Annotated in this window: 115 protein-coding genes and 1 tRNA gene (1 of these 116 running past the window's edge); 69 read left to right on the top strand and 47 right to left on the bottom strand. The window is 68.5% G+C overall.

Translation table 11 applies throughout. The features are described from left to right. The 8 genes from coaE to ABD693_RS04325 form a co-directional block, all read left to right on the top strand. Positions 1–80 carry the final stretch of a dephospho-CoA kinase gene (coaE, locus tag ABD693_RS04360; RefSeq protein WP_344695795.1) on the top strand. 514 nt of this gene lie to the left of the window's left edge, so the window shows 80 of its 594 coding nt (coding positions 515–594); its start codon lies off the left edge, out of view; the stop codon is at positions 78–80. An 8-nt stretch (positions 81–88) separates the two neighbouring features. Then, a complete protein-coding gene (gene dnaQ, locus ABD693_RS04355; RefSeq protein ID WP_344695794.1) occupies positions 89–796 on the top strand; it encodes a DNA polymerase III subunit epsilon in 708 nt (235 codons plus the stop codon). Positions 797–834: 38 nt separating this feature from the next. Then, entirely contained in the window at positions 835–1413 is a 579-nt protein-coding gene (hpf, locus tag ABD693_RS04350; RefSeq protein ID WP_344695793.1) for a ribosome hibernation-promoting factor, HPF/YfiA family, read from the top strand. Between the two features lie 63 nt (positions 1414–1476). Next, positions 1477–1941, top strand: coding sequence for a PTS sugar transporter subunit IIA (locus ABD693_RS04345; protein ID WP_344695792.1), 465 nt, complete (start codon positions 1477–1479; stop codon positions 1939–1941). Next, positions 1922–2401 carry a PaaI family thioesterase gene (locus ABD693_RS04340; RefSeq protein WP_344695791.1) on the top strand — a complete coding sequence of 160 codons (480 nt, stop codon included), beginning with the start codon at positions 1922–1924 and terminating at the stop codon, positions 2399–2401. The genes ABD693_RS04345 and ABD693_RS04340 overlap by 20 nt, the downstream gene beginning before the upstream one ends. Continuing rightward, on the top strand, positions 2398–2733 hold the full coding sequence (locus ABD693_RS04335; protein WP_344695790.1) for a DUF1491 family protein: 336 nt from the start codon (positions 2398–2400) through the stop codon (positions 2731–2733). The genes ABD693_RS04340 and ABD693_RS04335 overlap by 4 nt, the downstream gene beginning before the upstream one ends. Positions 2734–2936: 203 nt before the next feature. Beyond that, a complete protein-coding gene (locus tag ABD693_RS04330; protein WP_344695788.1) occupies positions 2937–3590 on the top strand; it encodes a cell wall hydrolase in 654 nt (217 codons plus the stop codon). A gap of 87 nt (positions 3591–3677) precedes the next feature. Further along, entirely contained in the window at positions 3678–4127 is a 450-nt protein-coding gene (locus ABD693_RS04325; protein WP_344695787.1) for an MmcB family DNA repair protein, read from the top strand. Between the two features lie 4 nt (positions 4128–4131). Here the strand turns inward: ABD693_RS04325 and ABD693_RS04320 are convergent, their stop codons facing one another. Beyond that, positions 4132–4734 (bottom strand): ankyrin repeat domain-containing protein, encoded by a 603-nt coding sequence (locus ABD693_RS04320; RefSeq protein ID WP_344695786.1) that lies wholly within the window; start codon positions 4732–4734, stop codon positions 4132–4134. Between the two features lie 72 nt (positions 4735–4806). Between ABD693_RS04320 and ABD693_RS04315 the strand changes: the two genes are divergently transcribed. Both ABD693_RS04315 and ABD693_RS04310 read left to right on the top strand, forming a co-directional pair. Continuing rightward, positions 4807–5256 (top strand): YcgN family cysteine cluster protein, encoded by a 450-nt coding sequence (locus ABD693_RS04315; RefSeq protein ID WP_344695784.1) that lies wholly within the window; start codon positions 4807–4809, stop codon positions 5254–5256. Next, entirely contained in the window at positions 5246–5938 is a 693-nt protein-coding gene (locus ABD693_RS04310; RefSeq protein WP_344695783.1) for a M48 family metallopeptidase, read from the top strand. The genes ABD693_RS04315 and ABD693_RS04310 overlap by 11 nt, the downstream gene beginning before the upstream one ends. Here the strand turns inward: ABD693_RS04310 and ABD693_RS04305 are convergent. Further along, positions 5888–8038 (bottom strand): transglycosylase domain-containing protein, encoded by a 2151-nt coding sequence (locus ABD693_RS04305; RefSeq protein ID WP_425567249.1) that lies wholly within the window; start codon positions 8036–8038, stop codon positions 5888–5890. The genes ABD693_RS04310 and ABD693_RS04305 overlap by 51 nt on opposite strands. A gap of 74 nt (positions 8039–8112) precedes the next feature. After that, on the bottom strand, positions 8113–8526 hold the full coding sequence (msrB, locus tag ABD693_RS04300; protein ID WP_344695782.1) for a peptide-methionine (R)-S-oxide reductase MsrB: 414 nt from the start codon (positions 8524–8526) through the stop codon (positions 8113–8115). 107 nt (positions 8527–8633) lie between these two features. Between msrB and ABD693_RS04295 the strand changes: the two genes are divergently transcribed. Further along, complete coding sequence (locus ABD693_RS04295; RefSeq protein WP_344695780.1) at positions 8634–9149, top strand: DUF4402 domain-containing protein; 516 nt, start codon at positions 8634–8636, stop codon at positions 9147–9149. A 106-nt stretch (positions 9150–9255) separates the two neighbouring features. Continuing rightward, complete coding sequence (locus ABD693_RS04290; RefSeq protein ID WP_344695779.1) at positions 9256–9774, top strand: DUF4402 domain-containing protein; 519 nt, start codon at positions 9256–9258, stop codon at positions 9772–9774. Between the two features lie 4 nt (positions 9775–9778). Here ABD693_RS04290 and ABD693_RS04285 read toward each other — a convergent pair whose 3' ends face one another. Together ABD693_RS04285 and ABD693_RS04280 are read right to left on the bottom strand one after the other, a co-directional pair. Next, positions 9779–10636 (bottom strand): SDR family oxidoreductase, encoded by an 858-nt coding sequence (locus ABD693_RS04285; RefSeq protein WP_344695778.1) that lies wholly within the window; start codon positions 10634–10636, stop codon positions 9779–9781. A 5-nt stretch (positions 10637–10641) separates the two neighbouring features. Beyond that, the gene (locus tag ABD693_RS04280; protein ID WP_344695776.1) at positions 10642–10890 is read right to left on the bottom strand and encodes a hypothetical protein; all 249 of its coding nucleotides are present in this window, start codon (positions 10888–10890) and stop codon (positions 10642–10644) included. Between the two features lie 116 nt (positions 10891–11006). Between ABD693_RS04280 and ABD693_RS04275 the strand changes: the two genes are divergently transcribed. Next, a complete protein-coding gene (locus ABD693_RS04275; protein ID WP_344695775.1) occupies positions 11007–12827 on the top strand; it encodes an ABCB family ABC transporter ATP-binding protein/permease in 1821 nt (606 codons plus the stop codon). 727 nt (positions 12828–13554) lie between these two features. Here ABD693_RS04275 and ABD693_RS04270 read toward each other — a convergent pair. Both ABD693_RS04270 and ABD693_RS04265 read right to left on the bottom strand, forming a co-directional pair. Then, the gene (locus ABD693_RS04270; protein ID WP_344695774.1) at positions 13555–15000 is read right to left on the bottom strand and encodes an ATP-binding protein; all 1446 of its coding nucleotides are present in this window, start codon (positions 14998–15000) and stop codon (positions 13555–13557) included. Further along, positions 14997–15578, bottom strand: a complete 582-nt coding sequence (locus ABD693_RS04265; protein WP_344695773.1) for a DUF7010 family protein — start codon at positions 15576–15578, stop codon at positions 14997–14999. The genes ABD693_RS04270 and ABD693_RS04265 overlap by 4 nt, the downstream gene beginning before the upstream one ends. A 95-nt stretch (positions 15579–15673) precedes the next feature. Here ABD693_RS04265 and recQ point away from each other — a divergent pair, with 95 nt between their 5' ends. From recQ to ABD693_RS04250, 3 genes are read left to right on the top strand one after another with little or no spacing between them, the layout of a single operon-like run. Continuing rightward, positions 15674–17434: a DNA helicase RecQ gene (gene recQ / locus ABD693_RS04260; protein ID WP_344695772.1), complete on the top strand. Its 1761-nt coding sequence runs from the start codon at positions 15674–15676 to the stop codon at positions 17432–17434. A gap of 9 nt (positions 17435–17443) precedes the next feature. Beyond that, positions 17444–18337 carry a sterol desaturase family protein gene (locus tag ABD693_RS04255; RefSeq protein ID WP_344695770.1) on the top strand — a complete coding sequence of 298 codons (894 nt, stop codon included), beginning with the start codon at positions 17444–17446 and terminating at the stop codon, positions 18335–18337. Further along, complete coding sequence (locus ABD693_RS04250; protein WP_344695767.1) at positions 18334–18747, top strand: protein tyrosine phosphatase family protein; 414 nt, start codon at positions 18334–18336, stop codon at positions 18745–18747. Before ABD693_RS04255 ends, ABD693_RS04250 begins: the two co-directional genes overlap by 4 nt. A 12-nt stretch (positions 18748–18759) precedes the next feature. Here ABD693_RS04250 and tldD read toward each other — a convergent pair whose 3' ends face one another. The 4 genes from tldD to ABD693_RS04230 all read right to left on the bottom strand — a co-directional run bounded on the left by tldD (position 18760) and on the right by ABD693_RS04230 (position 21543). After that, a complete protein-coding gene (tldD, locus tag ABD693_RS04245) occupies positions 18760–20181 on the bottom strand; it encodes a metalloprotease TldD (RefSeq protein ID WP_344695765.1) in 1422 nt (473 codons plus the stop codon). Next, the gene (locus ABD693_RS04240) at positions 20181–20375 is read right to left on the bottom strand and encodes a zinc-finger domain-containing protein (protein ID WP_344695763.1); all 195 of its coding nucleotides are present in this window, start codon (positions 20373–20375) and stop codon (positions 20181–20183) included. The genes tldD and ABD693_RS04240 overlap by 1 nt, the downstream gene beginning before the upstream one ends. A 51-nt stretch (positions 20376–20426) precedes the next feature. Beyond that, positions 20427–20957: a DUF4402 domain-containing protein gene (locus ABD693_RS04235; protein WP_344695762.1), complete on the bottom strand. Its 531-nt coding sequence runs from the start codon at positions 20955–20957 to the stop codon at positions 20427–20429. A gap of 115 nt (positions 20958–21072) precedes the next feature. Continuing rightward, entirely contained in the window at positions 21073–21543 is a 471-nt protein-coding gene (locus ABD693_RS04230) for a DUF4402 domain-containing protein (RefSeq protein WP_344695761.1), read from the bottom strand. 147 nt (positions 21544–21690) lie between these two features. On the opposite strand from ABD693_RS04230, the gene ABD693_RS04225 reads away from it, so the two are divergent. Together ABD693_RS04225 and nadB are read left to right on the top strand one after the other, a co-directional pair. Beyond that, positions 21691–22611 (top strand): ABC transporter ATP-binding protein, encoded by a 921-nt coding sequence (locus ABD693_RS04225; RefSeq protein WP_344695760.1) that lies wholly within the window; start codon positions 21691–21693, stop codon positions 22609–22611. 193 nt (positions 22612–22804) lie between these two features. Continuing rightward, complete coding sequence (gene nadB, locus ABD693_RS04220) at positions 22805–24382, top strand: L-aspartate oxidase (RefSeq protein WP_344695758.1); 1578 nt, start codon at positions 22805–22807, stop codon at positions 24380–24382. Positions 24383–24787: 405 nt separating this feature from the next. On the opposite strand, the gene ABD693_RS04215 is transcribed toward nadB, so the two are convergent. Next, complete coding sequence (locus ABD693_RS04215; protein ID WP_029941719.1) at positions 24788–24967, bottom strand: hypothetical protein; 180 nt, start codon at positions 24965–24967, stop codon at positions 24788–24790. A 65-nt stretch (positions 24968–25032) separates the two neighbouring features. On the opposite strand from ABD693_RS04215, the gene ABD693_RS04210 reads away from it, so the two are divergent. Continuing rightward, positions 25033–25725: a Crp/Fnr family transcriptional regulator gene (locus tag ABD693_RS04210; RefSeq protein ID WP_344695754.1), complete on the top strand. Its 693-nt coding sequence runs from the start codon at positions 25033–25035 to the stop codon at positions 25723–25725. Positions 25726–25743: 18 nt separating this feature from the next. On the opposite strand, the gene ABD693_RS04205 is transcribed toward ABD693_RS04210, so the two are convergent. Next, positions 25744–26178 carry a hypothetical protein gene (locus tag ABD693_RS04205; protein WP_344695752.1) on the bottom strand — a complete coding sequence of 145 codons (435 nt, stop codon included), beginning with the start codon at positions 26176–26178 and terminating at the stop codon, positions 25744–25746. Positions 26179–26311: 133 nt separating this feature from the next. Here ABD693_RS04205 and polA point away from each other — a divergent pair, with 133 nt between their 5' ends. Further along, complete coding sequence (gene polA, locus ABD693_RS04200) at positions 26312–29098, top strand: DNA polymerase I (protein WP_344695750.1); 2787 nt, start codon at positions 26312–26314, stop codon at positions 29096–29098. Next, positions 29095–30630, top strand: a complete 1536-nt coding sequence (locus ABD693_RS04195) for a lipopolysaccharide biosynthesis protein (protein ID WP_344695749.1) — start codon at positions 29095–29097, stop codon at positions 30628–30630. Before polA ends, ABD693_RS04195 begins: the two co-directional genes overlap by 4 nt. A gap of 3 nt (positions 30631–30633) precedes the next feature. On the opposite strand, the gene purH is transcribed toward ABD693_RS04195, so the two are convergent. The 4 genes from purH to ABD693_RS04175 are packed head-to-tail and all read right to left on the bottom strand — an operon-like array spanning position 30634 to position 35783. Then, positions 30634–32223, bottom strand: coding sequence for a bifunctional phosphoribosylaminoimidazolecarboxamide formyltransferase/IMP cyclohydrolase (purH, locus tag ABD693_RS04190; RefSeq protein ID WP_344695748.1), 1590 nt, complete (start codon positions 32221–32223; stop codon positions 30634–30636). A gap of 15 nt (positions 32224–32238) precedes the next feature. Then, positions 32239–33876, bottom strand: a complete 1638-nt coding sequence (locus ABD693_RS04185) for a heparinase II/III family protein (RefSeq protein ID WP_344695747.1) — start codon at positions 33874–33876, stop codon at positions 32239–32241. Next, positions 33873–34535: a ribulose-phosphate 3-epimerase gene (gene rpe / locus ABD693_RS04180; protein ID WP_344695746.1), complete on the bottom strand. Its 663-nt coding sequence runs from the start codon at positions 34533–34535 to the stop codon at positions 33873–33875. The genes ABD693_RS04185 and rpe overlap by 4 nt, the downstream gene beginning before the upstream one ends. Positions 34536–34553: 18 nt before the next feature. Then, a complete protein-coding gene (locus ABD693_RS04175; protein ID WP_344697567.1) occupies positions 34554–35783 on the bottom strand; it encodes an RsmB/NOP family class I SAM-dependent RNA methyltransferase in 1230 nt (409 codons plus the stop codon). A 17-nt stretch (positions 35784–35800) separates the two neighbouring features. Between ABD693_RS04175 and ABD693_RS04170 the strand changes: the two genes are divergently transcribed. After that, positions 35801–35968 carry a DUF1674 domain-containing protein gene (locus ABD693_RS04170; RefSeq protein WP_344695745.1) on the top strand — a complete coding sequence of 56 codons (168 nt, stop codon included), beginning with the start codon at positions 35801–35803 and terminating at the stop codon, positions 35966–35968. Between the two features lie 5 nt (positions 35969–35973). Here the strand turns inward: ABD693_RS04170 and ABD693_RS04165 are convergent, their stop codons facing one another. After that, a complete protein-coding gene (locus ABD693_RS04165) occupies positions 35974–36951 on the bottom strand; it encodes an NAD(P)H-dependent glycerol-3-phosphate dehydrogenase (RefSeq protein ID WP_344695744.1) in 978 nt (325 codons plus the stop codon). Continuing rightward, the gene (tsaD, locus tag ABD693_RS04160; RefSeq protein ID WP_344695743.1) at positions 36948–37979 is read right to left on the bottom strand and encodes a tRNA (adenosine(37)-N6)-threonylcarbamoyltransferase complex transferase subunit TsaD; all 1032 of its coding nucleotides are present in this window, start codon (positions 37977–37979) and stop codon (positions 36948–36950) included. Before tsaD ends, ABD693_RS04165 begins: the two co-directional genes overlap by 4 nt. A gap of 49 nt (positions 37980–38028) precedes the next feature. Here tsaD and hemC point away from each other — a divergent pair, with 49 nt between their 5' ends. From hemC to ABD693_RS04135, 5 genes are all read left to right on the top strand, one after another. Further along, entirely contained in the window at positions 38029–38952 is a 924-nt protein-coding gene (hemC, locus tag ABD693_RS04155; RefSeq protein WP_344695742.1) for a hydroxymethylbilane synthase, read from the top strand. Then, the gene (locus tag ABD693_RS04150) at positions 38949–39587 is read left to right on the top strand and encodes a uroporphyrinogen-III synthase (protein ID WP_344695741.1); all 639 of its coding nucleotides are present in this window, start codon (positions 38949–38951) and stop codon (positions 39585–39587) included. The genes hemC and ABD693_RS04150 overlap by 4 nt, the downstream gene beginning before the upstream one ends. Positions 39588–39591: 4 nt before the next feature. After that, positions 39592–40392, top strand: coding sequence for a hypothetical protein (locus ABD693_RS04145; protein WP_344695740.1), 801 nt, complete (start codon positions 39592–39594; stop codon positions 40390–40392). A 68-nt stretch (positions 40393–40460) separates the two neighbouring features. Further along, entirely contained in the window at positions 40461–41498 is a 1038-nt protein-coding gene (gene bla, locus ABD693_RS04140; protein ID WP_344695739.1) for a class A beta-lactamase, read from the top strand. Then, positions 41476–42114: a prolyl hydroxylase family protein gene (locus ABD693_RS04135; RefSeq protein ID WP_344695738.1), complete on the top strand. Its 639-nt coding sequence runs from the start codon at positions 41476–41478 to the stop codon at positions 42112–42114. Before bla ends, ABD693_RS04135 begins: the two co-directional genes overlap by 23 nt. Before the next feature lie 52 nt (positions 42115–42166). Here the strand turns inward: ABD693_RS04135 and ABD693_RS04130 are convergent. Further along, positions 42167–42241: transfer RNA gene (locus tag ABD693_RS04130), tRNA-Gly, on the bottom strand. A 155-nt stretch (positions 42242–42396) separates the two neighbouring features. On the opposite strand from ABD693_RS04130, the gene ABD693_RS04125 reads away from it, so the two are divergent. Next, a complete protein-coding gene (locus ABD693_RS04125) occupies positions 42397–43305 on the top strand; it encodes a tetratricopeptide repeat protein (RefSeq protein WP_344695737.1) in 909 nt (302 codons plus the stop codon). Further along, positions 43257–43943, top strand: coding sequence for an LON peptidase substrate-binding domain-containing protein (locus ABD693_RS04120; protein WP_344695736.1), 687 nt, complete (start codon positions 43257–43259; stop codon positions 43941–43943). The genes ABD693_RS04125 and ABD693_RS04120 overlap by 49 nt, the downstream gene beginning before the upstream one ends. Here ABD693_RS04120 and ABD693_RS04115 read toward each other — a convergent pair whose 3' ends face one another. After that, positions 43944–45164: an FAD-dependent monooxygenase gene (locus tag ABD693_RS04115; protein ID WP_344695735.1), complete on the bottom strand. Its 1221-nt coding sequence runs from the start codon at positions 45162–45164 to the stop codon at positions 43944–43946. 105 nt (positions 45165–45269) lie between these two features. Between ABD693_RS04115 and ABD693_RS04110 the strand changes: the two genes are divergently transcribed. Continuing rightward, on the top strand, positions 45270–47612 hold the full coding sequence (locus ABD693_RS04110; protein ID WP_344695734.1) for an FtsK/SpoIIIE family DNA translocase: 2343 nt from the start codon (positions 45270–45272) through the stop codon (positions 47610–47612). A 30-nt stretch (positions 47613–47642) separates the two neighbouring features. Here the strand turns inward: ABD693_RS04110 and ABD693_RS04105 are convergent, their stop codons facing one another. Next, positions 47643–48281: an SOUL family heme-binding protein gene (locus ABD693_RS04105; protein ID WP_344695733.1), complete on the bottom strand. Its 639-nt coding sequence runs from the start codon at positions 48279–48281 to the stop codon at positions 47643–47645. A gap of 14 nt (positions 48282–48295) precedes the next feature. Beyond that, entirely contained in the window at positions 48296–49384 is a 1089-nt protein-coding gene (locus ABD693_RS04100) for an alkene reductase (protein ID WP_344695732.1), read from the bottom strand. Positions 49385–49522: 138 nt separating this feature from the next. Here ABD693_RS04100 and ABD693_RS04095 point away from each other — a divergent pair, with 138 nt between their 5' ends. The 5 genes from ABD693_RS04095 to ssb are packed head-to-tail and all read left to right on the top strand — an operon-like array spanning position 49523 to position 53804. Further along, complete coding sequence (locus ABD693_RS04095; protein ID WP_344695731.1) at positions 49523–50407, top strand: DMT family transporter; 885 nt, start codon at positions 49523–49525, stop codon at positions 50405–50407. Continuing rightward, a complete protein-coding gene (locus ABD693_RS04090) occupies positions 50404–51057 on the top strand; it encodes a COQ9 family protein (RefSeq protein WP_344695730.1) in 654 nt (217 codons plus the stop codon). Before ABD693_RS04095 ends, ABD693_RS04090 begins: the two co-directional genes overlap by 4 nt. 52 nt (positions 51058–51109) lie before the next feature. Next, positions 51110–51382 carry a FeoA family protein gene (locus tag ABD693_RS04085; protein ID WP_344695729.1) on the top strand — a complete coding sequence of 91 codons (273 nt, stop codon included), beginning with the start codon at positions 51110–51112 and terminating at the stop codon, positions 51380–51382. A gap of 34 nt (positions 51383–51416) precedes the next feature. Then, entirely contained in the window at positions 51417–53252 is a 1836-nt protein-coding gene (feoB, locus tag ABD693_RS04080; protein WP_344695728.1) for a ferrous iron transporter B, read from the top strand. A gap of 30 nt (positions 53253–53282) precedes the next feature. Next, positions 53283–53804, top strand: coding sequence for a single-stranded DNA-binding protein (ssb, locus tag ABD693_RS04075; RefSeq protein WP_344695727.1), 522 nt, complete (start codon positions 53283–53285; stop codon positions 53802–53804). Positions 53805–53808: 4 nt separating this feature from the next. On the opposite strand, the gene ABD693_RS04070 is transcribed toward ssb, so the two are convergent. Both ABD693_RS04070 and ABD693_RS04065 read right to left on the bottom strand, forming a co-directional pair. Beyond that, entirely contained in the window at positions 53809–54321 is a 513-nt protein-coding gene (locus ABD693_RS04070) for a YceD family protein (RefSeq protein ID WP_344695726.1), read from the bottom strand. Then, complete coding sequence (locus tag ABD693_RS04065; RefSeq protein WP_344695725.1) at positions 54318–54830, bottom strand: ubiquinol-cytochrome C chaperone family protein; 513 nt, start codon at positions 54828–54830, stop codon at positions 54318–54320. The genes ABD693_RS04070 and ABD693_RS04065 overlap by 4 nt, the downstream gene beginning before the upstream one ends. Positions 54831–54935: 105 nt before the next feature. On the opposite strand from ABD693_RS04065, the gene ABD693_RS04060 reads away from it, so the two are divergent. The 3 genes from ABD693_RS04060 to ABD693_RS04050 are packed head-to-tail and all read left to right on the top strand — an operon-like array spanning position 54936 to position 57360. After that, complete coding sequence (locus ABD693_RS04060; protein WP_344695724.1) at positions 54936–55418, top strand: outer membrane protein assembly factor BamE; 483 nt, start codon at positions 54936–54938, stop codon at positions 55416–55418. Between the two features lie 56 nt (positions 55419–55474). Beyond that, a complete protein-coding gene (locus tag ABD693_RS04055) occupies positions 55475–56209 on the top strand; it encodes a tryptophan 2,3-dioxygenase (protein WP_344695723.1) in 735 nt (244 codons plus the stop codon). After that, positions 56206–57360, top strand: coding sequence for an aminotransferase class V-fold PLP-dependent enzyme (locus tag ABD693_RS04050; protein WP_344695721.1), 1155 nt, complete (start codon positions 56206–56208; stop codon positions 57358–57360). Before ABD693_RS04055 ends, ABD693_RS04050 begins: the two co-directional genes overlap by 4 nt. 3 nt (positions 57361–57363) lie before the next feature. Here the strand turns inward: ABD693_RS04050 and ABD693_RS04045 are convergent, their stop codons facing one another. Continuing rightward, positions 57364–58068, bottom strand: a complete 705-nt coding sequence (locus tag ABD693_RS04045) for a TetR/AcrR family transcriptional regulator (protein WP_344695720.1) — start codon at positions 58066–58068, stop codon at positions 57364–57366. 187 nt (positions 58069–58255) lie between these two features. Between ABD693_RS04045 and ABD693_RS04040 the strand changes: the two genes are divergently transcribed. From ABD693_RS04040 to dnaN, 6 genes are all read left to right on the top strand, one after another. Next, positions 58256–60571 carry a TonB-dependent receptor gene (locus tag ABD693_RS04040; RefSeq protein WP_344695719.1) on the top strand — a complete coding sequence of 772 codons (2316 nt, stop codon included), beginning with the start codon at positions 58256–58258 and terminating at the stop codon, positions 60569–60571. 60 nt (positions 60572–60631) lie between these two features. Then, a complete protein-coding gene (locus tag ABD693_RS04035) occupies positions 60632–61900 on the top strand; it encodes a spinster family MFS transporter (RefSeq protein WP_344695718.1) in 1269 nt (422 codons plus the stop codon). A 122-nt stretch (positions 61901–62022) separates the two neighbouring features. Further along, complete coding sequence (locus tag ABD693_RS04030) at positions 62023–63198, top strand: hypothetical protein (protein WP_344695717.1); 1176 nt, start codon at positions 62023–62025, stop codon at positions 63196–63198. 11 nt (positions 63199–63209) lie between these two features. Continuing rightward, complete coding sequence (locus tag ABD693_RS04025) at positions 63210–63761, top strand: fasciclin domain-containing protein (protein WP_344695716.1); 552 nt, start codon at positions 63210–63212, stop codon at positions 63759–63761. A gap of 137 nt (positions 63762–63898) precedes the next feature. Continuing rightward, positions 63899–64315 carry an Hpt domain-containing protein gene (locus ABD693_RS04020; protein ID WP_344695715.1) on the top strand — a complete coding sequence of 139 codons (417 nt, stop codon included), beginning with the start codon at positions 63899–63901 and terminating at the stop codon, positions 64313–64315. Positions 64316–64437: 122 nt separating this feature from the next. After that, entirely contained in the window at positions 64438–65541 is a 1104-nt protein-coding gene (gene dnaN / locus ABD693_RS04015) for a DNA polymerase III subunit beta (RefSeq protein WP_344695714.1), read from the top strand. Positions 65542–65691: 150 nt separating this feature from the next. On the opposite strand, the gene ABD693_RS04010 is transcribed toward dnaN, so the two are convergent. Beyond that, positions 65692–65946 carry a hypothetical protein gene (locus ABD693_RS04010; protein ID WP_344695713.1) on the bottom strand — a complete coding sequence of 85 codons (255 nt, stop codon included), beginning with the start codon at positions 65944–65946 and terminating at the stop codon, positions 65692–65694. Between the two features lie 880 nt (positions 65947–66826). Between ABD693_RS04010 and recF the strand changes: the two genes are divergently transcribed. The 4 genes from recF (at position 66827) to ABD693_RS03990 (ending at position 73011) form a co-directional block, all read left to right on the top strand. Continuing rightward, positions 66827–67864 (top strand): DNA replication/repair protein RecF, encoded by a 1038-nt coding sequence (gene recF, locus ABD693_RS04005; RefSeq protein WP_344695712.1) that lies wholly within the window; start codon positions 66827–66829, stop codon positions 67862–67864. Between the two features lie 176 nt (positions 67865–68040). After that, positions 68041–69597 (top strand): DEAD/DEAH box helicase, encoded by a 1557-nt coding sequence (locus tag ABD693_RS04000; RefSeq protein ID WP_344695711.1) that lies wholly within the window; start codon positions 68041–68043, stop codon positions 69595–69597. 108 nt (positions 69598–69705) lie between these two features. After that, positions 69706–72213 (top strand): DNA topoisomerase (ATP-hydrolyzing) subunit B, encoded by a 2508-nt coding sequence (gene gyrB / locus ABD693_RS03995; RefSeq protein ID WP_344695710.1) that lies wholly within the window; start codon positions 69706–69708, stop codon positions 72211–72213. A gap of 33 nt (positions 72214–72246) precedes the next feature. Continuing rightward, on the top strand, positions 72247–73011 hold the full coding sequence (locus ABD693_RS03990; protein WP_344695709.1) for an endonuclease/exonuclease/phosphatase family protein: 765 nt from the start codon (positions 72247–72249) through the stop codon (positions 73009–73011). On the opposite strand, the gene rpoN is transcribed toward ABD693_RS03990, so the two are convergent. The 5 genes from rpoN to ABD693_RS03965 are packed head-to-tail and all read right to left on the bottom strand — an operon-like array spanning position 73008 to position 77124. Further along, positions 73008–74441 (bottom strand): RNA polymerase factor sigma-54, encoded by a 1434-nt coding sequence (rpoN, locus tag ABD693_RS03985; protein WP_344695708.1) that lies wholly within the window; start codon positions 74439–74441, stop codon positions 73008–73010. The two genes, ABD693_RS03990 and rpoN, sit on opposite strands and share 4 nt — an antisense overlap. An 11-nt stretch (positions 74442–74452) precedes the next feature. Continuing rightward, complete coding sequence (gene lptB, locus ABD693_RS03980; protein ID WP_344695707.1) at positions 74453–75229, bottom strand: LPS export ABC transporter ATP-binding protein; 777 nt, start codon at positions 75227–75229, stop codon at positions 74453–74455. A gap of 1 nt (position 75230) precedes the next feature. Beyond that, a complete protein-coding gene (locus ABD693_RS03975) occupies positions 75231–75773 on the bottom strand; it encodes an LptA/OstA family protein (RefSeq protein ID WP_344695706.1) in 543 nt (180 codons plus the stop codon). A 5-nt stretch (positions 75774–75778) separates the two neighbouring features. Further along, complete coding sequence (gene lptC, locus ABD693_RS03970; protein ID WP_344695705.1) at positions 75779–76504, bottom strand: LPS export ABC transporter periplasmic protein LptC; 726 nt, start codon at positions 76502–76504, stop codon at positions 75779–75781. Beyond that, on the bottom strand, positions 76504–77124 hold the full coding sequence (locus ABD693_RS03965) for a ribonuclease D (RefSeq protein WP_344695704.1): 621 nt from the start codon (positions 77122–77124) through the stop codon (positions 76504–76506). Before ABD693_RS03965 ends, lptC begins: the two co-directional genes overlap by 1 nt. Positions 77125–77323: 199 nt before the next feature. On the opposite strand from ABD693_RS03965, the gene ABD693_RS03960 reads away from it, so the two are divergent. Together ABD693_RS03960 and ABD693_RS03955 are read left to right on the top strand one after the other, a co-directional pair. Continuing rightward, entirely contained in the window at positions 77324–78169 is an 846-nt protein-coding gene (locus ABD693_RS03960; RefSeq protein ID WP_344695703.1) for a cold-shock protein, read from the top strand. Between the two features lie 88 nt (positions 78170–78257). After that, positions 78258–78617, top strand: coding sequence for a hypothetical protein (locus ABD693_RS03955; protein WP_344695702.1), 360 nt, complete (start codon positions 78258–78260; stop codon positions 78615–78617). Position 78618: 1 nt separating this feature from the next. On the opposite strand, the gene ABD693_RS03950 is transcribed toward ABD693_RS03955, so the two are convergent. The 5 genes from ABD693_RS03950 to ABD693_RS03930 all read right to left on the bottom strand — a co-directional run bounded on the left by ABD693_RS03950 (position 78619) and on the right by ABD693_RS03930 (position 81960). Further along, positions 78619–79749, bottom strand: coding sequence for a GNAT family N-acetyltransferase (locus ABD693_RS03950; RefSeq protein ID WP_344695701.1), 1131 nt, complete (start codon positions 79747–79749; stop codon positions 78619–78621). Between the two features lie 67 nt (positions 79750–79816). Next, the gene (locus ABD693_RS03945) at positions 79817–80278 is read right to left on the bottom strand and encodes a RidA family protein (RefSeq protein WP_344695700.1); all 462 of its coding nucleotides are present in this window, start codon (positions 80276–80278) and stop codon (positions 79817–79819) included. Between the two features lie 32 nt (positions 80279–80310). Beyond that, on the bottom strand, positions 80311–81054 hold the full coding sequence (locus ABD693_RS03940) for an SDR family NAD(P)-dependent oxidoreductase (RefSeq protein WP_344695699.1): 744 nt from the start codon (positions 81052–81054) through the stop codon (positions 80311–80313). A 7-nt stretch (positions 81055–81061) separates the two neighbouring features. Beyond that, positions 81062–81691: an HAD family hydrolase gene (locus tag ABD693_RS03935; protein ID WP_344695698.1), complete on the bottom strand. Its 630-nt coding sequence runs from the start codon at positions 81689–81691 to the stop codon at positions 81062–81064. Continuing rightward, positions 81688–81960 (bottom strand): DUF3572 domain-containing protein, encoded by a 273-nt coding sequence (locus tag ABD693_RS03930; RefSeq protein WP_344695697.1) that lies wholly within the window; start codon positions 81958–81960, stop codon positions 81688–81690. Before ABD693_RS03930 ends, ABD693_RS03935 begins: the two co-directional genes overlap by 4 nt. A gap of 35 nt (positions 81961–81995) precedes the next feature. Here ABD693_RS03930 and ABD693_RS03925 point away from each other — a divergent pair, with 35 nt between their 5' ends. Beyond that, positions 81996–82376, top strand: a complete 381-nt coding sequence (locus ABD693_RS03925; RefSeq protein WP_344695696.1) for a response regulator — start codon at positions 81996–81998, stop codon at positions 82374–82376. A gap of 66 nt (positions 82377–82442) precedes the next feature. Here the strand turns inward: ABD693_RS03925 and rpmG are convergent, their stop codons facing one another. Next, positions 82443–82610, bottom strand: coding sequence for a 50S ribosomal protein L33 (gene rpmG, locus ABD693_RS03920; protein WP_029941780.1), 168 nt, complete (start codon positions 82608–82610; stop codon positions 82443–82445). Between the two features lie 182 nt (positions 82611–82792). Here rpmG and ABD693_RS03915 point away from each other — a divergent pair, with 182 nt between their 5' ends. Together ABD693_RS03915 and ABD693_RS03910 are read left to right on the top strand one after the other, a co-directional pair. Continuing rightward, a complete protein-coding gene (locus ABD693_RS03915) occupies positions 82793–83098 on the top strand; it encodes a hypothetical protein (protein WP_344695695.1) in 306 nt (101 codons plus the stop codon). Between the two features lie 56 nt (positions 83099–83154). Next, positions 83155–84744 (top strand): cisplatin damage response ATP-dependent DNA ligase, encoded by a 1590-nt coding sequence (locus ABD693_RS03910; RefSeq protein WP_344695694.1) that lies wholly within the window; start codon positions 83155–83157, stop codon positions 84742–84744. Here ABD693_RS03910 and ABD693_RS03905 read toward each other — a convergent pair. Continuing rightward, positions 84741–85262 carry a GNAT family N-acetyltransferase gene (locus ABD693_RS03905; protein WP_344695692.1) on the bottom strand — a complete coding sequence of 174 codons (522 nt, stop codon included), beginning with the start codon at positions 85260–85262 and terminating at the stop codon, positions 84741–84743. The genes ABD693_RS03910 and ABD693_RS03905 overlap by 4 nt on opposite strands. Further along, a complete protein-coding gene (locus ABD693_RS03900) occupies positions 85252–86157 on the bottom strand; it encodes an isoaspartyl peptidase/L-asparaginase family protein (RefSeq protein ID WP_344695691.1) in 906 nt (301 codons plus the stop codon). The genes ABD693_RS03905 and ABD693_RS03900 overlap by 11 nt, the downstream gene beginning before the upstream one ends. 82 nt (positions 86158–86239) lie before the next feature. On the opposite strand from ABD693_RS03900, the gene ABD693_RS03895 reads away from it, so the two are divergent. The 4 genes from ABD693_RS03895 to ABD693_RS03880 are packed head-to-tail and all read left to right on the top strand — an operon-like array spanning position 86240 to position 88526. Then, positions 86240–87148, top strand: coding sequence for an SPFH domain-containing protein (locus tag ABD693_RS03895; protein WP_344695690.1), 909 nt, complete (start codon positions 86240–86242; stop codon positions 87146–87148). A gap of 4 nt (positions 87149–87152) precedes the next feature. Beyond that, complete coding sequence (locus ABD693_RS03890; RefSeq protein ID WP_344695689.1) at positions 87153–87356, top strand: type II toxin-antitoxin system antitoxin; 204 nt, start codon at positions 87153–87155, stop codon at positions 87354–87356. Continuing rightward, positions 87349–87594, top strand: coding sequence for a hypothetical protein (locus tag ABD693_RS03885; protein WP_344695688.1), 246 nt, complete (start codon positions 87349–87351; stop codon positions 87592–87594). Before ABD693_RS03890 ends, ABD693_RS03885 begins: the two co-directional genes overlap by 8 nt. Next, a complete protein-coding gene (locus ABD693_RS03880; RefSeq protein WP_344695687.1) occupies positions 87591–88526 on the top strand; it encodes an alpha/beta hydrolase in 936 nt (311 codons plus the stop codon). Before ABD693_RS03885 ends, ABD693_RS03880 begins: the two co-directional genes overlap by 4 nt. On the opposite strand, the gene ABD693_RS03875 is transcribed toward ABD693_RS03880, so the two are convergent. Next, complete coding sequence (locus ABD693_RS03875; protein WP_344695686.1) at positions 88523–89416, bottom strand: S1/P1 nuclease; 894 nt, start codon at positions 89414–89416, stop codon at positions 88523–88525. The two genes, ABD693_RS03880 and ABD693_RS03875, sit on opposite strands and share 4 nt — an antisense overlap. A gap of 79 nt (positions 89417–89495) precedes the next feature. Here ABD693_RS03875 and ispG point away from each other — a divergent pair, with 79 nt between their 5' ends. Genes ispG through ABD693_RS03860 form a run of 3 tightly spaced genes read left to right on the top strand, consistent with a single transcriptional unit; the run spans position 89496 to position 92192 of the window. After that, a complete protein-coding gene (gene ispG, locus ABD693_RS03870; protein WP_344695685.1) occupies positions 89496–90632 on the top strand; it encodes a flavodoxin-dependent (E)-4-hydroxy-3-methylbut-2-enyl-diphosphate synthase in 1137 nt (378 codons plus the stop codon). Positions 90633–90672: 40 nt separating this feature from the next. Next, positions 90673–91239 carry a retropepsin-like aspartic protease family protein gene (locus ABD693_RS03865; protein WP_344695684.1) on the top strand — a complete coding sequence of 189 codons (567 nt, stop codon included), beginning with the start codon at positions 90673–90675 and terminating at the stop codon, positions 91237–91239. Positions 91240–91280: 41 nt separating this feature from the next. Next, positions 91281–92192, top strand: coding sequence for a DMT family transporter (locus tag ABD693_RS03860; protein WP_344695683.1), 912 nt, complete (start codon positions 91281–91283; stop codon positions 92190–92192). On the opposite strand, the gene ABD693_RS03855 is transcribed toward ABD693_RS03860, so the two are convergent. Continuing rightward, positions 92189–92815 (bottom strand): DUF1345 domain-containing protein, encoded by a 627-nt coding sequence (locus ABD693_RS03855; RefSeq protein WP_344695682.1) that lies wholly within the window; start codon positions 92813–92815, stop codon positions 92189–92191. The genes ABD693_RS03860 and ABD693_RS03855 overlap by 4 nt on opposite strands. Before the next feature lie 72 nt (positions 92816–92887). On the opposite strand from ABD693_RS03855, the gene ABD693_RS03850 reads away from it, so the two are divergent. Then, a complete protein-coding gene (locus ABD693_RS03850; protein WP_344695681.1) occupies positions 92888–93202 on the top strand; it encodes a DMT family transporter in 315 nt (104 codons plus the stop codon). Here the strand turns inward: ABD693_RS03850 and ABD693_RS03845 are convergent. After that, positions 93192–94796, bottom strand: coding sequence for an amidase (locus ABD693_RS03845; protein ID WP_344695680.1), 1605 nt, complete (start codon positions 94794–94796; stop codon positions 93192–93194). The two genes, ABD693_RS03850 and ABD693_RS03845, sit on opposite strands and share 11 nt — an antisense overlap. Before the next feature lie 104 nt (positions 94797–94900). Here ABD693_RS03845 and ABD693_RS03840 point away from each other — a divergent pair, with 104 nt between their 5' ends. After that, on the top strand, positions 94901–97444 hold the full coding sequence (locus tag ABD693_RS03840; RefSeq protein ID WP_344695679.1) for a TonB-dependent receptor plug domain-containing protein: 2544 nt from the start codon (positions 94901–94903) through the stop codon (positions 97442–97444). A 45-nt stretch (positions 97445–97489) separates the two neighbouring features. Here ABD693_RS03840 and ppa read toward each other — a convergent pair whose 3' ends face one another. Further along, positions 97490–98026 carry an inorganic diphosphatase gene (gene ppa / locus ABD693_RS03835; RefSeq protein ID WP_344695678.1) on the bottom strand — a complete coding sequence of 179 codons (537 nt, stop codon included), beginning with the start codon at positions 98024–98026 and terminating at the stop codon, positions 97490–97492. Further along, complete coding sequence (locus tag ABD693_RS03830) at positions 98023–99942, bottom strand: M61 family metallopeptidase (protein WP_344695677.1); 1920 nt, start codon at positions 99940–99942, stop codon at positions 98023–98025. The genes ppa and ABD693_RS03830 overlap by 4 nt, the downstream gene beginning before the upstream one ends. Positions 99943–99995: 53 nt before the next feature. Between ABD693_RS03830 and hisS the strand changes: the two genes are divergently transcribed. From hisS to ABD693_RS03800, 6 genes are all read left to right on the top strand, one after another. Then, entirely contained in the window at positions 99996–101243 is a 1248-nt protein-coding gene (gene hisS, locus ABD693_RS03825; protein WP_344695676.1) for a histidine--tRNA ligase, read from the top strand. Beyond that, entirely contained in the window at positions 101240–102322 is a 1083-nt protein-coding gene (gene prfA, locus ABD693_RS03820; protein ID WP_344695674.1) for a peptide chain release factor 1, read from the top strand. The genes hisS and prfA overlap by 4 nt, the downstream gene beginning before the upstream one ends. Position 102323: 1 nt before the next feature. After that, on the top strand, positions 102324–103154 hold the full coding sequence (prmC, locus tag ABD693_RS03815) for a peptide chain release factor N(5)-glutamine methyltransferase (protein ID WP_344695673.1): 831 nt from the start codon (positions 102324–102326) through the stop codon (positions 103152–103154). 221 nt (positions 103155–103375) lie between these two features. Continuing rightward, a complete protein-coding gene (locus ABD693_RS03810; protein WP_425567247.1) occupies positions 103376–104092 on the top strand; it encodes a DUF4167 domain-containing protein in 717 nt (238 codons plus the stop codon). A gap of 99 nt (positions 104093–104191) precedes the next feature. Beyond that, a complete protein-coding gene (locus tag ABD693_RS03805; RefSeq protein WP_344695671.1) occupies positions 104192–105580 on the top strand; it encodes a DUF4139 domain-containing protein in 1389 nt (462 codons plus the stop codon). A gap of 13 nt (positions 105581–105593) precedes the next feature. Continuing rightward, a complete protein-coding gene (locus tag ABD693_RS03800) occupies positions 105594–107102 on the top strand; it encodes a DUF4139 domain-containing protein (RefSeq protein WP_344695670.1) in 1509 nt (502 codons plus the stop codon). On the opposite strand, the gene ABD693_RS03795 is transcribed toward ABD693_RS03800, so the two are convergent. Together ABD693_RS03795 and ABD693_RS03790 are read right to left on the bottom strand one after the other, a co-directional pair. After that, positions 107099–107482, bottom strand: a complete 384-nt coding sequence (locus ABD693_RS03795; RefSeq protein WP_344695669.1) for an acyl-CoA thioesterase — start codon at positions 107480–107482, stop codon at positions 107099–107101. The genes ABD693_RS03800 and ABD693_RS03795 overlap by 4 nt on opposite strands. Further along, entirely contained in the window at positions 107479–107778 is a 300-nt protein-coding gene (locus tag ABD693_RS03790; RefSeq protein ID WP_344695668.1) for a hypothetical protein, read from the bottom strand. Before ABD693_RS03790 ends, ABD693_RS03795 begins: the two co-directional genes overlap by 4 nt. Positions 107779–107862: 84 nt before the next feature. Between ABD693_RS03790 and ABD693_RS03785 the strand changes: the two genes are divergently transcribed. Continuing rightward, the gene (locus ABD693_RS03785) at positions 107863–108297 is read left to right on the top strand and encodes a CBS domain-containing protein (protein WP_344695667.1); all 435 of its coding nucleotides are present in this window, start codon (positions 107863–107865) and stop codon (positions 108295–108297) included. Positions 108298–108663 lie beyond the last annotated feature (366 nt).

The raw sequence follows: 108663 nt of genomic DNA, 5'->3' as shown, positions 1-108663 counted from the left end.
ACACCTCGATCAGCCTTGCCGCGACCGAGGCCCAGGTCGATGAAATCCTTGCTGGACTGGGACTTGGCCCGGGCGCATAGCTCCACCCATGCGTGAGATCGTCTTCGATACCGAGACCACCGGCGTCAATCCGGCGACCGGCGACCGGATGGTCGAGATCGGCTGCGTCGAGCTCGTCAACCGCTGCCCGACAGGCCGCGAATTTCACGCTTATTACAATCCCGAGCGCTCGATGCCGAGCGAGGCCGAAGCGGTCCACGGACTGTCGACGATCTTCCTGTCGGACAAGCCGCTGTTCTCCGACGGCTGCGAAGCGCTGCTCGACTTCATCGGCGACGCGCCGCTGATCGCGCACAATGCCGCGTTCGACTTCGGGTTTCTCAATGCCGAGCTCGCGCATTGCGGGCGCGATCCGGTGTGCCTGAGCCGGATGATCTGCACCCTCGTGCTGGCGCGTTCGAAGCATCCGGGCGCCAAGCACAGCCTCGACGCGCTCTGCACCCGCTTCGGGGTCGATCGCTCGGCCCGGGTCAAGCATGGCGCGCTGCTCGACGCGCAGCTTCTCGCGCAAGTCTATGTCGAACTGACCGGCGGCCGGCAGATCGGCCTGTCGCTGCTGGCCGAGGCCAGTGCCGCGGCGGCGGCCGGCGAAGCGCCGGTCCCGACCCTTCGCCCGTCGCAGCGCCCGGTCCGGCCGGCCCGAGCCCATGCCGCTTCGCTTGACGAGCTGGCAGCGCATGCCCAGTTCATAGCGAAGATCAAGGAACCGCTCTGGGCGAGCATCCCGGCCAGCTGAGTGCCGGGACTTCCCCGGGCGACTGGAGGGAGACGGCGATGGACATCAGGGTTTCAGGTCACCAGGTCGAGACCGGGGCCGCGCTCCAGAACCATGTGTCCGATCGCCTCGAGCCCATGATCACCCGCTATTTCAACCGCGCGTCGGCCGCCAATGTCACCTTCGGCAAGGGCCCGCACGACAATGGCTTCACCTGCGACATCATCGCTCCGGTGGTGAATGGGGTCGTGCTCAAGGCCAGCAACAAGGCGTTCGAGGCGCAGGTCGCGTTCGACGGCGCGGCCGACAAGATCGAACGGCAGCTCAAGCGCTACAAGTCGCGGCTGCGCGACCGTAAGGGCGAGGGCGGCGGTGCGTCGGCCGAACCCGAGGATGGCGCGGCCTATACCGTCTTCGCCCCGCCGGCCTCCGAGGACGAGCCTGCGCCCGAGCACCCGCCGGTGGTCGCCGAGACCCGGGTCGACATTCCCAGCGCCAGTGTCTCGGACGCGGTGATGATGCTCGACCTGCGCAACACCACCGCGCTCATGTTCCGCAACACCGGCACCGGCGCCTATAACATGGTGTATCGCCGCGACGACGGGACCATCGGCTGGGTCGAACCAAGGGATCGCTAGACCGCGGCCCTTCGTTGAGGCATCAGCCCGCCCGGGCAGAAGGCCGTTTCAGAGTAACAGTGCATGCAGCTTGGTTCCTTCATCGACTTCGACGCGATGCGTCCGGCGCTGTCGGCGGCGAACAAGCGCGCCCTGTTCCAGAGCCTCGGCCAGATCGCCGGGCAGCGGCTGGGGATCGACCCGGCCGAGCTCGTCACCGCGCTTGCCGAGCGCGAGCGGCTGGGGTCGACCGGCTTCGGCAACGGCGTGGCGATTCCCCACGGCAAGATCGCGGGGCTGAAGCGGATCTATGGCCTCGTCGCGCAGCTCGCCGAGCCGCTCGACTACAAGGCGATCGACGGCGACCCGGTGGATCTCGTCTTCCTGCTCCTCTCGCCGCCCGACGCGGGCGCGGATCACCTGAAGGCGCTGGCGGCGATCAGCCGGGTGGTGCGCCACGGGCCGACGCTGGAGAAATTGCGGGGCGCCCGCTCGCGCGATGCGCTGGCCGCGGTGCTGATCGGGGTCGATGAGCCGCACGCCGCCTGACACGGCGGGACCGGTGAGCGGTGCCGATGCCCATTTCCGCGGGCTCGAGCAGCTCTACGCCTCGGCGCCGATCAACGGCCTGTTCCGCTCGGCGCTCCGGCTTGACGAGGCGGGCGTCTCGCGGATCGACTTCACCGTAGCGCCCGACAGCTTCCATGCGGCCGGCGCGGCGCACGGGACGCTCTACTTCAAGATGCTCGACGACGCGGCCTTCTATGCCGCAAACAGCCTGGTGAGCGACCGCTTTCTCCTGACCACCGCCTTCAATCTCCACTTCACCAAGCCGCTGCGCGAGGGGCCGGCGCATGCCGAGGGGCGCTGGGTGTCGGGCCGGCGACGGGTGTTCGTCGCCGAAGCGCGGATCGTGGATTCGAGCGGCGAGGAATGCGCGCGCGGGACCGGCACCTTCATGCGCTCGCACATCGCACTGGCGGGCCTCGCCGGATATCGGCCGGGATGAGCGACGCCAGGCTGGCGCCGTCGGTCGAGGTTTCCGCGCTGCTCGCCCGGGCGCGAGGCGAGGGCGGGTTCGGCACGGTGCTGCGTCGCGGGGACGCCGACAAGGGCACCGTGCTGGTGGTCCTGGCCGAGCGCGGGGAACCGGTGGCGACGGTCGAACGGCTGCTCCAGCGCGATGGCCGCTATCGCTGGGAATCGCGGTCATTGGCCGATTCGGCGGCAGTGCAACAACATCTTGCGCGTGCGCTCGATCGGGACCCCGATCTGTGGGCAATCGAACTGGACGTCCCGTCGTCGGAACGATTCGTCGCGGGAATGATCTCGGACGATTGACCTTCAAAAGATTTGCGACGAACCGAGGAACAGCTTTCGAGCGGGGTGCTTCCCGGGCCGGTCAATCCGTCCTGGGGAGCCGCGCGAGACGGGGGATTTGCCCAGGCATGACGTGAAGCGACCGAGTGATCGGTCGCATCCCTCTGCCGAGTGGCGGTCCACCGCAGGTTGTTAGGGATTACGTGGTTCGTCGTTTGGTCTTGATGGTTGCCGGCATTGCGCTTGGCGCAGGCTCCGTTGCTCCGGCCCAGGTTCTCCAGAATCAGGGTCCGGCCACCGAGCAGGTCGTCGCCGCCGTCGCCAAGATGAACGATGAACCGCTTGTCACCACCCCGCTCGCCAAGGACCCGCTCGCTCCGGCCACCGTCGCCGGCACCGACGAGCCGGCCACGGCGCAGCCCGCCACCGACGATGACGATGCGCCGGTCGCCTTCCCGAAGGGCGCGAGCCTGGCCGAGGCCGTCAGCGCGATGCGCCGCACCGACCCAGGCAGCCGCGAGCTCGAATGCCTCGCCGTCGGCGTCTACTTCGAGAGCAAGAGCGAGCCGCTCGCCGGCCAGCTCGCCGTCGGCCAGGTGATCGAGAACCGCGCCGAGAGCGGCGGTCGCTTCCCCAAGACCTATTGCGGCGTGCTGACGCAGCGCGGCCAGTTCAGCTTCGTTCGCGGCGGCCGCTGGCCGTCGATCAACAAGGCCGGTCTCCAGTGGCAGAATGCGGTCGCCATCGCTCGCATCGTCGCCGGCGACATGCGCGAGAGCAATGTCGGCAAGGCCCTGTTCTTCCACGCCAAGCGCGTGAGCCCGGGCTGGCGCATGACCCGCATCGCGTCGGTCGGCAACCACGTCTTCTATCGCTAGAGACTAGTCGGCGTTCCCGACTTGTTCTAAGCACGGGGCGTGTCCACCGCTCCCGATTCCCTCGTTCCCGGTCACTGCTTCCAGGACTTGCCCCCCGTCGCCGTCGAGGTGGCGCGCGGCGTCACGCGCCTGTTCTGCCGACGTGACCTGTTCGCAATCTGCGAAGTGCCGCTGCCCAACGGGCGCCGCGCGGACCTGATGGGGATCGACGCCAAGGGGCAGCTGACGATCGTCGAGATCAAGGTCAGCAAGGCCGATCTCACCACCGACGCCAAGTGGACCGACTATCTCGATTATTGCGACCGCTTCTTCTGGGCGGTCCCCGACCATCTGGCGGGCCTCCTCGACGAGCATCGTTTCCTGCCCGAGACCGCGGGAGTGATCGTCGCCGACCGCTATGACGCGGCGGTGATCCGCGAGGCGCCGCATCGCCCGCTCGCGCCCGCGCGTCGCAAAGCCGAATTGCTGCGGTTCGCCCGTCGGGCCGCGCGGCGGCTGAGCGCGCAGATCGACCCGACGCTCGGCTGGGGGCAATAAGCCCTCAGAACTTGGGGCCGGCGACCTCGGCCTTGGGCCTGGCGGTCCTGGCCGCGTCCATCAGCTTGATCATCTCGGGCCCGCGCGCATCGCGCTTGGCATAATCGCGCGCGCTGCGGCCGGTGGCATTGTCGGTCTTGTCGGGGTTGGCGCCATGCTCGGCGAGCAGCTTGATCGTGGCCATCTGCCGCTGCTGGACCGCGACGATGAGCGGGGTCTCGCCCGCACGGTTGGTCTTGTCGACCTGCGCGCCCGCGCGAAGGAGGGTCTCGACCCCATCGTCGAAGCCGAGGCGCGCGGCGATGATCAGCGCCGTGTCGCCCTTGAAGTTGGGCAGGTCGACGTCGGCCCCGTTGCCCGCGAGGAAGCGCAGATATTGCGCGTCGCGGCGCGCGGCGACGATGTGGATGGCCCCGTCACCGCGATCGTCGCGGGCGTTGAGGACCGCCTTGCCTTGCGCGGTGACGAGTTCGGTCGCGGTGTTGCCGTCGCGCTCGCGGATCGCCTTCAGGAACTTGAGGCTCGGGCTCTCGCTCATCTGCGCGGCGAGCGGCGTCGCCACCATGCCAATCGTCGCCGCCGCGATGAGGAAGATCCGCCTGACCATCTGGTCCCTGTCCCGCCCGAAATGTTTAAATGCTTGAAAGGGCGCCGATAGCAGACCAAGTCTGCGCTTCCAATGAACAAGCCGACCGCTCCCGACGCCCGCTGGTGGGACAAGCCGCTCGCCGCGCTCGACGCGGCGCAGTGGGAGGCGCTGTGCGACGGCTGCGGCCGCTGCTGCCTCCACAAGCTCGAGGATGCGGACACGGGCGAACTCTATCCGACCAATGTCGCGTGCAAGCTCCTCGACCGGAAGAACGGCCGGTGCACCGATTACCCCAATCGCAAGAAGTGGGTGGCCGACTGCGTCCAGTTGTCGAAGGACAAGCTGGAGGAGCTCGAATGGCTGCCGGGCACCTGCGCCTACAAGCTGCGCGCGTTCGGCGAGCCGCTCCCGGACTGGCATTATCTCGAGAGTGGCGACTGCGAGAGCGTCCACCAGGCGGGCATGTCGACCCGCGGCTGGACGATCAGCGAGGTCGATGCGGGCGAGCTCGAATTCCACCTCGTCGACCGTGATCTCTGAGGATCCCCGGCTTCCGGTCCCGATCGAGCTGAAGCGCCTGCGCCGGTCGAAGCGACTGCGGCTGCGGATGGATCATGACCGGCGGCTGCTCCGGCTGACCATGCCGTGGCGCGCGTCGGCAAGGGCGGCGCTCGACTGGGTCGCGGGACAGCGTGCGTGGGTCGACCGCCAGCTCGACGCCGCGCCGCCTTCGACGCCCCTGACCGACGGCGCCGTGATCGAGGTCGAGGGACGATCGCTCCGGCTTCGCCATGATCCTTCGGGACGGCGCGGCGTGTGCGTGAATGGCGACGAATTGGTGATCGGCGGTCCTGCCGATAGCCTCGGTCCGACGGTGCTGCGCTGGCTTAAGGCGCTCGCCCGCGAGCGTTTGAGCAACGAGACCGCGCGGGTCGCGTCGGCGGCGGGCGTCACCGTCACCGCGGTCAGCATCGGCGATCCGGCGAGCCGGTGGGGGAGCTGCTCGTCCTCGGGCGCGATCCGTTACAGCTGGCGGCTGATCCTCGCCCCGCCCGACGTCCTGCGGTTCGTGGTCGCCCACGAGGTCGCACACCGGCTGCACATGGACCACTCGCCGGCGTTCAAGAAGGCCGAAGAAGCGCTTTACGGCGGTCCGGTGGCCGCCGCGCGGTCAGAATTGCGCCGGCTCGGGCCTGCGTTGCGGGCTCTCGGCCGGGGCTGAGGGCGGCGGCAGGGTCGGCCGCTCGCGCGGGACCGGTGCGGGCTGCGGCCGGTCGCCGGGCGCGGGATCGCCGGTGAAGATTCGGTCAATCTCGGTCGGCTGCCCCGGCGGCGCTGGCTCGGGCGGATTGGTCGTGCCCGGCTGCGGTCCCAGCGGATCGGCACCGACCGACGGATCGATCGGATTGCCGTCGGCATCGACCTGCGGCTCGAACGGCGCGAGCTCGTTGCCGGTATAGGATTCCTCCCCGGGCTCGAGCTGCCAGTCGGGCATCGGCACTTCGGTCTGGAACTGTTCGACCGGGCGATTGGCGACCGCCTTGACCATGAAGTCGTGGAACGCGCGGGCGGGCGCGGTGCCGCCCTGAAGGCCCGAAATGGCGCGCGCGTCGTCGCGGCCCATCCACACGCCGGCGGTGATCCCGCTCGAGAAGCCGATGAACCAGCCGTCCTTGTTCGACTGGGTCGTGCCGGTCTTGCCCGCGACCGGGCGTCCGATCTGCGCCGCGCGGCCGGTGCCGCTCATCACCGCGGTCTGGAGGAGGTCGGTCATGCCCGCCGCGACCCACGGGGCGACGAGTGTGCGCTGCTCCTCGGGGGCATGGCGGTAGAGCAGGCGTCCGTCCGAGCTGGTCACGCGGGTGATCGCATAGGGGCTGACCGAAACGCCCTGCGCCGCGACCGAGGCGAAGGCGCGGGTCATCTCGATCAGGCGGACGTCGGAGGTGCCGAGCACCATCGAGGGATAGGTCGAGAGCGGCGAGGTGATGCCGAAGCGCCGGGCCATGTCGGCGATGGTGCCGAAGCCGAGCTGCGCGCCGATCTTGGCGCTGATCGTGTTGATCGAGCGGGCGAAGGCCTCGCGCAGGCTGACGGGCCCCAGGTTGGTGCGGGTCGAATTGCGCGGCTTCCAGCCTTCGACATCGACCGGCTCGTCGACCAGCGTGGTGGTCGGCTTCATGCCGCTTTCGAGCGCCGCGAGATAGACGAACAGCTTGAACGACGAGCCCGGCTGACGCTTCGCCTGGGTCGCGCGATTGTAGATGCTGCTGACATAGTCGCGCCCGCCGATCATCGCTCGGACGGCCCCGTCGCGGTCGAGGGCCACCAGCGCGCCCTGTGCCCCCTTCGGCGCATTGGCATTGATCGCGCGGTCGGCGGCGAATTGCATGCCCGTGTCGAGCGTGGTCCAGACCTCGATCGGCTCGCTGGTCTCGTCGATCAGCGTGTCGAGCTGCGGCAGCGCCCAGTCGGTGAAGTAGCGGATGCTGTTCTGCTTGGCGCCCTGCTGGACGACGATCTGCGCCGGGTCGACATTGGCGGCCGCGCTGGCCGAGACGAAGCCGTTTTCGACCATCGACTGGAGGACGACCCCGGCGCGGCTGCGGGCAGCCTCGACGTCGGCGGTGGGCGAATAGTTGCTCGGCGCCTTGACGAGGCCGGCAATGATGGTCGCTTCGCCGAGGCTCAGGCGCTTGGCGCTATGGCCGAAGAAGGTCCGGCTGGCGGCATCGATGCCGTAGGCGCCGCCACCGAAATAGACCCGGTTGAGATAGAGCTCGAGGATCTGGTTCTTGCTGAACTTGGCCTCGAGCGCGAGCGCCAGCACGGCTTCCTTGAGCTTGCGGCCGAAGTTGCGGCTGTTGTTGAGGAAGATGTTGCGGGCGAGCTGCTGGGTGATGGTCGAGCCACCCTGGCTGAAGCGACCGGTCTGGAGGCGGACCTTGACCGAGCGCGCCATGCCGATCGGGTCGACACCGGGGTGGCTGCGGAAGCGCTTGTCCTCGACCGCGATCATCGCCGCGCGCATCGTCGCGGGAATCTGGTCGTAGGGGATCCATTCGCCGAGGTTGGGGCCGAGCTGGACCAGCAGCTTGCCGTCGGCCGAGCGGACCCGGATGTTCTGGCCGAGGTCGGTGCGGTTCGACAGGTTCTGGTAGGATGGGAGCTGGGTGTAGGCGACGCTGACCGCCACCCCGAGCACGACCAGGCCGACCAGCGCGGCGACGATCCCCCATTTGACAAGGCCCATGAGGAACCCGCCGATGCCGGAGGAAGTGGGAGCCGGCGCGGGGCGCGGACGAACGGGCTGTTTCGCCATGGACGCGAAGGGTTAGGACGTTGCGGGGGAGGCGGCAAGGGTGTCGCGTGCAGGCCGCCTCCCGGACGACGGGCTTACTTCTCCGGCTTGAAGTCGAGGCTCGCCGAATTGATGCAGTAGCGCAGGCCTTCCGGACCCGGGCCGTCGGGGAAGACGTGGCCGAGGTGGCCGGCGCACTTGGCGCAGCGCACCTCGACGCGGCGCATGCCGAAGCTGTTGTCCTCGACCTCGGTCACCGCGCCGTTGTCGGCCGGATTGGTGAAGCTCGGCCAGCCGCTGCCGCTCTCATATTTGGTGTCGCTCTCGAACAAAGGCGCGCCGCAGCCGCCGCAGACATATTCGCCCGTTTCCTTGTTGCCGAGGAGGGCGCCGGTCCAGGCGGGCTCGGTGCCATGCTCGCGCAGGATGCGGTAGCGCTCGGGACCGAGCTTGGCGCGCCATTCCTCCTCGGTCTGGGGCATGGTGTCGGTGCGGGGTTCGTCGCTCATCGTGAAAGGCTCCTTGTTAACGAACAATGTGGGGTCCAACCGCGATGGAGCAATGGTTAGCGGCGGCTTTACCAAGCTTACACCATTGTGGACCTATTTCCCGGATCATGCGGTGGATCCTGCCTGCTCTGCTCCTGGCCCTCGGGCCGTCCGCCCCGGCACTGGCCGGCGGGGGGCCGTGCCGACTGTGCCGCGACGGGGACACGCTGACCGCCCCGCAGGAGCAGGCCGCGCCGATGGCGCTTCAGGTCGAGACCAGCCTCGACTTCGACCGGGTCATCCTGACCGGCGCGGCCGGGGGCACCGCCAAGGTCGGGCCCGACGGCGGCCGCACCACGAGTGGCGCTTTGGCGCCAATGACGGGCCGCGCGATGAATGGCGAAGTCGTGATCCGCGGCGAGCCGGGCCGAGCGGTGAGGGTCGAGCTGCCGCGGCGGATCGAGCTATTCGGATTTTCGGGCGGCACGCTCAGCATCGACACGATCACCAGTGACCTGCCCGCCTTCCCGCGCCTCGACAGCGACGGCCGGCTCCGGATTCGCTTCGGCGGCGCGCTGTTCGTCAGCGGCGACGCCGAGGGAAACTACCGCGGCGACGTGCCGATCACCGTCGATTATCTCTGATCCCGGCCAACGGTAAACGGCCCGGTAACCATGCAATCGAACGGGTCGGTAAGTGGTTGGGGTTAACGAGGCAGTTACCAGAAACCGACTGTGGGGGTCGACCAATATGCGTAACTTCCTGAAGGGCGCTGCCGCCCTGACTGCCTTCCTCGCCTTCGCCACACCCGCTGCCGCGCAGCAGGTCAGCGTCACCGGCGCCAAGCCGACCGCAACGGTCAACGTGATGAAGCCGCTCCAGCTGACCGGCCTTCGCAACCTCGTGTTCGGCAACGTGCTCGTCGGCACCTTCACCGGTTCGGACACCGTCGCGATCACGCCGTCGGGCCGGACCTGCGGCACCACCGGCGGTCTGACCTGCTCGGGCACCTTCAGTACGGCGCAGTATCGCGTCGTCGGCTCGAACAACAACGTCGCGCTGATCACCTCGGCGACGCCGACCGTGTCGATGAGCAACGGTGCCGGCGGCACGCTCACCCTGACCCCGACCTTCCCGTCGAGCGTCACGGTCGACAACAGCGGCAACCCGGGCAAGATCTTCGAGGTCGGCGGAACGCTGAGCTTCAGCTCGACCCAGGCCGACGGCCTCTACACGGGCACGCTCGACATTCAGGTCGCCTATCAGTGAGCCTCTAGCTGGACATGGTGTTGCCACCGTCGGGGTGGAGCACCTGTCCGGTCATGTAGCTTGAATCCTCGCACGCGAGGAACAGGAAGGCCGGGGCGACCTCATTGGGTTGGCCCGGCCTTTTCATCGGCGTGTTCTTGCCGAATTCGGGCATCTTCTCGGGCGGCTGGCCGCCGAACGGATTGAGCGGGGTCCAGATCGGGCCCGGCGCCACGCCGTTCACGCGAATGCCCTGCTCGACCAGGTTCTGGGCGAGGCTCCGGGTGAACGCCGTGATCGCGCCCTTGGTGGACGAATAATCGAGCAGGATCGGCGCGCCCTTGTACATCGTCTCCGAGGTGCAGTTGACGATCGTTGCGCCGTCTTTGAGGTGCGGCATCGCGGCCTGCGTCATGAAGAACATCGAGAAGATGTTGCTCTGGAAGGTACGGCGAAGCTGCTCCTCGGTGATGTCCTCGATCTTCTCGTCGGGATGCTGCTCGCCGGCATTGTTGACGAGGACGTCGAGCTTGCCGAACGTGTCGACGACTTGGCTGACCGCGCGGAAGCAATGATCGCGACTGCCGAGATCGCCCGGAATGCAGATGGCGCGGCGGCCCTCGGCCTCGATGAACTTCTTCGTGTCAGCGGCATCGTCATGCTCGTCGAGGTAGAGGATCGCGACGTCGGCACCCTCGCGCGCGAACAGGACCGCGACCGCGCGGCCGATGCCGCTGTCGGCGCCGGTCACGATCGCGACCTTGTCCTTCAACCGCCCCGATCCCGCGTAGCGCGGTTGCCATTCGGGCTTGGGGTCGAGCTCACGCTCGCTACCCGGAAGCTTGGGCTCTTCGTGGATCGGCGGATCGAGGACTTCGGCCATTATACTTAGCCTTCCTTCACCACCGCGCCCTTGCGGACGGGCGCACGCTCGGCGGCGGCCGGCGACTTGGTCGCCTGGCAACGGGCGAGGAGGGTGGGAAAGTCGAGGTCCGAATTGGCGGCGAGGACGTCGCCGGTGGCGGCTTCGCAGGCCGCGGCGCTCTCGTAGCGGGCCGGCGCCTGCGCGACCTGGCTGCACGAGGCGCCGCCGTCGGCGCAACCCAGAATGGCAATGAGATACGTAACCGGACCCATGATGCTTAACCCCGCAAGGTGACTTGCTTGTCAGAACGGGAAAATAAACGTGCGGTTCCAGTCGTTTCATCCCCGCGTTTGCAAGGGGGGCATGGCGAACCTACCTTTGGGGGTAGATGCCTCCCGCCACCGAACGACTGACCAACCGCGAACGCAGCGGCTTCAAGGTCCTGCTGCGCTTCCTGCCCTATCTGTGGCCGGCGGGTCAGCCGGGGCTCAAGGTGCGCGTCGTCGCCTCTTTCCTGATGGTGGTCCTGTCGATCACCGTCACCACCATCGTCCTCCCCAAGGCCTTCGGCGGCGCGGTCGACGCCATGGCGGGCGGACGACGCGACGCGGCCTCGGTGGCGCTGGCGCTGGTCGCGGCCTTCGCGCTCGCCCGCTTCGGCGGCGTGCTCCTCGACAATCTGCGCAACGGCATCTTCGAGACGGTCGGCCAGGAAGCGACGCGGGTCCTGTCCGAGCGGACCTTCGCGCATTTGCACGGCCTGTCGCTGCGCTTCCACCTCGAGCGGCGCACCGGCGCGGTGACCAAGATCATCGAGCGGGGAAGCAAGAGCATCGACATGATGCTCTATTTCCTCCTGTTCAATCTCGCCCCGACGATCCTCCAGCTCGGCATCGTCGCGGTGCTGTTCTGGATCCAGTTCGGGCCCGGGCTGGTCGCGGCGACCGCGGTCGCGGTGGTCGCCTACATCTGGTTCACCAAGGCCGTCACCGACTGGCGCGTCCGGCTGCGCGAGCAATGGACCGAGCACGACACCGCCACCACCGCGCGGGCGGTCGACAGCCTGCTCAACTTCGAGACGGTCAAATATTTCAACGCCGAGGAGCGCGAACGGAAGCTCTACGGCCGCGCCGTCCAGAATCTCGCCAAGTCGACCGTCAAGATCGAGACCAGCCTCGCGGCGATGAACATCGGGCAGAGCCTGATCACCAACCTGCTGATGGGCGGGGCGATGGCCTATACGGTCTGGGGCTGGAGCCGCGGGCAATTCTCGACCGGCGACTTGGTCGTGGTGAACGCGCTGCTGACCCAGCTCTTCCGGCCCCTCGACATGCTCGGCACCGTCTACCGGACGATCCGGCAGGGGCTGACCGACATGGACGAGATGTTCCGGCTGCTCGACACGCCCGAGGAAGTCAGCGACGTTCCGAACGCGCCGCCGCTCCACGTGGAACGGGGCCATGTCCGGTTCGAAGACGTCCGTTTCGGTTATGAAGACGGGCGCGACATCCTGAAGGGCCTGACGCTCGACGTGCCGGCCGGCCAGACGGTGGCGGTGGTGGGGCCGAGCGGCGCGGGCAAGTCGACCCTCGCCCGCCTCCTGTTCCGCTTCTACGATCCGTTAGCCGGGCGGATTACCATCGACGGGCAGGACATTTCGCAGGTCAGCCAGGCGTCGTTACGCGCCGCGATCGGAATCGTGCCGCAGGACACCGTGCTGTTCAACGACACGCTCGGCTACAACATCGCCTACGGGCGCGACGAGGCGAGCAGCGAGGATGTCGCCGCGGCGGCCAGCGGCGCGGCGCTCGACGGCTTCGTCCGCGCGCTCCCCGACGGCTTCGACAGCCGGGTGGGCGAGCGGGGCCTCAAGCTCTCGGGCGGCGAAAAGCAGCGCGTCGCGATCGCGCGGACCCTGGTCAAGAACCCGCCGATCCTGATCCTCGACGAGGCGACCAGCGCGCTCGACAGCCGGACCGAGGAAGCGATCCTCGACACATTGCGCGGGGTCTCGACCGGCCGCACCACCATCACCATCGCGCACCGCCTCTCGACGGTGGTGGACGCCGACCGGATCGTGGTCCTCGACGGCGGCAGGGTCGCGGAAGAAGGCAGCCACGCCGACCTCCTCCGCCGGAACGGACTCTACGCCGACATGTGGGCCCGCCAGCAGGCCGAGCGCGAGGAAGAGGCGCAAGCGGCGGAATAGGCGACAAGGGAAGTCGCGTTACCTGCTTCGCGAGCGCAATGGGAATGTCTGCTTTGGGTGGAAAGCGGACATCAGGTGTATCCTGTCGCGATGCTTCCCACGATGAGGAATGCCAAGCCTCCGAACCATAGAGCCGCCCACCCGTTAAGGAGCCGCTGAAATGACCTCGGATAGTCGGGAGTCTGTATGTACCACACGAAGAAGATTGGGGCGCAGAAGACCAGGAAGCCCATAGCCGCGAGCCTTCTTTTGCTAGCAACATCGGAGCACTGGTCATGAGTTTTCATTCGAACGGGTTCAGCACGGACGAATGATGCCTGCAATGGGTGGAAAGCAGGCATTCCGCTCTCTACAATCGAGCCTATGTCGCCTGATGATAAGCAAGAGCTTCGCTCCGAGCTGCTGAGTGCAGTTGCAAAGCTCAGCCTGCCACTACGCTGCAGGCCACTTGATGCGTTTCATTCACTAGATGACAGCCTGCTCTTCGTAGAGTCCGACCTCAAAGCCGCAGTAGTTACCGTCGCAGAAGATGTTGATTGGGGTTCGGAACTCTCGTCCTGTGTCGAACCTGCTGATGACGATTCTCGACCGCGCCCCCTGTTGTTTATCGATGTGCCGAACACCTTAAAAGCTCGGGTTCCAGAGATCCTACAGGCTCTGAAAGCTTGGTTTACGACCTAAGGCTCACTCCGGCTAATGTCCGCAATGGGTCGCAAGCAGACGTCGCTCAGGCCGCCGCCGTGCTCCAGCCGAGCCGAGGAATCGCGATGCTGCGCTTGCCGCTGAGGTCGGTGCGCGTGACGATGAGGTCGCGGCTTTCGATATAGCTCAGGAGGCGCCGCGCGCGGCCGAGGCTGGCGGTGCCGTAGCTCGCCGCGATCGCCTCGTCGCTCGGGGTCGGCTGGCTGTCGCGCGCGGCGCGGGCGAGGAGGAGGAAGGGACCGAGCATGTCTTCGGGCAGGCCCTCGGCCGCCTCGAGCGCGGGGTGCCAGTCGGGGTCCTCGGTGAAGATGCCGGCGCGGGCCATGGCGAGGCGGCGGGTGAAGGCGGGCAGGTCGAGCGGGCTCGGGGAGACGCCGGCCATGCGCAGCCGGACGGTGAAGTCCTGAAACAGCACCGCGCCCGAGCGGCCCGAGGAATCGGGATCGGCGACCATCGCCTCGAGCGCGGCCGCGACCGCGGCGGCCTGCTCCTCGTCCGACTTGGCCGGAAGCGACGGCGCCGGCGCAGGCTGCTTGGCGGCGAGCATCTCGATCAGCGCTTCGGAGCGAAGCGGCTTGGGCTCGGGGCGGGGCGCAGGAGCGGGCTCGAAGTCGAAGCCGGGCTGGAACAGCAGTTCCTGGAGGTCCTCGCTCTTGGTCGCGGTGGGCAGCGGCACGAGCTTGGGGCTCATCGAGCGGGCGCGGGTCTCCACTTCGCCGATCGCGATCGACAGCGGGCGGCGGCTGACCGCGGGGCCGAGCGCAAGGAAGGTGCCGCGCGGCAGGTCGCGGATCGCCTCGGCCTGCCGCCGCTCCATGCCGAGAAGGTCGGCGGCGCGGGCCATGTCGATGTCGAGGAAGGTCCGCCCCATGAGGAAATTCGAGGCCTCGGCCGCGACGTTCTTGGCGAGCTTGGCGAGGCGCTGGGTGGCGATGATCCCGGCGAGCCCGCGCTTGCGGCCGCGGCACATGAGGTTGGTCATGGCGCTGAGCGAGGCGCGGCGGACTTCCTCCGCCACCTCGCCGCCGCCGGCCGGGGCGAACAGCTGCGCTTCGTCGACCACCACCAGGGCGGGATACCAGTGGTCGCGCGGGGCATCGAACAGGGCCGACAGGAACGACGCGGCGCAGCGCATCTGCCCCTCGGCTTCGAGGCCCTCGAGGCTGAGGACGACCGAGGCGCGATGCTCGCGGATCCGGGCGGCGGCTCTCGCAATCTCCTTCTCGTCATGGTCGGCGGCCTCGATCGCGAGGTGGCCGTAGGGGCCGGCAAGCGTGACGAAATCGCCCTCGGGGTCGATCACGATCTGCTGGACCTGGCCGGCGCTCTTTTCGAGCAGGCGGCGCAGGAGGTGCGACTTGCCCGAGCCCGAATTGCCCTGGACGAGCAAGCGGGTGGCGAGGAGCTCCTCGAGATCGATGGTGACGGGCTGGCCTTGCGGCGACAGGCCCATGTCGACGGCGACGGTCATGCGGCGGCGGTGCGAGCCTCCGCGGTGACTGCCGCCGGGCCGATCGGGCGCATGGCGAGGAGCGAATAGACATAGGCCGCGACGACCACCGCGCAGATCGCGCTGGCGGTGAAGGGCGCGGGGACGAAGCCGTAGGCGAGATAGCAGCCGAGCGCGCGGACGACGGCGTGGGTGATCCCGGTCGGATCGTCGGCGGCCCAGGCGAAGGGGATCCAGACGATCCCGGCGAGGATCGCCATGCCGAGCAGGATCAGCAGCGCCTGCCCGCCCTTGGTCCCGATCACCGCGAGCGGGACGGTCAGCCCGACCATCAGGATCCCGAGCAGGAACAGGCGCACGAGCGGATTGTCGCCCCCGCCGAACAGGTTGCGGCCACGCAGCCGGTCGATGAGGAAGGCGAGCGGCAGGATCGCCGCCATGATGTAGAGCGAGGCGTTGGCGACCGTGCGCTCGGGCAGGACGAGCGCGGCAAGGCCGAGCGCGGCCCAGGTGACGAGCCCCGCGATCGGCATGGCGTTGGTGCTGGTCGCACGAAAATCGGCGTGGAGCTGCTCGAGGCTCCGCCCGGACATGGTCATTTCTTCTCTTCCCCTACCCTCGATCGCCCGTGTGGACGGCTGCGCGGGCCAAGACAAGGTTGCGCGCGGCCCCCAAGCGCGGCCAAAGGCGAAGCGTGACCGACCCGCATCAGCTTTTGAAACAAGTCTTTGGATTCGACCATTTCCGCGGGGTGCAGGAAGAGGTGGTCGGGCGCGTGCTCGCCGGGCGGCCGACGCTGGCGATCATGCCCACCGGCGCGGGCAAGAGCCTGTGCTACCAACTGCCCGCGCTGGCGCTCGACGGGACCGCGCTGGTCATCTCGCCGCTGATCGCGCTGATGCACGACCAGATCCGCTCGGCCGAGGCGCTGGGGATCAAGGCCGCCTCCCTGACCAGCGCCGACGACCGCGACACCGTGGTCCGGCGGTTCCTCGGGGGCGAGCTCGACCTCCTCTATGTCGCGCCCGAGCGGGCGACCACCGACAGCTTCCGGCGGCTGGCCGACCGGGTGCCGTTGAGCCTGGTCGCGATCGACGAAGCGCATTGCGTCAGCGAATGGGGGCACGATTTCCGGCCCGACTATCGCTTGCTGACGAAATTGCTCGGCGACCACAAGGAAGTGCCGCGGCTGGCGCTGACCGCAACCGCCGACCCGCGCACCCGCGCCGACATCCTCGTCCAGCTCGGAATCCCCGAGGACGGGCTGATCGTCAGCGGCTTCGACCGGCCCAACATCCGCTATCATATCCGTCCGCGCGACGGGGCCGGGCGGCAGGTGCTCGACCTGCTGCGCGAGCGGCCGGGCCCGGGAATCGTCTACGTCTCGAGCCGCAAGGATGCCGACAGCATGGCGGCGACGATCGCGGCGAGCGGGCGGGCGGCGCTGCCCTACCATGCCGGGCTCGATCCCCAGGTCCGCGCGGCGAACCAGGCGGCGTTCGTGGCCTCGGAGGAAATGGTGATGGCCGCGACCATCGCCTTCGGCATGGGGATCGACAAACCCGACGTCCGCACCGTCATCCACGCCGGCACGCCCAAGTCGATCGAGGCCTATTACCAGGAAACCGGGCGCGCGGGCCGCGACGGGGATCCGGCCGAGGCGCACATGCTGTGGAGCGCGGGCGACTTCGCGCTCGCCCGGCAGCGGATCGAGAAGGAGGCTGCGCCCGAGCGACAGGCCGACGAACGCGCGCGGCTCCAAAGCCTCGCTGCGCTGGTCGAGACGACCGAGTGCCGCCGCGCGGTGCTGCTCCGGCATTTCGGGGAGAGCCCGCCGCCCACCTGCGGCAATTGCGACAATTGCCTCGACCCGCCGCAGACGGTCGAGGTGACCGAAGTCGCGCGCAAATTGCTGTCGGCCGCCTTCCGGACCGAGATGCGCTTCGGAGTCGGCCATCTTGCCGACGTTCTGGCAGGCAAGGAAACCGACAAGGTCCATGCCAACGGCCACCATCGCCTGAGCGTGTTCGGGATTTGCTCGCCCGAGGAACTGGCGCTGATCCAGCCCGTCGCCCGCGCCCTTATCGCCCGCGACGCGCTTCGCGCCGACGCCTATGGGGGCCTCAGCTTCGGGCTCGGCGCGCGCGGCATCCTCAAGGGCGGCGAGGAAGTGCGGATCGCGCTGCCGCCGCCACGCAAGCGGCGCGCCCGGCGGGGTGTGGGCGCCGACGGCCCGCACGATCCATTGTTCGAGGCACTGCGCGAGGCACGGCGCACCCTCGCCAAGGAGAGCGGGGTCCCGCCCTACGTCATCTTCCACGATGCGACGCTGCGCGAGATCGCCGCCGCCAGGCCGCAGACCCTGCACGAGCTTGGCGCGGTGCAGGGCGTCGGCGCGGCCAAGCTCGAACGCTATGGCGCGGCAATGCTGGAGACGGTCGCCGCTTTCGCTTAGACTCGGTGCATGGCCTTTCCCGATCCGGTCATCTGGGCAATTCCCTTCTTCCTGGTGACGCTGGCGCTCGAAGCCTGGTGGCTGAAACGGGGTCGGGGAAGGGCACCGAAATGGAAGGACAGCGCCGCCTCGCTCAGCCTCGGGCTCGGCAGCCTCGTTGCCGGGGCGCTGACCGCCGGGCTGGTGCTGGCGCTAATGAAGGCGCTGTACGCGCACCGGCTGATCGACATTCCGGTGACGTGGTGGAGCTTCGCGCTGTGCTTCGTCGCCGACGACTTCGGCTATTATCTGTTCCACCGCTCGGCGCACCGCGTCCGCTGGTTCTGGGCGAGCCACGTCGTCCATCACTCGAGCGAGCGCTACAATCTTGCGACCGCGCTGCGGCAGACATGGACGGGCTTCGTCAGCCTGAACTTCCTCTTCCGGGTGCCGCTGTGCCTGATCGGCTTCGCGCCCGAGCTGGTGCTGTTCTGCGCGGGGCTGAACCTCGTCTACCAATATTGGATTCACACGGAGGCGATCGGGCGGATGCCGCGCTGGTTCGAGGCGGTGATGAACACGCCCTCGCACCACCGCGTCCACCATGCGGTCAACCCGCGCTACCTCGACCGCAATTATGCCGGGGTGTTCATCGTCTGGGACCGGATGCTGGGCACCTTCGAGCCCGAGCGGAGCGACGACGCGCCACGCTACGGGATCGTCACGCCGCTGCGCTCGCACAACCCGCTGTGGGCGGCGACGCACGAATGGGTCGGGATGGCCCGCGATTTCCGTTCCGCGCCACTCCGTGCGAAACTCGGCTATCTGTGGCGGGAGCCGGGTTGGAGCCACGATGGCAGCCGGGACACCAGCGACACCATCCGCGCGCGCTGGCGCGGGGCCGAGGAAGGGAAGCCGCAATGACCGAGTTCAAGCCGCTCGACGACAAGACGCTGGTGGCCGGGCAGATCAGCCTCGCCGACCTTGCGGAAGCCAAGCGTTATGGCGTCACCATGGTGATCAACAACCGCCCCGACGGCGAGGACGCCGGGCAATTGACGAGCGCCGAGCTGGAAGCCGAAGCCGACCGGCTGGGCCTCGACTATCGCCACATCCCGATCGCGCGCGGCATGGGGCCCTCGCAGATCGAGGAGATGGTGTCGGCGATGAGCGAGGTGGGCGACGGCAAGATGCTCGCCTTCTGTCGCTCGGGGATGCGTTCGACGCTGGCCTGGGCGGTCGCCTGCCGCGAGAATGGGGTCCCGCGCGAAGACGTCGAGCGCTGCGCCGAACAGGCGGGCTACAGCCTCGGCGCGGTCGAGCACCTGCTCTAGCGTGAAGGGACGCTAGGCCGTCCCGCCGACCGTCAGGCCTTCGATCAGCAGCGTCGGCTGGCCGACCCCGGCGGGCACGCTTTGCCCGCCCTTGCCGCAGATGCCGACGCCTTCGTCGAGTTCGAGGTCGTTGCCGATGCCCTTCACCCGGGTAAGGACGGTCGGGCCGTCGCCGATCAGCGTCGCGCCCTTCAAGGGCTCGCCGATCACGCCGTTGCGGACGCGATAGGCCTCGGTGCAGCCGAACACGAACTTGCCGCTGGTGATGTCGACCTGCCCGCCACCGAAGCTCTTGGCGTAGATCCCGTCCTTCACGCGGCTGAGGAGCTCGGCCGGATCGTCCTGCCCGCCGAGCATGAAGGTGTTGGTCATCCGCGGCATGGGGGCGTGGGCAAAGCTTTCTCTCCGGCCGTTGCCGGTCGGCTCGACCCCCATCAGCCGCGCGTTCAGCCGATCCTGGAGATAGCCGACGAGAATCCCGTCCTCGATCAGCGTGGTCCGGCCGGTCGGCGTGCCCTCGTCGTCGATCGACAGGCTGCCGCGCCGCTCGTGCATCGCGCCGTCGTCGACCACGGTCACGCCGGGCGCGGCGACCCGCTCGCCCATCCGGCCCGAGAAGGCGCTCGTCCCCTTGCGGTTGAAGTCGCCCTCGAGCGTGTGGCCGACCGCCTCGTGGAGGAGGACGCCGGGCCAGCCGGGGCCGCAGACGACGGTCATCTCGCCCGCCGGGGCCGCGACCGAATCGAGGTTCACCAGCGCCTGGCCGAGCGCGATGTCGATCGCCCGGTTCCAGGTCGCCTCGTCGAACAGGCGGTTCATGTCGTAGCGCCCGCCGAGCCCGTGGAAGCCCTGCTCGCGCCGGCCGTTGCGCTCGGCGACGATGCCGACGTTGAGGCGAACGAGCGGGCGAACGTCGGTCGCGACGAAGCCGTCGGCGCGGACGATCTCGACCACGCTCCAGCTCGCCTGGAGGCCGACGCTGACCTGCACGACCTTGGGATCGCGGGCGCGGGCGGCGGCGTCGATCGCCTGGCACAGCGCGACCTTGTCGGCGAAGGGCAGGGTGCCGAGCGGATCCTCGCTGCCATATTGTGCGCGGTTGGTGCGCGGCGGGGCGGGCGCGGGCGTGCCGGCGCCGGGGGTCAGGAGCTTGAGCGTCTCGGCGGCGCGGTCGATCGCGGCGGCGCTCAGCTCATTGGCATGGGCAAAAGCGGTCGCCTCGCCGCTGACGCCGCGCAGGCCGAAGCCCTGCCCGACATGATAGTCGGCGGTCTTGAGGCGCCCGTCGTCGAAGCCGAAGGATTCGCTGCGGCGATACTGGAGGTAGAGTTCGCCATCGTCATGCCCGGCGAGGTGGCGGGCGGCGAGGCGGCGCGCCTCGTCGGGATCGAGCGCTGCCGAGTAGAGGAAGCGGCGGGGGTCCTCGGCCCCCATCAGGCGGCGGCCCCGTCATCGGCCGGTCCGCCGACGAGGATGAACCGGCGGTCGCAATAGCCGCATTCGACGAAGCCCTTCTCGTCGATGCGGAGGAATACGCGGGGGTGGCCGAGCGCGGGGCTGATGTCCCCGCTGCCATCGCAATGGACGGCGTTGCTGGTCACTCGAACGACTTCAGGAGGCGGTTGCATACCCCGCGAGGTAGCAACCGCCTCCCTTGGCTTCAATAAGCTGTGGGGTGCTTATTGAAACTGAGCCGTGAGGGTGACTTCGCCGTCGTAGAGGCCGGGCATCTGGCCGGCGGCGATGTCGATCTTGCCGCCGACGCCGACGTAGAAGACGCCGGTCGCGCCGGTGTTGACGAGGAGGTCGTTGGCGGCCGCGTCGAGCTTGCCGGTGAAGGTCACCGTCTTGGTGCGGTCCGCGACATTCGACAGATAGGCCGGGAACGAGACGTTCAGCGGCACGTCGACGTTGAGGTTGCCGTTGCCGAGGAAGCGGCCGCGGCCACCGACGTCGGTGCTCGACAGCGTCAGGCCGGTGCCGGTGAAGGCGCGGCTGCCGTCATCGGCGTCGATCGTGACCGAGCCGACCGCCGTCGGGGTGGCGATGATGGTGCCGAAGCTCAGGTCGTCGACGCGCTGGAGCGTGGCGGGCTGGATGATGAGCGCCTGCGCCTTGATCGTGTCCGACGAGGAGACGGTCTGGGCGGCGGCAGGAGCGGCGAAAGCGGTGGCAGCGGCGAGCGCCGCCAGGGTGAAGGTGTAACGCATCTGATCAAAATCCCCACATTGGTTGAGGACTTCGATGATGATGGCCCCGCCTCAACAGCGGTTCACCAAGGTCGATGAAGGATCCGGTAACCCTGCTGTTTCAGCTTTGTTAGGGTTAGGGATATTGGACGGTGACGTCGAATTGCCCGGTGTAGACCCCCTCGACCTGGCCCGCCGCGACGTTGAGCGTGGCGCCGACGTTGAACTCGAACGCCTCCATCCGGGCCAGGACCCGTTTGTCCTGACCTTGCAGGGTGAAGTTGGTGGCCTGCATGGTCTCGGTCCCGCCGACCCGCGTCAGCGTGATCGGCTGCTTGGGGATCCGGATGTTCACGACGGACGCGCTTCGTGCGACCCCGATGAAGGTCGCGGGCTGCGGACGTCCGCCCATGGCGAGGACGCCGCCCGTCACGCTCCGGGCGCTCGTGTTCGGGTTGATCACCACGGTTCCCGCGGCATTCACCGAGATATAGCCGAAATCGAGGTTCTGCTTGGTGATGACGGTCAGTGGAAACACCAGCGCGGCATTGGCCTTGGCGCGCGGCAGGCTGCTGAACTTCTGCGCCGCCGCGGGGGCGGCGATCATCAGAAGGCCGGAAAACAGGAGAAGGGCGCGCCGCATGGCCGGTCATTAGGAGGGTTAACGTCAAATCCACCCTGCCAAGTAAGGTAAATGGTGAATTTACCTGTGCCGCTTGTCCCCCGCCCCGCCCGACCGCTAAGCGAATCGGCCATGAGCAACGACCAACCCGCGATCCGAATCGACGGACTCGGCAAGACCTACGAAGGCGGCAAGCGGGCGCTCGACGGAGTCTCGCTCGAAGTCCGGCAAGGCGAGTTCTTCGGCCTCCTCGGGCCCAATGGCGCGGGCAAGTCGACGCTGATCAACATCCTCGCCGGTCTCGTCACCAAGAGCGAGGGCAAGGTCGACATCTGGGGCTTCGACATCGACCAGCATCCGCGCAACGCGAAGCTGTCGATCGGAATCGTGCCGCAGGAAATCCTGTTCGACCCCTTCTTCACCCCGCGCGAGGCGCTCGAAATCCAGGCCGGGCTCTACGGCATTCCCAAGAGCGAGCGGCGGAGCGACGAACTGCTCGCCGCGATGCGCCTCACCGACAAGGCGCATGCCTATAGCCGGACGCTGTCGGGCGGCATGAAGCGCCGGCTGCTGGTGGCCAAGGCGATGGTCCACTCGCCGCCGATCCTGGTCCTCGACGAGCCGACCGCCGGGGTCGACATCGAGCTTCGCCAGCAATTGTGGGAATATGTCCGCGAACTGCACGCGGCCGGCGCGACGGTGATCCTGACCACGCACTATCTCGAGGAAGCCGAGGAATTGTGCGAGCGGATCGCGATCATCAACCACGGCAAGGTCGTCGCGAACGAGCCGACCGCCCAGCTGCTCTCCCGCGCGCAGGAAAAGAACGTCGTCGTCACCGTCGACCGCGACATCGTGCGGGTACCGGAAAATGCCTGCTTCGACCGGATCGTGCTGCAGGGCGAGCGCAACCTTGCCATCACCTATCAGAAGGACCGGGTGAATGCGGGCGAGGTGCTCGCGGTGCTCCAGCGCGACGGGCTCGGGATCGTCGACGTGGTGACCAGGGAGCCCGACCTCGAGGACGTGTTCCTCAGTCTCGTGCGGCGCTGACGCCCGATTGCCAGATTGATCATTTTGTGCCAGATGGGTTCATACGATGAACCATGCCTGCCGTCGTTCGTCTGGCTGTGACCCTTGGATCGGAGCGTGTAGGTCACTGGCGACGTGACGATGCATCCCCCGACCCTATGACCTTCGAGACCTTGTTCAGAAAACTATCCCGGAAAACCGCATATGGCTGACCGTGCAGACTTTTGACGTCGTGATCATCGGCTCGGGCGCCGCGGGTCTCACCGCCGCGCTCAATCTCGCGGCGACTCGGCGCGTCGCGGTGATCGCCAAGGGCGCGCTGGGCGAAGGCGCGACCGGCTGGGCGCAGGGCGGGATCGCCGCGGTCCTCGAGGAAGGCGACAGCTTCGAGGCGCATGTCGAAGACACGATGGTCGCGGGGGCCGGGCTCAACGACCGCAACGTCGTCGAGCATGTGGTCGGCGCGGCGCCGGCCGCGATCCAGCGGCTGATCGACCTCGGCGTGCCCTTCGCCGAGGAAGGCGGCGCGCTCCACCTGACGCGCGAGGGCGGGCACAGCCACCGCCGGATCGTCCATGTCGCCGACGCGACCGGCTGGGCGGTGCAGCAGGCGCTCGAAAAGGCCGCCTTCGCCAATCCCAACATCACGCTGCTGCCCGACATGGTCGCGATCGACCTCGTCACCGGGCGGCACGAGGAGCGCTTCTCGACCTCGGGCGCGGTCCACGGCCTCTATGCCCTCAACCGGCAGACCAGGAAGGTCGAGACCCTGCTCGCCCGCGCGACGGTGCTGGCCACCGGCGGCGCGGGCCGGGTCTATCTCTATTCGACCGCGCCGCGCGGGGCGACCGGCGACGGCATCGCCATGGCCTGGCGCGCGGGCTGCCGCGTCTCCAACATGGAGATGATGCAGTTCCACCCGACCTGCCTCTACAATCTGACGGTCAAGAATTTCCTGATCACCGAGGCGGTGCGGGGCGAGGGCGGGATCCTCAAGCACCCCGTGACGGGGCACCGCTTCATGCCCGACTATGACGAGCGGGCCGAGCTCGCGCCGCGCGACGTCGTCGCCCGCGCGATCGACAACGAGATCAAGCGCGACGGCCTCGACTATGTCCACCTCGACATCAGCCACCGCGATCCCGAGTTCGTGAAGGGGCATTTCCCCAACATCTACGAGAAGCTGATCGGCCTCGGCATCGACATGACCAGGGAGCCGATCCCGGTCGTCCCGGCGCAGCATTACACCTGCGGCGGGGTGGTGGTGGACCTCGCCGGCCGGACCGACGCGCCCGGCCTCTATGCCGCGGGCGAGGTGACCGAGAGCGGGCTCCACGGCGCCAACCGGCTTGCCTCCAACAGCCTGCTCGAATGCCTCGTGTTCGGTGAGGCGGCGGCGAAGGACATTTTGGAGCGCTGGGAGGAGCTGCCGGCGCTCCCGAAGATCCGCGAGTGGGACGAAAGCCGCGTCACCAACAGCGACGAGGAAGTGGTCATCGCCCAGACCTGGGGCGAGATCCGCCGCTTCATGTGGAACTATGTCGGAATCGTCCGGACGACCAAGCGGCTCGAGCGGGCCCGGCGGCGGATCGACATGCTGCGCGGCGAGATCACCGAATATTATTCGAACTTCCGCGTAACGCCCGACCTCATCGAATTGCGCAACCTGGTCGAGGTCGCCGACCTCATCGTCCGCTCGGCCCTACGCCGCCACGAAAGCCGCGGCCTTCACTTCACCACCGATTATCCCAAGATGCTGGCGCAGCCGAGGGATACGGTGCTGGCGCCGTAGCGACTAGCGGGGCAGGTCGTAGGTGCAGCCCTCCACCCGCAGCGACGACGATGACAGACGGTAGGAACCTGACAGCTTCCAGCCCTCGCCGTCGACCGAATAGCTTTGCGCCGCGACGACTTGGCGGCCCGGCTTGACCCCCGGTCCGCGAATGAGGTCGAAGAGTATGACGTTTCGGAGGACGGTCTGATTGCGCGGTGGAGCGGCGGCGTATCGGTAAGAACGAAGCCAGCGCCCAAGGTCGCCGACGCACGGCGCCTGAGAGAGCGCTCTTTCGACCCTCTCGACTTGATCACGGCTGGGTGTTTCGCGAGCGCACGAGGTCGAAGCCAGCGCCCCAAGAATGGCCAGGAGACGAGGCCCGCCGCACAAGCGACCGAAATCTTCCTGACCGCCCATCGCCTCTCAGCGCATCTTGGCGATCTTGATCTTGAGGACCTTGGCCTGCGCCTGCGTGCTCTCTTCCGAGCGCGTCAGGGCCTTGGCGATGGCCTTCAGCCCCATGCCCTTGCCCGCCAGCGTGTGCAGCTTGGTGTTCTCGTCGGCGGTCCAGGGCTGACGGTGGCGTTCGAAACGTTCTCCCATGCCGCTTCATCGGCTCCGGCGGCGGCGGTGGCAATCCCTCGGCGGCTTGCGCTAGACCTGCACCCATGAGTTCGAGCCCGCTTGCCTGCGCCTCCTGTCCGGTCCGCGACCGGGCGGCCTGCGCCGCGCTCGACGAGGGCGAGCGGGCGGACCTCGCGCGGCTCGGCCGGCACCGGACCCTCGAAGCGGGCGAGAACCTGTTTGCCGCCGACGCGCCAAGCGACGCCTGCGCGACGCTGGTCCGCGGGGCGCTCAAGATCAGCGCCACCGACGCCGACGGGACCGAGCGGATCCTGAGCCTCGTCCACCCGGCGGGGTTCGTCGGCGAACTGTTCGCGCCGGTCGCGCGGTTCGACGTGGTGGCGCTGACGAAAAGCGAGGTCTGCCTGTTCTCGCGGCGCGAATATGAAGCGGCGGTGGAGCGCTATCCGGCGCTCGCCCGGGCGCTGCTGCGGCGCTCGAGCGAGGATCTGTTCGGCGCGCGCTCGCTGATGGCGATGGTCGGGCGGCACAAGGCCCGCGAACGGGTTGCGGCCTTTCTTCTCGCCATGGGGGAAGCGGCGAGCGATTCGCCCTGCCATCCGGCCGCGCGCTTCGACCTGCCCCTGAGCCGGGCGGAGATGGCGGGGCTGCTCGGGCTCACCATCGAGACGGTCAGCCGGCAATTGTCGGCGCTCGAACGGGACGGGGTCATCCGCCGGCACGGGCTGCGCGGCATCGAACTGGTCGATGCCGCGCGGCTGGGGGTTCCGGCCTGAGATCCAGGCCAAGGTGTGTCAGACCAGCGCCGCGATGGTGGTCGTGGCGATCCCCCAGAACAGGATGCAGGCCGGGAGCAGGAGGACGAGGGTGATCGCTTCGCTCGCCTCGGTCTGGCCGGTGGCGGTGTCGATCCCGACGCTACGGAAATGGGCCCAGTCGAGCGCCTTGTCCCTGCGATCGGGCTTCATCGTCGCCCACTTGGCCGGCACGAAGGCAAAGGCCGCGACGAAGACGACATTGACGACCATCGGCAGGACCAGCCCGTCCGCCGCGAAGCCCACCCACATCACCGCGAGATAGGCGAAGAAGAAGGCGAAGGCGCCGAGCAGCAGTGCCGGCGGAAGGCCGAAATTGCGGTCGGTGCAATAAGGGCGCCGGTCGGTGGCCGCGGGCGGGGCGACGATCTCGCCGCGGGCGGTCAGCAGCTCCCTCGTGACATGGTCGGTCATGGCTCTTCTCCCTGGCTTGCGGGCCAGGGAATAGGACGACGGCGCGGGGTGCGCCTTGACGCTTGTCAAATGGGCGGGCGGTTCGCCGCGCTCGGGTGGATTATGGGAGCGATGTTGCTAAACCCGCCGGCGCATGCCTGACGCCCAGCCCCATCTCTACCTCGTCGACGGGTCGAGCTACATCTTCCGCGCCTATCATCGGCTCCCGCCGCTGACCAACCGCCACGGGATGAACACCGGCGCGGTGTATGGCTATACCGCGATGCTGTGGAAGCTCGCCGAGAGCCTGTCGAAGGCCGACGGCCCGACCCACATGGCGGTGATCCTCGACAAGGGGTCGAGCTCGTTCCGCAACGAGATGTACGACCAGTATAAGGCGCACCGCCCGCCGGCGCCCGAGGACCTCGTGCCGCAGCTCCCGCTGATCCGCGTCGCGACCCGGGCCTTCTCGATCCCCTGCATCGAGGAAGCGGGTCTCGAGGCCGACGACATCATCGCCTGCTACACCGGCGCCGCGCGCGCCGCCGGCTGGAAAGTGACCATCGTCAGCTCCGACAAGGACTTGATGCAGTTGATCGAGGACGATGGCTCGGTCGACATGCTCGACACGATGAACGACCGCCGGATCGACCGCGGCTACGTGGTCGAGAAGTTCGGCGTTCCCCCGCAGCAATTGGGCGACGTGCTCGCGCTGATGGGCGACAGCGTCGACAATGTGCCGGGCGTGCCCGGCATCGGCCCCAAGACCGCGAGCCAGCTGATCCAGGAGCATGGCAGTCTCGAGGCGGTGCTCGCCGCCGCGGAGGGCATCAAGAAGCCCAAGCTTCGCCAGAACCTGATCGAACATGCCGACAATGCCCGGCTGAGCCGCGAGCTCGTCCGGCTGGTGTGCGAGATGACCCTGCCCGAGCCGCTGGAAGCGCTCGAGCTCAAGAACATTCCCGAAGCGCCCTTGCGCGAATTCCTCGAGGAGCAGGGCTGGAAGAGCCTTCTCAACCGGATGGTCGGGCAAGGCTCGCGCCCGTCCGGTGGCGAGCGGCCGGCTGCCACGGCGCCGCGGGTGGCGGGACCGGGCGAACCCGAGACGATCAGCGTCGACCGCGCGGCCTATCTCACCATCACCGACGCGGCGACGCTCGGCGAATGGCTGGCCGAGGCGGCGACGCAGGGCGTGATCGCAATCGACCTTCAGGGCGACGGCGGGCACGGGCTTGCCGAAGGGCTGGCCGGGGTCAGCCTCGCGCTGGCGCCCGGCAAGGCCGCCTACGTGCCGCTCGGCCATGGTGCGACCGACCTCCTCAGCGAAGGCCCGACGCAGCTCGGGCTCGCCGAGGGTCTGAGGCTGCTCCGGCCGTGCCTCGAGGACGACAGCGTCCTCAAGATCGGGCACAATGTGAAGGACCAGCTCAAGCTGCTCGCCGACCACGGCATCGTCGTGGCGCCGGTCGAGGACGTGATGCTGGCGAGCTTCGCGCTCGACGGCGGGCGTTTCGGGCACGGGCTCGACGAGCTGGTGAAGAAGCATTTCGAGCACGAGTGCCTGGCCCTGAAGGCCGTGTGCGGCACCGGGCAGAAGGCGATCCGCTTCGGCGACGCGCCGCTCGGGCCCGCGACCGAATATGCCGCCGAGAATGCCGACATGGTCTGGCGGCTGTGGCAGCGACTGCAACACCGGCTGGCGGCCGAGCATGCGACGCGGGTCTATCGCCTCGTCGACCTGCCGCTGGTGCCCGTAGTCGGGCAAATGGAGCGCGACGGCGTCAAGGTCGACCGCTCCTATCTGGCCGAACTGTCGGGCACCTTCGCCGCCGAGACCGCCAGCCTCGAGGAGCGGATCTTCGCGGCGGCGGGCGGGCCCTTCACCATCGGCTCGCCGCAACAGCTGGGGCAGGTGCTGTTCGACCGCCTCGGCCTCAAGGGCGGGCGCAAGGGCAAGAGCGGCAATTATTCGACCGACCAGGCCGAACTCGAGCGGCTCGAGGCCGACGGGGTCGAGGTCGCGCGGCTGGTGCTCGACTGGCGGCTGCTGACCAAATTGAAGCAGACCTACACCGACGCGCTCCAGGCGCAGATCGATCCCAAGAGCGGCCGGGTCCACACCCGTTACGCACTGGCGGCGGCGCAGACCGGGCGCCTGTCCTCGACCGATCCCAACCTCCAGAACATCCCGATCCGCACCGAGCTCGGTGCCAAGATCCGCAACGCCTTCATCGCCGAGGAAGGCTTCAGCCTCCTGTCGGCCGACTATGGCCAGATCGAGCTTCGCCTCGCCGCGCATATCGCCGACGTGCCGCAGCTGAAGGAAGCCTTCGCGCGCGGGGACGACATCCACACCATCACCGCGCAGGAACTGTTCGGCGACGCCGGCAAGGACAGCCGCGGCAAGGCCAAGACGATCAACTTCGCCATCCTCTACGGCATCTCGAGCTGGGGACTGGCCGGGCGGCTGGGGATCCCGACCGAGGACGCCAAGGCGATGATCGACCGCTATTTCGAGCGCTTCCCCGGCATCAAGAACTACATTTCGACGACGCTGGAGGCGGTCCGCGAGAGCGGCTATTCGGAGACCCTGTTCGGGCGCAAGACGCATTTCCCGAACATCAAGTCGTCGATCCAGAGCCTGCGCCAGGGTGCCGAGCGCGCGGCGATCAATGCGCCCATCCAGGGCACCAGCGCCGACATCATCAAGCGCGCGATGGTCAAGATGCCCGCCGCGCTCGCCGCCGCAGGACTCGAGCGCACGCGCATGCTGCTCCAGGTCCACGACGAACTGGTGTTCGAAGTCCCCCATGGCGACGAGGAACGCGCCGCCGCGGTCATCCGTGACGTCATGGCGACCGCCGCCGAGCCGGTGGTCGCCCTCGACGTGCCGCTGAGCGTCGAAGTGGGCTGGGGCGAAAACTGGGGCGTCGCGCATTGAGCGAGGCCGCCGCGTCCCCCGACAACAAGAACGATCTCGCCGCGCTTGCTCGCGGTGGTCGGATCAACTTCTTCGGCTTCCTGCTGCGCCTCGCCGCGCGCCTGCCGTTCCTGTTCATCGCCGGCCGGCTCTATGGCGCCGAGGCCCTCGGGCGCTTCGCTTATGCGGTGCTGGTGGTCGAGTTCGTCGCGCAGCTGGCGACGCTCGGCCTCAAGCGCGGCCTCGCCGAGCAGCTGAGCAAGACCGACCGGCCCCACGTCTGCATCACCTGGGATGCGCTGCTCGTGGCGTTCGTCGCGAGCCTGATCGGGATGACCATCCTGTTCGCCTTCCCGCAGGCGATGTTCCCCAACAGCGAGATTTACGGCCACGAATGGCTGCTCCCCGTGGCGGTACTGGCGCTGGCGTGGAGCGACGTCATGCTCGCCGCGCTCGCCTATCGCCACGACGTCGGGGCCACGGTGCGGGCGCGCGCGATCGTCGAGCCGTGGACCATCAGCATCGCGGCGCTGATCTTCGCCTTCGTGTCCAAGCGCGACGGCCTCATCTTCGCCTACGCGCTGTCGATGATCGCCGCGCTGATCGCCTCGATCATCCCCTTCCTGCGCACCTACGGCCGGGCGCATGGCTGGCGGCCGCAGCCGGCTGAAAGCTGGCGGCTCGCGCGCCGTTACATGCCGATCGCCGCTGCCGACACGGTCGAGTGGGGAAGCCGCAGGATCGACCTCGCCATCCTCGGCCTGTTCGCCTCGCCCGGCCTCGTCGGCATCTATTATGTCGCACAGAACGTCGCCTCGCTTCCGAGCAAGCTGAAGACCAGCTTCGATCCGATCATGGGCCCGGTGATCAGCCGCAGCCTCGAGGAAGGCGACCGTGTCGGGGTCGCCAAGCAGATCCGGCAGGTCGGCTTCTGGGTGATCGCCGCGCAGGCCGCGGTCGCGCTGGCGCTCGGCATTCCGGGCGAGGGCGTGATGGGGCTCGTCGGGCCGGCCTTCGTCGCGGGCACCGCCGCGCTCTGCTTCCTGCTCGGCGCCGAGGTGATCGCGGCCACCGCCACCACCAGCGAGGCCGCGCTCATCTACATCGCGCGCCACCGCAACATGATGCTCAGCCTCGCCATGCTCGCGCTGCAGGCGGTGCTCACGGTGGCGTTGATCATCCTCTTCCAGCGCCTGGGCTGGCCGCCCGCCTGGCAGGCGACCGCGCCCGCTGTCGCCTTGTGCCTCGCCTTGGTCTTCGCCGCGATCACCAAGGCGCGGCTCGCCTCGCGCCTGCTGGGTGCGCCGGTCTCCGGCTGGCGCTGGCCGCTGGTCTGGGCGGCGGCCGCGGCAGGCGTCGTGGGTTACCTCGTCATCCGCCTGCCCGAATGGCTTGAACTCAGCCTCGGGGTGCCGCTGATTCTCGCGGCCTTCGGCTTCGTCGTCTGGCGGCGTGGCTTCGGGCCCGAGGACCGCGAGCTCTTCCGGATGAAGAAGAAGGATATCGCCGTCGACCTGCCCGCGCCGGGCACGAGCGGAGACGCGCCCCGCTGACCCCTAGTGGCGGAAGTGGCGCATGCCGGTGAAGATCATCGCAAGGCCCGCTTCGTCGGCAGCGGCGATCACCTCGTCGTCGCGCATCGAACCGCCCGGCTGGATCACCGCCGTCGCCCCCGCCTCGACCGCGGCGAGGAGGCCGTCGGCAAAGGGGAAGAAGGCGTCGCTCGCCACCGCCGAGCCGACCGTGCGCGGTTCGGCCCAGCCGAAGGTCTCGGCCGCCTCGCGTGCCTTGGCCGCCGCGATCCGCGCCGAATCGCGCCGGTTCATCTGGCCGGCGCCGATCCCCGCCGTCACGCCGTCGCGGGCGTAGACGATCGCGTTCGACTTGACGTGCTTGGCGACGGTCCAGGCGAAGCGGCAGTCGGCCACTTCGGTCGCGGTCGGCTGGCGCCTGGTCACGACCTTGAGGTCGGAGGGCACGATCACGCCATTGTCGCGGCTCTGGACGAGCATCCCGCCAGCGATGCTCTTCATCGTCAGCCCGGCACGCCGCGGATCGGGAAGGTCGCCGGTCAGCAGCAGCCGGAGGTTCTTCTTCGCGGCAAAGGCAGCCAGTGCTTCCTCGTCGGCATCGGGGGCGATCACGACCTCGGTGAAGATGTCGACGATCGCGCGGGCGGTCGAGCCGTCGAGCGGATGATTGACCGCGACGATGCCCCCGAAGGCCGAGACCGAGTCGCACTGGAACGCAGCCTGATAGGCCTCGGCGAGGCTGGCGCCTTGCGCGACGCCGCAGGGATTGGCGTGCTTGACGATGACGCAGGCGGGATTGCCACCGCGAAATTCGCTGACGAGCTCGAGCGCGGCGTCGGCGTCGTTGAGGTTGTTGTAGCTCAGCTCCTTGCCCTGGACCTGGCGGGCACCTGCGACCCCGGCGGCGCCGCTCTGCGGAAGATAAAGCGCGGCCGACTGGTGCGGGTTCTCGCCATAGCGCAGGCTCGCCGCGCGGGTCAGCGCGACGGGCAGGGTGGCGGGCATGGCCTCGCCCTGATCGGCGAAGGCGAACCAGCTCGCGATCGCGCTGTCATAGGCGGCGGTGCGGGCATAGGCCTTTGCAGCCAGCCGCTTGCGAAGTGCGAGTGACGTCATGCCGTCGTTCGCGTCGAGTTCGCCCAGCAAAGCGGGATAATCGGCGCTGTCGGTGAGAATCGCGACGTAGCGATGGTTCTTGGCCGCCGAGCGAACCATCGACGGCCCGCCGATGTCGATGTTCTCGATCACCGTGTCGCGGTCCGCGCCGCCCGCGACGGTCTTCTCGAATGGATAGAGGTTCACGACCACCAGGTCGATGAAGCCGATCCCGTGGGCGTCGGCGGCGGCGGCATGGCCGGGGTCGTCGCGCACCGCGAGAAGACCGCCGTGGACGGTCGGGTGGAGCGTCTTCACGCGCCCGTCCATCATCTCGGGAAAGCCGGTCAGCTCGCTCACGTCCTTCACCGGATGGCCGAGCTCGCGCAGGCGCGCGGCGGTACCGCCGGTCGAGACCAGTTCGACCCCGCGCTGCACCAGGCCCGAGGCAAGTTCCTCGAGGCCGGTCTTGTCGGACACCGACAGCAGGGCGCGGCGGAGGGGAACGAGATCGGTCATGGCGATGAAAATGTCCTAGCTTGAGCGGCGGAATTGCCAGCCGATCTCGCCGCCGAGGTGCGAGACCTCGCCGACGAGCACGAGCTGGAGGGTGGAACGGAGAGCGCCGGTGCCGTCGACCGCGACGCTTTCCTCAAGGCCGAGCTGGGCGCCGCGGCAACGGAAGTTCCACGGCGGGGCGCCAGGCGAGCGGATCAGCGCGCCCATGCCGTCGGCGGTTGGATCGGCCTCGACTCCGGGCGCGAGGTGGAAGCGGATCGCGAAGGGAACGTCCTCGCGGATCTTGCGGCGACCCTTGGCAATCAGCCGGTCGAGGCCGCGGATCTCCTTGCCGTCGTTGCCAAGGCTGAGGGCGCGGTCGTGGACGAGGCCGAAGCCGCGGACATAACCATCGTGGCTGACCTCGAGCCGGCTCGCGTCATTGTCCTCGCTGCGGGCGACGACGACCTCGGCGACGCCCTTGCCGAGCGAGCCGTCGGGCAGGATCGCGGTCGAATTGGTGTCGGCGAGCGACAGGGTCGAATGGGCGGCGGTGGTCCGGAGTGCGGGCGCAAGGCCCTCGGGCAAGGTGCCGAGCGCAAGGCCAGGTCCGCCACAATTGACGACCAGCTTCTGCTGGCCGTCGCTCATCTCGAAGGCGAGAGTCGAGGCCGATCCGATCCGCGCGAGCTGCCGCGAAGGAGGCGCGGCGGCATCGACGACGATCACGGTGCCGAGCGCGCTCAGCCGGTGATAGCCCCAGCCGCGGGGACTTCGCAGCGGCCGGGCACGAAAGCCGCAACCCTCGACCAGCGCGGCGAGCGCGGCGCGGCTGCCCTCGTTGCCGCCCTGCCAGCTCGACAGGGTCCCGTCGCCCATGGTGACGCCATGAAGCGCAGCGAGCGCGGCGGCGCCGGCATCCTCGAGGCCCTGCGGAAAGTCGTGTCGCGCGGCGGCATAGGCGGCGCGGAGGAGGCCGAGGCGATCGACCAGCAGCGCCTGCTCGGCGGGCGAGCGGCTCATCAGCCCGCCATCGTCATATTGGGCGCTGGCAAGTGCCCGCGACAGCCCGCTTTCGGCCCGGGCGAGCTTCGCGGTGCCCGAGGACAGGAGGAGGCAGCCGGCGGTGAGCCCCGCCCAGGCGGTGATCCGGGGCAGGCCGGGCGGCGCGCGATCGGCCTCGGCAAGGACATGCCGGGTCCCGCGCGCGAGCGTGTTGAGCAGGGCCGAGCGATAATCGGCGTCGCGCCGCGACAGGATGTAGGGCGCGTAGGCGAGCCAGAAGAGCAGCCGCTCACCCCACAGGGCGGGGGCCCATGCCGCGTCGACCTTGCCGCCATGCGCGAGGAGCCAGCGCCCCACCAGATCCTCGGCGAGTGCCGCGCCCTTTTCGCGGGTGGTCGCGGCGGCGAGGTCGCGCAACCAGGAGAAAGTGTGGAGCTCGGCGCCGAGCGGGGTGGCCGGATCGACCGTGGTCCAGTCGAGCTCGGTCAGCACGATCGCCTCGCCGCCATGCAGATACTGGTAGGCGAGCAATTGCGCGCCGCGCGCCTTGCTTCCGACGACATGGTCGCGCGCGACCCCGATCAGGCGCAGCGGCGGCTTGCCGTGGCTGACCAGCCGCTGGAGAAGCGGAACGGCCGCTAGTCGCTGGAGCGCCCCCTTGTCGCTCATCCGGCGCCCTTGAGGGCCGCGATGTTGGCCGCATAGGCGCCGGGACCGCCGCGGAAGGCCGCGGTGCCGGCGACCAGTGCGGTTGCGCCGGCATCGACGCACTGCCGCGCGGTCTCGGCATCGACCCCGCCATCGACTTCGAGCGTGACGTCGAGACCCTGCTTGGCGATCTGCTTGGCGATCGCCTCGATCTTGCGGAGCTGCGAGGCGATGAACTTCTGCCCGCCGAAGCCCGGGTTGACGCTCATCACGAGGACGAGGTCGAGTTCCTCGAGCACATAGTCGAGCATCTTCGCCGGCGTCGCGGGATTGAGGGACACGCCGGCTTTCTTGCCGAGGCCCTTCACGCGCTGGATCGTCCGGTGGAGGTGGGGCCCGGCCTCGGGATGGACCGTGATGATGTCCGCGCCCGCTTCGGCAAAGGCGTCGAGCATCGGGTCGACCGGCGAGATCATCAGGTGGACGTCGAACGGCTTGGCGCTGTGCGGGCGCAGTGCCTTCACCACCATCGGCCCAATGGTGAGATTGGGCACGAAATGCCCGTCCATGACGTCGATGTGGATCCAGTCGGCGCCGGCGGCGTCGATCGCCCGCACCTCCTCGCCGAGCCTGGCGAAATCGGCGGAGAGGATCGAGGGGGCGATGATCGGCTGGGCCATGGGACCGATTAGACGGGCTTACCCCTGTCGGACAAGGCGGGCCGTGAAGAAGCCGTCCATTCCGCCTTCTTCCTCGCGCTCGCCGGGAAGGACTCGGCGCTGTTCGGCGAGGGCGAAGCCGGTCCGGGCGGCGAGGAAGGCGGCGATCCGATCCTCGCCTTCCTCGGGCTCGAGGGAGCAAACGGCATAGACGAGGCTTCCGCCCGGCCGAACCCAGGCCGCCGATGCTTCGAGCAACCGGCCCTGGAGTTCGGCGCTCTCCGCGATGATCCGGGGGCTGGCGCGGAACAGCACTTCGGGGTGGCGGCGGAAGGTGCCCGTCGCCGAGCAGGGCGCGTCGAGGAGGACCGCGTCGAACGGCTCGGCCGGCGCGAAGGCGAGAACGTCCTCGGTGACGATGGTCGCGCCGAGCTTGATCCGGTGGAGGTTGGCGCGAAGTCGCGCGAGACGACTCTCCGACCGGTCGAGTGCGGTGACCTCGTGGCCGGCCGCGGCGATCTGCAAGGTCTTGCCGCCCGGCGCCGCGCAGGCGTCGAGAACGCGCGTCGCGTCCGCCGGGATCATCCGGGCAGGCAAGGTCGAGGACAGGTCCTGCACCCACCAGTCGCCCGCCTCGAAGCCGGGAAGGCCGGTCACCGCGCGGCTGTCGGCGAGGCGGACATGACGCTCGGCGACGACGACCCCGCCTTCCGCCTCGGCGAAGGCCTTGGCGGCGGCATCGTCCTTGAAGCTGAGGTCGAGCGGCGGGCGGCGAACGATGGCGCGGGCGGCCGCAGCCACGGCGGCCTCGCCCCAGGCCTTCGTCCAGCGCTCGGCCACCTCGACCGGAAGCGCGCCTAGGTCGGCGTCGGGGAGGCTGCCGCGAAGAAGGGTGCCGAGCACCCCATGCACCAGCCGGCGCGGACCGCCCTCGACCAGCGGCAGCGCGGTCGCGACCAGCGCATGGTCGGGCACGTGGAGCGCGACTCTTTGGGCGAGCGCGAGGCGCAGCACCATCCGCGCCTTGGAGTCTTCGGGGAGCGCCTGCCGCGTTGCGCCATCGATCAGCCGGTCGAGGAGCGGAACGCGCCGCAGCGTCTCGCCGGCGATCGCCAGCGCCAGCGCCTGGTCGGCGGGGGCGAGCCTGGGGCCGCCCTGGGCTGCCGATTCCATCGTCTGCCCGCCGCGCAGCACGCGGTCGAGAATGCGCAGCGCAGCCCGGCGCGGTTCGACCCCGGCTTCGGACCCTCTTGGCGTCGGCTGTCTCAGCGACCATCTCCCCAATCATGCCGCGTCCAGCCAACCTTCAGCCGCCCGCCTACCTCAGCAAGTCGCCCCCGGTGCCCGAGCCCGAGGCAGTCCCGCCCGCGCCGCCGCCCGCCGGCGACAAGCCGCGGCCCGATCCCACGCGCTACGGCGACTGGGAGAAGAAGGGCATCGCCTGGGATTTCTGATGCGCTCACGCGCGTTCGCCCCGTAAAGGCCGGCTGAGCAGGCGCTCGAGCACCGCATCGACCCCGACGCGGCCCGCGAGCAGGTCGTCCACCGCCGCGACGATCGGCATGTCGATGCCCTGGTCCTCGGCCAGCCGGCGCAGCACCGGCGCGGTGAACGCGCCCTCGGCGACGGTACGGCGATCGGCCATCAATTCGGCCGCGGGTCGGCCCTGGCCCAGCCCTTTTCCGAGCGAGAAGTTGCGTGAGCTCGTCGAAGAGCAGGTCAGCACGAGATCGCCGAGGCCCGACAGGCCGGCCAGCGTCTCCAGCCGCGCGCCATGCGCGAGCCCGAAGCGGGTCATTTCTGCAAAGCCGCGCGCGATCAGCGCCGCCCGCGCATTCTGGCCGAGGCCGCGGCCTTCGACCACGCCGCAGGCGATGGCGAGCACGTTCTTGACCGCGCCTCCGACCTCGGCGCCGGCGACGTCGTCCGAGAGATATATTCGAAACTCGGGGCGGGCGAGGCGGCGGCGGACGATTTCGGCGTCACCCTCGTCCTCGGCGGCCAGCGTCAGCGCGGTGGGAAGCCCTGCGGCCACTTCATGCGCGAAGGTCGGGCCCGACAGCACCATCACCTGCGCCGAAGGGCAGGAATCGCGCGCGACCCGGTGGAGCAATTGTCCCGAACGCTCTTCGATCCCCTTGGAGCAGAGAAGAAGGGCGGCGGCGCAGCGCGGCGCGGCTTCGAGGACGGCGCGCATATGCTGGGCGGGCGTCACCACCAGCCACAGGTCGCAGGCGGCAAGGTCGGCAAGGTCGGCGGTCGGGCGCAGTTGCTCGGACAGCGCGAGGCCGGGCAGGAACAGGCTGTTCTCGCGGCGCTGGGCGATGCTTTCCACCACCTCGGGCTCGCGCGCCCACAGCAATGTCTCGCCGCCCTGCGCCGCCACTTGCGCCAGCGCGGTCCCCCACGCGCCGCCGCCGATCACCCCGACCTTCATGCCTTCACTCCCGCCCCGCGCACGGTCTCCGCACTCTCGTCGAGCGGCCAGCGCGCGCGTGCCGGCGCGTCGAGACCGTCGACGAGGCCGGCAGCGAAGCGCTCCGCCCCGGCCCAGGCGATCATGGCGGCATTGTCGGTGCACAGCCAGCCGGGCGGGACCGAGAAACGGCGGCCCTCGCTGGCGGCCAGCTGCTCGAGCGCGGACCGAACCGAAATATTGGCCGCGACTCCGCCGGCAACGACCAGCGTCGGCGCGTCGCTCTTCGCCAGCGCGATCCGGGTGCGATCGACGAAACAGTCGACCACCGCCTGCTGGAAGCTCGCGGCGATATCCTCGGGCCGGTGCGTGCCCGCGAGGACGGCGCGCTGCACCGCGCTCTTGAGGCCGGCGAAGGAGAAATGCGGTTCGCCGCTCCCGACGAGCGGACGTGGCAGCGGCACCGCCTTGGGATCACCGGAGCGCGCCAGTGCCTCGACCGCCGGTCCACCGGGATAGGGCAGGCCAAGGAGCTTCGCAGCCTTGTCGAACGCTTCGCCCGCCGCATCGTCGATGGTGGTGGCGAGCCGGGAATAATCGCCCACGCCGCGCACTTCGAGCAGCTGGCAATGCCCGCCGCTGGCGAGGAGCAGGAGATAGGGAAAGGCGAGGTCGGGATCGACCAGCCGCGGCGAGAGCGCATGGCCCTCGAGATGATTGACCGCGACGAGCGGCTTGCCGCTGGCGAGCGCGAGGCCCTTGGCGGTGAGGAGCCCGACCAGCACCCCGCCGATCAGCCCCGGCCCCGCGGTTGCCGCAATGGCGTCAACCTCGTCGAGCGCGATCCCCGCCTCGCCGAGGACGTCGGTGACGAGCGAGGGCAGGACCTCGACATGCGCCCGGGCGGCGATTTCGGGAACCACGCCGCCGAACGGCTGGTGCGCCTGGTTCTGGCCGACGACGCGCTGGGCGAGGATCCGGCGGTCGCCGGTGACCAGCGCCACCGCCGTATCGTCGCAGGAGGATTCGAGACCGAGGATCAGCGTCATTGCTTGGGGGCCATTGCCTTGGCGGGCAGGTCTGGCAAGAGTGGTGCCGATGACAGCGCCTCTCATGCTCGGCACCCGGGCCTCGCCTTTGGCCCTCGCACAGGCGCACGCGACCGCCGCCGCGCTCGAGGAAACGCACGGCTGGCCCGCCGGCACGGTCTCGATCTTCGAGGTGCGCACCACCGGCGACAAGGTCCAGGACCGCGCGCTTGCCGAGATCGGCGGGAAGGCGCTGTGGACCAAGGAGCTCGACATCGCGCTGCTGGGCGGGACGACGCGTTTGTCGGTGCACAGCTGCAAGGACGTCGAAAGCGAGCGGCCGTCCGAACTGGTGATCGCCGCCTTTCTCCCCCGCGCCGATGTGCGCGACCGGCTGATCGGTTCGCCGTCGATCGAGGCGCTGAGCCAAGGTGCGAAGGTCGGCACGTCGTCGCCGCGCCGGACCGCGCAATTGCTTCGGATGCGGCCGGACCTGCAGGTGTCGATCATGCGCGGCAATGTCGCGACGCGCCTCAACCGCATCGCCGAGGGCGCCTATGACGCGACCTTCCTCGCCGCCGCGGGGCTCGACCGGCTCGGCATCGACGAGGGTTGCGCGGTCGAGACGCAGGACTTCCTCCCCGCGCCGGGGCAGGCGGCGATCGCGATCGAATGCCGCGCCGACGACGAGGAAACGCGCGCGCTGCTGGCGGCGATCGACCACGTTCCGACGCATCGCGCGGTGCTGGCCGAGCGCGCCTTTGCCCGCGCGGTCGGCGGCTCATGCCATTCGCCGGTCGCGGCTCTGGCCGTGGTCGAGGGCGACGAGCGCATCTGGCTCCGCGCCGAACTCCTCAGCAGCGACGGGACGAGCCACGTCGCCGGCGAGGTCCGGGCCGAGGCGGGCGACGAGGAGGCCGCGGGCGCGGCGCTGGCGGAGGAACTGCTCGGCCGCGCAGGGCCCGACATCAGGGCGCTGTTCACCGGGTCGTGAGGCGGCTCGTCATCCTCCGGCCCGAGCCGGGCGCGTCGGCCACCGCCCGGCGGGCGCGTGAACTTGGGCTCGAGGCCGAGCGCCACCCCCTTTTCGCGATGGAAGCGGTCGCCTGGACGATGCCCGACGGCGCGTTCGACGGCCTGCTCCTGACGAGCGCCAATGCGGTGCGGCAAGCGGGCAGGTTGCCGACGCTTCCCGTGCATGCGGTGGGCGACGCCACCGCCGCCGCCGCCCGCGATGCAGGGGCCGAGGTCGTGACGGTCGGTCGTGGCGGGATCGATGCGCTGCTGGCGGCGCTTCCGGCCGGTCTTCGGCTGCTCCACCTTGCCGGAGAAGACCGCATCGCACCGGCCGCGCCCCGCCAGCAGATCATCCCGGTCACCGTCTACCGCGCGGCGCCGCTTCCGCTGCCCGAGCCGGAGGCGTTTGCGGGCAAGGTGCTCCTCGTCCACTCGCCCGCCGCTGGCCGGCGGCTGGCCGAATTCGACGGCAACCGCCGCGGGATTCGCATCGCGGCGATCAGCGATGCTGCGGCGTTGGCCTGCGGGGAGGGCTGGGCGGCCTGCCTTTCCGCCGAGCGGCCCGAGGACGGCGCCTTGCTTTCCCTCGCCGCCAAGCTGTGCAAGGACTGAAGCCATGAGCAGCGTCGGTCAGTCCCGCGGCATGTCCCTGAGCGCCGTCCTGCTGACGGGGCTGTTGCTGCTGCTGGCCGGCGGCGCGGTGACGATCCTGCTCCTCTCGCGCTATCCCGATGTCGCGCGCTTCGCCGGCTTCACGCAAACCGTTCCCGCCGCCACCCTGTCATCGCCCGCCCCCGCACAGCCGGTGGTCCAGGCCGCGCCGGCCGTGAATTCCGCCGTCGTGCCGCCCGCCACCGAAGCGCGCGTGGCGACCCTCGAGGAACGGCTCGCCCGAGTCGAAAATGCGACTGCTCGCGCCGAGGGATCCGCGGGCCGGGCCGATGCCCTGCTCGTCGCCTTTGCCGCGCGCCGCGCGATCGAGCGCGGAGTGGCGCTCGGCTATCTCGAGCCGCTCCTCGCCGAGCGTTTCGGCGCGGCGCACGCGCAGGCGGTGGCGACCATCGTCACGTCCTCGCGCAAGCCCGTCCGGCTCGACCAGCTGATGGCCGACTTCGCGGTGCTCGCGCCCAAGCTCAAGGCCGCGCCCGAAAGCGCGAGCCTGTGGCAGAGCGTCCGCCGCGAGATGGGCAATCTCGTCAGCATCCGCCGTGCCGACCAGCCGAGCCAGCGCCCCGTCCCGACCTACGACCGCGCCTCGGCCAAGCTTGCCGCCGGGCAGGTCGACCAGGCGCTGGCCGAGGCAATGCGGCTGCCCGGCATCAACGCGGCGCCCAAATGGGTCGCTGACGCGCGCTCCTACGTCGCCTCGCACCGCGCGCTGGACGAGATCGAAAGCGCCGCGCTCCTCCGCCAGTAGAGGCTTGCGCGGCCAAGTCGCTTTTGCGAATCAAGCGGGTAGGTCCGTCGGCGAGGAGGGGAGACGCCATGACGTCACTGCTGAAGCGCCTGTCGCTGGGAGCGCTCGCGCTTGCGGCCCTGAGCGGCTCCGCCCACGCCCAGATGCGCGCCGAGCGCACCCCGCCGGGCCTTACCGAGCGCATCGATGTCCTCGGCCGCGGCTTTGCGGGGCAAGTGGGGATCGCGGTCCAGTCGGTCGACCGCGGCTGGCGCACCGGCTGGAAGGACGAGGAGCTCTACCCCCAGCAGAGCGTCAGCAAATTCTTCGTCGCGCTGACCGCGATGGATGCGGTCGACAAGGGCAGGCTGACCCTGTCGGGCCCGGTCACGCTCACCCGCGACGACCTCACCGTCTTCAACCAGCCGATCGCCCAGCGGGTGATCGCGGGCGGCACCTATACGACCACGGTCGAGAACCTGCTGGTCGACGCGATCACCAAGTCCGACAATACCGCCAACGACAAACTGATGCGGGTCGCGGGCGGGCCGGCGGCGGTGCGCCGCTTCATTGCCGGCAAGGGGCTTGGCCATATCCGCTTCTACGAGGGCGAGCGCGCGCTCCAGTCACGGATCGCGGGGCTGACGTGGAGCCAGAGCTATTCGATCGGCGACGCTTTCTACAAAGCCCGCGATGCGCTTCCGCTGGCGGTGCGGCGAAGCCTGTTCAACCGCTACATCGCCGATCCCTATGATGGCGCCGCCCCCGCCGCGATCGTCGGTACGCTGGCGCGGCTCAAGCGCGGCGAGTTGCTGAGCCCGGCCTCGACCGCACGGCTCCTCACCATCATGAGCGACACGCGCACCGGCAAGAACCGGCTTCGCGGCGGCCTCAAGCCCGGCTGGACCCTCGCCCACAAAACCGGCACCGGCCAGATCCTCGGCGGCGAGCAGGCGGGCTACAACGACATCGGCATCCTCACCGCGCCCGATGGGCGGAGCTATGCGGTGGCGGTGATGATCAAGCGCACCGCGACCCCGCTGATCGTCCGGATGAACCTCATGAACGATGTCGTTCGCGCAGTGATCGCCGCACACGAGGCCGATGGCGGCAGCCTTGTCCTCTAGCGCGGTCGCCACCCGGCTCCGGGCGGCCGCGGGGGTCCAGCGCGTCCCCAATCCGGCGCTCGAACTGTTCATCCGCCGCGATTTCCTCGACGCGGCCGAACGCGCGGCGCTGATCGCGATGATCGATGGGGGACGGCGGCCCTCGACCATCGCCGACGACCGCGGCGAATCGGCGTTCCGCACCAGCGAGACCTGCGACCTTGCCGGCACCGACCCGCTCGTTGCCGCGATCAACGCGCGAATCAGCGATCTCCTCGGTCTCGACGACCGCCTCGGCGAACCGCTGCAGGGCCAGCGCTACGCCCCGGGGCAGGAGTTCAAGCTGCACACCGACACGTTCGAACCGACCGGCGCCGACTTTTTTATCCATTGCGCGGACAGCGGTCAGCGAACCTGGACCGCGATGATCTATCTCAACGACGTTGAGGAAGGCGGCGCGACGCGGTTCAAGACCATCGGCAAGACGGTCCAGCCCGAAGCCGGGAAATTGCTCGCTTGGAACAACCTGCTTCCCGACGGGCGGCCAAATCCGGCGACCCTCCACCAGGGGATGAAGGTCCGGCGCGGAGTCAAATATGTGCTGACCCGCTGGTATCGCGAGCGGCCGTTCGGCTGACGCGCGCTGTCGCGCTTGATCGCGGCGGATGACAGGATCTCGGAAAGATCGCTGGAGCGGGCGAAGGGATTCGAACCCTCGACCCCAACCTTGGCAAGGTTGTGCTCTACCCCTGAGCTACGCCCGCTCTGGCGTTTTGGACGGCGCTGGAGGCCGTCGGGTCGCGGGCCATTAGCAACGGCCTGCGGGGCTGGCAACCCTTAGTGGCTACCTCAATTGCTGCCCTTGGCGATGACGTGGGCTTGGCCCATATGGCTCACGCGTCAAAGAGGACAGAACTGCGTGGCAACAATCGGCATGAGCGAGGACGAACGCGAAGCGATTCGCAGCTTCCAGGAGGGGGTTCTCCAGCCCAGTCTCGAGCATCTCGTCATTCTCGATTTCTGGGCGGAATGGTGCGGACCGTGCAAGCAGCTCGGCCCCGTGCTCGAAAAGGTCGCCGCCGATTATGCCGACAAGGGCGTCCGGCTCGTCAAGATCGACGTCGACGAGGAAAAGGTGATCGCGGCGCAGTTCCGCATCCAGTCGATCCCGACCGTCTATGCGATCTTCGGCGGCCAGCCCGTCGCCGACCTCACCCAATATCGCTCCGAAGGCCAATTGAAGCGCGTCATCGACCAATTGCTCGGCCAGTTGCCGGTCAAGGGCGAAGCGCAGGCGCTCGAGGCGGAGATCGCGCCTTTGGTGGCAATGGGCGACGAAGTGCTGGCGGGCGGTGACGCCGAGCGGGCCGAAAGCATCTTCCGCCAGATCGTCGCCATGGATCCCGATCATCCCGAGGCGGTCGGCGGGCTCGCCCGCGCACTCCTCGCGCTCGGTCGCCACGACGAAGCCCGCGAGTTGATCGACGCGCTGCCCGAAAAGGCCGCGAGCGACCCCGCGATCGCGCGGGCGCGCGCCGGCCTCGACATCGCCGGCGCCGGGCCGGCGGTCGACACGGGCGAGTTCGAGCGGCGGCTTGACGCCAATCCCGACGACCATGGAGCGCGAATGGAGCTCGCCGGCGCGCTGATGGCCGGCGGGCGCCGCGACGAGGCTGCCGACGCCCTGCTTGAGATCGTCCGCCGCGACCGCGACTGGAACGAGGGGGCGGCCCGCGCGCAATTCCTCAAGCTTCTGGAAGCGACCGGTCTAGAGGATCCGTGGGCGAAGGCGCAGCGCCGCCGCCTCTCGGCCCTGCTGTTCACGTGAGCGACGGACCCCTCCGGCTCCCGCTCTTTCCGATTGGGGGCGCGGTGCTGTTTCCGCGCAGCCACCTTCCGCTCCACATCTTCGAACCGCGCTACCGGCAGATGATCGAGGATGCGGTCGCGGGCGGCGGCCTCATCGGCATGATCCAGCCCAAGGCCGCACCCGACGACGGCCTCGGCCAGCCCGAGCTCTATCGGGTGGGCTGCATCGGCGAGATCGTCGGCCTCGAGGAGCTGGGCGACGGGCGCTTCAATATCGTGCTCCAGGGCACCACCCGCTTCACGCTCATCGCCGAGGCCGACACGGGGACCCCCTATCGCCAGGCCGATGTCGTGCCGGGCGGCGATGCCGAGGATGAGCCAGAGGCACTCGCCTCGGTGCTTCGCGCCGCGGTCGAGCAGGAAGCGCGCCTGCTTGGTGACGCCATGGGGCTGACCGTCGACTGGGCCGCGGTCGAGCGGCTCGACGACGAGATGCTGGTCAATGCGATCGCGCAGGTCGCGCCGTTCGACACCGGCGCCAAGCAGGCGCTGCTCGAGGAGGACCGGCTCGATCGACGCGCCGAGCTCCTCATCCAGCTGATGCAGTTCCTGCGGCTGGCACAGGGCGGCGGGGACATGACCCCCCGCATGCAATAGCTAGAGGGTTTCGCCGAGCAGCAGCCGCGGCAGTTCGCCGCTGTTTCCCCGCGCCGCCGCGTTGAGCCTGGCCTTCAATGGCGGCAGCCGGTCGACGATCCCCATCCCGAGCCGGCGGACCGCCGAGGCGGTCTTGCCGGGCACGCCATAGAGTCGCGTCAGCCCGTCGGTCGCCAGCGCCACGCTGAAGGCGTCGAGCGCCCGCCAGCGCTGGTAGCGGGCGAGCAATTGCGCGTCTCCGAGGTCGAGACCCAGCCGCGCGCCGTCGACCAGCACCTCGGCCAGCGCCGCCGCGTCGCGGAAGCCGAGATTGACCCCCTGACCCGCGATCGGATGGACCGCATGCGCGGCGTCGCCGACAAGCGCGAGCCGCCGGTCGGTGATCCGCACCGCATGGTGGAAACCGAGCGGATAGGAGGAGCGCGGTGTCAGCAGCCCGATGCGCCCGAGGAAGCCGCCCATCGCCGCTTGGGCCTCGGCCGCGAACGCCTCGTCCGACAGCGCGAGCAGCCCCGCCGCCTTGTCGTTCTCGATCGACCAGACGATCGCCGAGCGATGCGTCCCGTCCTCGAGGTCGTTCATCGGCAACAGCGCAAACGGGCCGGTCGAATAGAAGATCTCGTAGGCGACATGCTCATGCGGCCGGTCGTGCGCGAGGGTCGAGACGATCGCCGTGTGCCGGTAGGACCAGCGCGCCATGCGGATGCCCGCCGCCTCGCGGCTCGGTGACTGGCGGCCCTCGGCCCCGATCACCAGCGGTGCGGTCAGTTCTTCGCCGTCGGCAAGGCGAACGGTGGCCCGATGGTCGTCTCGGACGACTTCTTTGACCTGCCGCTTCCACATCAGCGTCGCATGGCTCGCCGCTTCGGCCCGCGCAAGAAGGGCGGCTCGCAGGTGGCGGTTCTCGTGCATCACGCCCAAGGGCTCGCCGTCCTCGCCCGGCTCGAAGGTCAGCGAGCCCGGCTGAAGCCCGTCGGCAACGCGGATCGCCTCGATCGGGCAACCCGCTCCGGCGAGATGGTCGAGGACTCCGATGGTCCCGAACATCCGCATGCTCGACGAGGAGACCGCGGTGGTGCGCCCGTCGAAGGCCGCGTCGCGGCGCGTGTCGGGGTCCGCCGGATCGACGATGATGGATTGGAGCCCGGCATGGTCGAGGGCGCTGGCGAGCGCGAGGCCGACCAGGCCGCCGCCGAGGATGATGACGTCGGTGCGTGTCATGGAAGACGCATGTAGGGGCTGATCGTCATGCCGTCATCCTTGACCATGGACTCGGCTGACAGGCACAATGGGGGAACAGATTTGAGCGGGTGGGAATAGACGAGAATGGCAACGGCAGCGGCACGGACCCGGGCGGACCGGCGCGAGCTCGAACCCGACTGGCGTGACCGGTTGGGCGGCGCGGCGCGTGACTTCTCGCTGCGCTTCGTCGGCGCGATCCTGCTCGGTATCTCGGTGGCGCTGGCGATCGCGCTCCTGACGCACGAGCGGACCGATCCGAGTTGGAGCACCGCGGCGGGCGGCCCCGCGGCCAACTGGCTCGGTCTGCCCGGCGCTTATGCCAGCGACCTGCTCTTGCTCCTGTTCGGCCTTGGCGGCGTGGTCCTGCTGCCGGTACTCGGCCTCGCCGGAATCCGTCTCCTCGGCGGCCAGCCCGCGGGCCGGGTCGGGCGGGCGCTGTCGGTCGCTGCGCTCGGCGCGGTGCTCATCGGCATGGCGCTCGGCCTGCTCGTCAATTCGGGCGTATCGGGGCTGCCGGCCGGATGGGGCGGGGTGCTCGGTCTCGCCGGCGCCAATGGCTGGAACGCGCTCCTCGCCATGATCCCCGAGCAGTCGATCGCCGGCCCGAGCCGGATTGCGCTCATCCTCCTGCTCGGCCTCGGCGGACTCGTCCTCGCCTTCATCGCGCTGGCGCTGCGCGACGAGGAGAAGGCCTTCGTCACCGACAAGCTCAAGCGCTCGACCGAGCGGCTCCCCGCACCGCGCCGGACCGCCAGGGAAGAGGCCGAACCGCGGGTCGCCGCGCCGCCCAAGTCGCGGCCCGAGGTGGCGGTCAAGGAGCCGACCCGCTCGATCGCGCCCGCCGCCGCCGAAAAGGTCAAGGGCCGCAAGGGCGCCGCCGGCGCCGCGCAGCAGCAGAGCCTCGCGCTCGGCGACAGCTACGCGCTGCCCCCGATCGACCTCCTCGCTTTGCCTGCCGAATCAGGTCGCAACCAGGTCGATCGCGCGGGCCTCGAGCGCAATGCCCGCCTGCTCGAAAGCGTGCTCGAGGACTTCCACGTCCGCGGCGACATCGTCGAGGTCCGCCCGGGCCCCGTCGTCACCATGTACGAATTGGAGCCCGCGAGCGGAATCAAGGCCAGCCGCGTCATCCAGCTCGCCGACGACGTCGCCCGCAACATGAGCGCACTCTCGGCCCGCGTCGCGACCATTCCGGGCCGCAGCGTCATCGGCATCGAATTGCCCAATCCCAAACGCGAAAGCGTCGCGTTGCGCGAACTCATCGGCAGCCAGGCCTTCGCCGACCAGGCGATGAGCCTGCCCCTGGTGCTCGGCAAGAATATCGCGGGCGACCCCGTCATCGCCGACCTCGCGCCCATGCCGCACCTGCTCGTCGCGGGTACCACCGGCTCGGGCAAGTCGGTCGGCCTCAACTGCATGATCCTCTCGCTGCTCTACCGGATGGGCCCGGACCAGTGCCGAATGATCATGATCGATCCCAAGATGCTTGAACTGAGCATCTACGACGGCATTCCGCACCTCCTCGCCCCGGTCGTGACCGAGCCCCCCAAGGCGATCCGCGCGCTCAAATGGGCGGTCGAGCAGATGGAGGAGCGCTACCGGATGATGGCGAGCCTCGGCGTCCGCGCCTTGAAGAGCTTCAACGACAAGGTACTCGAGGCCAAGGCCCGGGGAACCAAGCTCGGACGCAAGGTGCAGACCGGCTACGACGCCGATTCGGGCCAGCCGATCTACGAGACTGAGGAGCTCGAATATGAGGTCCTGCCGCAGATCGTGGTGGTGGTCGACGAGCTCGCCGACCTGATGATGACCGCCGGCAAGGAAGTCGAATTCCTGATCCAGCGCCTCGCGCAGAAGGCCCGCGCGGCCGGCATTCACCTCATCATGGCGACCCAGCGACCGTCGGTCGACGTCATCACCGGCGTCATCAAGGCCAATCTTCCGACCCGCATCTCCTTCCAGGTGACGAGCAAGATCGACAGCCGGACCATTCTCGGCGAGCAGGGGGCCGAGCAGCTGCTGGGCAAGGGGGACATGCTCTACATGCCCGGCGGCAAGCAAATCCTGCGCGTCCACGGGCCCTTCGTCAGCGACGAGGAAGTGCGCCTGATCGCCGACCATTGGCGCAAGCAGGGGACGCCAGACTACATTAGCGCGGTCACCGAGGAGCCCGAGGATGGTGGCTTCGCCCTCGACGGCGCGCCCGAGGGCGACGACGACCCCGAATCGCAGCTCTACCGCAAGGCGATCCAGATCGTTGCCGAAAGCCAGAAGGCCTCGACCTCCTACCTTCAGCGCCAGCTGCGCGTCGGCTACAACAGCGCGGCGCGGCTGATCGAGCGGATGGAGAAGGACGGTAAGGTCGGCCAGCCCGACCACGTCGGCCGCCGCGAGGTCCTGATGGATACCGACGGGCATCCCTTGTGAGGCAATCCCCGACGCACCCCCAGGACCGACTTACCTGAGCGCCAGCAGCACCTCGTTGCGCCGCAGCGGCGGGGGGATCATCGGCGAATTGTAGAAGGCATATTCGGGATCGCTCGGAACGGCCTGCTCGCCGTGTCGCTCGAGCCAGCCGCGAAGCCGGTCCTCGGCCGCCTGCAGCCGCTCGTCATGCGCGGTGCCGTGGAAGCTCGCCGCGCCGACCCGCCGCGCGGGCAGCTCGACGAGGGTGACCCCGGCCGGCGGCTCGGGCAGGTCATGGCCCTCGGGCATGACGAAGCGTACGCGCCAGCCACCGTCGACCTCGTCGTCGAACATCGGCGGATCGCTCGCCATCGGATTGCCCTGGTCCTGCATGACCGGCACCGTCATCGGCAGCTTTTCGCCCGGCCGCGACTTGGCGAAGATATAGTCCGCGAGGATTTGGAAGCCCTGGCTCAGCGCGTCCTTGCGCGCGCCAGCGACCACCGTCTCGGCGACGGTGATGGCCGGATAGGCGCGGATCTGGAGGTCACCTTCGCTGACCAGCACCCGGTAGGCGGGCCCGGGCGTCGCCTTTTCCTGCAGGACATAGGCAATGCCGAGGCCCACGAGGGCACTCGCCGCGACCGCTCCGGTGACCTTCCAGTTCACGCGCATCTTTTCGATCTCCATGGGGATAGAAAGGTTCAGGCCGCGACCTGTTCCTTGGCAGTCGGATAGTCGGTGTAGCCTTCCGGGCCTGCCGTGTAGAAGGTCGTGCTGTCGGGCGCGGCGAGCGGCAGGTCGTGGCGCAGCCGGTCGGCGAGATCGGGGTTGGCGATGTACGGCCGCCCGAAGCTGATCGCGTCGGCGACCCCCTCGGCCAGCCGGGCACGCGCGCTCGGCCCGTCATAATCGCTGTTGAGGATGATCCCGCCCGTGAAGAAGGGACGGATCTCGGGGCTGACCGGATCGGCATCCGACGCGGCGAAGGTCGACTGCGGACCCGGCTCGCGCAGCTCGAGCGCGGCGATGCCGAGTTCGCCGAGCATCTTGCCCGCTGCGACGAACAGCTGGTGCGGCTCGCTGTCGTCGCAGCCCTGCACGAGGCCAAGCGGGCTGAGGCGGACGACCGTCCGGCCCGCGCCCGCTTCCGAGATCAGCGCCTCGGTCGCCTCGCGCAGGAAGCGGAGGCGGTTCTCGATCGACCCGCCATAGTCGTCGTCGCGAAGATTGGTCCCGTCGCGCAGGAATTGGTCGACGAGATAGCCGTTGGCACCGTGGAGCTGGACCCCGTCGAAGCCGGCGCGCAGCGCGTTGCGGGTCGCGGTCGCATAATCCCCCATGATCCGCGCGATGTCGTCGCTCGTGATCGCGCGCGCCTCCTCGTACGGCTTCTTGCCGTCATAGGTGTGCGCCTTGTGCGGCGCGGTCGTCGCGCTCGCCGAGACAGGCTGGAGACCGGTCACGCTCGAATGGACCAGCCGGCCCATATGCCACAATTGCGCAACGATCTTGCCGCCGGCCTCGTGCACTGCCTCGGTCACGGGCTTCCAGCCCTCGACCTGCTCGTCGGTCCAAAGGCCGGGCGCATTGGGCCAGCCGAGCCCCTCACAGCTGATGCCGGTGCCTTCGGAAATGATCAGCCCCGCCCCGGCGCGCTGGCGATAATATTCCTTCACCGTCTCGGTCGGAATGCCCTTCGGGCCCGAGCGGCCGCGGGTGAGCGGGGCCATGACGATGCGGTTGGCGAGCTGGATGTCGCCGAAGACGACGGGGTCGAAGAGGTTGGTCATGAAGGTCCTGTCTGCATGGAAGCGAGCACGGCGCCAGACATAGGTGGCGTTTCGCGATGGACAATCCGGTGGCCTTGGCGAGGTTCCGCGGACGCGTGCGGGCTGGACCGGCGGCGGCGGCGCTTTAGGGAAGGCGGGGTGAAGAAAGTCCCCACGCGCGCGTTCGTCGCCCTTCTGCTCGGCAACGCGGCGCTTGCGCTCGGGCCCTGGACCGTCCGCCTGTCGGGGGTCGGCCCGATCGCGGCGGGCTTCTGGCGTCTCGCCCTCGCCTTGCCCTTCCTGTGGGCCATCGCCGTCCTTCTGCGCCAGCCGCCGCGCGTGCCGAGCCGCGGGCAGACGCTCGCGATCGCCGCCGCGGCCCTGTTCTTCGCCGCCGACCTCGCGCTGTGGAATGCCGGCATCCACCTCACCAAGCTCGGCAATGCGACGCTGTTCGGCAATGTCGCGAGCTTCGTCCTCGCCGGCTGGGGCCTGTGGATCGTCCGGCGCGGCCCGACCCGGCTCGAGGGCTGGGCCCTCCTCCTCGCCGCGCTCGGCACCGCCTTGCTGGTCGCCGGGAGCGCCGAACTCAGCCTCGACCATTTGCGCGGCGACCTCCTTTCGATCGCCGCCGGGCTCCTCTACGCCGGCTATCTGATCGGGGTCGAACGCGTGCGCGGCTCGATGCAACCGATGCCCTTGCTGTTTCTCGCCAGCCTGTTCGGCGCCATCTACCTGCTTCCGGTCGCTCTCCTGACCGGCGAACAGATCATTCCTGCCGACTGGACCGGGGTTATCCTGTTTGCGCTCGGCAGCCAGGTGATCGGCCAGTCGCTCCTCGTCTATGCGCTGGGCGAAGTGCCGCCGCTGATCGTCGGCCTCGCGCTCCTCACCCAGGCAGCGGTCTCGGCGGCGATCGGCTGGCTCTATTATGGGGAAGTCATGACGCCACTCGACATCCTCGGCGCACTCGCCATCGGTACCGCCCTTGTGCTCGTTCGCTTGCAGGACCGCCCCGCGAAGCCCAAATCGGAACCCGCATGACCGACCTTGCCCCTTCGCCCGTCGCCGCCGCGCGCCTGCAACTCGCTCTCGCCATCGGCGAGAATGCCGCCTTCGATGGCTGGACCGCTCGCGCGGTCGAGGCCGCGGCGCTCTCCGAAGGCATCGAGCCCGCGGTTGCCGCGCTCGCCGTCCCCGACAATGCGGTTGGCCTGATCGACCTTTATGGCGAGGGCGTCGACGCCGCGCTCGCCGAGCGGCTGCCGCCCGAGCGACTCGCCGCGATGAAGATCCGGGAGCGGATCCGCTCCCTCGTCTGGGAGCGACTCCAGATCCAGGAACCGGCGCGCGAGGCCATCCGCCGCGCGCTCGCCATTCTCGCCATGCCACAGAATCTCGGGAAGGCCGCGCGCTTCTCGTGGCGAAGCGCCGACGTCATGTGGCGCATGGCGGGCGACACCGCGACCGACTACAATCACTACACCAAGCGCGGCATTCTCTCGGCCGTCTACGGCTCGACCCTGCTCGCCTGGCTGCAGGACGAGAGCGAGGGTTATGCCGACACTGCCGCCTTTCTCGACCGCCGGATCGACGAGGTGATGCGATTCGAGAAATGGAAGGCCGGGATCGGCAAGACCGAGCGGCCGAGCCTGACCCGCTTCCTCGGCCGGCTGCGCTACCCGCCGCGCTAGGGTGATTCGCCCACTGGACGTGGCTTGATGTTATTGATAATCAATCGCAGCAATGACCGTTCAGCCCACCTCCGCTGACTTCGCGCTCGCCCTCGACGAGCTGGCACTCGGCCGTCGCGGCCGGATCGCCGACGTCGACTGGGGCATGCTCGGCCTGAGCGAGGCGGCGCGGCTGAAGCACTTCGGCTTCGACCACGACGTGACGGTCGAGCCGCTGCACACCGGACCGTTCGGCAAGGATCCGCTTGCGGTCCGCGTCGGCCGGATGACGGTAGCGATCCGGCGCATCCACGCCCACGCGATTCGCGTCGTCCCCGCCGCCTGACGCGGGGCTGGCGCACCGCCGGAGCTGTTAACGCGTGACCCTGCCCATTCCTCTGGTCGCCGTCGTCGGCAACCCCAATGCCGGCAAGAGCGCGCTGTTCAACGCGCTGACCGGGGCGCGGCAGAAGGTCGGCAATTATCCTGGCGTGACCGTCGAGCGGAAGAGCGGCAAGCTGGTCCTCGCCGACGGTCGCCCGGTCGAGCTGGTCGACCTTCCCGGCGCTTATGGCCTCGCCCCTTCAAGTCCCGACGAAGCCGTCACCCGCGACGTTCTGTCGGGCAAGTTCGCCGGCGAGCGCCGCCCTGATGCGCTGCTGGTCGTGCTCGACGCCTCCAACCTCGACAATCACCTCCGCTTCGCGCTCGAATTGCGCTCGCTCGGCCTGCCGATGGTGGTCGCCTTGAACATGATCGACATGGCCGAGCGCGACGGGCTGAAGCTCAGCGCACAAGCGCTGTCGGCCGAGCTCGGCGCCCCCGTGATCGAAACCGTCGCGGTCCGCCGCCGGGGCCTCGATCCCCTCCGCGCCGCGCTCGAGACCCAGCTCGGGACCAGCCCTGCGCCCGTGGCCATCCCCGATTCGGTCGCTCGCGAAGCGCGCCGGATCGCTGCCGCGGCCGTCGTCAGCGAGACCCCGGTCCGCCGCTGGACTCACCGGCTCGACCGCTGGCTGCTTCATCCGGTCGCCGGTCCGCTGATCCTGGCGCTCGTCATGTTCACCATGTTCCAGGCGGTGTTCGCCTGGTCCGAGACTCCCGTCGGCTGGCTCGAATCGCTGATGGAGTGGATCGGAACCGAGGTCGCCGCCGCGCTTCCCCCCGGCACGATTCGCTCGCTCCTCGTCGACGGCGTGATCGGGGGCGTCGGGGCGGTGGTCGTCTTCCTGCCGCAGATCCTGATCCTGTTCCTCTTCATCCTGGCCTTGGAAGGCACCGGCTACATGGTCCGCGCCGCCTTCCTGATGGATCGGCTGATGGCCGGCGCGGGGCTGTCGGGCCGCTCCTTCATCCCCTTGCTGTCGAGCTTCGCCTGCGCGGTGCCGGGAATCATGGCGACCCGCACCATCGACAATGAGAAGGACCGGCTGACGACCATCCTCGTCGCGCCGCTGATGACCTGCTCGGCGCGGCTGCCGGTCTACACGCTGATCATCTCCGCCTTCATCCCGCAGCGCGACGTCCTTCCCGGAGTCGGCCTCCAGGGCCTCGTCATGTTCGCGCTCTACCTCGCGGGCATTCTCGGCGCGCTCGTCGCGGCGCTGCTCCTGCGCAAGACCGTCGCGCGCGGCGCTTCCTCCTTCTTCATGATGGAGCTGCCCAAGTATCAGCTTCCGGCCCTGAAGGACGTCGCGCTCGGCCTGTGGCAGCGCGCGTTCATCTTCCTCAAGCGCGCCGGCGGGATCATCATGGTCACCACCGTGATCCTGTGGGCGCTCGCCAGCTTCCCGCAGGCGGGGCCCGGCCAGAAGCAGAGCGAAGTCAGCCTCGCCGGCAGGATCGCGACCGGGATCGAAGTCGTGGTGAAGCCGATCGGCTTCAATCACGACATCGCGCTTGCCCTCCTGCCGAGCATGGCCGCGCGCGAAGTGGCGGTGAGCGCCATCGCCACCGTTTATGCCATCGACCAGTCGGACGAAGCGCAGCTCGAGCAGAGCCTCGCCGAGCGGCTCGGCAAGAACTGGCCGCTCCCGACCGCGCTCGCCTTCCTCGCCTGGTTCGTCTTCGCGCCCCAGTGCATCTCGACGATCGCGGTCACCCGGCGCGAGACCAACGGTTGGAAGTGGCCGATCTTCATGGTCACCTATCTGTTCGCCTTGGCCTACATCGCGGCGGGCGCGACCTACTGGACGGCGGTCGCGCTCGGCCTATAGCTGCTCCTCAAGAAAGAGGAGTTCAATTCAATGGCTGGCAGCGTCAACAAGGTCATTCTGGTCGGCAATCTGGGCCAGGACCCGGAGAGCCGCTCGTTCCAGAACGGGGGCGAGGTGGTGAACCTCCGGATCGCCACGTCCGAGAACTGGAAGGACCGCGACGGCAACCGGCAGGAGCGCACCCAGTGGCACTCGGTCGCGATCTTCTCCGAAGGCCTCGCCAAGGTCGCCAAGAGCTACCTCCGGAAGGGCTCGAAGGTGTATCTCGAAGGCCAGCTCGAGACCCGCAAGTGGCAGGACCAGAACGGGCAGGACCGCTATTCGACCGAGGTCGTGCTGCGCAACTTCAACAGCTCGATGGTGCTGCTCGACGGCCGCGGTGAAGGCGGCGGTGGCGGTGGCTTCGGCGGTGCCCGCAGCGGCGGCTCGAGCGTGGACGATGGCGGGTTCGGTGGCGGCTATGGCGGCGGCAACCGCGGCGGCGCCTCGTCGGGCGGCAACCGCCCTGCGCCGGCCGCCTTCGACGACCTCGACGACGACGTTCCGTTCTAAGTCGTCACTTGCCCTTGAGCGCCGCCAGCGCGGCGAAGGGGCCGGCTTCGGCCTCGCTCAGCACGCCGGCTTCCTTCAGCGCATCCTCGGCCTTGGGGCTGCGCGGATAGGGGTCGAGGCTGAGCGACAGTTCGTCGGCGACCGCCTGGCCGAGATCGATCTCGCGCCCGTCGTGGAAGATGACGTCGCAATCCTCTTCGCTGAGTTCTAGCTCCTCGTCGGGTGTGCCGTGCGGCTCGGGCCGGAACAGCAGCACGATCGCCTGGTCGACCGTGGCCGGGACCGGTTCGCCGCTCGCGACGCAGGCCTGCGTGACCTTGGCGCTCAGCCGGCCCGACGCCCGCACCTCATCGCCGTCGCGGCCGAGCGTCAGCTGCGCGTCGAGCCGGTCGAGCCCGAGAAGATCGAGCCGCGCCGCGACCACCGCCCGCTCGGCCTCGTTCGCCGACAGTTCGACCCGCTGCCCGTCGCGAATCGTCGCGAGCCCGAGCTTGTGGCTGAATTCTACGCCGCTCACGGCAGTACCCCGCCGATCAGCGCGTCGTCGCTGCGACCCTCGAGCCCGCTCCAGTAGCGCTTGAGTTCGGCGACGCTGTGGGCAAGCGCGGCCTCGCCCGGTTCGGCCCCGCGATAGAAGGAGCGGCCTGCGACCGCTTCCCAACTTTCCTCGCCGTCGATCGCCTTGCGCCACGCGCCGACCCGGCCGCCGAGCGCGCCGACCAGCCCGCCGACCTTCTTGCCCATGACCGGATCGCCGACCCCGTCCTGCCGAAGTTGCGAATCCATGTCGTCGACGAAGCATTCGGTGAGCCCGACACTCGCCTTGCGAGCCTCCTCGCCACCGCGCTCGAGCCGCACGTCGGTCAGTGCGAGCAGGGTCGCAAGGACCGCGAAGCGTCCCTCCATCGTGTCGGCCGCACCGCCCTCGCGATACCAATGGGGCTGGCGCGCCCGCGCCACCACTTGCTCGTAGAGCGGGCGAGCGATGCTCGGCTCGCTCCGGAACAGCCGCATCAGCGACTTCATCTGTCATCCTCCGTTCAGACGACCGCCCGCACTTGGCGATGTCGCGTTCAGCCGATATTGAGCGCGCCAAGAGCCGGCGCAAGAGCGGCGGACCTCCGGAGCTTTATGTCAGTGACCAGCATTCGTCCCCTTACCCTCGCCGGCCTGCTGGCATTGGGCCTGACCGTCACCGGCTGCGCCGGCTATCGCGAAGGCCGCGGCTACATCATCGATCCGCAGCTCAGCCAGGCGGTTTCGGTCGGAACCGACAACAAGGCGAGCGTCGAGAAGACCCTCGGCCGTCCGACCTTCACCGGCCAGTTCAACGACAATGAATGGTATTACGTTAGCCGGACGACCTCGACCTACGCCTTCCGCGCGCCCAAGGTCATCCGCCAGGACGTGCTCCGGATCCGCTTCGATGCCGCCGGCAACGTCACCGCGGTCGATCGCACCGGCAAGGAGCAGATCGCTTCGATCGACCCCTACAACAAGACCACCCCGACGCTGGGCCGCCGGAAGAGCTTCTTCGAGGAATTCTTCGGCAACATCGGCTCGGTCGGCGGAGTCGGCACCGGGGCCGGCGGCGCGGGCGCACCGGGCCAGTAAGCTTCGGCCCAACATCAACGGTTGGTGTTGCGCCGGCCTTTGCCTAAAGCCGCGTCATGACCGCGCACCCGGCCGGCATGACCTATGCCGATTATCTCCAGCTGCCCGCCCTGCTCGGGGCGCAGCAGCCTTTGTCTGATCTGCATGACGAGATGCTGTTCATCGTCATCCACCAGACCAAGGAGCTGTGGCTGAAGCAGATGCTCCACGAAGTGGGGCTGGCAATCGCCTTGGTCGAGGCGGACGATTTCGCCGCCGCTTACAAGGCGCTTGCCCGGGTCAGCCGGATCCAGTCGGTGATGACCCTGTCATGGGATGTGCTCGCGACCATGACCCCGGTCGATTATTCGCGCTTTCGCCACGTGCTCGGCACCTCGAGCGGCTTCCAGTCGGCCCAGTTCCGCGAGTTCGAATATCGACTCGGGATCAAGGACCCGCGCTTCCTCGAATACCAGGAAGGCGGGAGCGAAGGCGCCGTCCGCTTGAAGGCCGCGCTCGACGCGGACAGCCTGTGGGACGTCGCCGACCAGGCGCGCCAGCGGCACGGGGCGGACAGCTGGCTCGCCGTCTACCAGGATCCCGAGCGCTGGTTCGGCCTCTACCAGCTCGCCGAGAAGCTGGTCGACCTCGACGATGCGCTCGCGGGCTGGCGGCACAAGCACCTGCTGACGGTCGAGCGGATCATCGGCAACAAGATGGGGACGGGCGGCTCGGCCGGCGCGAGCTATCTTGCCTCCACCCTCGAGAAGCGCGCCTTCCCGGAACTCTGGTCGTTGAGGACGGGCCTGTGAGCTACAAGTCGCTGTTCCTGCGCAGTCTTGGCGCCGCGCCCGATCGCCTTCACCTCGCCGCGCACAGCCATCATCTCTGGCCCGACGCCAGCTTCGCCGGCCAGGTCGAATGCTGGGAGGACGCCGCCCGTCTCGCCGACCGCAAGTGGGACCGGATCATGGGCGAGCTGTGGCCGCAGGCGCAGGCCGAGGTCGCGGCCGAACTCGGCACCGGCCAGCCCGACGCCATCGTTTTCGCCGCCAATACCCACGACTTCCTCCTCCGCCTGTGGGCCGCCGCCCCGCGCCGCGCGGATGGACCGCTGCGCGTCCTCACCACCGAGGGCGAGTTCCACAGCGCCCGGCGCCAGTTCGCCCGCTGGGTCGAAAGCGGCGACATCGCGCTGACTAAGCTCCCCGTCGAGCCCGCCGCGACGCTCGCCGGGCGCCTCGCCGCGGCCGCGAAGGACGCCGACCTCGTCCTCGTCAGCCAGGTGATGTTCGGCACCGGCACCGTCGTGCCGCACCTCGACAAGCTCGCCGCCGTCGCCGAACCCGAGGGTCCGTGGGTAGTGATCGACGGCTATCACAGCTTCATGGCGATCGAGCGCCCGCTCGTGAACCTCGGCAAGAACTGCTTCTACCTCGCGGGCGGCTACAAATATGCGATGAGCGGCGAGGGCCTCGGCCTGATGCACTGCCCGCCAGGCTTCGGCCCGCGCCCGCCATTCACCGGCTGGTATGCCGAGTTCGAGGACCTGTCATTGCCGCCGGGCCAGGTCGGTTACGCCAAGGACGCGATGCGTTTCATGGGCGCGACCTTCGACGCCTCGGCCATCTACCGTTTCCTCCACGTCCGCCGGATGCTCGAGGCCGAGAAGCTTTCGACCTTCGCGATCAGCCAGTGGGTCGCCGAGCGCAAGGCGGCCCTCCTTGCCAGCCTCGAGGGCACGGCGCTGGCCGAGGCCGAGATCCTCAATCCGCCCGGCCCCGGTCCCACCGCCCGCTTCCTCGCGCTGCGCCACCCCAGGGCCGCCGAATGGCAGCAGGCGCTGCTCGCCCACGACTGTGTCACCGACGTGCGCGGCGACGTCCTGCGCCTCGGCATCGGCCTCTATCACGACGACGAGGACATGGAGCGCTTCGCCTCGATCGCGGCGCGCCTCGACTAGCCGCTAGCGCTTCAGGCCGTCGCTGATCAGGCGGTTGGCGATATCGGCGACGGCTTGCGGATCTTCCTTGCCCCACACGCCGAAGCGCAGGCCGAGGAAGACGTTCATCCCCATGACCGCCCAGGCGCGCACGTCGCGCTCGAGGGCGTCGGCGGCGCCCGTCATCTGGCCGGCGGCGGAACCTTCCTCAAGACGCTCGCCGATTCGCGCCGCGGTGGTCTCGTAGTGGGTCCGGAAGCCCTCGGGATCGACGAACTCGGCCTCGTCGATGATCCGGTAGACCTGCTGGTGCTCGCGCACGAAGGCGAGAAAGGCGGCGAGCGCCTTGCCTTCGCTGGCGAGCGTCCCCCGCTCCTCGGCGAAGGCGGGGGCGACCGCGACCTTCACCTGCTCGCTCATGTCGCGCACGAGCGCCCGGAACACCTCCTCCTTCGAATCGAAGTAGGTGTAGAAGGTGCCGAGTGCGACCTTGGCGCGGCGGGTGATCTCGGTAATTCCTGTGTCAGCGAAGCCGCGGCTGCCGAATTCGGCGCGGGCGGCATCGAGGATCTTGCGCCGGGTCCGCTCGCCGCGTTCGGTCCGGGGCGATTTTGTGCTGTTGGTCAGCGGGATCGGCCGCCGCGACGGCTCGTCCGTCTGCGCCCCAGCCATCCCGGCGCCCGTCCTGCCGTCACCCATGATCGCTCCCGAACCCCCCTGCGTCGCCATCGTCGGGCGGCGGCGACCGATCAAGCCGCGCCACAATCCCACCCGATCCTCCGACACTCATCAACCTAACGTGACTTGAAAGGTGATTCAACTTTCAGTATTGCCGCAGGCAGCTCAGGTGGGTTGCATCAGGTCCTCGCTGTTCGAGAGGCTGGCGGCGCCGCCATCGAGGGGGAGAAATTCGATCATGCGTGCACGCACCATCCGCCCGGCCCTGTTCGCCTCGGCCGCCCTGCTCATCGCCGCGCCGGCCTATGCCCAGAGCGCCGCCGACACCAACGCCGAGGCCGCGCAGCAGCCGCCCGCCGCGGAGGCGACCGCCGCCCCCAACGACGAGGGCAAGGACACCGCCACCTCGGACATCGTCGTCACCGCCCGCCGCGTCTCGGAAAGCATCCAGCGCGTGCCGGCGTCGGTCTCGGCCTTCAACGAACGTGCACTCGACCGGCTTCAGGCCAATGACACCACCGCCCTCCAGGGCGCGGTGCCGAACCTCAACATCGTCCAGGGACGCGGCTCGTCCAACGCGACCAACATCTACATTCGCGGCGTCGGCCAGCCCGACGCGCTCCAGACCTTCGACCCCGCCGTCGGCGTCTACGTCGACGACGTCTATCTCTCGCGCATCCGCGGCAATCAGCTCGACCTCCTCGACGTCGAGCGGATCGAGGTGCTGCGCGGGCCGCAGGGCACGCTCTACGGCAAGAACACCATCGGCGGCGCGATCAAGTACGTCTCGCGCCGTCCAGGGCAGCAGTCGCGGATCAACCTCCAGACCACCGTCGGAAGCTTCGGCGAACTGTCGGTCCGCGGCGCCGCCTCGGGCCCGATCGCCAAGACCCTCGCGGCCGGCATCGCCGTGATCCGCTCGAGCACCAACGGCTCGGTCCGCGACGAGGTGCAGGACCGCCGCTACAACAACAAGGACACGTTCGGAGTCCGCGGCGCGCTCGCCTTCACGCCTTCGTCGGACCTGCGCATCGACCTCGTCGGCGACTATAGCCGCGACGATGCCAAGCTGAACGTCGGCCGGCCGCTCAACAATCTCGTCACTGCCTCGGGCACCCCGCTGGTGGTGAGCAACCTCGCCAGCCGCGGGCCGTACGACTGGACCGGCCGGACCACGCCCGGCCTCCCCAATTCGACCCGCCTCAAGCATCGCGGTGTCGCCGGCACGATCGCCTATGACGTGAGCCCGGCGCTGACGCTCAAGTCGATCACCGCCTACCGCCGTCTCAACACCAACGACTTCATCGACATCGACGCGACCCAATATGAGGTCGGCGACGTGTTCGTCGGCGTGCGCCAGAAGCAGCTCAGCCAGGAATTCCAGGCCGCCTACAACACCGAGCGCCTCAAGGCGGTGGTCGGCCTGTTCTACCTCAAGGAGAATGTCGCCTCGCACCAGGAAGCCTATGCCGACGACTATCTCGGCGCGCTGTTCCTCAATTCGGGCTTCCTGCGCACGATCGACGACAAGCTGGTGACCAAGAGCTACGCCGCCTTCGCCAACGCCAGCTACGAGATCGTCCCCGACGTCCGCCTTTCGGCCGGCATTCGCCAGACCCGCGAGACCAAGGATTACGACCGCTCGACCAGCACCTTCTTCTCGCGGCTGCCGGCGTTCAACGCGACCTACAAGTTCTTCCCGCCCAAGGGGAAGTGGAACGACACCTCGCCGATGGCCAGCATCGACTGGCAGGTGACCCCGCAGGCCATGGTCTATGCCCGCGTCGCCAAGGGCTTCAAGTCGGGCGGCTTCAACGGCCGCGCCAATTCGGCGTCCGAATCGACCGCTTACGATCCCGAGAAGGCGCTGTCCTACGAGGCCGGCTTCAAGACCAGCTTCGCCAGCCAGGTGCGGGTCAACGGCTCGGTCTTCACCGGCGACTACAAGAACTTCCAGGCGCGCGTGTCGGGCCAGGAGACCGACCTCAACACCGGGCTTCCGATCGCGGTCTTGTCGGTGGTCAACGCCGGCAAGCTCAGGATCAGCGGTGCCGAGCTGGAAGCGAGCTGGACCCCGGTCCAGAACCTCCTCCTCGACACCCAGATCGGCTATCTCGACGCCGAATATAAGGTGTTCCGCGACGCCCGCTTCACGAGCTTCGGCGGCAGCCGCGCGTTCCAGACTCCGGCGTTCAGCCCCAAGTGGACAGCCCGCTTCGGCGCGCAATATGGCTTCGACCTCGGTGGCAACGGCAGCCTGACGATCAGCGGGCAAAGCCGCTACCGGTCGCGCACCGCACTGGCGATCGACAACACGCTGACCAACAGCGCGACCCAGATCGCCGGCCTGTTCCAGCGCAGCTACTGGCTCCACGACGCCCGCATCGTCTGGGAAGACGCCGCCAAGCGCTTCTCGGTCGGGCTCTACGGCAACAACCTGACCGACAAGGCCTACAAGACCGACGGCCAGGAATTCTCGAGCGTCGGCAACATCCGCACCGTCTATTACGGCGCGCCGCGTAGCTGGCAGCTCAAGCTGACCGCCCGCTACTAAAGCCAAAGGACCGGCACGGGACGCTTGGAACCACGAGCGTCCCGTGCCACCACCTTGACCATGACCGCAGCAGCCCGCGCCACCACGCGCTCCCCGAGCCTCGTCCTCCTCTTCCTGCTGCTGGCCTACATCCTCAATTTCCTCGACCGGCAGATCCTCGGCATCCTCGCCGCGCCGATCCAGGCCGACCTCAAGCTCACCGACAGCGAATTCGGCACCATCGCGGGGATCGCATTCGCCATCCTCTATTCGGTGCTCGGCGTGCCACTCGCGCTCCTGGCCGACCGCACCAGCCGGAGCTGGGTCGTCACCGCAAGCCTCGCCGTGTGGAGCGGCTTCACCGCACTCTGCGGCACCGCGACGGGCTTCTGGCAACTGTTCCTCTACCGCCTCGGCGTCGGGATCGGTGAAGCGGGCGGCGTCGCCCCTTCCTACGCCATCATCAGCGACTATTTCCCGCCCGAGCGCCGTGCCCGCGCGCTCGGCATCTACTCGCTCGGCGTTCCGCTGGGCCTTGGCGGCGGCACCATCATCGGCGCCTATCTCGCCGCCAATTTCAACTGGCAGACCGCCTTCTTCGTCATGGGGATGATCGGGCTCGTCCTCGCGCCGATCCTCAAATGGGTCGTGCGCGACCTGCCCAAGCCGGTCACGGCCACGCCCGCCGAGCGCCCGCGCGCCGGCACCGTCTTCAAGACGCTCGCCGCCAAGCCGACCTTCTGGCTGCTCGCCTTCGCCGCCTCGATGAGCTCGCTCGTCGGCTACGGCCTCGCGCTCTGGACCCCGTCGATCCTGATCCGCAGCTTCGACCTCAGCCTGATCCAGTCGGGCCAGTTCATGAGCTCGCTCCTGCTGATCGGCGGGACCGCGGGCGTGTTCGCGGGCGGCGTGCTTGCCGACAAGCTCGGCCACCTCGACCGCAAGTGGTATGCGCTGCTGCCCGCAATCGCCTGGCTCGTCACCGCGCCCTTCTTCCTTTTCGGCTTCCTCAGCCCGAACCTCACGATCGCCTGGCCGCTGCTGCTGATCCCCAACGCGCTCAACATCCTCTGGCTCGGGCCGATCACCACCGCGGTCCAGCACCTCGTCGCCCCGGCCCAGCGCGCCACCGCCGCGGGCTTCTTCCTCCTCATCAACAACCTCATCGGGCTCGGCGTGGGCCCCAAGCTGATCGGCGCCATCTCGACCCACCTCAAGACCAGCTACGGGGCCGAATCATTGCGCTACGCCGCGATGGGCGTGCTCGGTTTCTACCTCGTCGCCGCGCTCCTCGCCTTCATCGCCAGCCGCCGTCTCGACCGCGACTGGGTCGAGGAAACACCCGCCTGAACCTCGCCCTAAAGGGCGGAAAATCGGTCATTCATCACGGCGCTGCCATAACGTCGGGGAGTCGACAGGGGCGGGAACGTGCCCCGCGGAAGACCGTTAGTTGGCTCCGAAAGGAGTTTTCCATGAGGAAAATCAGCATTTTTGCCGGCGTCGCAGCGCTGGCGCTCACTGGCCCCGCGATCGCGCAGGGCAAGGGTAATGGCGGGGGCGGTGGCCCCAAGGGCGGCGGCGGTCCCCCGGCCGCGCACGGCGGTGGTCCGGGCGGCGGCCAAGGCGGCGGCGGTCCCAAGATGGATCGTGGCGGCGGTGGCCCCCAAAAGCAGATGAACCGTGGCGGCGGTGGTCCGCAGCGAATGGAACGCGGCAATGGCGGCGGCCAGGCGATGCGCATGGAGCGCGGACCTGCGCGCCAGATGCAGCAGCAGGAACGCCGTGCCGAGCGTCCGCAGATGCGCGGTCCCGAGCGCGGTCCCAAGATGGAGCGTGGCCCCGTCCGTGAAGCCCGTGTCGAGCAGCCCCGTGGCGGCCGTCCGGAGCGGATCGAGCAGCGCGGCAATGGCCGAGTGATGCAGGCCCCGGCGCTGCGCCAGGCCGACTATCGTGGCCCCGATCGCCGCGAGGTCCGGTTCGGCGACAGCCGCAACTGGGTCAGCAATCCGCAGGTGTTCCAGTCGGTCCGCACCACGGGTCTCGTCGACGGCTGCCCCCCGGGCCTCGCCGCGAAGAACAACGGCTGTCTGCCCCCGGGCCAGGCGCGCAAGTTGGTCGGCGCGATCGCGCCCGCGGTGCTCGGCGCGGCGGTGCTCCCGCCGCTCTACAGCAGCTGGTACCCGGACAATGACGATTACTGGTACCGCGAGGACAATGGCTACGTGTACCGGATCGATCGCGACCGGAATTATGTCGACGCCTATTGGCCGCTCGCGAACGACTGGACGGGCGCCTACTACGTCGGCGCCGCTTATCCGCAGGATTACCTCGGCTACTACAACGTGCCGGTCCAGTATCAGCCCTGGTACGCCGACAATGGCGACGATTATTACCGTTACGGCGACGGCGCGATCTATTCGGTCGACCGCGGCAGCGGCGTGATCGACGGAATCGTCTCGCTGCTCGCGGGCGGGTTCGGGATCGGCCAGCCGATGCCGGCGGGCTATGACGTCTACAACGTGCCCTATGCCTATCGCGATCGCTACGTCGACGGCCCGGACAGCATGTACCGCTACAACGACGGCTACATCTACCAGGTCGATCCCACGACCCAGATCGTCCAGGCCATCGTGGAGCGACTGGTATGAAGTCGCGGATCATGACGATCGCCCTTCTCGGCGCCGCCATCGCGGCGTGCGGGAAGGGCGGGGGCGAGGTTGCCAGCAACAGCCTCGAGCCCGAAAGCAACCTCGCCAGCGCCACCAGCCAGCCCGACAAAGACCTCGCCGGGGTGCTCGACGGCCAGCCCAGGCTCGTCGCGCTGGTCAAGGCTGCCGGCATGGAGCGGATTCTGGCGGGCAAGGAGCCCTACACCATCCTCGCCCCCAGCGAGGATGCGCTCGCCAAGCTGCCCGCCGGCACGCTCGACCGCCTGCAGAAGCCCGAGGGCAAGGCCGAACTGACCGGCCTCCTGCGGCACCACATCCTGCCCGGCACCATCTTGACCACCGACCTCGCCAAGGGGCTCGAGAGCGGCAAGAAGGAGCTCAAGCTCGCGACCATGGCCGGCGATCCGCTGACCGTCACGCGTGAAGGGCAGGGCTACAAGGTGACCGACAAGGCCGGCCATGTGGCGATGCTCACCGGCACCGAACAGCCCGCGAAGAATGGCGTCGTCCATTCGATCGATGCGGTGCTTCCTGCCGCCTGAGAGCGCTTAAGGTCCACAATGGAGGAAGTACGCCGAGCAATCGCGGCGCGCTTCCTCCATTCCGGAATTGAAACTGCTCGCGCTCCTGTCAAATCTCGATGACACCTCGCGCTGCCTAATCGCCAGAGCGAGACTTCATGCCGCATACGACGACCATCCTCCGCGAGCTCGCTCTCACGGCCGATTGCCTCGACCCCGACACTCTCGAGGCCTTGCTCCAGTCGCTCGGCGCCGTGCGCTACCGCCAGCTCCTCGATCTGTTCGCGAGCGAGCTCGATCAGCGCCCGCGCGCGATCCGCGCCGCGCTCGCCGACCGTGACTACGCCCACGCCCTGTCCGCCGCGCACAGCTTCCGTGGGGCCGCGGCCAGCCTCGGGGCCGGAGCGGTGGCCGACGCCGCGCGCGGGCTCGAATGGGCCATCGCCGCCGCCGCCGAGGGCGACCGTGACCGCGTCGCCTCCGCCCTCTATCGCCTCCAGCTCGCCAGCGAGGAGGCGCTGCGCTTTCTCGAAGGCATGTCGAAAAAGGCGCGCCTCGCCCTCGCGGCCTCGTGAAACGCGGCCCTTCAACCCTCTTCCAAGCCTCCGCCCGCCCGCTATAACGGCCCTCCAAACATGCCGCGCCGCGCTTCGGGCGTGAACCGCGGCACCGGGGCAAAAGGACTGAGCTGGGCTTTATGAAGGCGACGATCGAACGGGCTACCCTCCTCAAGAGCCTCAGCCACGTGCAGTCGGTGGTGGAGCGCCGCAACACCATTCCGATCCTCTCGAACGTCCTCCTGGATGCCCGCGAAGGCGGCTCGCTCCGCCTGATGGCGACCGACCTCGACCTTCAGGTCGACGAAAGCGTCGCCGCCAATGTCGCCACCGCCGGCGCGACCACCGTCTCGGCGCACACCTTCTTCGACATCGTCCGCAAGCTGCCCGAGGGGTCGCAGGTCGAGCTCTCCGCCGCCGATGGCAAGATGCAGGTCGTCGCCGGCCGCGCCCGCTTCAATCTCTCGACCCTGCCGCGCGACGACTTCCCGGTGATCGCCGAGGGCGAGCTTCCGACCCGCTTCGAGCTGCCGGCCGCGACGCTCCGCCAGATCATCGACAAGACCAAGTTCGCGATCAGCAGCGAAGAGACCCGCTATTACCTGATGGGCATCTTCCTCCACGTCGCCGACGACATGCTCAAGGCCGCCGCGACCGACGGCCACCGCCTTGCCCGTGTCACCGTCGCCAAGCCCGACGGCGCCGACGGCATGCCCGACGTGATCGTGCCCAAGAAGTGCGTGCTCGAGCTCCGCAAGCTCCTCGACGAGGTCGAGGGCACGGTCGAGGTCTCGCTTTCGGCCACCAAGATCCGCTTCGTCCTCGGCCATGCCGTGCTGACCAGCAAGCTGATCGACGGCAGCTTCCCCGACTACAACCGCGTCATCCCGACCGCCAACGACAAGCTTCTGAAGCTCGATCCCGCGACCTTCAAGGCGGGCGTCGACCGTGTCGCGACCATCGCCAGCGAGAAGACCCGCGCGGTCAAAATCAGCCTCGACCGCGACCGCGTGACCCTGTCGGTCACTTCGCCCGAGAACGGCCTCGCCACCGAAGAACTCGCCGCCGACTACAGCGCCGACGGAATGGAGATTGGCTTCAACGCCCGCTATCTCCTCGACATCCTGTCGGAGATCGACGGCGACACGGTCGAAGTCCACCTCGCCGACGCCGCCGCCCCGACGCTGCTGCGCGAGAACGACAAGTCGAGCGCGCTCTACGTCCTCATGCCGATGCGCGTCTGAGCTGCTTCGTCCTCCCCGTTGCGCCGCAATGGGGAGGGTGACCGCTCCGCGCGGTGGAGTGGTCGAGGGGCCCGACTGCGGCCCAGGCCACCGTCACCTCGGACCTGATCCGGGGCCCACCTGCTTTCCGGTTCCGACCCATTGCGGACGTTAGCTCCCTTGAGAGCCGCGCCAGCGATACCACTCGACGTAGATAGCAAGATGGAGGATTGCGGCGGCAATTAGGGCTGCCGATTGCCCCTGCCCGTCGTTCCAAAGCGCTCCTGCCGCGCCGCCAGATATAGCGATGAGAACCTTTCGAGCGGTATTACTGCTTTGGTAGCTGAAATCTTCAGGCCAGACCTCTGGCCCTCGCAGCGCCATGACCATTTGCCAGAAAATCGCCCAGTCCACCGCAATTGCCATAGCACTACCAAGTAGAAATCGGGCGAATGCGGGCAAGAGCACGCCAGTAAGCTGCCTCTTCAACGCTTAAAACGCAATGTCCGCTTTCCATCCATTTGCGACATTCGACCGCACGCCTAATGTGGGCCAATGAATCGGTTCTCACTGATCACATTAGTGGTGGCGACCCTTGCCTTCGACCTCTTCGTTATCTGGGCAGTCGGTTTTACGGTTGTGTGGAACGGGAGTGTGCCGCCAGCGAGCGCCCTTGGCTTCTGGCTTATCGCGGCGTCACCGCTCGTTGTGACAGCCTACTGCGATCGGAAATGGCGGACATATCGCCGCCGCTGAGGCTGCATGTCTAACGTCCGCTTTCCACCCATTGCGGACATCGGCCAACGGGTTCAATCTCGGTGCATGTTGAGGGACATCAAGGACGACGCGGTTGAGTTCTCGTTCGTCTATGTCGTCGTTTTTGCAGCAATTGGTTTGTTCGAGAAAGGTATCTGATTATCCGAGAAGGCTGCGTTTTTTGGTGGCGGATATCTGATCTTCGGCATCGTCTATGTCAGCTTTTGCATTCTGGCGGCGTTTCGCCAAGCATGGTCAATAGACGTCCGCTTGCCACGCAAAGCAGACACTCACAGCACCCTTGCAAAGTAGGATTTCGCCTGCTTCACTAACCGCAGCGGTTCTTCCGCGCGCGCTTTGACTTATCCGACCACCGTCCGCGCCCGGACGTCCGCAAGGTCACAGCATGGGACCTTCGCGACTCTCCCTCCGAGCGCCGTTTTCCGCCATCCGCCGGGTCAATCGGACCCCGTCTTCCACTCTCCCACCCTGTGACCTTCGTGACCCGGCGCTGGTGTCTGACCCCGCGCTCTGCTTTACCGACCCGGCCGTGCTCTCCCGCCTGACCCTCACCGACTTTCGCAATCACGGCGGCCTCGAGCTTCGGCCCGGCCCCGGCTTCGTCTGCCTGTTCGGCGAGAATGGCGCGGGGAAAACGAACATCCTCGAGGCCGTCTCAATGTTCGCCCCCGGCCGCGGGCTGCGCGGTAGCGCGCTTGGCGAGATGGCCCGGAGCGACGGGCGGGGCGGCTGGGCGGTGAGCGCGGCGCTGGGCGCGACCGCGCTCGGCACCGGCACGCTCGCCACCGCGCCCGAGCGTCGGCAGGTCCGCATCAACGGCGCGCCATCGAGCGTCAACAGCCTCGCCGAATGGCTCTCCGTCCTCTGGCTCACCCCCGCGATGGATCGCCTGTTCACCGGCCCTGCGGGCGACCGCCGCCGCTTCCTCGACCGGCTGGTTCTCGCCCTCGAGCCCGGCCACGCGCACCACGCCGCGCGCTATGAAGCCGCCATGCGCGCCCGCAACAAGCTCCTGTCCGAGCCCGAAGGCGCCGACCCCGAATGGCTCTCCGCGCTCGAGGCCGGCATGGCCGAGCACGGCACCGCGCTCGGCGCCGCCCGCGCCCGCACCGTCGGCTCCTTGTCGGAGGCGCTCGACGCCGTGCCCGACGACCTGTTCGCGCGGCCCGCGATCGCGCTCTACCAGCCGGGGGAGGGCGACCTCGCCGCCCGGCTCCGCGCCAACCGTGGCCGCGACGCCGCCGCCGGGCGCGCCACCGAGGGGCCGCACCGCCAGGACCTTGCCGTCACCCACGCCGCCAAGGGCCAGCCCGCGGCGCGCTGCTCGACCGGCGAACAGAAGGCGCTGCTCCTCGGCATCGTCCTCGCCCATGCCGAACTCGTCGCGACACGCCGCGGGGCGCCGCCGCTGCTGCTGCTCGACGAGGTCGCGGCGCATCTCGACCCCGCGCGCCGCGCCGCGCTCTTCGCCCGGCTCGAGGGCCGCGGGCAGGTCTGGATGACCGCCACCGAAGCCGCGCTGTTCGAGGGGATCGGACCGGCGACTATGGTGCCCGTCGGCCCGTAGGTGGACTTTTCCGCGGCCTGCCCCTATATGGCCGGCAGCGAGACGCCACAAAGCGGCGTGATCGGCAGCCCCTAAGGGCGCCGGCCCGCGTCTCGGTTCCGTTTCAAGTTCCCACATCACGCGGGGTACTGATCTCACCCTGCCCCGGCCCGTGGTCTCCACCGGCCGGTCGCTTCATGTTGGAATTTCATTTGACCACCACATTCGACCAGCTCGGCCTCTCGGCCCCCCTGCTGAAGGCGCTCGCCGCCAAGAACTACACCGTGCCCTCGCCGATCCAGGCGCAGGCCATCCCCTATGTCCTCGAAGGGCGCGACCTGCTCGGCATCGCCCAGACCGGCACCGGCAAGACCGCTGCGTTCATGGCCCCGTCGCTCCAGCGCCTCGCGGCCAACCGCCCGCAGTCGCTCCGGCCGGGCCAGATCCGCATGCTCGTGCTCGCTCCGACGCGTGAGCTCGCCAGCCAGATCGCGGCCAGCGCCGAAGCCTATGGCAGCGGCCTCAAGACGACCGTCGGCGTGATCTTCGGCGGCGTCGCCAATGCCAAGAGCCTGCGCACCGTGCACCGCGGCCTCGACGTCCTCGTCGCGACCCCGGGCCGTCTGCTCGACCTCGTCGACCAGCGCGCCGTGGACCTCAAGACCCTCGAGATCCTCGTTCTCGACGAGGCCGACCAGATGCTCGACCTCGGCTTCATCCATGCGCTGAAGCGGATCGTGAAGATCATCCCGGCCAAGCGCCAGACCCTGTTCTTCTCGGCGACCATGCCGAAGATGATCAAGAGCCTCGCCGACGAATATCTGAAGGATCCAGCCGAAGTCGCGGTGACCCCGGTCGCTACCACCGCGGAGCGGGTTGAGCAGTTCGTCACCTTCGTCAACCAGGCCGAGAAGAGCGCGCTCCTCACCCTGTTCTTCCAGAACGGCAAGGAAATCGAGCGCACGCTCGTCTTCAGCCGCACCAAGCACGGCGCCGACAAGATCGTCCGCCAGCTCGCCGCGGCCGGCATCGAGAGCAATGCGATCCACGGCAACAAGAGCCAGCCGCAGCGGGAGCGGGCGATCGCCCTGTTCCGCGACGGCAGCGTGCCGATCCTCGTCGCGACCGACATCGCCGCGCGCGGGATCGACATTCCGGGCGTCAGCCACGTCGTGAACTACGACCTGCCCAACGTCCCCGAGCAGTATGTCCACCGCATCGGCCGCACCGCGCGCGCCGGCGCCGACGGCATCGCGATCGCCTACTGCGACCGCGAGGAAAAGGCGTATCTCAAGGACATCGAGAAGCTGACGCGCCAGCGCCTGACCGAGACCGCGCTTCCCGCCGGTTTCATCCAGGCGGTCGAGGCCTTCAAGCGCCTCAAGGTCGAGCCGAAGCGGGCCGCCCAGCCGCAGCAGCGCAACAAGCGCAACGAGAGCGGCGCGCGCGGCCACGCCCGCGATCCGCAGCGCTACGGCCTCCCGCGCAACGATCCGCGCTCGGACATGCCCGAAGACCGCAACGGTCCGCGTGAAGGTGGCCGCAGCGCGCGCGGTGTGCCCGGCGGCGTCGGTCGTGGTCCGGTCGGCAATCCGGTCCGCTCGGGCGGGCACGGCCAGGGGCAGCAGCAGCGCCACGGCGGACAGCGTCCGGCGGGCCAGCCCGCCGGCGGCGGTCGTCCGGGGAACGGCGGCGGCCAGCGCCGGCGTGGTCCGAGCGGTGGCACCGGGGGCGGTCAGCGCCGCGCTGGCTAAAGCTTCGAATTAGAAGGGCGGGGACTTCGGTCTCCGCCCTTCGCGTATGCGGGCCCGCGCGCGCCCGCCCGCGCGTGACTTCGCGTCACGAAACGCTATATCCTCCTCATGGCAGAAGAAGCGAACCAGAACAGTTACGGCGCCGAGAGCATCAAGGTCCTCAAGGGCCTCGACGCGGTGCGCAAGCGGCCCGGCATGTACATCGGCGACACCGACGACGGCTCGGGCCTCCACCACATGGTGTTCGAGGTCAGCGACAATGCCATCGACGAAGCGCTTGCGGGGCATTGCGACCGCATTCTGATCCAGCTCAATCCCGATGGTTCGGTCACGGTCGAGGACAATGGCCGCGGTATTCCGACGGGCATCCACGCCGAGGAAGGCGTTTCGGCAGCCGAGGTCATCATGACCCAGCTCCACGCCGGCGGTAAGTTCGAGAACACCAGCGACGACAACGCCTACAAGGTGTCGGGCGGCCTCCACGGCGTCGGCGTCTCGGTCGTCAACGCGCTGTCCGAATTCCTCGATCTCACGATCTGGCGCGACGGCGAGGAGCATTTCATGCGCTTCGCCCACGGCGACGCGGTCGCCCCGCTGAAGGTCGTCGGCACCGCGCCTCCGGGCAAGACGGGCACGCGCGTTACCTTCCTGCCGAGCCCGGCGACCTTCAAGATCACCGAGTTCGACTTCGAGAAGCTCGAGCATCGCTATCGCGAGCTCGCCTTCCTCAACTCGGGCGTGCGGCTGGTGCTGGCCGACGCGCGGCACGAGGAGCGCAAGGAAGTCGAGCTGTTCTACGAGGGCGGCATCGCGGCCTTCGTGAAGTATCTCGACCGCGCCAAGACCCCGCTCTTCCCCGATCCCATCGCCATCTCGGCGGTGCGCGACGGGATCGGCATCGACGTCGCGCTCGAGTGGAATGATTCCTATTACGAGAACGTCCTGCCGTTCACGAACAACATCCCGCAGCGCGACGGCGGCACCCACCTCGCGGCCTTCCGCGCCGCGCTGACCCGCACCGTCAACGGCTATGCCGAAAAGTCGGGCATGCTGAAGAAGGAAAAGGTCAGCCTCACCGGCGACGACATGCGCGAGGGCCTGACCGCGATCGTCTCGGTCAAGCTGCCAGACCCTAAATTTTCGAGCCAGACCAAGGACAAGCTCGTCAGCTCCGAAGTGCGCCAGCCGCTCGAGGCGCTGATGAGCGACAAGATGACCGAGTGGCTGGAGGAAAATCCCGCCAACGCCCGCGCGATCATCCAGAAGATCATCGACGCCGCCGCGGCGCGCGAAGCCGCCAAGCGCGCCCGCGAGCTCACCCGGCGCAAGGGTGTGATGGACATCGCCTCGCTGCCCGGAAAGCTCGCCGACTGCCAGGAACGCGACCCGGCGCTCAGCGAATTGTTCCTCGTCGAGGGCGATTCGGCCGGTGGCTCGGCCAAGCAGGGCCGCAATCGCCAGAACCAGGCGATCCTTCCGCTGCGGGGCAAGCTCCTCAACGTCGAGCGCGCGCGCTTCGACCGGATGCTGTCGAGCCGCGAGATCGGGACGATCATCCAGGCGCTCGGCACCGGCATCGGCCGCGAGGAATTCAACCTTTCCAAGCTGCGCTATCACAAGATCGTGATCATGACCGACGCCGACGTCGACGGCGCGCATATCCGCACGCTCCTGCTGACCTTCTTCTATCGGCAGATGCCCGAGCTGATCGAGGCCGGGCACCTCATGATCGCGCAGCCGCCGCTCTACAAGGTCGCCCGCGGCCGCTCGGAAGTCTATCTCAAGGACGACGCGCAGCTCGACGACTATCTGGTCGAGGCGGGGCTCGAAGGCCTGCAGATGGAAAGCAGCGGCGAGGTCCGCCAGGGTGCGGATCTGAAGACGCTCGTCGATCATGCGCGGCGCATCCGCACGCTGCTGCGCTATGCGCCCAAGAAATATGATCCCGCGCTGCTCGAGGCGCTGGCGCTGGCCGGCGCGCTCGATCCCGAACTCGGAACCGAGGGCCGCCTGGCGGCGGTCGAAAAGGTCGCGGCGTGGCTGCAGCAGGGCGACGAGGAAGGCCGCTGGTCGGCCGAGCTCGCGCACGAGGGCGGTTATCTCCTCCGCCGGCTGTGGCGTGGCGTGACCGATGTCACCATCGTCGAGCCGAGCTTCATCACCTCCGCCGAGGCGCGCAAGCTGCACACGCTCGCGGGCGAACAGCGCGAGACCTACGCCCGTCCCTCGACCCTGCGGACCCTGAAGAAAGGCGCGCAGACCGAGGCCGAGCCGACCGTCGGCGCGGGCGAAGGCGAGGAAGCGATCGAGCAGGCGGCCGCCGACACCAAGGGCAAGCCGGTCGAGATCACCCGTCCGAGCGAGCTGTTGAACGCGGTGCTCGGCGCGGGCCGCAAGGGCCTCAGCATCCAGCGCTACAAGGGGCTGGGGGAGATGAATGCCGAGCAGCTGTGGGAAACCACGCTCGATCCGGCCAACCGCTCGCTGCTGCGGGTCGAGGTGGGTCAGGCCGACGTCGCCGACGAAATCTTCTCGCGCCTGATGGGCGAAGTGGTCGAACCGCGTCGCGAATTCATCCAGGACAATGCACTGAGCGTCGCCAACCTCGACGTCTAGGAACGGCTTCGCGCCACACGGGGTTGGACGACGGTGACCCTTCTCACCCTCGCTTCCTACAACATGCACAAGGCCGTCGGTCTCGACCGGCGGCACGATCCGCATCGCATCCTCCATGTGCTGGAGGAGATTGGCGCGGATGTGGTGGCGCTGCAGGAAGCCGATCGGCGGACGGGCGGGCGCGCCTCGGCGGTGCCGCACACCCTGTGGGAAGGGCATAGCCCGTACCGGCCGGTGCCCGTCGGGGTAAGAAACCGCCGCGCGCTCGACCTCGTGCCGGGAATCAGCGCGCGCGTCGACGAACTGCTCAAAGTCGATACGCGCAACATCGGCTGGCATGGCAATGCGATCCTGGTGAAGAGCCATGTCGGGATTCTCGACGTGGTCGCGCTCGACCTGCCGACGCTCGAGCCGCGCGGGGCGGTGATGGCCGAGCTGCTGGTCCGCGACCGGCCCATCCGGGTCATCGGGCTGCATCTGGACCTGTCCGGATTGTGGCGTCGGCGGCAGATGCGGGCGATCCTCGACGCCGTGGCCAAGCGTCCGCAACCGATGCCGACCGTGCTGATGGGCGATACCAACGAATGGCGCTCGGCTGCCGGGTGCCTCAAGGAGCTCGACGGACGCTTCCGGATCGCGCCGACGGGACCGAGCTTCCATTCGCGTCGGCCGGTGGCGGTGCTGGACCGGATCATGGTCGACCAAGACCTCGTCATCGAGGCGGCAGGTGTGCACCACAGCGAGCGGGCACGAATCGCGAGCGACCACCTCCCGATCTGGGCGCGGGTCCGGCTCTAGGCGGCCTTGCCCGAAATGGCGCGCTGACGACGGCGCTGGACGCTCGAGCCGATCCCGATCGCTTCGCGATATTTGGCGACGGTACGGCGGGCGAGAACGAAACCCTGCTCTTTCAGCGCGTCGACCAGCTGATCGTCACTCAGCACCTCGGTCTCGGCCGCGACGAGCTTGGCGATCGCGGCCTTGACCGCTTCGGCGCTGGCGCCTTCGCCATCGTCGGCTGCGACCCCGCTCGAGAAGAAGCTGCGCAGTTCGAACAGGCCATGCTCGCACAGCAACGTCTTGCCCGAGGCGACACGGCTGACGGTACTCTCGTGCATCTCCACCGCTTCGGCGATCCGCCCCATGGTGAGCGGGCGAAGCGCAGCCACGCCTTCACGGAAGAAGCCTTCTTGGGATTCGACCACCGCGCTGACGATCCGGACGATCGTGCGCGCGCGCTGGTCGAGCGCGCGAACCAGCCAAGACGCACTCTGCAATTGTTCGGACAGCCAGCTCTTGGCCTGCTTGTCGGTGGCGGCGGCCTTGAGCTCGCGGTGATAGCGGCGGTTGACCAGCACGCGCGGCAAGGTCGCGGGGTTGAGCTCGACCGAGAAACCGGCGGCGGTGCGGCGGACGAGAACGTCGGGCTCGCTCGACGCAGCCGGTTCGGCGGCGAAGCGGCAACCTGGCTTGGGGTCGTAGCTGCGGAGCTCGGCGATCATGTCGGCGAGGTCCTCGTCATCGACCCCGCAGATCCGCTTCAGCGCCGCCATCTGGCCGCGCGACAGGAGGTCGAGATTGGCGATGAGCCGCGCCATGGCGGGATCGTATCGGTCGGCGGCCTTGGCCTGAAGCGCGAGGCATTCGGCAAGGTCGCGTGCCCCGACACCGGCGGGTTCAAGCCCCTGGACCAGCCGCAACCCCGCTTCGACATCCTTGACGGTGAGGTCGAGAGCATGGGCGATGTCACGGAGCGAGGTCGTCAGCCAGCCGGTTTCCTCGAGCTCGTGGACGATCGCCTCGGCGGCGCGGCCCGCGGCCCCGCCGGCGCCGTGAAGCTGCGCCATGAGATGCTCGCACAAGCCGCTCTCGCAGGACGCGAGCCGGTCGAAATCGAACCCTTCCTCGTCGCCGCTCCCGATCTCGTAGCCGGCATCGGTCTCGGCGGCTGCATCGCGCCAGTCGGCATCGAGTGCTTCCTCGCCCTTGCCGCTCAGTTCATCCGCTCCGCGGGGATCGGCGGGGGCATCGCCGAATTCAACGTCCTCGCGCACGACCACGTCGCCGTCGCCGCCCATTTCGAGAAGGGGATTCTTCGCCAATTCCTCGGCGATGGCCGCCTCGACTTCGACGTTGGTGAGCTGGAGGAGCTTGATCGCCTGCTGGAGCTGCTGGCTCATGACCAGCGACTGGGCCTGACGGAGTTGAAGTCCCGGGCCGAGCCCCACGGCCGCGCTCCCTAGAGCTCGAAGCTTTCGCCGAGATAGAGCCGCCGGACGTCCTGGTCGGCGACCAACGCTTCCGGGGTCCCGGCGAACAGCACCTGACCGTCGTAGATGATGCAGGCCCGGTCGACGATGTCGAGCGTCTCGCGGACGTTGTGATCGGTGATGAGGACACCGATGTCGCGATCCTTCAAGTCCTTCACGAGGTCGCGGATGTCGGCGATCGACAGCGGGTCGATGCCCGCGAACGGCTCGTCGAGGAGCATGATCTTGGGATCGGCGGCGAGCGCCCGGGCGATTTCGCAGCGACGGCGTTCACCGCCCGACAGCGCCATGGCGGGCGAGGCGCGCAGGCCGACGAGGCCGAATTCGCCGAGCAATTGTTCAAGCCGGGCCTGGCGGGCCTGCTTGTCGGGCTCGGCGACCTCGAGCACGGCCATGATGTTCTGCTCGACCGTCAGGCCCCGGAAGATGCTGGTTTCCTGCGGAAGGTAACCGAGGCCAAGGATCGCGCGGCGGTACATCGGCAGGCCGGTGATATCGCGCCCGTCGAGCATGATCCTGCCGGCGTCGGGCTTCACCAGGCCCATGACCGAATAGAAACTGGTGGTCTTGCCCGCGCCGTTGGGACCCAGGAGGCCGACCACCTCACCGCGATGGACCTCGAGGCTGACGTCGCGGAGGACCTGTCGCTTGTCGTAGCTCTTGGCGATGTTGCGGACGGCAAGGCCGCGCATGGCGCCGTCGGCGGCGCTGGTGCCCGCCCGATCGATCGCGCTGGCCTCGTTCATCTCAGCTGCCGCGGCGCTGGGGGACGGTGAAGTGCCCCGTCACTCGACCACCCGATTCGCCGACTCCGACCGGACCGCCGTCGACGACCGCGCGTCCGCTGGTCATGTCGATCGTCAGGCGGGCGCCCGAAATACGCGAATCGCCGCGCTGGAGCTGGACGGCGCCAATCAGCGTGATCAGGCGCCGGTTGATATCGTAGATGCCGAAGTCGCCGCGCGCGGTCTCGCTCGGCGAGCGGACGATCACTCCGCCCGACGCATCGAGACGATCGATCTGGAGATTGCCGGCGCTGGTATAGGCGACGGTCAGCCGCTCGGTGTCGAGCGTGAGGTCGGCCTGCCGCACCTTGACGTTGCCCGCGAAGATCGCGCGGTCCGAGCGATCCTGCACCTCGATCCGATCGCTCGCGACGTCGATCGGCGCATTGGCGTCATGGCCCTTCAGAGCCGAGACCGGGCCGCCCTGGGTTTGCGCCAACGCGACTCCGCCCACGGTGGCCGTGGTCAGCGCAAAGGCGATGGCGAAGGTGCGGATGGTCCCCATGGCGCTCATCTGACGGTCCCGGGCGTGATTTTCAACCGGGCGCCGCCATCGAGCACGACAATGCGGTTATTGAGGTCCACCCGCATCCGCCCGGCCTGGAAGTTCCCGAGCTTGATCGTTCCGTTCACGCCGCCGTTGAGCGCCACCTGCCTGGTACCGAGATCGGCCGACAGGCTGTTGGCGTTGAAGGTGCCGACCGGCATGCGGCCGCTCACCTGCCCGGTGCTTCGGACCTGCCTGCTGCGCAGGTCGACCAGGACGTCCCGGGTGAGGAGTTGCTCGCCCTCGGGGCCGCTGACACGCACCGGTCCGTTCACCGCCACCTGCTGGCGGTCAAGGTCGTAGCGGCCGCGCTGCGCTTGGATGGTGGCCGGGCCTTCGCGCAGCCCGAGCCGGGCCATCACGCCGTTGATGTCGACGATCGGCACATTGCTGGTCTGCTGTACCGCGCGATCGGCGACGAGGAGGAAAGGCTGACCCTGGTCGTCGGTGCCGTTGTAGCGCGCCGCCTCGATCTTCATCCGCTCCTCGGCCTTGCTGACGTCCTTCTTGTCGAGGATGAAGCTCGCTTCCTGCTGCTTGGTGAGCGGGAGCATGAGGAAGATCGCCCCGATGACGCCCACGGCCGAGGGCAAAGCGACCTTGAGAAGGCCGACCAGCCGGTCGTGCGGACTGCCCGGCTCCGCCCATTGTTGCGCCTGTTCGCGCTGCAGGTTGGCAGCTTCGCTCATCAGCTGTGCGCGAACAGATCCTCTTCCGGCCAGCCGGCGAGATCGAGCTCGGCCCGGGCGGGGAGGAAGTCGAAGCAGGCCTGCGCGAGCGCGGTGCGGCCTTCGCGGGCGAGCCGAACGTCGAGCTTTTCCTTCAGCGCGTGGAGATAGCGCACGTCGCTCGCGGCATAGTCGCGCTGGGCGTCATTGAGGTCGGGGCCGCCCCAGTCGCTGGTCTGCTGCTGCTTGTTGAGGTCCTGTCCGAGCAGTTCCTTGACCAGTTCCTTGAGGCCATGCCGGTCGGTGTAGGTCCGAACCAGTCGCGAAGCGGTGCGGGTGCAGTAGAGCGGCGCGGCCATGATCCCCAGATAGTATCGCATGATCGCGATATCGAACCGGGCGAAATGATAGAGCTTCAGGCGGTTCGGATCGCCCAACAGCGCCTTGAGGTTGGGCGCGGCATAGTCGCTTCCCGGCGAGAAGCGCACGAGATGCTCGTCGCCCGACCCGTCCGACAATTGCACGAGGCACAGCCGATCGCGGCCGGGGTGAAGGCCCATCGCCTCGGTGTCGACGGCGATCGGACCGGGCCCGAACAGGTCGGTTCCGGGGAGATCTTCTTCGTGGAAATGGATGGCCATAATCTGTCTGTGGTTCCTGCGTCGGCCCCGCTTAACCGGTCCTGACAGCAGAGGCGAGACAAACGGCTAGAGGAGTGCGGTTTTTTCCTGTAGGGTCCGAGACGGAATCACGTCCGTTGGATGTGCCGTGACCGGTTGCGCCGTTGAGCCCAGCGCGTTGGTTTGAAGATTAAACGGGTTCGAGGAAGTTTGCACGGGCATGGGTTACGATCGAGGGCGTAAGGGCGACCGGGGCGGTCGCGGACGCGACAAGGGTGATTTCGGCGGCAGCGGCGGTGACTTCGGTGGCGGCGGCTTCGGCGGCGGCGACTTTGGTGGCGGCGGCTTCGGTGGCGGTGACCGGTTCGGCGGCGGCGGTGGCGGTGGCTATCGCGGCGGTGGTGGCGGCGGCTACGGTGGCGGCGGCGGTGGCGGTGGCTATCGCGGCGGCGGTGGCGGCGGTTACGGCGGCGGTGGCGGCGATCGCTTCGGCGGCGGTGGTGGTGGCGGTGGCTTCGGCGGCGGCGGCGGCGGCGGCTTCGGCGGCGGCGGCGGCGGCGGCGGCGGAATGCCCCCCCAGGTCGTCGGCGAGGGCAAGGGCATCGTCAAGTTCTTCAACCCGCAGAAGGGCTTCGGCTTCATCGTCCGTGACGATGGCGGCGAGGACGTCTTCGTGCACATCTCGGCCGTCGAGCAGGCGGGTCTCACCGACCTCGCCGATGGTCAGCCGCTCGAGTTCACGCTCGTCGACCGCGGTGGTCGCGTTTCGGCGACCAATCTGCGCATCGACGGCGAGCCGATCGCGGTTGAGCGTGCGGAAGCCGCTGCGCCGCAGCGTCAGCTGACCGGCGAAAAGGCGACCGGGACGGTCAAGTTCTTCAACGCGATGAAGGGCTTCGGCTTCATTCAGCGCGACGACGGGCAGCCCGACGCGTTCGTGCACATCTCGGCCGTTGAGCGGGCGGGCATGGCCAGCCTCAACGAGGGCGACAAGCTCGAGTTCGAGCTCGAGGTCGATCGTCGCGGCAAGCATGCCGCGGTGAATCTCTCGCCGCTCCAGAACTAAGAACACTCGCGTTCACGCGAGGGGCAGGAAGGCTCGCCGGGGAGATCTCCGGCGAGCCTTTTCTTTTGGAAGAATAGGGGAAGCGTCGATGTGGTGGTTGGCAGGATTGATCGCGCTGCAGCCGGTCCCGGGGGTCGCGGCGCCGGGAAGCAGGGATTTCGACATGCAATGCATGCTGGTGACGCAGCAGGCGGCGAGCGCTTTGCCTGACAAGGACATGGCGCTGATGGCCCAGATCGCCGCGATGTTCTTCATGGGCCGGGTCGATTCGAGCGTGACGCAAGCGCAGCTCGGTGCCCTCGCCGAGCAGGCGGCAGGGGCGATCAAGGGCAAGCCGATCGGCCCAATCCTGCAGTCGTGCGGCGATTTCATGCAGCGCCGCGGCAAGATCTTCGAGCAAGTCGGCACGGAAGTCGAAGGGCGCGAACAGGGCCGCGCGACCCGCTAGCCTATCCTTCCTTGCGGAACGGGAGTTCTTCGCGGAGCGCGGCGATCTCATTGGCCACCGCGGTCCGCTCGCGCACGAGGAAGTCGGCGACGGCCGAGCGGAAGCCCGGATCGGGAAGGAAGTGCGCGCTGAGGGTCGTCACGGGCTCATAGCCGCGGGCAAGCTTGTGCTCGCCCTGCGCGCCGGCCTGGACGGTCGTGCGGCCATTGGCCAGCGCCCAGTCGATCGCCTGATAGTAGCACAGCTCGAAATGCAGGAAGGGCACATCCTCGCTGCATCCCCAGTAGCGCCCGTAGAGCGTATCGCTCCCGACCCAGTTGAGCGCCCCGGCGATGGGATGGCCGTCGCGCTCGGCGAGGAACAGCAGCAGCTGGTCGCCGAGCCGCGCCACCGCCGATCCGAAGAAGTCGCGGGTGAGGTAGGGCCGGCCCCATTTGCGGCTGCCCGTGTCCTGATAGAAGCGCCACATCGCGTCCATGTCGGCCGCGCCAATCTCCGCGCCGCGCAGGTGGCGGAAGGTCAGTCCCTCGCGCGCGGCGGCGCGCTCCTTGCGGATCGTCTTGCGCTTGCGGCTGCTGCAGGCGGCGAGGAACCCCTCGAAGTCGCCATAGCCGCGATCAACGAAATGATACTGGATGCCGTGGCGGACCAGCCAGCCGCGTCGCTCGGCGATGTCGGCCTCGGCCTCGATCAGGAAATTGATGTGCGCCGACGACAGCTGATTCTGCGTGGTGAGTGCCTCGGCCCCGGCGAGCACCAGCTCGGGTGCCTGGCCGAGGAGGCGTGGCCCGACCACGGGGGTGAAGGGGACCGCGATCAGGAGCTTGGGATAATAATTGCCCCCCGCCCGCTCCCATGCGTCGGCCCAGGCGTGGTCGAAGATATATTCGCCTTGGCTGTGCGTCTTGAGATAGGCCGGTGCGGCGCCGACCACCGCTCCGCCTTGAGAGACGGTCAGTGGAAGCGGAGTCCAGCCGGTCTGCCCCGTCGCACTGCCCGACGATTCGAGCGCGGCGAGGAAGGCGTGCGACAGGAAAGGGTCGGCCGATCCCGCCAGCCGATCCCACTCGACCGGATCAATGGCGAGCATCGAATCGGCGATTCGGATTTCGGCGGGGTCACGATCAGCCATCGTCACCCGAGATAAGCGCTTGAGGCCGAAGCGGAAGACCGAACCTTGGGTCCGGTCCGGTCGCAAATCAGTCGCGGATCTCGACGATGGCGTCGACCTCGACCGCGACTCCGAGCGGCAGCGTCGGAACGCCTACCGCCGAGCGCGCATGGCGGCCGGCCTCCCCGAACACCTCGGCCATGAGGTCCGAGGCGCCGTTGGCAACCTTCGGCTGGTCGGTGAACTCGCCGACCGAATTGACGAAGACGCCGAGCTTCACGACGCGCGAGACGCGATCGAGCGAGCCGACCGCAGCCTTGATCTGCGCCAGCAGCATGAGCCCGCAGCGCCGCGCGGCGGCCTGCCCGGCCTCGAGATCGACATTCTCGCCGAGCCGGCCGGTGATCAGGCTGCCATCCTCGGCAAAGCTGATCTGACCCGAAATGTGGAGCAGGTTTCCGGTCAGCACCGCGGGCACGTAGGAAGCCACGGGCGCGGCGGGCTGGGGAAGGGTGATGCCGAGTTCGGCGAGGCGCTGATCGATGGACATGGGCGCGGCGGTGGCCGCTTCGCCCCGCCCGGTCAAGCCTTGCGGTTGGTGGCGAAGCCGGCCCAGTTCTGCCGCGTCGGCATCAGTTCGAGCGCGTTGATGTTGAGATGCGGCGGCCGGCTCGCGACCCACAGGATGGTTTCGGCCAGGTCCTCGGGGGTCATCGGGTCGATGCCGTCATAGAGCGCATCCGACGCGGCCTGGTCGCCGCCGTTGCGCACGAGCGTGAACTCGGTCTCGGCCATCCCCGGCTCGATCGAGGTCACGCGCACGCCGGTGCCGGCAAGGTCGTTCCGAAGCATCAGACTGAACTGGCGGACGAAGGCCTTGGTCGCGCCATAGACCGCGCCGCCCTTGTAGGGATAGGTCGCGGCGACCGACGACAGGTTGATGATCGAACCCTGCGACGCGATCAGCTTGGGCAGCAGGGCACGGGTCAGCGCGACGAGGCCCGTCACGTTGGTGTCGATCACCGTCTGGAGCTTGTCCCACTCGCTGTCCTGCAGGTCCGCCATCGGCGGGGCGAGGCCGGCGTTGTTGATAAGGCAGTCGACACCGCTCCACTCGCCCTCGAGCTTCGCCAGGCTTTCGAGCCCCGCGCGGTCCTGCATGTCGACCGAGAGCGGGAGGAAGTAGGCGCCAAGCTCTTCCTGGAGATCGCGAAGTCGGTCGGCGCGGCGGCCGGTGCCGATCACGCGCCAGCCGGCGTGCGCGAAGGCGCGGGCCGAGGCGGCGCCGATCCCGGCGGTCGCGCCGGTGATGAGAACGGTCTTCATGGGCGGCTTATCCTTCCAGTCGCTCGAGGATCCACGGGGTCGCGGTCGCCCAGTCGTCGATCCGGGCATGGGCGTGCTCGGCCGGCGCGGTCACCGCCGCGAGGCTCGGCTCGGCGACCATGTGAAGGCGGTGGGTCGCGGGAGAATGCTTGGCGACCGAGGTGTGGTGGACGGCGAGGTCGTCGACGAACAGGTGGCGCGGAGCGCGATGGCGCTCGACGATCGCGCGAAGCGGTTCGCCCTTGCCGCCGCGGTTGCATACCACCTCGTGGTTGATCCCGAATCGGGCGAGCTGGGCGATGCGGCCTTCGCGCGCGTCCTCGCCGAGGTTGGTGAGGACGACGATGTCGGCCTTCTCCCCGATCGTGCCAAGCGCCTCGATCGCACCAGGAACGATCGTCTGGCGATGCATTTCGCTTTCGAAGAAGCCCCACAGCAATTGCCAGACGCGCTCGCTCTCGACCCGCTCGCCGGTGACCTTGTCCTTGAGTCCGCCTGCCATGTCGCCTTCCTCGGGCCGGAAGAGGATCGCATGCTCTTCGTCGAGCCAGTCGGAGAAGTGCCGGACCATGTGGAGGAGGACCTCGTCGCAGTCGGTGACGAGGAGCGGACGCTGGCCCGCGGCGGTGATGTTCATGATTCGAGAGCGCTCCGGGCGGCCACCAGTTCCTGCGGGCTCTTGCCGAGGGCTTCGGCGACCGCAAGGAGATCGGGCTCATGATCTTCGAGAAAGCGCAGCACCGCGACCAGCACTTCCGGTTCGCCCGCCCGGACGCGCAGGTCGTCGGGGGTAAGTCCGGTCAGCGCCAGCAGGCGGTCGGCGCGCGCCTCGTCTCCCAGTGAAACAGCGAGGGCCTGCAGCGCAACCGTAACGGAGTCGCTTTTGTTGTACGGTTTCGCCGACATTAGCCTATAATCTATGTGTGAGGAGCAGCTAGTCCATGGCCCGGATCATGGTTGTCGAGGACAATGCCCTCAACATCAAGCTGTTCTGCGACCTGCTCTCGGCGCACGGACACGAAGCCAAGCCGGTGACGGACAGTCGTGTCGCCCTCGATACCGCGCTCGAATTCCGCCCGGATCTCGTCATCACCGACATCCAATTGCCCTACGTCAGCGGGCTCGACCTCATCCGTTCGATGCGGGCGGTGGAATCGCTGGCGCACGTGCCGATCATGGCGGTGACCGCCTATGCCGGCCAGGGCGATGACGAGCGCATTCGCTCGGCGGGCGCCCAGGCCTATGTTTCGAAGCCGATCTCGGTGGCGCGCTTCGTCGCCGAGGTGAGCGCGCTTCTGCCCAACGAAGCCACGGTCGCCTGACGCGGCCGGCGCCGGACACGAAAAAGGGCGCCGAAGCGCCCTCGTCCGTTCAGCAAGGAGCCGAGATTACTTGATCTTGGCTTCCTTGAACTCGACGTGCTTGCGCACGACCGGGTCGTACTTGCGGAAGTTCATCTTCTCGGTCGTGTTGCGCGGGTTCTTCTTGGTCACGTAGAAGAAGCCGGTATCGGCCGTGCTGACGAGCTTGATCTTGACGGTTGCCGGCTTGGCCATCGTGGTGCACCCAAAGCTAGAAAAGAAAAGAGCGGCCAGATGCCGCCCGTATCGGCGGCCCCAATGAAGGCGGCGCGCCGTCTTGTCAAGGTCATGCGCGCGACAAGCTCCGGTAAGAATGGCCGATTAGGCCACTGTTTACCAGACGGGCGCACTCTCGGGCGACCGACAAGAGGTGAAGCATGCGCGAATCGCTCGACGACCTCCGCCACGACCTGCAGCGCCGGCTGCACGACATCCGCACCCGTGCCGACGCGCTGAGCCCGCTCGACATCCATGCCAGAATGGACGCGATCCGCGGCGAGGCCGACCGCGCCGGGCTCCATGCGATCGAGGGGCTGGCGCACCTGTCATCGCAACTCGCCCTCCTGCCCGGGTGCCGGGTCGCCACCGCCGCCTGCCTCGACCGCGCGGGCGACGCGCTGGGGGCGCAGTCGGCCGCCGAGCGGCAGGCGGTGCTCGCCGCCATCGCGATGCGCCTCAACTAAAGGCCAGACACAAAGTCGTTTCGGACCCGCGCTCGCCCTTCGCGCATTAGGGCGCCATGCGCGCCTTCTCGCAGTTGCTCGACGCCCTCGTCTACACGCGTTCGCGGCTGGCGAAGCTCAAGCTCATTGGCGATTATCTCCGGCGCACGCCCGATCCCGATCGCGGCTATGCGTTGGCGGCGCTGACCGGCACGCTCGACATTCCGCACATCAAGGGCGCGGTGATTCGCGCGCTCGCATCGGAACGGGTCGACCCGCTTCTCCTCCGGATGAGCCACAATTATGTCGGCGACCTTGCCGAGACGGTCTCGCTGCTCTGGCCGTCGCCCGAAGGTGAACTCGACGACGGGACGATCACCATCACCGAGGCGGTCGAGCGACTTCGTGCCGCGAGCCGCTCGGACGCGCCGGCCGTGCTGACCGCGATGCTCGACCATCTCGACGCCTCGGGACGATTTGCGCTCCTCAAGCTCGCGACGGGCGAGCTTCGCGTCGGGATCAGCGCACGCAATTCGAAGCAAGCCTTCGCCGATGCCTTCGAACTCGATGTCGAGGCGGTGGAAGAGGTGTGGCACGGGCTCAAGCCGCCTTATCTCGAATTGTTCGCCTGGGGTGAGGGGCGCGGCGCGCAGCCGCTGGCGAAGGACATCCCCGTCTTCCGGCCCTTCATGCTCGCGCACCCGCTCGAGGATGCCGAGCTCGACCTCGACGCTTATGCGGCCGAGTGGAAGTGGGACGGAATCCGGCTGCAGATCGTCCATGCCGGCGGCGAAACGCGGCTCTACAGCCGCACCGGCGACGACGTGACCCGCAGCTTTCCCGAGGTCGCCGAATCCTTTTCCGTTCCCGGCGTGCTTGACGGCGAACTCTTGGTACGCGGCGCTGGCCAGGGACTCGACGAGCATGGCGGTTCGGCCGCGAGCTTCAATGCCCTCCAGCAGCGGCTCGGCCGAAAGGTTGTCAGCGCCAAGACGCGCGAGGAATTCCCTGCCTTCGTTCGGCTCTACGACCTGCTGTTCGACGGCGAGGAAGACCTGCGCACCCTTCCCTGGTCCGAGCGGCGCGGGCGCCTCGAAGGCTTCATGAACCGGCTCGACCCCGAGCGCTTCGACCTGTCGCAACTGATCGAGGCCGAGGACTTTGCGCAGCTCGCCGAGATCCGCGCCGGTGCCCGCGACGCTGCGATCGAGGGGATGATGCTCAAGCGCCGCGACGCGCCATACGTCTCGGGGCGGCGCGTCGGCCTCTGGTACAAGTGGAAGCGCGATCCGCTGACCGCCGATTGCGTGGTCATGTATGCCCAGCGCGGAAGCGGCAAGCGCTCGAGCTTCTATTCGGACTTCACCTTCGGTTGCTGGGCCGATGACGGCGAACTGCTGCCCGTCGGCAAGGCCTATATGGGTTTCACCGACGAAGAGCTGAAATGGCTCGACCGCTTTGTCCGGCGCCACACGGTCAACCGCTTCGGACCGGTGCGCGAGGTCGAGAAGACGCTCGTCTTCGAGGTCGCCTTCGATTCGATCCACCTCAGCAAGCGCCACCGCTCGGGCGTCGCGATGCGCTTTCCCCGCATCGCGCGAATCCGCAAGGACAAGCCGGCGCACGAAGCCGACAAGCTCGCGACCCTCGTCGGGATGGTGACCTAGAGCGGCTTTTCGAGGACCAAGAATTCGAGGTCGTCGAACAAGGCGCCCGACTGCGGCCACTCGGCATAAGGAAAGGGCCGCCGCTCGCCCGTCGGCCGGTAGCCGCGGCGATCGTAGAAGGCGAGCAATTCGCGCCGGCGACTGAAGACCTGCATCTCCATCCGAGTCGCGCCAAGGGCATCGCGCGCGTGCGTTTCGGCCGCCGCGAGCAGTCCCTTGCCCATGCCGCCACCCTGGATTGCCGGTTCGACCGTCAGCATCCCGAGGTAGAAGAGGCCGTCGCCCTTGTCGTGGAGCAGGACGCAGGCGCAGATGCCGCCCTCGCCGTTGCGCGCGACGAGGAGATGGCGGGTCGGATCGGCGATGAAGCCTGCGATTTCGTCCTCGCTGGTGCGCGGACCGGTCAGGAGGTCGGCCTCATGGCTCCAGCCGGCGCGCGCGGTGTCGCCGCGATAGGCACGCTCGACCAGGCGATGCAGCGCGGGGGCGTCGGCGGGGCGCGCTTCCTCAAGCGTCATGAACGGCAATGCTCCGATGCCCATCGGCGGTGGCGCGCGCGCGGTACATGCCGCGCGTCGTATAGCCCCAGGCCATGCCGCCGTCGGGCGCGACGGCGATGAGGCCACCCTTTCCGCCCAAGGCCATCACGTCGGCGAGGACCGCGTCGACCGCTTGCTGCAGCGATTCGCCGCCCAGCCGCATGCGCGCGCCGACCTCGTGCGCGGCGGCGGCGCGGATGAAGAGTTCGCCCGCGCCCGTGCAACTCACCGCGCAGGAGCGGTCATCGGCATAGGTGCCGCAGCCGATCAGCGGCGAATCGCCGATCCGGCCCCACTTCTTGGCGGTCAGCCCGCCGGTCGAGGTGGCCGCGGCGACATGGCCGTCCGAATCGACCGCCACCGCGCCGACGGTCCCGTATTTGACGTCGAGGTCGAAGCCCGCGCCGCTCGCCTGCACTTTCTCGAGCGCCTCGCGGCGGGCGGGGATCTCGAACCACGAGGGATCGACGGTTTCGAGGTCGTGGAGCCGGGCGAATTCCTCGGCGCCGTCCTGCGCGAGGAAGACGTGCGGGCTCTCGTCCATCACCGCGCGCGCGGCCGATACGGGATGGCGGATGGTGGTCAGCGCGGCGACCGCGCCGGCGCAGCGCTCGCGTCCGTCCATGATCGCCGCGTCGAGCTCGATCTTGCCGTCGGCATTGAGCACGCTGCCGCGGCCGGCGTTGAAGGCGGGATCGTCCTCGAGCATCCGGACCGCCGCTTCGACTGCTTCGATGGCCGCGCCGCCCGCCGCAAGCACCCTTGTTCCCGCATCGAGCGCGGCACCGAGGCCGGCACGGCCAGCCTCCTCCTCCTCGAGGGTCAGTTGGAGCGCGCCGCAGCCGCCGTGGATCACCAGGGACCAATTCGTCATCGCGGCGTCCCTTGCCGCAAGCGCCCCACTTGCGCAACGCACGAAGGCTATATATAAATGATATCAGTTTATGGAGGCATCAATGTCCGAACAGGGGACCGTTCACCTCACTTCCAGCCGGGAGCGTCCGGCGCAAACGTTCAGTGGCTACATCATGCTGGTGTTGCTGCTCGCCCTCATCGTTCTGCAGGTCGGCGCGATCGCTCGGCTTGCCGGATCGACCGGTGACCCGAGCGGCTTCGACCTCTTCAGCGTGATCGCGCCGCCGGTGCTGCTCGTCTTCGTCCTGACCGGCTTCTACATGCTGCAGCCCAATCAGGCCGCGGCGCTGACGCTGTTCGGCTCGTACAAGGGGACCGATCGCGTGACGGGCCTGCGCTGGGTGTGGCCGTGGGAGATGCGGCGCAAGGTGTCGGTTCGCGCCAACAACTTCATCAGCGACAAGATCAAGGTCAACGACCTGCGCGGCAATCCGATCGAGATGGCGGCGCAGATCGTCTGGCGCGTGGTCGATACCGCGCAGGCGCTATTCGACGTCGACGACTACAAGGCGTTCGTGAATGTCCAGGTGGAGGCGGCGATCCGCACCATCGGCTCGCGCTACCCGTATGACGATTTCGAGCATCTCGAAGTGACGCTGCGCGGCAATCACGACCAGGTCGGCGCCGAGCTTCGCGCCGAGCTCAACGCGCGGCTCGCGGTCGCGGGGATCAGCGTCGACGAATGCGGCTTCACGCACCTGGCCTACGCGCAGGAAATTGCCGGCGCGATGCTGCGTCGTCAGCAGGCGCAGGCGGTGGTCGCGGCTCGCAAGACTCTCGTCGAAGGCGCGGTCGGGATGGTCGAGATGGCTCTCGCCATGCTCAGCGAGAAGAATGTCGTCGAGCTCGACGACGAGCGGCGCGCGGCGATGGTCTCGAACCTGATGGTGGTGCTGTGCGGCGAGCGCGACACCCAGCCCGTCGTCAACACCGGCACGCTTTACCAGTAAGCGCATGGCGGAGCGGAAAGCCTTCCCGCTGCGAGTCGATCCGGATCTCTGGTCCGCGGTCGAGCGCTGCGCCACGGCCAATCTCCGCTCCGCCAACGCCGAAGTCGAATGCCTGCTGCGCGAAGCGCTGAAGGCGCGGGGTGTGCGGCTGTCGGACCCCAAGCCGGTCCGGCGTGGCCGTCCGCCCAAGGAGGGTGGCGATGAGTGACGGCCCGGAATGGTTCGCGCCGCGCCGGTTCGGCATTGGCGCAGGTCTGCCGATCGCCTGGCAGGGCTGGGCGATCACCGCTGTCTATGTCGTCGCCCTCGTCGTCTGCGTGACGCTTTGGGGCGGCCATGGCGATCGGACGAAGTTGATCATGATACCCCTGACGATCATCTTCGTGGGCGTCGTGTGGCGCACCACGCGGGGTGGTTGGCGGTGGCGTTGGGGAGAAGAGCAATGACGATGGTAACCGGACTGATCCTCGCAGCGGCATTGGCCGGAGCGAAGCCGCCGATCGAAGTCACCGCAGCAGGTCCCCAGGGCGCGTTGGCGGGGACGATGATCGACGCCGGCAAGGGCAAGCCGATCGTCCTCATCATTCCCGGATCGGGCCCGACCGACCGCGACGGCAACAGCCCGCTCGGCATCACCGCCGCGCCCTACCGGCTGCTCGCCGAAGCGCTCGCCGCCAAGGGCATCTCGACCGTCCGGATCGACAAGCGCGGGATGTTCGGAAGCAAGACGGCAGTCGCCGACGGCAACAAGGTGACGATCGCCGACTATGCCGGCGACGTGGCCAATTGGGTCGGCACCATCCGCAAGCAGACCGGCGCCAAATGCGTCTGGGTTCTCGGCCATAGCGAAGGCAGCCTCGTCGCCCTCGCTGCCGCGCAGAAACCGGCCGGGGTCTGCGGAATAGTCAGCATGTCTGGCGCCGGACGAAAGCTCGGCGACGTGATGCGCGAGCAATTTCGCGCCAACCCCGCCAATGCGCCGATCCTCGAGCCTGCGCTCAAGGCGATCGCGGCGCTCGAAGCGGGGCGGGACGTGTCTCCGGCCGATCTCCCCGGACCGCTGCCGCGCGTCTTCGCGCCGCAGGTGCAGGGCTATTACAAGGATCTCCTGTCCTACGACCCGGCGAAACTCGCCGCCTCGGTGAAACTGCCGTTGCTGATCGTGCAGGGCGAGACCGACCTCCAGACCAAGGTCACCGATGCGAAAGCGCTCGCCGCCGCGCAGCCCAAGGCGAAGCTCGTGCTGGTCCCGGGCGTCAATCACGTGCTCAAGGTCGCGCCGCTCGACCAAGCCGCGAACATCGCGACCTATGCCGATCCGAGCCTTCCGGTCGCCCCGGAAATCGTCGATGCGGTAGCGACGTTCGTGAAGCGTTAGTCGGCGGCCGGCTTCTTCTGCCCGGGCGCCAGCCCGCGCAGAAGCGCGTCGTCAAGCAAGCGGGCAAGGCGGAGGCCACCGGCGGTGACCTCGCGCCGGACCTCTGGAATGAGGCTCTGCAGCTGCGCTTCGCTCAGCGTCGGACGCTCGTCCTTGCCGAGTGTGCGGCAGGGGTCGCCGAGGATCGTGCCATAGGCATATTTCCGGCTGTTCTCCCACGCGGCGCGGCTCCAGTCCTCGACCGTCCCGCTGGCGAGCTCCGCCTTTTGAGCTCGGGTCAGGCCGGCCAGCAGCCCCTTCGCACCGCCCGGCGGCGTGGTCACCGCGCGTTCGGGGATCCAGCCGTCCCAGATGCCGTGGAGATTGGCGTTCCCGCTGACGATGCCATAAGCGACCGGCACGCGGTTGCCGCCGAGGTCGCCCTTGTCGCCGCCGTGCATCGGCTGCGCAAGGTCGCCGACGAAGTGGACCAGATAGGCCAGCGCCATCACCCGCTCGCGTACCGGCAGGCTCTTGTCGGCAAGGAGGCGCGCGTTGCGCTCGATCTGCGCCGACACGCAATTGCCGTCCTTGCACGCGCTCTTGAGGTCGAACGGCTTGCACACGTTGACGTTCTGATAGTGCCAGCTCGACTGGTAGCTGAAGCGGTCGCCCAACGGCTTGATGCAGTCCGCCCAGACGCTGGCGTCCTCGATCGTGCGAGTCGGGCATTCGGGCGTCTCTAGCCGGGCGCCCTCGCGCAACAGCGCTTGGATCCTCGCCCGAGTCGCGGGCTGGACCTCGGCCATCGCGATGCTCGCGACGGTACGGTGGGTATATTCCCAATAAGCGGGCGCGGGAGCGGCGGCAGCCAGCGCGAGCAGCGCTGCCAGGAAGCGGAAGATCGGCACGGCTCAAGCCTCTAGCGCCCGCTAACCCACTGGCAAGTCCCGCCTTGGTGTTGTCACGCCGGCCCTCTATATGAACGCCATGTCCGCACTTCGTCCGTGGCGCCACATCGAGCGCCGTCAGTCCCGCCAGATCATGGTCGGCAACGTGCCGGTCGGTGGCGACGCGCCGATCACCGTCCAGACCATGACCAACACGCTGACCTCGGATGCGAAAGCGACGATCGACCAGATCCGCCGCTGCGAGGAGGCCGGGGCCGACATCATCCGCGTCTCCTGTCCGGACGTCGAGAGCACGGCTGCGCTGAAGGAAATCGTCCGCGCGTCGACCGTGCCGATCGTCGCCGACATCCATTTCCACTACAAGCGCGCGCTCGAAGCGGCCGACGCCGGCGCCGCCTGCCTGCGCATCAACCCCGGCAACATCGGCTCGTCCGAGCGCGTCGCCGAGGTCGTCCGCGCGGCCAAGGCCAATGGCTGCGCGATCCGCATCGGGGTCAATGCCGGAAGCCTCGAGAAGGACCTTCTCGAAAAATATGGCGAACCCTGCCCCGAGGCACTGGTCGAAAGCGCGCTCGACCATATTCGCATTCTCGAGGACCACGATTTCCGTGAATACAAGGTCGCGGTGAAGGCCAGCGACGTGTTCCTCGCGGTCGCCGCCTACACCGAGCTCGCCGCCCAGGTCGATTGCCCGCTTCACCTCGGCATCACCGAAGCGGGCGGCCTGATCGGTGGGACGGTGAAGAGCAGCGTCGGCCTCGGCATGCTCTTGTGGAGCGGGATCGGCGACACCCTGCGCGTCTCGCTCTCGGCCGAGCCCGAGGAAGAGGTGCGCGTCGGCTACGAATTGCTGAAGACGCTTGGCGTCCGAAGCCGCGGCGTCCGGGTCGTCTCCTGCCCGTCCTGCGCGCGGCAGGGCTTCGACGTGATCCGTACGGTCGAGAAGCTTGAGGAACGGCTCCAGCACATCCGCACCCCGATGAGCCTGTCGGTCCTCGGCTGCGTCGTGAATGGGCCGGGCGAAGCGCGCGAGACCGACATCGGCGTGACCGGCGGCGGCAATGGCAAGCACATGGTCTACCTCTCGGGCGTGACCGACCACCATGTCGCCGACGAGGGCATGGTCGATCATATCGTCCGGCTGGTCGAGGCCAAGGCGGCCGAGATCGAAGCCGCCGAAGCGGCCAAGCAGCCCGCCCTCGACGCCGCCGAATAGGAACCACTTCTTTACCGCGTCCGCCTAAGCTCGGGCGGTCATGATGCGCGGGCTCTTCATCATCGTCATCGTCGCGACCATGGTCGGCGCCATGATGCCCGGCCGCTCGCGGGCGCCTGAAGGCAACACGGCCGCGGCCCCCGCCGCCGAGCCTTGGTTCGGCGACGACAACGCCCCGACGACGACGCCCTCGAGCTCACGCGGCTGGGGAAGCAGCAGTTCGCCGTCGAGCGCCTCCGCCGCGGGAAGCGAAGTCCGGCTGACCCGGGCCCAAAACGGCCACTTCTACGCCGACGTCGACGTCAATGGGACCAGTGTCGAGTTCATGATCGACACCGGCGCAACAGGCATCGCCATGACCGAGGCCGATGCGCGCCGGGCGGGGGTCCTCCTCGACCCGAGCGGCAGCGGCGTGGTCGGCGAAGGCGCTGGCGGCGCGCTCACCGGGCAGTTCGTCAAGCTCGATCGGGTCCGTCTCGGCGGTCGCACCGTCGAGGGCATGCAGGCGGCAGTCGTCGACGGCGCCAGCACCAACCTCCTCGGACAAAGTTTCCTCAGCCAGTTCCCCGAAGTCACGGTTCGCGGCGATGTGATGACGCTGCGCTAGGCCGCTTGGCCTCGCGCCCGACGCGTCCTAGTCGCTGCAGGATGTCGCGCCATCGCCATCTTCTGCCCTTCGCCGCGGCAGCGCTCGGAATCGCGCTGTTCGCGGGCATGGATGCGGCGATGAAGGGGCTGTCGGCCGCGCTCGGCGCCTATGTCGCGATGGTCTGGCGGCAGGTCTTCGGCGTCAGCCTGTCGGCGCCTTTCTATCTTCGAGACCGGCAAGGCTGGCCGGGCCGGGCGGCGCTTCGCTTTCATCTGATGCGGGGCGGCGTGTCGGCGGTGATGGCGGTGACCTGGTTCTATGGCCTCGCACGCCTGCCCATGGCCGAAGCGATCGCGCTGAGCTTCATCGCGCCGCTGATCGCGCTCTTTCTCGCCGCGCTTCTCCTCAAGGAGAAGATCGGCGCCCGCACCATCGGCGCGTCGCTCCTCGGCCTTGCAGGCGTCGCCGTGCTGGTCGCCTCGCGCCTCGGCACGGCGGGCGAGCGGCATCTCGACGGGGTCGCGGCGATCCTGTTCTCGGCGACGCTCTACGCCTGGAACCTCATCTTGATGCGCCAGCAGAGCCAGGTCGCGGCGCCGGCCGAAGTGACCTTCTTCCAGTCGCTGATCTCGGGCGGGTGGCTGGCGCTCGGCCTGCCCGTGCTGATGGTCGTCGCGCCGCCGGCGACCCTGCTGCCGAGCGGGACCCAGTGGCCGCTCCTCGTCCTCTCCTCGGCGCTCACCATCTCGAGCCTTGCGCTCCTGAGCTGGGCCTATGGCCGGGCCGAGGCGCAGGCGCTGGTGCCGATCGAATATAGCGCCTTCGTCTGGGCGGCACTGCTCGGTGCGGTCGTCTACGGCGAGGAGCTTGGCCTCAGCACCATTCTCGGCGGCGCGCTGATCGTCGCGGGGTGCCTGCTTGCCACGCGCAGGGTGCGGCATGCCTCGCCGATGGTCGAGGGAACGCCCTAGCCGCCCGCGAGCACGTTAACGGTCAGCGCGAGCACGAACAGATTGAAGAAGAAGCCCGTGATCGCCTGCACGGTCACGATCCGCCGGATGCGCCGCGCGCTGATCTGGATGTCGGCGGTCTGCACCGCGACCCCGACCGTGAAGGCGAAGTGGACGAAGTCGCTGAAGTCCGGCGGCTCCTTGCCCGGAAACTCGAGCCCGCCGCAGTCGCCATCCTTGCCCGACAGATAATAGAGATGCGCATAGTGAAGCGCGAAGACCGCGTTGGCGAAGAACCACACCAGCACCAGCGACCCCGTCACCAGCAACTTGTCGGGCATGGTGAGCTCGTCCTTGGCGACCAGCATCGACACGGTTGCGGCGCCGATCACGAGGCCCAGCACGACGCTGACGAGCAGCAGGAGGAGACGGTTGCCGTCGTTGCGTGCCGCCGCTTGGCGCATTTCGTCGGCGCTGTCGTCGAACAGGCTGATCGTGCTCGCGAGGAAGACCAGGGCCGCAATGTCGAACCCGGCCAGCGTCCCGCGCTCGAGCCCCAGCTTCGGGACCAGCAGCGCGCAGCCGCCCGCCAGCACGGCCAGAAAGGCGAGAAAGCGCGGCGGGACGAGGTTGGTTCGGGCCATTGCGGGGCAGTGAATCGGGCCCGTGATGCCATGTCTAGTGAATTCGCCGACAGGCGGGGCTAGAGCGTCGCCATGGCTTGGGCTCTTCTTATCCTCGGCGGCCTGTTCGAGGTCGGCTTCACCACCTCGCTCCGCTTCGTCGAGGGCTTTCGCAATTGGCCGTGGACGCTCGCCTTCCTCATCAGCGTCACCGCTTCGATGACCTTGCTCGAGCGTGCGGCGCGCGAAATCCCGATGGGGACGGCCTATGCCGTCTGGGGTGGGATCGGCGCAATCGGGACGGTGCTGGTCGGCATGGCCTTTTTCGACGAGCCGACCACCACTGTTCGCCTGTTGCTGATTCTGGTGGTGGTCGGCGCGATCGCGGGATTGAAGCTTACGGCCTGACCGTCTGCCGCCCGAGTGACGGCGCATATTCGGGCGCCGCCTCGATGCTCGGCAGGAAGCGCGGACGCGGAAGTTCGCCGCGCGCGGCCTCGTAGGCGCTGCCGAGCGCGAGAAGCTTGGCGTCGGACCAGCGCGGCCCGACGAAGCTCAGGCCCACCGGCAAGCCGCGCAGCAACCCCATCGGCACCGTCAGGTGCGGATAGCCCGCCACCGCCGCCATCGATCCGACATTGCTTCCACCGTTCGACACGTCGCCGTTGACGACATCGATCTTCCACGCCGCCGGATAGGTCGGGAAGACCAGCGCCACTGCCTTATTGTCCTTGAGCAGGCGGTCGAGATCCTTAGTGGCAATTGCGAGGCTGTTCGCCCGCGCCTTGGCGTAGGCCGGATCGTCGACACCCTTGGTCTTCTCGGACATCTCGAAGATTTCCTGCCCGAACAACGGCATTTCCGCGGCGGCCTGTGCCTCGTTGAAGGCGATGACCTCGGCCAGCGTCTTCGGGATCGCGGCGGGACTGCTCGCTAGATAGGCGTTGAGGTCAGTCTTGAGCTCGGCGACCAGCACCTTGAATTCGTCGTCGCCGAAGTTGCCCGACGGCTTGAAGTCCTTGACCTCGACCACGTCGGCACCGGCCGCCTTCAGCCTCGCCACCGCCGCGTCGAACAGGGCGTTGGTGCCGAACCCGCCCGCGAAGCGCAGCACCGCCACGCGCTGACCCTTGAGCGCATCGGCCGAGAGTCCGGCGGTGAAGTCCGAGCGGTGCGCGTCGGCGTCCTTGGTGGCGGGATCGGCGGGATCGCTGCCGGCGATGGCGTTCATGATCTCGGCCGCCTGCCGGACCGTCCGGGTCATCGGCCCGGCGGTGTCCTGCGAGTGGCTGATCGGAACGACATGCGTGCGCGAGACGAAGCCCAAGGTCGGCTTCAGCCCGACCACGCCGTTGAAGCTCGACGGACAGGTGATCGACCCGTCGGTCTCGCTCCCGATCGCATAGTCGACATAGCCTGCCGCGACCGCCGCGCCGCTGCCGCTCGAGCTGCCGCAGGTATTGCGATCGAGGGCGTAGGGGTTGCGGGTCTGGCCACCGACCGCGCTCCAGCCCGAGATGGACGCGGTCGAGCGGATGTTCGCCCATTCGGAAAGGTTGGTCTTGCCGAGGATCACCGCGCCCGCCTGACGCAGCCTCGCCACGAGGGGGGCGTCGCGGCCGGTGTTGTTGCCGGCGAGCGCAAGGCTTCCGGCGGTGGTCGGGAGGCCGGCGACTTCGACATTATCCTTGATCAGGATCGGCTTGCCGGTGAGCGGGCCGGGCGCGATCCGCAGCCGGTCGATCCGCTGCGCCTGTTCGCGCGCGTCGGGCATCACCGCAATCACCGCGCCGAGCTCGGCGTCGCGCCCGTTGATCCGGTCGATCGCGGCGGCAACGGTGCTCTCCGCCGGACCCATCATCGGCGGCGGGGGCGGCGGGACGGTCGGCGGAGCGCCGGAATTGACCGTTTCCGCCATGGCAGGCGGCGGCGCGGTCGTCGTTGTCGCGCATCCGGCGAGGAGCAGAGCAGCGAGAGGCAGCGCACGAAGGCCGTTGGTCAAGTGAGGACTCCCGTTTGTCGAAAGACGTTGTGCCAAGACATTTCAGGTTCAGCGGAAGCGCACAAGGCGGCGGAACACATTCACAGCTGAGAACTTGCGCCTTCATGAAATCCTTCCTCCTTGCCTCGACCGCCCTGCTCGCCGTTCCGGCCGCGGCCCAGACCGCGCCGACCGCGCCCGCGACGACGGCCCAGGCGCAGCCCGCGCCCGCGCCGGCGAGTGAGGAGGAGGAGAGCGAGGAAGGCGAGATCACCGTCACGGGTCAGCGCCCGCGCGGCTCGGTGGTCGGCAACATCCCGGCGGAGAACGTCCTCGACAGCCGCGACATCCGCGCGACCGGCGCGACCAGCATCTCCGAACTGCTCGATTCGGTCGCAGCGCAGACCGGATCGGCGCGCGGCCGGAGCAGCGGCCCGCCGGTGGTCCTCCTCAACGGACAGCGCATCTCGGGCTTCCGCGAGCTTCGCGACCTTCCCCCCGAAGCGATCCAGCGGATGGAGATCCTGCCGGAGGAAGTCGCGCTCAAATACGGCTATTCCGCCGACCAGCGGGTGGTGAACATCGTCCTTCGCCGCCGCTTCAACTCGACCAATGTCGAGGTCGGCGGGCAGGTCGCCACCGACGGCGGCTATGCCAGCGGCCGTGCCAATGTCGGTCGGCTTACGATCCGCGACGACACGCGCACCAGCGGCAACATCCGGATCAACGGCAACAATCCGCTCTACGAGACCGAACGCGACATTTCGGCGCGGGTCGGCGAGCCCATCGACAGCCGCCCCTTCCGCACCCTGGTCGGTGCGCAGCAGGCGGTGAACCTGTCGGGCACGATCAGCCGCCCGATCAGCAAGGTCTTCACGGGCACCCTGACCGGCGAGGCGTCGCGCACGCGCGGCACCAGCGCCCTCGGCTTGCTGTCGACCGACCCCATCCGCCGCACGACCACCAGCAACACGCTCGGCTTCGGCGCGTCGGTCAACGGGCAGAAGGACAAGTGGCGCCTCTCGGGCACCGCCAATGTCGATTATGCCGAGAGCAACAGCGATACGCCTGTCCGCCTGGACGAATCGCGTTCGCGCCGCGGCACGATCAGCCTCGACGGGACCGCGACCGGTCCGCTGATGACGCTTCCCGCCGGCACCTCGAACATCACGGTGAAGGCGGGCGTAAGCGCGCTTTCGATCGACAGCCGAAGCCAGCGCGCCGGGACGCCGGTCAGGAGCAAGTTCGACCGTCAGATCGCCGAGGGCTCCGCCAGCGTCGACCTGCCGCTCACCGAGCGCGCGTCGAAGATCGGGCGCCTGACCGCCAATCTGAACGGGGGGATCGACCAGCTCAGCGACTTCGGAACGCTGACCAGCCTCGGCGCCGGACTCAACTGGTCGCCCGACCCCAAGCTGAACTTCCTCGCCAGCTTCACCCGTGAAGAAGGCGCCCCCTCGCTTCAGCAGCTCGGCGATCCGTTCCTCGAGACCACCGGCGTGCCCTTCTTTGACGCGGTGCGCGGGCAGACGGTGTCGGTGACGACGGTGACCGGGGGCAATCCCGCGCTCGACGCCGATCGTCGCAACGTGTTCAAGATCGGCGGCAACTACCGGCTGTCGGACGAGCCTGGGCTCAATCTTCGCGCCGAATTCGTCCACGAGCGCGTCGACCGGCCGCAGATCAGTTTCCCTGCCGCCACCGCCGCGCTCGAGGCCGCTTTCCCGAGCCGCTTCATCCGCGACGGGTCGGGCCAGCTACTCAGCGTCGACCTGCGACCCGTCAACGCCGACTACTCGCGCCGCGACACTTTGCGCTGGGGCTTCGACTTCAACAAGCAGCTCAAGACCAAGCGGCCCTCGGCCGAGACGATCAATCGGCTGGTCCAGCAGGCCCGCCAGCGCTTCGGCAACCAGTTCCCGGTTCCCGGGGCGCAGCCCGGGACTGGAACCGCACCCGCGGCGACCCCGACCCCGACCCCGGCAGCACCCGGCGGCGATTCGCCCCCGCCGCCTCCCCCCGCCGACGGCGCCGCGCCGCCCCCCCCGGGCGGTCCGGGCGGCGGCGGTTTCCGCTTCGGTGGTGGTGGCCGCGGCGGTGGCGGCGGCGGTCCGTTCGGGGCCGGCGGGCGCGGCGGCCGTCTCAACCTGTCGGCGACCCACACGGTCACCTTCAACGACGAACTCATCATTGGCCCGGGTCTTCCCAAGCTCGACTATCTGAGCGGCGAAGCGGCCGGCGCCAATGGCGGTCGTCCGCGCCACCAGGTCCAAGTCGAGGGCGGCTATTACAACAACGGCATCGGTCTTCGCGCCGAGGCCAACTGGCGCAGCGCGACCCGCGTCGCCTCGGCCGGGGACAATCTGCGCTTCGGCTCCTACGCCGATCTCGACCTGCGCCTCTTCGCCAATCTCGGCGAGCGGCTCGACCTCGTCACCAAGGCGCCGTTCTTCCGTGGGAGCACGGTCCGGTTCGAGATCAACAACGTCTTCAACGCCCGGCCCAAGGTCCGCGGCGGAAGCGGCGGGGTGATTCCCTTCGCCTACCAGCCCGATCGCCTCGAGCCGATCGGCCGGACCGTCGGGATCACCTTCCGCAAGTTGTTCGTGCCGACCCGCTTCATCCGGAGCGTGATCCAGGAAGGCCAGCAGGGCCGCCGCCCGAACTGACCGACAAAAAAGGGCCCCGGTTCGTCACCGGGGCCCTTTTCAGTTTCAGAAGCCTTCGCGCTTGGCCCGTTCGAGGCCGTCGACGATGACCTGCATCGCCTCCTCGCGGCCGCCCCAGCGACCGACGCGGGTCCACTTCTCGGGCTCGAGGTCCTTATAGTGGGTGAAGAAGTGCGCGATCTGGTCGAGCACGATCTTGGGGAGGTGGTCGCCCTCGCTGACGTCCTCGTAATAAGGGGTCGTCTTGACGTCGGGCACCGCCAGCAGCTTCTCGTCGCCGCCGGCCTCGTCCTCGAGGAACAAGACCGCCACCGGCCGCGCGCGGACGACGCAGCCCGGCATGAACGGCCAGCGGTTCATCACCAGGCAGTCGAGCGGATCGCCGTCTTCGCCGAGCGTGTGCGGCACGAAGCCGTAGTTCGCCGGATAGCGCATCGCGGTGTGCAGGATGCGATCGACGAAGATGGCGCCCGACTTCTTGTCGAGCTCATACTTCACCGGCTCGCCGCCGATCGGCACTTCGATGAAGACGTTGATTTGCTCGGGCGGATTGATGCCGGCGGGGACGAGTTCGAGGTTCACTTTGGCTCCAGCAGGATGTCGAGTGCGCCCTTGCCGGTCCCGACCTTGGTGAAGCGCGGGTACCGCGGGCCATCGTAATAAGGAATGGCCAGCGTACGCACCGCGTCACCGCGCTTGTAGGTCAGGCGGATGGGGTTGGTGGTGCCCTTGGCATCGCGCACCGCGTTACGCAAGGCGTCGTCCGAATAGGCGCGCTCGCCGATCGCCACGATCTCGTCGCCGGTGCGGAGCTTTGCGGCGAACGCCGGGCTGCCCCACTTCACGCCGCCGATCTTGCCCGCGCGAACGCTCATGCCGAGCGAGTAGGAGAGGTCGAGGCTCTTGCCGAGCGCCTCGCGCGACCGCCAGGCCGCGGTCGGCGTGTCGGTGTAATCGAGGCGGTAACCCGACTTGACGAAGCCATCGAGCGGGGCGCGCGGACGAACCTCGTCCACCCGCTCGGCGAGGAAGGTCTTCCAGTCATAGGGATAGACGCGGTTCAGCGTCGCGATCACCTCGTCACGGGTGTAGGTGAGCGTGCCCCAGTCGCCGTCGCGGATTCCGAAGAAGGCCTTGGCGAAATCGTCCATGCCGCGCTTGTTCCTGGTGCCGCCGCGAATGATCGCATCGGCCTCGATCCAGATCAGCATGCCCTCGTTGTAATAATCCTCGGAGCGCTGGTAGCTGCCCCACGGCTCGGGCGCGCGGTTCTGGATGATCGGGTCGTTGGTCGTATCGAGCAGCGGCCGCCACGACTTGCCCGGAAGCGTGTCGAGGCTCGCCGCGGTCATCGCCAGCCGATCGAGGATGTCCTGCTTGGGCGTCATGCCCCCGCGCGCCTCGAGGACGGTACCCCAGAATTGCGTCTGGCCCTCGTAGACCCACAGCAGGCTGTTGCGCATCGGGGTCTGGTAGTCGGGCGTGAACAGGTCCGCGCCGCGGCGGAACTTGCCGTCCCAGCTGTGCGTGAACTCGTGCGGGAAGACGTTCCGGTCGTACGGATGCTTGTCGTAGTCGGTGTAATAGCCGAGCGAGGTGTCGATCTCGGTCGAGCGATGGTGCTCGAGCCCGATGCCGCCCAGTTCGTCGGTGACCGCGTTCAGGAAGTCATAATGGTCGAAGTGGCGCGCGCCGAACAGCTTGATCGCCTGGTCGACCATGCTGCGATGCTTGGCCAGCACGTCGGCCGGGATCTTCAATTCCTCGGGAGCATCGGCAACGCTGTTCAGCGTCACGCCGTGGCCGAGGTCGTCCTTGCGGAAATAGCGGCCCGCGAAAACCGGCGAATCGACCAGCGTCTCGTAGGAAACGGTGCCGTAGCGCACCCGGTTGCCGGTGCCCGCCGCCGCGCCGTTCGGGCGCAGCGCCGTCGCGGCCTGCCAGCCGGCCGGGAGGATGAGCGTCGCCTCGACCGGGATCTGCCGGGTGTAATAGCCCGCCGGGTAGAGCGAGACATTCTCCCACTGCACGTTGGTGATCGACGGGGTCATGACGATCCGGCCCTGGTTCGGCTGGGTCGGCGAGACGAAGGAGAAGCGGGCTTCGATCGAGCGGGTTCCGGCGGGGACGGTCACGCGGTAACCGCTGGTCTCGACGGTATCGCGGGTCCACGGCAGAACCGCGCCCTCGGCGGTGCGGATGACGAGCCCGGCGAGCTTGTCGGGCCTCTGGTCCGGTCCGTGCGCGCCCGGCAGCCAGCGCGGCAGCAGCAGGACGAGATCGCCCGCCTGCGCCACCGGGATGACCTGGCGGACGTTCATGATCGCCCGGTCGCTGTCGGTGACGTCCACCTCCAGCTGCATCGTGCCGGGGTAGGGCACGTCGCGCGGGGCGGGCACGGAGTTGACGGGGAAGATCGCCGTCGGTGCGCTGTTCTGCGCAAGGGCGGAGGTCGAGACGGAAGCGGCGAGCGCCGCGAGCAGGACTATCGTACGCATGGGCCACGCCTAGCCATGCGAGCCGGCACCCGCTAGTGGGCAGCCCGAAGTTTATGGCCCAAATCTCGACCCCCCAACCCATCCGCGGAATGCAGTCCCTGCTCGGCGAGGATGCGGACCGCTTCGCGCATGTTGTCGCGACCTTCGACCGCGTCCGGCGACTGTTCGGCTTCAAGCGGGTGGAGATGCCCGTGCTCGAGCCGACCGCGGTGTTCGCCCGCTCGCTGGGCGAAACCACCGACGTCGTCTCCAAGGAGATGTACAGCTTCGAGGATCGCTCGGGCGACAACGTCACCCTGCGCCCCGAATTCACCGCCGGCATCGCGCGGGCCTTCCTGACCGAAGGATGGCAGCAATTCGCGCCGCTCAAGGTCGCGACCCATGGCCCCGCCTTCCGGTATGAGCGGCCGCAGAAGGGCCGATTCCGACAGTTCCACCAGCTCGACGCCGAGATTCTCGGCGCCGCCGAGCCGCAGGCCGACGTCGAGGTGCTGAGCCTCGCCGACCAACTGCTCCGCGAGCTCGGGCTCGGCGACACCATCGTCTGCAAGCTGAACACCCTCGGCGATCCGGCGACCCGCTCGGCCTGGCGCGACGCGCTCCACGCGCATTTCGCCGCGCACCGCGCCGACCTCAGCGAAGACAGCCGCGACCGGCTCGACCGAAATCCCGTCCGGATCCTCGACAGCAAGGCTCACCAGGACTGGCCGATCGTCGATTCGGCGCCGGTGATCGACGACTATCTGACGGCGGAAGCGAGCGACTTCTTCGCCGCGGTCTGCGCTGGCCTCGATGCTGCGGGCGTCCGGTGGGAGCGCGCCCCGCGGCTCGTCCGCGGCCTCGATTATTACCGCCACACCGCGTTCGAGTTCGTCACCGACAAGCTTGGTGCGCAGGGCACCGTCCTCGCCGGCGGCCGCTACGACGGCCTGGTCGAGGCGCTCGGCGGTCCGCACACCCCCGCCATCGGCTGGGCCGCGGGGATCGAGCGGCTGAGCATGATGATCGACGCGCCGGCCGTGGCGGTTCCGGTCGCGGTGGTCGCCGAAAATGCCGAGCGCGATGCCGATGCATTGCGCTTCGTCGCGCAGCTCCGCCGCCGTGAGGTGGCCGCCGAAGCCTTCGTCACCGGCAGCCCGCGCAAGCGTTACCAGCGGGCGATGAAGACCAATCCGCCCGCGATCGTCAGCTTCGACGTCCGCGACGGCGCGCCCACTGCCGGGCTGAAGCTCCTCGACGAGAACAACGGCGACGCCGTTCGCGCGGGCGAGCTGTTCGAGCGCGAACGCGCCACCGCATGACGCAGATCTCGTCCGAACGGATCGCCCAGATCGAGGCGAAGCGGCAGGAGCTGTCCGCGATGATGGCCTCGGGCGATCTTGCCCCCGACGCCTTCGTCCGCCTGTCCAAGGAATATGCGCAGATCGAGCCGGTCGCCGCCGCCGCCCGCGAGGTCCGCCGCCTCCGCGCCGAGCGCGAGAGCCTCGGTGCGATGACCCGTGACGGGGACGAGGAATTGCGCGCCATGGCGGCCGAGGAGCTCGCGCTCATCGAGGAAGCGCTTCCCAAGGCCGAGCGCGCGCTCGCCCTCCAGCTCCTGCCCAAGGATTCGGCCGACGAGCGTGCGGCGATGCTCGAGGTCCGCGCCGGCACCGGCGGCGACGAGGCCGCGCTGTTCGCCGGCGACCTGCTGCGCATGTACCAGCGCTTCGCCGACGAGCACGGCTGGAAGTTCGAACTCATCAGCGCCTCGCAGTCCGAGGTCGGCGGCTACAAGGAAGCCGTCGCCTCGATCAACGGCAGCGGCGTCTTCGCCCGCCTCAAGTTCGAAAGCGGGGTGCACCGCGTCCAGCGTGTCCCCGCGACCGAGAGCGGCGGGCGGATCCACACGTCCGCGGCGACCGTGGCGGTGCTTCCCGAGGCCGAGGAAGTCGACGTCCAGATCGACGACAAGGACCTGCGGATCGACGTCTATCGGTCGAGCGGGCCAGGCGGCCAGTCGGTCAACACCACCGACAGCGCGGTCCGGATCACCCACTTGCCGAGCGGCCTCGTCGTCATCCAGCAGGACGAGAAGTCGCAGCACAAGAACAAGGCGAAGGCGCTGAAGGTACTGCGGACCCGCCTGTTCGAGCTCGAGCGCGAGCGGCTGGCGAGTGAACGCGCCGGCGCGCGCAAGTCCATGGTCGGGTCGGGCGACCGCTCCGAACGAATCCGCACCTACAATTTCCCGCAGGGACGGGTGACCGACCACCGGATCAACCTCACCCTCCACAAATTGCCCGAGATCCTCGAAGGGCCGGGCCTCAAGGAACTCACCGACGCGCTGATCGCCGAGGACGAAGCGGAGCGGCTCGCCGGGCTGGAAGAGCAGCAATAAGGTGAAGGCGCTCGAACGCGTCCTGGCCGAAGCCACCCGCCGGTTGCCCGAGTGCACCGACACGCCGCGGCTCGATGCCGAACTGCTCCTCGCCCACGCTTACGGGATCGAGCGCGACGAATTGCTGCTGCGCCCGCCGGCGCTTCCGATCCCGCCTGCCTTCGAAGAGTTTCTCGAGCGCCGCTGCCAGGGTGAGCCCGTCGCCTACATCACCGGGCGCCGGGCCTTCTGGAACATCGAGCTCGAGGTCGGTCCCGGAGTCCTCATTCCGCGACCCGACAGCGAGACGCTGATCGAGGCCGCGATCGAGCATTTCGGCAAGGGCGACGGGCCCGAGCGGATCCTCGACCTCGGCACCGGGCCGGGCACCCTGCTGCTCGCCGCGCTCGACCAGTGGCCCCGCGCCACCGGGCTCGGCATCGACGCGAGCGAGGCCGCGCTCGCCTATGCCGTCCGCAATGCCGAGCGCCTCGGGCTCGCCCCGCGGGCCCATTTCCGCCGCGGCGACTGGGCCAAGCGCGTGACCGAGCGGTTCGACCTTCTGCTGTGCAACCCGCCCTACGTCGCCGAGGATGCCGAGCTCGGTCCGGGCGTCGCCGAGCACGAGCCGGCCGAGGCCCTGTTCGCGGGTCCGGACGGCCTCGACGACTATCGCCGGCTTGCGCCCGAGATCGCGCGCCTGCTCAACCCGGGCGGGCTCGCCGCCATCGAGATCGGGCATGACCAGGCCGAAGCGGCCTCGGCGCTGTTCGTGGCCGAGGGCCTCGCGCCCCGCGTCGCCCACGATCTCGCCGACCGCCCACGCGCGCTGCTGATCGAGGTGAATCGCTAGGGGGCTTGGAAAAGCCTCTTCGCGCGGCTACATCCCATACAGCACCGGTCCGCACCAAGGCGCCGACCGATGCGACCCCCGACGAAATCGCCTGCAGCGCGCCCGATGGCGCGACATCGACGACAGAGGGGACGGGCAGACGAGCGGGTCGCTGTCCGCACAAGGGTTCACGCGCTTCGAGGAATTGTTTCGGCGCTAGTGGTCAAGGAACAACACGCTTGATGAACAATCGCCAGAACGGCCGCCGTCGCGGTCGTGGGGGTCAGCGGCCGCAGGGTATCGGTGGCGGCGGTGGCGGCAACGACCGCGGGCAGCGTAGCCGCGGCAATGCCGCGCAGCTCCTCGAAAAGTACAAGAACATGGCCCGCGACGCGCAGCTCGCCGGCGACCGTGTCCAGACCGAATATTACCTCCAGTTCGCCGATCACTATTTTCGCGTCCTGGGCGAGACCCGCTCGCGCTTCGAGGACCAGCGTCCCGGCCGCGACGACGACGACGACGACGATCAGGACGACCTGATGGACGGCGACGGCGACGAGGAGATGGGCGAGCAGCAGCAGCAGCAGCAGCGCCCCGAACGTCAGGACCGCCAGGACCGCCAGCCGCGCGGCGAACGCTTCGAGCGTCGTCCCCGCGAGGATCGCCAGCGCGACGACCGTCCGCGCGAGGAGCGATCGCGCGAGGAGCGGCCCCGCGAGGATCGACCGCGCCGCGAGCGCTTCGAGCGTCGTCCGCGCGACGAGGAGCAGCCGCAGGCTCCCGCCGGCGAGCCCGAGCAGGAGCAGCCGGTCGGAATCGCCGACTTCCTCCCGCCCGCCATCGGCGCGGTCGCCAGCGATACGTCCTTCGAGGAGGCCGAAGAGGCGCCCAAGCCCAAGCGCCGCACGCGCCGGCCCCGCGTCGAGGACAATGACGGCGAGATCGCGCCCGCCGCGTGACCTTCAAGCCACGCTGAGCGGCCAAGCGGTCACGCTCGGTTGACGTTCATGTAACAAGGTCACATGCTCCTTCCCGTTCGTTCGGGAAGGAGTTTGTGCATGCGCCTGATCCTCGGCCTCCTGGGGGTTGCCGCCGCGGCACCGCTGGCCGCGCAAACCGCCATTCCGAGCCCCGAGGCGAGCGCCCAGGGCAACGTCGCGGTCACCATCTACAACAACAATCTCGCGCTGGTGCAGGACCGGCGCGAGTTGACCCTGCCGGCCGGCCGGTCGCGCCAGGAGTTTCCCGACGTCTCCGCGCAGATCCGCGCCGAGACCGTCACGCTCACCGGCAGCGACATCGGCATCGTCGAGCAGAACTTCGACTATGACCTGCTGAGCCCCAGCGCGCTGATGCAGAAGGCGGTGGGCGAGATCATCACGCTTGTCCGCGTCAATCCCGCGACCGGCGCCGAAACCCGCGAGCGCGCCCGCGTGCTGGCGGCCAATGGCGGCGTCGTCCTCCAGATCGGCGATCGCATCGAGGTGCTGCGCGACGACGGGCTTCCGGTCCGGGTCATCTTCGACAAGGTCCCCGAGGGCCTCCGCCCGCGCCCGACCCTGTCGGTGACGCTCACCGCGCCCCGCGGCGGCCGCCAGCCGCTGACCCTCACCTATCTGACGCCCGGGCTCGCCTGGAGCGCCGACTATGTCGCCTTGTTCGACGAGGCAGCGGGCAAGATGGACGTCCAGGGCTGGATCACGCTCAACAACGAGAGCGGAACCGCCTACCGCAATGCCGACGTCGTCTTGGTCGCGGGCGCGGTCGGGGGCGGCCAGCGCAATTACGGCGCCCCGCCACCGATCCGCCGCGCGGGTACCGAGACCGCCGGGCGCGAGCGGCTCGACGACTATTATCTCTATCCCTTGCCCGAGCGGACCACGATCGCCCAGGCGCAGCAAAAGCAGGTCAGCTTTCTCGACGTCTCGGGCACGCCCGCTGCTCGCGCTTACGAATATGACAATCCGTGGCTCGGTTCGTCCGACCAGCCGATCAGCGTCAACTCCGTGCTGCGCTTCTCGACCAGCCGCTCGCAGGGGCTTGGCGACGCGCTCCCGGCCGGCACGGTGCGGGTCTATCAGCGCGACAGCCGCGGCACGCCCCAGTTCGTCGGCGAATCGCGGATCGGGCACACGCCAATGGGCAGCGACCTCGGCCTCACCACCGGCCAGGCTTTCGACATCAAGGTCCAGCCGACGGTCGAGCAGCGCGCGCGAATCGCGTCCGATGGAAGCCGCTGGCGGACCACGATCCGCTACAAGCTGACCAACGCCTCGCCCAAGCCGGTCACCGTGGCCCTCGTGCAAAGCGGCCTGTGGGGCGACACGCGAATCACCGAGGAAAGCCTCAAGAGCAGTCGCCGCTCGGCCGACGAGGCGGTGTGGCAGGTCAGCGTGCCCGCCAGTGGCGAGGCGAGCGTCGCCGCCACCTTCGACACGCGCTTCTAGGGCGCAGGCGGCCATGCGCTCCCTCGCGCTCGCCTTGGCGCTGCTGCCGGTCGCGGCGGCCGCGGAGGACGTGGTCACTTCGCCAAGGCCCGACCGGGTCGGCGTGACCGTCTACCGCGACCTGTCGCGCGGCAATGATGCGCTCGAGCGCGACTGGCTCAACGGCTATGCGCTGATCAGCGAGACGCGGACCATCCGCATTCCCGCCGGCGAGTCGGAGCTTCGCTTCGAGGGCGTGGCCAGCGGCATCGTCCCGCAGAGCGCGATCGTCGCGGGGATTCCCGACGGACTGCTCGAGCGCAACCGCGACGCCTATCTGCTGTCGGCCGGAAGCCTCGTCGACCGCTCGCTGGGCGAGCGCGTCACGCTTCGGCGCACCGACAAGGCCACGGGCAAGGTCGTGACGCAGGACGCGGTGGTCCGCACTGGCAGCAACGGCGGGGTGGTCGTCCAGACGCCCGCGGGCTTCGAGGCGCTGCGCTGCACGGGCCTCGCCGAAACCCTCACCTTTCCGAACGTACCCGCGGGGCTGAGCGCCCGCCCGACGCTCTCGGTCCGGGTCCGTGCGCGCCAGGCGCTCACCGCGACCGTCACCCTTTCCTATCTCGCGTCCGGGTTCGACTGGCAGGCGGATTACATCGCCACTCTCTCGGCCGACGATCGCACGCTCGACCTGCAGGCCTGGCTGACCCTCGCCAGCACCGACGAGACGACATTCGCCAATGCGACCACGCAGGCGGTTGCGGGCCGCGTCAATCGCGAGGATGCCGAGGTTCCCGAGGTCGAAGCGCCGGCGCTCCGCCTCAAATGCTGGCCGCAGGGCACGACCAGCGACGTTCCCGAAATCGCGCCCCCGGCGGCGCCGCCACCGCCGCCGCCGCCGCCGGCACCGATGATGGCCGCGCCGATGGCCGAACGCGATTCGCAAGAGATCGTCGTCACGGGGTCGAAAATGATGAGCCAGCGCGAGCAGCTCGGCGACCTCCAGCTCTACCGGATCCCCGAGCCTGTCACGGTCGCCGCCAACGCCCAGAAACAGGTCGGGCTGATCGACCAGCCGGCCGTGCGGGTGAAGCCCGTCTATGCGCTCGCCTTCGGCGCGGATTCTCCCGGCGATCGCGAAGCCGATTTCGTCCTGCGCGCGGAGAACCGCACCGCCGATGGCCTTGGCCTCCCGCTCCCTGCCGGGCGAGTCATCGTCCTGCGCGAAGGCGGACCCCGGCCACTCCTGATCGGCGAGGGCGAGCTGCCCGACCGAGCCGTCGGGGAAAAGGTCGAGATCGCGCTCGACGAGGTGCCCGGGGTTCGCGGAAAACTCACCAGCACCGCGCCCGACCGCTACCGCCTCGAGCTTTCGAACGACCGCGCCGTGCTGATCGCGGCCGAGGTCGCGTTACGGGTCGACGACGGCGCGAGACTTGCGGCCGACGCACGGATCGTCCGCCGCGACGGCAAGTCGTTGTGGATCGTCACCGTGCCGGCCAATGGCCGTGCCGTGCTGACCTATCGCTTGAAGCGCTAGAGCGGGCGGTCGACCGGCCGCGGGCGATGGCTCTCGTCGAGTGCGACGAAGGTGAAGAGCCCCTCGGTCACCTTCACCTGCCGGTCCCCGCCGTCGCGGTCGGCGATGACCTCGATCCGGATCGCCATGCTGGTCCGCCCGACGCGCTCGACCTCGGCATAGACGCTGATGAGGTCGCGCAGCTCGATCGGGGCGATGAATTCCATCCGCTCGATCGCGACGGTCGCGACCGCGCCATGCGCCCGGCGCGCGGCGACGATGCCGGCCGCGATGTCCATCTGGCTCAGCACCCAACCGCCGAAGATGTGCCCGTTGGCGTTGATGTCGCTCGGCCCCGGGGTCACGCGAAGGGTCGGCTGGCGGGGGTCGTTGGTCGTCAAATCTTGTCGTCCTCGATGATGGTCTCGTCGGCGGTCCGATGCGCTTCCTCGTCGTGGCCCGAACTGGCGCTGAGGAAGGTCAGCGTCATCAGCGCCGCGCCCAGCAGTACCGACAGGCCGGCGCCGAGTGCGGTCGCGATCAGCATGTGGACATGCATCTCGCTGTCGCCCTGGCTGACGAAATAGACCGCCGCCGCCGCTGCCGCGATCGCCGCCACGCTCATCCAGCGCATGATTCGCCGGAAGCGGATCCACTGCGAACGGCGGAGCGAAGGGATGGGGTCGGGCTTTGGCATGCTTCTGCGCTTCCCTTTGCGAGGGGAAGGTGAGACTTTCAACCCCGAGCAGGGTTGGGCAGCTGTTGGGCAGGAGAAATTGCCATGACCATCGCCGCGGTTCTCGCCGGGAAAAGCCGGGACGTCGCTACCATCGGGCAGGAGGCGACTCTCGCCGATGCCGCCGCCGAGCTCACCAGGCGCAAGATCGGCGCGCTGGTCGTGGTCGATCCGGCAGGGGAGGCGATCGGCGTCCTGTCCGAGCGGGACATCGTCACCTGCCTCGCCCGTCATGGCGATTCGCAGCTCGGCACGCGCCGGGTCGCCGATGCGATGACCTCGCCTGCCATCACCGTGCTTCCGACCGATGGGGCGCTGGGCGCCCTGGCGCTGATGACGCGGCGACGGATCCGTCACCTGCCGGTGCTCGAGAACGGGCGTCTCGCCGGCCTCGTCTCGATCGGCGACCTCGTGAAGTATCGAATCGATCATATCGAGCGGGAAGCCGACGCGATGCGCCAGTACATCCAGTCCGCCTGACCGCTTTCGGCCCTCGCAAAACTTTTTTCGTGGGGGCCCATATATAAGGATTCGCGCGCGCCCGAAAAGCCGAGCAAAAACTTGAACTTGGGGGTTGCGCTCTCCGGCGATGGGCTTAAATGCCCCCTCAGCGACGGACGCAGCGGCTTCGGCCCGGCGTTCGGAAGCACCGAACAAGAAGGCTGATCGGCCGCTTCTTCCACCAGGAAGGCCAGCGGGTTGATCTCCTGCTTCGAGCAGGAGGCCATCGAGTTCGGGCTGCTGGTGGTTCCGACTTCTTCGGAAGGACGAACCAGGGCAGGCCGTATGGCAACGTCGACTTTTCGAAAATGTTTCGAAAAAAAGACGTTGACGAGGTGAGAACCT

Source organism: Sphingomonas rosea (assembly GCF_039538065.1).
Lineage (GTDB): Bacteria > Pseudomonadota > Alphaproteobacteria > Sphingomonadales > Sphingomonadaceae > Sphingomicrobium > Sphingomicrobium rosea.
The sequence above is the reverse complement of the archived record's forward strand: the minus strand, read 5'-3'. Positions and strand labels throughout refer to the sequence as shown.

What these genes read in the sequence shown, in the direction of transcription:
- dnaQ (WP_344695794.1), top strand. Translation starts at nt 89, where the DNA reads ATGCGTGAGATCGTCTTCGATACCGAGACCACCGGCGTCAATCCGGCG.
- hpf (WP_344695793.1), top strand. Translation starts at nt 835, where the DNA reads ATGGACATCAGGGTTTCAGGTCACCAGGTCGAGACCGGGGCCGCGCTC.
- ABD693_RS04345 (WP_344695792.1), top strand. Translation starts at nt 1,477, where the DNA reads ATGCAGCTTGGTTCCTTCATCGACTTCGACGCGATGCGTCCGGCGCTG.
- ABD693_RS04340 (WP_344695791.1), top strand. Translation starts at nt 1,922, where the DNA reads ATGAGCCGCACGCCGCCTGACACGGCGGGACCGGTGAGCGGTGCCGAT.
- ABD693_RS04335 (WP_344695790.1), top strand. Translation starts at nt 2,398, where the DNA reads ATGAGCGACGCCAGGCTGGCGCCGTCGGTCGAGGTTTCCGCGCTGCTC.
- ABD693_RS04330 (WP_344695788.1), top strand. Translation starts at nt 2,937, where the DNA reads ATGGTTGCCGGCATTGCGCTTGGCGCAGGCTCCGTTGCTCCGGCCCAG.
- ABD693_RS04320 (WP_344695786.1), bottom strand. Translation starts at nt 4,734, where the DNA reads ATGGTCAGGCGGATCTTCCTCATCGCGGCGGCGACGATTGGCATGGTG.
- ABD693_RS04315 (WP_344695784.1), top strand. Translation starts at nt 4,807, where the DNA reads ATGAACAAGCCGACCGCTCCCGACGCCCGCTGGTGGGACAAGCCGCTC.
- ABD693_RS04305 (WP_425567249.1), bottom strand. Translation starts at nt 8,038, where the DNA reads ATGGCGAAACAGCCCGTTCGTCCGCGCCCCGCGCCGGCTCCCACTTCC.
- msrB (WP_344695782.1), bottom strand. Translation starts at nt 8,526, where the DNA reads ATGAGCGACGAACCCCGCACCGACACCATGCCCCAGACCGAGGAGGAA.
- ABD693_RS04295 (WP_344695780.1), top strand. Translation starts at nt 8,634, where the DNA reads ATGCGGTGGATCCTGCCTGCTCTGCTCCTGGCCCTCGGGCCGTCCGCC.
- ABD693_RS04290 (WP_344695779.1), top strand. Translation starts at nt 9,256, where the DNA reads ATGCGTAACTTCCTGAAGGGCGCTGCCGCCCTGACTGCCTTCCTCGCC.
- ABD693_RS04285 (WP_344695778.1), bottom strand. Translation starts at nt 10,636, where the DNA reads ATGGCCGAAGTCCTCGATCCGCCGATCCACGAAGAGCCCAAGCTTCCG.
- ABD693_RS04280 (WP_344695776.1), bottom strand. Translation starts at nt 10,890, where the DNA reads ATGGGTCCGGTTACGTATCTCATTGCCATTCTGGGTTGCGCCGACGGC.
- ABD693_RS04275 (WP_344695775.1), top strand. Translation starts at nt 11,007, where the DNA reads ATGCCTCCCGCCACCGAACGACTGACCAACCGCGAACGCAGCGGCTTC.
- ABD693_RS04270 (WP_344695774.1), bottom strand. Translation starts at nt 15,000, where the DNA reads ATGACCGTCGCCGTCGACATGGGCCTGTCGCCGCAAGGCCAGCCCGTC.
- ABD693_RS04265 (WP_344695773.1), bottom strand. Translation starts at nt 15,578, where the DNA reads ATGACCATGTCCGGGCGGAGCCTCGAGCAGCTCCACGCCGATTTTCGT.
- ABD693_RS04255 (WP_344695770.1), top strand. Translation starts at nt 17,444, where the DNA reads ATGGCCTTTCCCGATCCGGTCATCTGGGCAATTCCCTTCTTCCTGGTG.
- ABD693_RS04250 (WP_344695767.1), top strand. Translation starts at nt 18,334, where the DNA reads ATGACCGAGTTCAAGCCGCTCGACGACAAGACGCTGGTGGCCGGGCAG.
- tldD (WP_344695765.1), bottom strand. Translation starts at nt 20,181, where the DNA reads ATGGGGGCCGAGGACCCCCGCCGCTTCCTCTACTCGGCAGCGCTCGAT.
- ABD693_RS04240 (WP_344695763.1), bottom strand. Translation starts at nt 20,375, where the DNA reads ATGCAACCGCCTCCTGAAGTCGTTCGAGTGACCAGCAACGCCGTCCAT.
- ABD693_RS04235 (WP_344695762.1), bottom strand. Translation starts at nt 20,957, where the DNA reads ATGCGTTACACCTTCACCCTGGCGGCGCTCGCCGCTGCCACCGCTTTC.
- ABD693_RS04230 (WP_344695761.1), bottom strand. Translation starts at nt 21,543, where the DNA reads ATGATCGCCGCCCCCGCGGCGGCGCAGAAGTTCAGCAGCCTGCCGCGC.
- ABD693_RS04225 (WP_344695760.1), top strand. Translation starts at nt 21,691, where the DNA reads ATGAGCAACGACCAACCCGCGATCCGAATCGACGGACTCGGCAAGACC.
- ABD693_RS04215 (WP_029941719.1), bottom strand. Translation starts at nt 24,967, where the DNA reads ATGGGAGAACGTTTCGAACGCCACCGTCAGCCCTGGACCGCCGACGAG.
- ABD693_RS04210 (WP_344695754.1), top strand. Translation starts at nt 25,033, where the DNA reads ATGAGTTCGAGCCCGCTTGCCTGCGCCTCCTGTCCGGTCCGCGACCGG.
- ABD693_RS04205 (WP_344695752.1), bottom strand. Translation starts at nt 26,178, where the DNA reads ATGACCGACCATGTCACGAGGGAGCTGCTGACCGCCCGCGGCGAGATC.
- polA (WP_344695750.1), top strand. Translation starts at nt 26,312, where the DNA reads ATGCCTGACGCCCAGCCCCATCTCTACCTCGTCGACGGGTCGAGCTAC.
- purH (WP_344695748.1), bottom strand. Translation starts at nt 32,223, where the DNA reads ATGACCGATCTCGTTCCCCTCCGCCGCGCCCTGCTGTCGGTGTCCGAC.
- ABD693_RS04185 (WP_344695747.1), bottom strand. Translation starts at nt 33,876, where the DNA reads ATGAGCGACAAGGGGGCGCTCCAGCGACTAGCGGCCGTTCCGCTTCTC.
- rpe (WP_344695746.1), bottom strand. Translation starts at nt 34,535, where the DNA reads ATGGCCCAGCCGATCATCGCCCCCTCGATCCTCTCCGCCGATTTCGCC.
- ABD693_RS04170 (WP_344695745.1), top strand. Translation starts at nt 35,801, where the DNA reads ATGCCGCGTCCAGCCAACCTTCAGCCGCCCGCCTACCTCAGCAAGTCG.
- ABD693_RS04165 (WP_344695744.1), bottom strand. Translation starts at nt 36,951, where the DNA reads ATGAAGGTCGGGGTGATCGGCGGCGGCGCGTGGGGGACCGCGCTGGCG.
- tsaD (WP_344695743.1), bottom strand. Translation starts at nt 37,979, where the DNA reads ATGACGCTGATCCTCGGTCTCGAATCCTCCTGCGACGATACGGCGGTG.
- hemC (WP_344695742.1), top strand. Translation starts at nt 38,029, where the DNA reads ATGACAGCGCCTCTCATGCTCGGCACCCGGGCCTCGCCTTTGGCCCTC.
- ABD693_RS04145 (WP_344695740.1), top strand. Translation starts at nt 39,592, where the DNA reads ATGAGCAGCGTCGGTCAGTCCCGCGGCATGTCCCTGAGCGCCGTCCTG.
- bla (WP_344695739.1), top strand. Translation starts at nt 40,461, where the DNA reads ATGACGTCACTGCTGAAGCGCCTGTCGCTGGGAGCGCTCGCGCTTGCG.
- ABD693_RS04135 (WP_344695738.1), top strand. Translation starts at nt 41,476, where the DNA reads ATGGCGGCAGCCTTGTCCTCTAGCGCGGTCGCCACCCGGCTCCGGGCG.
- ABD693_RS04115 (WP_344695735.1), bottom strand. Translation starts at nt 45,164, where the DNA reads ATGACACGCACCGACGTCATCATCCTCGGCGGCGGCCTGGTCGGCCTC.
- ABD693_RS04110 (WP_344695734.1), top strand. Translation starts at nt 45,270, where the DNA reads ATGGCAACGGCAGCGGCACGGACCCGGGCGGACCGGCGCGAGCTCGAA.
- ABD693_RS04105 (WP_344695733.1), bottom strand. Translation starts at nt 48,281, where the DNA reads ATGGAGATCGAAAAGATGCGCGTGAACTGGAAGGTCACCGGAGCGGTC.
- ABD693_RS04100 (WP_344695732.1), bottom strand. Translation starts at nt 49,384, where the DNA reads ATGACCAACCTCTTCGACCCCGTCGTCTTCGGCGACATCCAGCTCGCC.
- ABD693_RS04090 (WP_344695730.1), top strand. Translation starts at nt 50,404, where the DNA reads ATGACCGACCTTGCCCCTTCGCCCGTCGCCGCCGCGCGCCTGCAACTC.
- ABD693_RS04085 (WP_344695729.1), top strand. Translation starts at nt 51,110, where the DNA reads ATGACCGTTCAGCCCACCTCCGCTGACTTCGCGCTCGCCCTCGACGAG.
- ssb (WP_344695727.1), top strand. Translation starts at nt 53,283, where the DNA reads ATGGCTGGCAGCGTCAACAAGGTCATTCTGGTCGGCAATCTGGGCCAG.
- ABD693_RS04065 (WP_344695725.1), bottom strand. Translation starts at nt 54,830, where the DNA reads ATGAAGTCGCTGATGCGGCTGTTCCGGAGCGAGCCGAGCATCGCTCGC.
- ABD693_RS04060 (WP_344695724.1), top strand. Translation starts at nt 54,936, where the DNA reads ATGTCAGTGACCAGCATTCGTCCCCTTACCCTCGCCGGCCTGCTGGCA.
- ABD693_RS04055 (WP_344695723.1), top strand. Translation starts at nt 55,475, where the DNA reads ATGACCGCGCACCCGGCCGGCATGACCTATGCCGATTATCTCCAGCTG.
- ABD693_RS04045 (WP_344695720.1), bottom strand. Translation starts at nt 58,068, where the DNA reads ATGGCGACGCAGGGGGGTTCGGGAGCGATCATGGGTGACGGCAGGACG.
- ABD693_RS04040 (WP_344695719.1), top strand. Translation starts at nt 58,256, where the DNA reads ATGCGTGCACGCACCATCCGCCCGGCCCTGTTCGCCTCGGCCGCCCTG.
- ABD693_RS04035 (WP_344695718.1), top strand. Translation starts at nt 60,632, where the DNA reads ATGACCGCAGCAGCCCGCGCCACCACGCGCTCCCCGAGCCTCGTCCTC.
- ABD693_RS04030 (WP_344695717.1), top strand. Translation starts at nt 62,023, where the DNA reads ATGAGGAAAATCAGCATTTTTGCCGGCGTCGCAGCGCTGGCGCTCACT.
- ABD693_RS04025 (WP_344695716.1), top strand. Translation starts at nt 63,210, where the DNA reads ATGACGATCGCCCTTCTCGGCGCCGCCATCGCGGCGTGCGGGAAGGGC.
- ABD693_RS04020 (WP_344695715.1), top strand. Translation starts at nt 63,899, where the DNA reads ATGCCGCATACGACGACCATCCTCCGCGAGCTCGCTCTCACGGCCGAT.
- dnaN (WP_344695714.1), top strand. Translation starts at nt 64,438, where the DNA reads ATGAAGGCGACGATCGAACGGGCTACCCTCCTCAAGAGCCTCAGCCAC.
- ABD693_RS04010 (WP_344695713.1), bottom strand. Translation starts at nt 65,946, where the DNA reads ATGGCAATTGCGGTGGACTGGGCGATTTTCTGGCAAATGGTCATGGCG.
- ABD693_RS04000 (WP_344695711.1), top strand. Translation starts at nt 68,041, where the DNA reads ATGTTGGAATTTCATTTGACCACCACATTCGACCAGCTCGGCCTCTCG.
- gyrB (WP_344695710.1), top strand. Translation starts at nt 69,706, where the DNA reads ATGGCAGAAGAAGCGAACCAGAACAGTTACGGCGCCGAGAGCATCAAG.
- lptB (WP_344695707.1), bottom strand. Translation starts at nt 75,229, where the DNA reads ATGAACGAGGCCAGCGCGATCGATCGGGCGGGCACCAGCGCCGCCGAC.
- ABD693_RS03975 (WP_344695706.1), bottom strand. Translation starts at nt 75,773, where the DNA reads ATGGGGACCATCCGCACCTTCGCCATCGCCTTTGCGCTGACCACGGCC.
- lptC (WP_344695705.1), bottom strand. Translation starts at nt 76,504, where the DNA reads ATGAGCGAAGCTGCCAACCTGCAGCGCGAACAGGCGCAACAATGGGCG.
- ABD693_RS03965 (WP_344695704.1), bottom strand. Translation starts at nt 77,124, where the DNA reads ATGGCCATCCATTTCCACGAAGAAGATCTCCCCGGAACCGACCTGTTC.
- ABD693_RS03960 (WP_344695703.1), top strand. Translation starts at nt 77,324, where the DNA reads ATGGGTTACGATCGAGGGCGTAAGGGCGACCGGGGCGGTCGCGGACGC.
- ABD693_RS03955 (WP_344695702.1), top strand. Translation starts at nt 78,258, where the DNA reads ATGTGGTGGTTGGCAGGATTGATCGCGCTGCAGCCGGTCCCGGGGGTC.
- ABD693_RS03950 (WP_344695701.1), bottom strand. Translation starts at nt 79,749, where the DNA reads ATGGCTGATCGTGACCCCGCCGAAATCCGAATCGCCGATTCGATGCTC.
- ABD693_RS03945 (WP_344695700.1), bottom strand. Translation starts at nt 80,278, where the DNA reads ATGTCCATCGATCAGCGCCTCGCCGAACTCGGCATCACCCTTCCCCAG.
- ABD693_RS03940 (WP_344695699.1), bottom strand. Translation starts at nt 81,054, where the DNA reads ATGAAGACCGTTCTCATCACCGGCGCGACCGCCGGGATCGGCGCCGCC.
- ABD693_RS03935 (WP_344695698.1), bottom strand. Translation starts at nt 81,691, where the DNA reads ATGAACATCACCGCCGCGGGCCAGCGTCCGCTCCTCGTCACCGACTGC.
- ABD693_RS03930 (WP_344695697.1), bottom strand. Translation starts at nt 81,960, where the DNA reads ATGTCGGCGAAACCGTACAACAAAAGCGACTCCGTTACGGTTGCGCTG.
- ABD693_RS03925 (WP_344695696.1), top strand. Translation starts at nt 81,996, where the DNA reads ATGGCCCGGATCATGGTTGTCGAGGACAATGCCCTCAACATCAAGCTG.
- rpmG (WP_029941780.1), bottom strand. Translation starts at nt 82,610, where the DNA reads ATGGCCAAGCCGGCAACCGTCAAGATCAAGCTCGTCAGCACGGCCGAT.
- ABD693_RS03915 (WP_344695695.1), top strand. Translation starts at nt 82,793, where the DNA reads ATGCGCGAATCGCTCGACGACCTCCGCCACGACCTGCAGCGCCGGCTG.
- ABD693_RS03910 (WP_344695694.1), top strand. Translation starts at nt 83,155, where the DNA reads ATGCGCGCCTTCTCGCAGTTGCTCGACGCCCTCGTCTACACGCGTTCG.
- ABD693_RS03905 (WP_344695692.1), bottom strand. Translation starts at nt 85,262, where the DNA reads ATGACGCTTGAGGAAGCGCGCCCCGCCGACGCCCCCGCGCTGCATCGC.
- ABD693_RS03900 (WP_344695691.1), bottom strand. Translation starts at nt 86,157, where the DNA reads ATGACGAATTGGTCCCTGGTGATCCACGGCGGCTGCGGCGCGCTCCAA.
- ABD693_RS03895 (WP_344695690.1), top strand. Translation starts at nt 86,240, where the DNA reads ATGTCCGAACAGGGGACCGTTCACCTCACTTCCAGCCGGGAGCGTCCG.
- ABD693_RS03890 (WP_344695689.1), top strand. Translation starts at nt 87,153, where the DNA reads ATGGCGGAGCGGAAAGCCTTCCCGCTGCGAGTCGATCCGGATCTCTGG.
- ABD693_RS03885 (WP_344695688.1), top strand. Translation starts at nt 87,349, where the DNA reads ATGAGTGACGGCCCGGAATGGTTCGCGCCGCGCCGGTTCGGCATTGGC.
- ABD693_RS03880 (WP_344695687.1), top strand. Translation starts at nt 87,591, where the DNA reads ATGACGATGGTAACCGGACTGATCCTCGCAGCGGCATTGGCCGGAGCG.
- ispG (WP_344695685.1), top strand. Translation starts at nt 89,496, where the DNA reads ATGTCCGCACTTCGTCCGTGGCGCCACATCGAGCGCCGTCAGTCCCGC.
- ABD693_RS03865 (WP_344695684.1), top strand. Translation starts at nt 90,673, where the DNA reads ATGATGCGCGGGCTCTTCATCATCGTCATCGTCGCGACCATGGTCGGC.
- ABD693_RS03860 (WP_344695683.1), top strand. Translation starts at nt 91,281, where the DNA reads ATGTCGCGCCATCGCCATCTTCTGCCCTTCGCCGCGGCAGCGCTCGGA.
- ABD693_RS03855 (WP_344695682.1), bottom strand. Translation starts at nt 92,815, where the DNA reads ATGGCCCGAACCAACCTCGTCCCGCCGCGCTTTCTCGCCTTTCTGGCC.
- ABD693_RS03850 (WP_344695681.1), top strand. Translation starts at nt 92,888, where the DNA reads ATGGCTTGGGCTCTTCTTATCCTCGGCGGCCTGTTCGAGGTCGGCTTC.
- ABD693_RS03840 (WP_344695679.1), top strand. Translation starts at nt 94,901, where the DNA reads ATGAAATCCTTCCTCCTTGCCTCGACCGCCCTGCTCGCCGTTCCGGCC.
- ABD693_RS03830 (WP_344695677.1), bottom strand. Translation starts at nt 99,942, where the DNA reads ATGCGTACGATAGTCCTGCTCGCGGCGCTCGCCGCTTCCGTCTCGACC.
- hisS (WP_344695676.1), top strand. Translation starts at nt 99,996, where the DNA reads ATGGCCCAAATCTCGACCCCCCAACCCATCCGCGGAATGCAGTCCCTG.
- prfA (WP_344695674.1), top strand. Translation starts at nt 101,240, where the DNA reads ATGACGCAGATCTCGTCCGAACGGATCGCCCAGATCGAGGCGAAGCGG.
- ABD693_RS03810 (WP_425567247.1), top strand. Translation starts at nt 103,376, where the DNA reads ATGAACAATCGCCAGAACGGCCGCCGTCGCGGTCGTGGGGGTCAGCGG.
- ABD693_RS03805 (WP_344695671.1), top strand. Translation starts at nt 104,192, where the DNA reads ATGCGCCTGATCCTCGGCCTCCTGGGGGTTGCCGCCGCGGCACCGCTG.
- ABD693_RS03800 (WP_344695670.1), top strand. Translation starts at nt 105,594, where the DNA reads ATGCGCTCCCTCGCGCTCGCCTTGGCGCTGCTGCCGGTCGCGGCGGCC.
- ABD693_RS03790 (WP_344695668.1), bottom strand. Translation starts at nt 107,778, where the DNA reads ATGCCAAAGCCCGACCCCATCCCTTCGCTCCGCCGTTCGCAGTGGATC.
- ABD693_RS03785 (WP_344695667.1), top strand. Translation starts at nt 107,863, where the DNA reads ATGACCATCGCCGCGGTTCTCGCCGGGAAAAGCCGGGACGTCGCTACC.